Origin of the sequence: Dyadobacter sp. CY327, assembly GCF_021390415.1 — a bacterium.
GTDB classification, from domain to species: Bacteria; Bacteroidota; Bacteroidia; order Cytophagales; family Spirosomataceae; genus Dyadobacter; species Dyadobacter chenhuakuii.
In genome coordinates this window covers 1-115,343 of record NZ_JAJUXJ010000002.1, presented here as the reverse complement: position 1 = coordinate 115,343, position 115,343 = coordinate 1, and the positions used below count along the sequence as shown (strand labels likewise).

Here is a 115,343-nt window from a genome sequence, read left to right as displayed (position 1 = left end):
CGTTCCAAGAGCTTGGGTTACGACAAAACACACGTGCTCTCGTTCTACATGCGGGACCTGCCCAGGCATTATGACGTAGTCAAAAATGAATTACTCAGCCAGCCGGGCATAACGGACGTCAGCAGGTCTAATTTCAATGTGGTCCAGATCGGCGGGCAAACGGGAAGCAGCAACTGGGATGGAAAAGAACCGGGAGAAACCATGATGATCCGGTTTATGAGCGCGGATAAATCGTTCATTCCATTCTTTAAAATGCAGCTGAAAGAAGGCGCTAATTTTACAGACAAGCCATCCGACACCAAACATTATATCCTGAACGAAACGGCCGTAAAAACAGCACGGATCAACGACCCCATCGGGAAACGTTTCAAGCTCTGGGACAACGAAGGGACGATTATCGGTGTGGTAAAAGACTTTCACTTTGCTTCGATGAAGCAAAAGATTGAGCCGGCCGTTTTTCTCTATGACCCGGGTAATATGAGTCGTATTTATATAAAAACGACTGGTAATGATGCCCAGGAGGCGATTGCAGCCGCAGAGAAGGTTTGGGAAAAATTCAATGCAGATTCCCCGTTCCAATACGCCTTTCTGGACGAAGCATTCAACAGTCTCTACAAATCCGAAGAGCAGACTGGCCTTTTATTCAACATTTTTGCTTCTATTGCGATTCTTATTTCCTGCCTGGGATTGTTTGGACTGGCTACCTACACGGCACAAGTCCGCAGGAAGGAGATCGGAGTCCGCAAAGTCTTAGGATCAAGTCTGGCCGGGATCGTTCAGCTTTTGGCGAAGGATTTTGTCAAGCTGGTCTTCATAGGGATCATTATTGCCACGCCAATTGCCTGGTATGCTATGGATAAATGGTTAAAGGATTTTGCTTACCGGATGGAAATGCCCTGGTGGGTCTTTGGTTTCGCTGGTCTGCTGGCATTGGTTATTGCCTTGCTAACAATCTCTTTCCAAAGCATTAAAGCCGCACTAATGGATCCCGTAAAAAGCCTGCGCAGCGAATAGAGGTTTTTAAATTGCCAAATTAATAAAAATGCCTTTATCGGAGATCCGATCGCTTACCAGTTTAGGATAGAGCGCCTGGGGGCGGGCCTCCTGCGGGCCGGGAATTGTCTTTGGGAAGTGGCACGAATTCGTGATTGTCGGCCGGGGGTAAAATAATCCGGCCCTGTTTCCAATCCTCTTTTGCCTGTTCAATTCGTTCTTTCCGGCTGGAAACGAAATTCCACCAGATGTAGCGGTCACCCAAATGTTCGCCGCCCAGCATCATTAGCGTGCTGCTTTCCTTAGCAATGATCAACGGATCCACGCCTTTTGTAAACACAATCATTTTACCGGCAGCGTAAGCAACACCATTCACTTCCACACTGCCCCTTACAATGTATACGCCCCGCTCGCTATGGCCGACCGGCAAGCCAAATCTTGCGCCCTGGTCTAAAACCACATGGAGATAAAACAATGGGGAACTCGCACTGACATTGCTTTTTAAACCATAGGCATCGCCTGCTATCAAGCGCATCCAGATCCCTTTTTCCGTAAATACCGGCAGCTGATCGGCCGTGTAATTTTTAAATGCAGGTTCCGACTCTTCGTCTTTTTCGGGAAGCGCCACCCACGTCTGGATCATTTCAAGTTCGCCGCCAGCCAGCATAGCAGGATCCTCAAAGCGCTCACTATGCGCAATGCCTTTGCCCGCAGTCATCCAGTTGACTTCACCAGGTTTGATAACCTGTTCTACACCCAGGCTATCCCTGTGCGTAACATTGCCACTGAACAGATAGCTTACCGTGGAAAGGCCAATGTGTGGATGTGGCAGGACATCCAGGTTTGTTGCAGTGGGTGTGGGCAGGTTAACCGGCCCGCCGTGATCCATAAAGATGAATGGCCCTACCATTCGCCGCAGCTGATAGGGTAGGATGCGCTTTACTTCAAAACCCGGGACAATTTCAGCTCTTCGTGAGTCAATGACGATATCTAGCATAAACGAAATTATAAAATAATGTCAAAGCGAGGGTTTCCGGGCGTGCAAAGTTGTGGATTGCCGTGAAAATTTCACTGGCAGGCTATATATGGCACGGTATTCGTAGGGAACTACTCAAACAAACTAAACAAAAATATGGCACTTACAGAAAATGCATCTGGCGTAATTAGTGATCTGATTGAAATTAACAATGACCGCGTTGCTGGTTTTGAAAAAGCAATCGCAGATATTAATGATGAAAATATCGACCTGAAACACCTTTTTGAAGAGTATGCACAGCAGAGCCGCAAAAATGTTCAGGAATTGTCTGCTATTGCTGGTTCAGCTCCACACCTGGAAGATGATATGAGCGTAAGCGGAACATTGCACCGCGCATGGATCGATGTGAAAGCATTGTTCGGCGGAAGCGACCGCGCAAGCATTTTATCCGAAGCAGAACGTGGCGAGGATGCAATCAAAAAAGCTTATCAGGACGCATTGAACGGCAGCGTTCCATTGCAATCTGCCGAAATTATCAGGAGCCAGGCTCAGGGCATTAATGCTGCCCACGATAAAATTAAAGCTTTGCGCGATGCTGCAAAAGCTTAATTAGCTGATTATTAGAAAAGCTGCTTCGAAAGAAGCAGCTTTTTTTGTGTAATGACAGGTCCGTAAATCTCAAACCTTTATCACTGATATGGCAAAGAAAAACTTAAAAGCCAGTTACCAGAAAATGCTCGAATGGAACCAGTATCGGGCAGAAGAAAATTCAGGGTCACTTAAAAAACTTCTTCAATTGCTTTCCGAACTGGACCGTGAGTCAGAAGCTGACGAGACGTATGAAAAGGACATCGACGATTTGGAGTCACTGAAATTTATTTACGAAACCGGCATCCGAAAATTTGAGAGCCAGGTCGATAAATATAAGGCGCTTATTGCCCAACTTTCCTGAGAAACCGGGCATTTGCTCTCATCAGGATTTCGATTTCACCAGGGAAACAACTTTCTTAAATCCTGTAAAGATCAGGAAAGCAGCAAGCCCCATCACCAGCCCAATTCCAAGTTCTTTCACCGTAGCCGGAATTCCTGGGAAAAGATGATGGAAAAATTCAATGTTGTGCGCGAAAATTCCTCCTGAAACCAGAAGTAATGCAACTGTTCCAACGGCGCCCAGGATTTTGATAATCACCGGAAGTGCCCGCACCAGTAAATTGCCCAGTGCATTAAAGAAGCCCTTACCTCCTGATTTTTTAATGAGCTTATGACCGGCGTCGTCCATGCGGACAATCAGCGCTACAATTCCGTAAACGCCAACTGTTGCTACGAGTGCAACCGTGGCAACAGTCAGGATCTGGATCGTCAGGTTTTGGTCCAACACACTGCCAAGGGCAATAATGACGATCTCCACCGATAAAATAAAGTCAGTAGTGATTGCAGATTTGACTTTTGTCTTCTCTATATCGGTTTTCGCGATTGTTTCTCCCTGTTCCGTTTCTTTGATAACGGAATGTTCTTTTTTGGGATGATGAAAAAAGTATTCGATTATCTTTTCAACACCTTCATAAGCCAGGTATAGCCCTCCCAGGATAAGGACGTAACTGATCGCCGCTGGCAGAAACACATTGAGCAGCAATGCTATGGGGACAATGATGAGCTTGTTGATCAGCGAGCCTTTTGTGATCGCCCATAAGACCGGCAATTCCCTGTCGGACAAAAAACCGGTTGCTTTTTCTGCATTTACCGCCAGGTCGTCCCCCAGGATCCCCGCTGTTTTCCTTGTTGCCACTTTTGTTGCCAGCGCAACGTCATCCATCAGAAAAGCGATATCATCTAAAATTGCAAAGAAACCGGACGCCATATTGATATTTAAATTACAAGATTCATTCAAGACCGGACTTCACCGCCAGGATTTGTTAGAACACCTTTCCGGTGCGAATAACAGGCTAATGTAATTTAAAATATTATACCATCATGCCGGCAGGATGCATTCCAACGTCCTCTGGGCTACTATTTTTCGTCTGCCGGAATATGTTTCCAGCGGTCATGTGACCAGAGCCAATGTGCAGGTGCGCGGATGATGTTCTTTTCCAGTAAGTTATAATAGCTGGCCGTAATGTTCAGGGGAAGGCTCTGTGAAGAATGGTCGGAAACGAGGTGGAAGGTGTAATCATAATGAAAACGCGCCTTCTTAATGCATTCCAGATATACCACAACGGCATCCGATACGACGGCCAGCCGCTCACCGCCGATCTGGGCAGAAGTTTTCTGGCCCAGGAAACTAACGAAGTGCTTCCCGCTGGCAGGCGCCGGACGCTGGTCTGCGATTACAACGACCAGCGATGGCCGTTTGAATTGTTTCAACGCCGATAATGCACCGCGGTAAAAATATTGTTTGGCAATCAGGTTAACACCAAAAAAAGAGCGCATTTTAAGCAGCTTGGCATTGAGCCAGTGATTAGATACAGGCGTGAAAGCAGTAAAAACTTTAAATTTTACGACCTTAGGCAGATTGATCAGATATTCCCAGTTACCATAATGTGAAGCTAGTAAAACAACATTCCTGTTATCGCTGTAAAAATTTTCCAACAGCTCCGGATTTGTGTAGTTAGCGAGCTCTTTTCGCCTTTTTGCACCTATAATCATATGCAAAAACGGTTCGACGACAAGGTCGCTCAGATGCCGGTAATAATGCTTAATGAAGACTTTTATCTGCTGCTCCCCACGCACGGGGAAAGAGCTGGACAGGTTTTTCCGGATTACGTCATACCTGTATTTAAGTATATGGAAAACAATAAAGTAAACCATAGCTGATAATGCTCCCGCTATGGTGAGCAGCAAGTTGAAGAAGGCAGAAGTAAGCCATTTTTTTATAGGCTTAATGAATTCCATATGTTGTAAAGGGATTGACTTTTTGCATTGTATTGCTCTAAGAACATTATTCGGGACAGCTATGTTTCCTTTTTTTACTAAAGATAAAATGCGATGTCCCAAAAAACGCATTTCTTGCATCAGAATACGACTTGCTGAACATGGACTACCCTTCTGAAAAACCATTCGAAAATAACGATCATCTGATCCTGGAAAGAGAGCGGAAAGTGCTGCAAGAAATTCAGAAAAGCGAAAGAGAAAAGTCGTTTTTACTGGATTTTAGTAATGATATGACTGCCGTCCGCACGAAAGACGAGCTTGCAGCGGTGATCAAAACAGCATTGCGAAAGCTGGACCCGCATGGTGGTTATGTGATCAGGTGCATGAATCCGGACGGGAAAACGATGACTGCTTACCTGCACGATCCCGGATCATCAACATTTGATCCGGCCTTAATGGAAAGCGTGCTGGCGGAAAAGCATCCCATCGAGGATGGTCTGCAGAACCGCATATTGAACAGCAACATTCCTTTGTTGTTCAATGTCGAGCGGGAGCTGGCCCGGGGCAACAGATTATCATATCTCGAGCTTTGGAAAAATATGAATTTCAAAACGATGGTTGGCATTGCGCTGCGCAACCATAACAGCAACATTGGATTGCTTTGGCTAAGCATTGATGAGATCAATATTCCGATTCTGCAAGGGATATGCGCGCAGATTTCCACAGCCATTTCCAATATTGTAGCCAACGAACAAATACTGCATTATAAGCGGCAGTTAGAAGAAGAGAATGATTATCTCAAAGAGCAGCTTACCAGCAGTTTTGCTGAAATCGTAGGCAGCGGCAAGGCCATGCAGGAAGTGTACCGATTAATCTCTCTGGTATCGAACAGCAACTCCACTGTGCTGCTTTTAGGAGAAACTGGCACAGGCAAAGAGTTGATCGCCAGGGCCATACACAATGCGTCGCCGCGGAGTAAGAAGTTGATGATCAAGGTTAATTGCGCCGCAATGCCTGCCAGTCTGATTGAAAGTGAGCTGTTCGGGCATGAACGCGGCGCTTTTACAGGTGCTGTGGAACGGCGGATCGGGAAGTTCGAGCTGGCCGATCACAGCACGCTTTTTCTGGACGAAATTGGTGAAATGCCGCTCGAAGCACAAGTGAAATTACTGCGGGTTTTGCAGGAAAAGGAAATGGAGCGGGTAGGGGGCAAAAGCACCATCAAGCTCAATGTACGCGTCATCGCCGCAACCAATCGGGATCTGGAAGCAGAAGTGAAGGCAGGTCGTTTCCGTTCTGACTTATATTACCGCCTCAATGTTTTTCCCATCAATCTGCCGCCCTTGCGTGACCGGGCAGAAGACATTGAGAACCTGACCGGCTTTTTTCTATCCAAATACAGTAAAAACGCAGGCAAAAAGAGCATGCGTATTTCGGCGAATGCATTGCGGCAATTACAAAGCTACGTTTGGCCCGGAAATGTCCGTGAACTCGAACACCTTATCGAACGCAGTGTGCTGCTTGCTGCGGGTAATGTGATCAGCGAAGTGTTTTTGTCACCAAGATCTAATGACAATACCGAGTTGGCCGGAATGCTTCCCAGCCGTTCGTTGGAGGAGATGGAACGGGTTTATATTATCCAGGTCCTCAAACGTTGCAAAGGAAAAATCTCAGGACCGGGAGGTGCCGCAGAAATATTGAAGATCCCTGGAAACACACTGCATTCCAAGATGAAGAAACTGGATATTTCCAAAGCCGAATACTACGGAGAATGAGTGCTGCCCGATTTGTCGGTGTTGTTCGTAACACTTAATTTAGTGAATTACATCGTGTTTTCACTGTATTTAGTGAAAATGAAATGTCATTATTTTGTGTTAAACCATTGAAATCCAATAGATTGACTCTTTGGCATTATATATGATAATTACGTAGTGTTTGCAAGACTTTAAACACTAAAATTTCAAGTTATGAAAATTGTAATTATCGGCGGAACAGGGTTAATCGGTTCAAATGTTGCCAAAAAACTTCGCCAGCTGGGTCACACAGTTATAGCAGGATCTCCTTCAACGGGCATTAATGCATTAACGGGCGAGGGCCTTTCCGATGCGCTCGAAAATACAGATGTCGTGATAGACTTGTCCAATTCAACCTCTTTCGAAGAAGGCCCTGCGATACAGTTCTTTGAAACCGTGGGCCGCAATATCCTTACCGCAGAAACCAGTGCAGGTGTAAAACATCACTTGATACTTTCTATTGTAGGCACGCACGTAATGGGCAGCATGGGTTATATGCGGGCGAAGAAAATCCAGGAGGACCTGGTTCAAAAGTCGGGTGTTCCTTATACCATCATCCGAAGCACGCAGTTCCAGGAATTTGTTCCTACCATTACAGCCGGCTCTGCTTCCGGTGACGCTGTGCACATTTCAACTGTTGATTTTCAGCCCATTGCTGCTGAGGACGTTGCGGCATTTGTTACGCAATTCGCCGTGTCGGAGCCAGCCAATGCCATTGTTGAAATCGCTGGTCCCGACCGGGCTTCCATGAGCGATTTTGTTGCAAAATATTTGGATAAATCCGGAGATGAGAAAACCGTGGTGGCAAATGATCGAAATGAATATTTCGGAGTTGTGATTCCTAAGTCTGCATTGGTTCCGGAAGGAAAGGCAAATTTGGGCAAAATCCATTTCAGCGATTTTCTGGATTCGCTGGCGGTTAAAGCTTAGGTTTAAGCGTAACGGGAGTTATTTTGTTTAGCATTAAAAAAAGGGCCGCCGGTTTTGAAACCGGCGGCCCTTCTAATGTTCGACAATTAAGCCGGGATTTTTCTTGGCTTTTCACGTTCCCAGAACCTGTGCTGGGAGATTGCCAGAATAAATTTATCCGCAAGCTGACCAACGTCATCCAAAACAACCAACCCTTCTTTCAGGATGGTTGCATCATCATAATCAGCCGGAAGCTTTTTGCTGAAATAAGTCGCTTCCAAAACCTGGATCGCGGAAAGATCGGAAGCAATAGGCTTACAATGTTTAAACGCCTCATTCAGGAAATGGACTGCGTCTGCTTCTGCCTCGATGCTGGCAACGCTGTTCGTTCCGCCGGGCACATATACCGCATCGTAAAGGACAGATGCTGCTGTCAGAAATGTATGGTCGACTGGAAGCTTGGTATCACTTTCAGTCATAATATAATTGTGACGGGTCGAAATGATTTCCACAACTGCCCCAGCGGACACGAGTGCATCTCTTACGGTGGTTATTGACTTCTCGTCCACGCCATCAGCCGCGAGAAACGCTATTTTGCGCGTTTGAATGCTGTCTTTGGGCGTATTAACCATGCTCAGTGCATCCGAAATGGTTACCACTGATTCCTTCATTACTGAATCGTAATCAGCCGGATCGCCATCTGCTGGTATGCTGTGGTTAATCGGAAGTTCCGGATCCTGAGGCACATGTACACGAAGCGCGAATGCAACCTCTGCAGCAAGACCTTTGTCAATCAGCGAAAGAATGCCAACCATACGCTGACGGATCTCAACAGTCTTCACTTTCCCCAGTTCGAAGCTAAGCGCGTCCACAATGTGGTTTTTTTCCGGATCAGACTGGCTGTCAAAAAACAGCTTAGCCTGGCTGAAATGGTCGAAGAAGCTTTTGCTTCTTGCCCGTATTTTTTTTGCATCAATCCTTTCGGGATAAGAAGTAAAACCACCTTCCGACGCCTTAGCCTGAGCAGGGAAACCGCCGCCTAATGTGTTCGGATTGTAGCTGGATTTCCCTCTGTTAATCGTCTGGCGCATATGCCCGTCGCGCTGATTGTTGTCAACCCGAACGATCGGCCGGTTAATGGGGATCTCCTGGAAATTAGGTCCGCCCAGACGCAACAGCTGCGTATCTGTATATGAAAACAATCTGCCTTGCAGAAGTGGATCGTTGGTGAAATCGATTCCCGGCACAATGTGTCCCAAATGGTATGCAACCTGCTCTGTTTCTGCAAAGAAGTTGTCGGGATTGCGGTTAAGGGTCATTTTACCAATGCGCTGCACCGGAACGAGCTCTTCAGGAATTATCTTCGTTGGGTCCAGCAAGTCGAAATCAAATTTGAATTCATCTTCTTCCGGAACAATCTGCACGCCAAGTTCCCACTCGGGGAAATTGCCTGATTCGATGGCATCCCATAAATCTCTTCTGTGGAAATCAGGATCTTTCCCTGAGATCTTCTGCGCTTCGTCCCATGCAACGGAATGCACACCCAACAGCGGCTTCCAGTGGAATTTTACAAAATGTGAAACGCCTTCTTCATTGATAAAACGGAAAGTATGGACGCCAAAGCCTTCCATCATCCGATAACTGCGCGGTATAGCACGGTCGCTCATGAGCCACATAATCATGTGTGCAGACTCCGGCATCAGAGAAATGAAATCCCAGAATGTATCATGAGCTGAGGCTGCCTGTGGCATTTCATTGTCCGGCTCAGGCTTAACAGCATGAACCAAGTCCGGGAACTTGATGGCATCCTGGATAAAAAACACGGGCATATTATTGCCTACAAGGTCAAAATTGCCTTCCTGTGTATAAAACTTTACAGCAAATCCCCGGACATCACGGGCAAGATCCGTAGAACCCTTAGAACCGGCAACTGTCGAAAACCGGACAAATACAGGCGTCTCGATCGATGTATCATTCAGGAATCCAGCTTTGGTGACAGCTGACATCGGCTCATAAACTTTAAATACACCATGCGCACCAGATCCACGCGCGTGAACAACCCTTTCAGGTATACGTTCGTGGTCAAAATGCGTCATCTTTTCGCGAAAGATAAAGTCTTCCAGCAACGTTGCGCCCCGGTCTCCCGCTTTCAGGGAATTCTGGTCATCGTTGACCCGAAGCCCGGTGTTGGTGGTCATGAACTCTCCGGTACTATCGGTTGTATGGGGCGCCAGGTTTGCCGTTTTCTCATTTTCCTGGTTGGCATTTGAGCCCTCAGATTCTTTATTATCTATCATAAATATTCGTTGAAGGTTTTAATTAAGCTTCCTCGGAGGCTTTGTAATTGACATCATTCTCAGCAACCTCGGTCAAAAGTTGATCGGCCAGTTTCTCTTCTTCCAATGTTTTGGCAAGAATCTCGGCCACATCTGTCAGGTTCAAAGTGCTTGCCAGCTGCACCAGGCCGCCATAGGTAGCAATTTCATAATGTTCCACTTTCTGAGAAGCCAGGATAATCCCTACGTCGCGCGTAGCAGTTCCTTCATCCGTGCTTTCAATAATTCCTTCGCCTTCTTTCGAAAGGCCTTCCATAGCATCACATTTTTTGGCAATTGCATCCACACCCAGCAAGTCGAAAATCACGACCAACCGGCTTACATGCTCAACAGTTTGTTCAAGATGCTGCTCAATTGTAGAAGCCAGTTTTGGCGATGTGGCAGACTTGATCATTTTTGGGAGTGTCTTAACTAAATGATTTTCAGCCCAGTAAATATCGCGAAGACTGTCCAGAAACAGCTCCATCAACGCCGGCTCAGCGCCTGCGGAAGTTTTTGTTTTAAATTTTGGCTCAGAGCCCGTGCTAGCGTCCATATGTTATTGTCGTTAGTTGAGCCACTCTTATAGCAAAACCCGTACCCGATCGGGGATTGCTCTGAGAATAGTTGTTTTTTATTTAGTATGACATTCTAAGCAAAGTAATTTGAAGTTTTGAACAAAATGAGCGCGCACCGGACCGGGTAATTTTGTCCTATCACTTTTAAATAAAAATGACATGGGACAAAACAATAATCAGGGAGCTTTACAACAGCCAATCGGCTCGGGCTTTCATGCAACATCAACTGCGGACGACGTAATCAAAGGAATCGACCTGACGGGAAAAATCGCAATCGTAACTGGCGGCAACACGGGTATAGGCCTGGAAACCACCCGGGTTCTGGCCACAGCCGGCGCTACGGTGATCGTTCCGGCCAGGGACATAGAGAAAGCCCGGAAAAATCTCGCAGGCATTCCCAATGTGGAGTTGGGGAAAATCGATTTTATGGATCCGGCTTCAATTGATGCATTTGCCGCAAGTTTTATGGCAACAAACAGGCCGCTCCATATATTGATCAACAATGCGGGCATTATGTGGGTGCCTTTACGCCGGGATGTCCGGCGAATAGAATCACAGCTGGCAACCAACTATTTAGGTCAATATCAACTCACCGCGCGGTTATGGCCAGCCCTCAAAAAGGCCAACGGCGCACGGGTCGTTAACGTGTCATCGCTCGGGCATCAGATGGCACCGTTCGATTTTGAAGATCCTAATTTTGTTCATCGCGAATATCAAACCCTGCAGGCTTACGGGCAATCGAAAACGGCCAGCAACTTATTTACGCTGGCGCTCAATAGTCTGGGTGAGCAGTTTAATGTGCGTGCATACTCGTTACATCCCGGCTCCATACACGGCACGGAGCTGGGCAGGGAAGCCTCTCTGGAATTATTTCAGCAAATGGGTTTTATGGATTCAGCAGGTAATTTGTTACCCGAAGTTTTAGCAGCATTGAAAACGATCCCGCAAGGTGCAGCAACCACCGTTTGGTGCGCTACCAGTCCGATGCTCAAAAACATGGGCGGCGTGTATTGCGAAGATGCAGACATAGCCCGGCTCAGCCCGAAAGAAGATACAGGGCAAAGTGGTGTCCAGGCCTATTCGTTGGATATGGAAAGTGCCAGGAAATTGTTGGTATGGAGCCAACAGGTAACCGGCATTCCATTCGGCGCGGGCGCTTCACTTGTGCAATCGTAAAGCTTGTCAGGGCGGGGAGCGGAAGCAACCCGCAACTATTATTTTTAGTTGATTATTATTACATTCAAAATCTCACACATGCCGCCCAGGCATCAGAGGCACGCTTATATGGATCACATTTCAAAATACCTGACCAGGGAGATCAAGCTTTCCAGCTATGACGACAAGCTTTTTAAATCGGACCTTATGTTCGATGATCATATGCTGATTTGGTTTATTTCAGGTGAAACCAAAATCATACAGGCGGACATAACCTACTACTTTAAAACGGGGGACATTTTTCTGATTCCCAGAAATGAGCTGGCGACCATTGTAAATTATCCCAAAACCGGACAACCGCACAAAACAGTGGTTATGCATTTGTCCAAAGAGCGGCTCAAACGGTTTTACGAAAAAATTGAGATTAATAAAACGAGCGGACAGCAGCGGAAGATTTTCAGCTTTACCAATCACCCGTTTCTGGAAAGTTGCCTGGCTTCCTTGGTTCCTTACTTCGATGTTACCGGCCAGTTTCCGGAAAGTATTGCCACATTGAAAATTACCGAAGCCATTACCATTTTGAGGGAAATCGACAAAACGGTCGACACCGTGCTGGCAAACTTCGATGATCCAGGAAAAATCGACCTGATTGATTTTATGCAGCGCAATTTTATGTTCAATATGCCGATGGAAAAATGGGGTTATCTGACGGGCCGCAGTTTGTCGACATTCAACCGGGATTTCAGAAAGTTATTTCAGGTAACTCCGCAAAAGTGGCTGACGGATAAAAGGCTCGAACTGGCACATTATCAATTGGCAGAAAAAAAGAAAAAACCCACAGAAGTGTATCTCGAAGTTGGTTTTGAAGATCTCTCCCATTTTTCGTTTGCATTCAAAAAGAAATACGGGATTGCACCAACGCAGTTGCTACATGTGACACATACCCCGGCCTCTTCCTACCGTCCCGACATTGTTACTTCATGATGCCTCCGCTTTTTTGTCTTGTATTCCGTCGGCAGCATGTTGAACTTGGCTTTGAAGGATTTGGCAAAATAATTCGGCGCGGTAAAACCCGTCATGTAGGAGATCTGTGAAATGCTCAAATCACTGTTTTCCAATAGTAATGCTGCCTTTTCAAGTTTGATTGAGCGGATGAACTCAATGGGCGTTTGTCCGCTCATTTCCAGGACTTTGCTGTATAATGTTCCCCGGCTCATGCCGACGTGCTTGCTGAGATTTTCCACGCTAAGTTGGGCAGTATGCAGGTTGTCCTCAATGTAAGACAGCATATCTTTCAGCAGTTTTTCCTGGCTGGATTCCATCTGCGGTGCTTCACCCGACACCTGGATGTGCCGGGAGTAAACGCCTTTGAGAAGCCGGTTAAGCAGGATCAGATTGTTGATCTTAGCATTTAATATTTCAAAATTAAAGGGTTTGGTCAGATAATCATTCGCTCCGGAATTGAGGCCTTCTAGCTGCTGCTGCTCGCCTGTGGATGCCGTCAGAAGAATGATAGGGATGTGTTTGGTGCGCTTGTCGGACTTGATTTTCTGGCTCAAAGCAATGCCGTCCATTTCGGGCATGGCCACGTCGCTTACAATCAGTTCGGGATGGTGGCTGAGCGTTTTTTGCCAGCCTTCTTTGCCGTTGCTCGCTTCTATAACATGATAGAAGGGCATCAGGCTTTCTTTCAGATAATGTCTGAACTCGTCATTATCTTCAATGATCAGCACATTGGACGGATCTTCCAGATTGGCCTTTTCCGATTTAGCAAAGCCACTTTCCGTTTCATTCAGCGTTTTAGGCGTTGAGGCAGGCTGTTCGGTCACAGGAATAAGTTGCTCTGCAATCGGCAGTTCCACTGTAAACGTGCTGCCCGCGCCCGGCTGACTTACAAGATTTATTTTTCCCTGGTGCAACTGCACAAACTCGCGCACAATGGACAAGCCGATGCCGCTGCCCTGGTTCAGAACCGTCAGGTCCGTATCGCTCTGGAAAAAGCGGTCAAAGATCTTTTCGTGCTGATCCTCCGCAATGCCTATTCCGTTATCCGAAATGTTGATTTGAAGCCAGTGCTTTCCTTCAACATCCGTTTGCTGCTGAACATTTAAGGCCACTTCGCCGCCTTTTGGTGTGAATTTAAATGCATTGGAAAGCAGGTTAAACAAAACCCGTTCGAGCTTGTCCGCATCGAAATCCATCGCAAGCTGCTCCGGCGCACTATCAATTTTGAACTGAATCCCCTTACGGATGGAAAGATCACTGAACTGGTCGCAGGTGTCTTTGATAAATAGAATAATATCACGGCGTTTCAGGTCGAGCTTCACTTCCTGTTCCTGCATATTTTTGAAATCCAGCAACTGGTCCACAAGGTTCAGCAGCCTTTTCGCATTGCGCTTAATGGCATTGACCGGCGGATGCAGCTCGGTGGATCTGGTCTTGACGAGCAGGTTGTCAACAGGGGCAAGGATAAGTGAGATCGGCGTCCTGAACTCGTGGCTCAGATTGGTCAGAAACTTGATTTTCATCCGGTCCAGTTCCTGCGCACGTTCCACTTCCGCACGCTGTTGCTGCTCTTTAAATTGCCGTTGCAGCTTTTGAATGCCGCGCTGCCGCATATAGTATACAATCGCGAATGGCGCAAGAATGTAAAAAATGTAAGCGTAAATGGTCAGGTAAAAAGGTGGTTTCACAATCACGGCCACCGACTTGGTCTGCGGACCCCAGTTAATGCCGTCACCGCTGGCCTGCACTTCAAAAACGTATTTGCCCGGGCTCAGATTCGTATAACTGGCAAAGTTGGTAAGCCCTGTTTCGTTCCATTCCGACTGCATGCCCACCAGCCGGTGCCGGTAATGCATTTGTTTTGGATTGGTATAATCGAGCGCGGCAAAACCGATTGAAAAATTCTGCTTGTAATCCAGGCTAATGGTCTTGGCAACGGTAATGTCAGCATCAATAAAGTTCGAATCGGCGGGGGTAATGCTGCGATTACCAATTTTCAGGTCTTTTAAAATGATCGGCGGAATCCGTTTGCTGTCAGGCAAACTCCGTGTATCGATGTAGTTAAACCCAGCAATGCCGCCGAAAAAAAGCGTGTTATCAGCCGCGCGGATGCCCGAGCCAAGCACGAATGTCCGGTCCTGAATGCCGTTATAGGAGGTGTAGTTGATGAATTTTTTATTTTTTAAATCAAGATAGCTGATTCCCTGGTTGGTACTGACCCAAATCCGCCCCTGCGCATCTTCCAGCACTTTGTTAACAATGTTGCTGGCGAGCCCTTCCTTTGACCCATAAGTTGAAAACTTCCTGGTACGCGGGTTGTATAAAGCCAGCCCTTCACCCGATGTGCCCGCCCAGATGTTCCCTCTGCTGTCTTCCAGAAGAGAAAAAACAATGTTGCTGGGCAGTTCGCTGCTTTGCTTGTCCAGCAACAGCGTTTTCTTCGTTAACGGATCATACACAGCAATGCCGGTGCCGTGCGACGCCACCCAGAGTTTGCCTTTACTGTCCAGCATGAGATCACGGATATAGCCGTTCAGCGGAATGCTGCGCTGCAAAACGGGAACCCCCACATCGTGAAATCTGGTAAACCGTTTCGTTGCAGGATCAAACAAATGCACACCGCCACCATTCGTGCCCACCCACAATTGGCCGGACGTATCTTTTTCCAGGCAGAAAATCTCGTTGTTACTCAGGCTGGACGAATCTTTTCCCCTCATATATTGGGTATAAGCGCCTGTTTTAGGGTTAAACTGAAAAAGCCCGTCCTGAAAGGTCCCGATCCAAAGCTCGTTGTCCGCAACCAGTTCCAGCGTCAGGATAGCAAGCCCGGACGCTGCATTCTTGTTTTTTGGATTAATGGGAAATTTCCGGAACAGATTGGTTTGCCGGTTATAAAGATTTAACCCGCCGCCGTCGGTGCCTACAAAGAGCTCACCCGATCCGGTCTCGGCGAAGGATGTCACAAATGGCGCGCTCAATCCGTATGGGTCATTCACATCTGACCGCTTCAAGCCAAAGATTGCCAGGTTTTTATCGTATTTATTTACCCCGCCCTTATAAGTGCCAAGCCAGCAAATCCCCTCATTATCAATGAGTATACTCCGCACCGATTTATTGCTTAAACTAAACTGCGTCCTTGCATCCGGGCCATAGCGCGTAATGTTGCCGCTTCGGGTATCCAGCATATTCAGGCCGGCATCCGTGCATATCCATAGTTGATAGGCGTTTTCCCAGGTAACTGCAAACACCATATTGGTGCTCAGGGAATTCTTGTTGTTGGGGTCATATTTAAAATGCTTGACAATCTGCCCATTCGCATTGAGCTTGAAGACTCCGCTGAATGTGGCGGCCCAAATGTTCCCCTCGCGGTCTTCAACAATAGACTTCACCGTGCGCGCACCGGCTTCGTCGGGCAGTGATTGCAGATAGTTAATATATTCCTCGCTTTTATCAGCCGGATCCATTTTGAACAATCCATTCCTGGATCCGATCCACACCCTTTTTTTGCTGTCTATCGCAATGCCGAGGATCATTCCTTTGGAAATCTGGTCAGGCATGTTGGGCCTGGATGCGAATGTGCTGATCTGATGGCTTTCCGGGTCCACATTAATCAGCCCTGCCGTGGTGCCGACCCAAAGTTTTCCCGTGGCATCGCTGGTGATGCTCGTTACGCTATGGGGGGACGGAATGATCTCGAATGAATCTTTTCTTCTGTTATAAAGGTGCAATCCGCCTTCGATCGTGCCAACCCAGATCCGGCCTTTGCGGTCCTGATGCAGGCAGGAAATATCATTGGATCTTAGTGAGGTGGAATCCTTCTTATCATGCCGGTAAACGATGACATCCGTGCCGTCGAACCTGCTCAAACCATCGTCCGTTCCGAACCACATCAGTCCATACTGATCTTTCAGAATGGCCGTCACAGTATTTGATGATAACCCGTCTGTTGATGTCAGCGACGTAAACTTGGGCTCAGCAGGCTGCGCCCATGCTGCAAATGTCGCTGCACAGCATGCGATTATCAGGCAGATAAAACGGAATGTGAGAAGAATCTCTGAACGCATTGATATGATAGGGTTAAAAACGGAGCCCGAGTCGAAAGTTATCCCAAAAATGCAAGTTTGTCCCAGAATCGGGCATTTTTTTAGCCCTTTTGAACAATTGTATCCTAAATATGAACAAATGTGCTCACAGCAGGCTGCCTTGCTGCGCTACTTTTGTCGACAATAAATCAAATAATATCTGGAAAAAGTGATGCACTGAAAATGGCGGCAAAGCCAAAGTCACACCCAAATTAAGTATTGTCAAATTGACACTTCCATGACAACACCAAGACGACCACATGATTCAATCTAATTTAAACATCAAATCATACACAAAATGCATGAACGTTTATTAAGCAATAACATGCTCGCCAGGATACTGGGTTTTTCTGGCCTACCTATTCTGCTGCTCGGCAGCATTTCCATGGATGCAGTTGCCGGTAATGCAGCATGGGCAGATTACGGCAACCGGCATCGTTCGGCTCCGGCAGCGGACATTGAAGTTACCGGAAAAGTAACCGGCCCGGACGGTGAGGCGCTGCCTGGCGCCAATGTGCTCATCAAGTCCACAACAAGAGGCACCAGCGCCGATCAGGACGGAAATTTCCGGCTCAGCGTCCCGGATGCGAATGCCGTTCTGGTGTTTTCGCTCGTGGGTTATGCGCCCAAGGAAGTGGTTGTAGGAACGCAGCAGATCATTAACGTGACTTTGGCGGTCGACAATAAGACGCTCGAAGAAGTAGTTGTCGTGGGTTATGGCGTTCAGCGCAAGCGGGACGTGACGGGCTCGGTGGTTTCAGTGAGCGAAAGCACATTAAAAGAAGTGCCTGCGCCCAACCTCGTAAGCCAGTTGAAGGGCCGTGCGGCGGGTGTCTCCATTATCAGTAACGGAAGCACGCCAGGCTCTCAGGGCCAGATCCGGATCCGCGGAAACCGTACATTAACCACCAGCTCGGGTTCCAGCGATGGCCTGGATGGTCCGCTGGTGGTCGTGGACGGGATACCGTTCGGTGGCTTGAATGACATTAACCCGGATGACATTCTAAGTCTGGAAGTTTTGAAAGATGCGTCAGCAACAGCGATTTATGGCTCGCGCGGAGCGGGTGGCGTAATCCTGGTAACAACCAAAAGAGGAAAAGTCGGCAAGCCTGTTTTCAGCTACGACGGTTACCACGGACAAACGCAGGTGATGGGCAAATTCAATGTCATGAATGGACAGGAATATGCACAATTCAAAGCCGATGCAGCCAAATACAACCGCACAGCCCCGGGCACATCGGGTTATTTGCTGACCCAGAAAGAGCAGGAAGCACTTGATAATGGCGTTTCAACAGACTGGCAGGATTTGATTTACAAACCCGGCTTCATGACCAACCATCAGTTGGGCGTGCAGGGCGGCGTTGAAAACACGCAGTATTCACTCGGATTGGGTTACTTCAACGAAACCGGGATCATTCCAAACCAGAGTTTCCAGCGTTTCAACATTCGCGCAACCATTGACCAGAAGATTGGCAAAAACGTCAAAATAGGTCTGAATACATTAAATACGCTGACTTACACGAACACGCCGGGCGGCGGGGGCGTGCCGGGCGGCCTGGTGCGACTGACTCCATTGGCATCGCCCTACAATGCAGACGGAACCGTTAATAATTTTCCGGCCGAAGGTTCTATTGATGCTGCTATCGTGAGTCCGCTGACGATTATGTCCAAAAAGGAATCGGCCCTGGGCCGCACGCGTTCATTGCGGACATTCAACAGCCTTTACGCGGAAGTTAATATCTTACCAGGATTGAAATACCGTTTCAATGCAGGTCTGAATTTCAGTCAGTCCAACCTGAATAATTACAACGGCCCGCTGACCTATTTCAACACGGCCACGACGCAAGCCGGATCCACCGCCGAGATCAGCAACACCGAATATTGGGACGTGAACTTGCAGCATTTGCTTTATTTTGATAAAACATTTGCAGACAAGCATAAGCTGGGTTTCACTGCGCTTTACGAATACACCAAAAACCACTCGCTGGGAAGCCGCTTTACGGTAACTGGTGTGCCTGCCGATTATATCAAAACGTCCAACTTCTCGCTCGCTGCGGGCCAGCCGGTCGCGCCGTCGGATTTTGGAAACTCGTTTTCAGAGACTGGATTGCTGTCTTACATGGGAAGGCTTAATTACAGCTATGCAGACAAATATTTGCTGACATTGACGCTGCGCCGAGATGGTTCGTCCACATTATCCCCGGCTAATCAATATTTCAATTATCCTGCGATCGGTGTAGGCTGGAATGTGGTGGAAGAAGGTTTTATGAAATCGGCTCCGTTTATTTCCAATCTTAAATTACGCGGCGGCTGGGGGATTTCCGGCAACCGGAATGTGGGCGCATACTCGACATTAGGTGCATTATCCGCGGGTTATTACAACTTTGGATTGGGTACGGCTGGTCAGCAGCTAGCTTACACTGTGACAAGTTTGCCTTCGAGCGACCTGAGCTGGCAGTCGACCTCGCAGCTGGACATTGGTGTTGATTTTGGTTTGTTCAACAACCGCATTACGGGTTCTGTGGACTGGTATCACCAGAAAACCAAAGACATTCTGCTCTCCGTGCCGCTGCCGCCAAGCAATGGTGCAGGCTCAACATTGAAAAATTTGGGTAAAACAGAAGGCAAAGGATTGGAAGTGGCTGCCACTTTTGAAATTGTCAGAAAACCAAAAGGGTTCAATTGGAGCATTGACGCAACATATTTCTTTAACCGGGAAAAAATCACGCAGCTGACCACGCCCGACGAAAAGTCCAATCTGGGTGCGGGATGGTTTGTAGGACAGCCGCTTTCCGTGATTTTTGATTATAAAAAATTAGGAATATGGCAGACCGCAGACGCAGAAAACGGCACATTAGCGCAGCAAACATCACCTGTTCAGTTCGCCGGACAGATCAGGGTGGAAGATTTAAATGGTGATAACAAGATTGACGCCAATGACCGCCAGATCCTGGGTAATTTCCAGCCTAAATGGGAGGGTGGCTTAACCAGCCGTTTCAGCTTCAAAAACTTTGATGCATCGGTGGTAACCTATGCAAGAATGGGCATGAAAGTGCTTGTGCCTTACTTAACGGGTAACTCCACAGGTTCAGGAGGTTTCGCATTCTTTAACCAAAGCCGTGTAAATCAGGTAAAAACCGATTACTGGACCGAAACTAACCCCACGAACGCATTCCCGGCTCCCGACGCAAGCGGCGCTGTGGCCAACTTCGGCTCAACATTAGGTTACTACGACGGCTCATTCATCAAATGCCGCAGCATCAACCTCGGTTACACATTTGAGAGCAATGTTATCAAGAAGATCGGCGCGACTTCGGCGAGAATTTACGTCAACCTTACCAACCCGTTCATCATTTACGCACCGTTGGTGAAAGACGACCTGGCGATTGATCCCGAAGGAAACAGCTATGCAACAGGCCAGTCAACGCTGAACCCGCAAGGCGCCAGCGACCGTGGCGCACCGGAACGCCAGATCTCGGTCAACCTGAATTCTCCGCCGGTAAGACAATTCACTGTGGGCGTAAACCTTAAATTCTAATCCGACTATGAAATCCATAAAAAACATATTGACAGTAGCCTTAATCGCGTCATTGAGTACGGGTTGCGAAAAGGTGCTCGAAGAACATCCGCAATCCCAGATCGTTCCTACCTATTTCAACAGCCCGGCGGGTGTGCTGGGCGGCATCGCCGGGGTTTACAATGACATCCGCGGCCAGTGGGGAACCGAAGGTTTCACGGTCGAAATGCAGGCCGGGACCGACGAATTTATCCAGGGTGTGAATGGTGGCGGCGGTCCTGCTTACACTTACAATGGTCTCAACAGCAGTAACTTCGGCTCGGCTTGGGGCGTTGCTTTTCAGGACATTAATACATTGAACGGCGTGCTGCAATACGGCGCAACCATTGATCTGCCCGAAGCCACACGGAAGCAATATCTGGCGCAAGCGAAGTTTTTGCGGGCATTCTGGTATTTCTATCTCGTACAGACCTGGGGCGATGTTCCCTTGCATACCGAGTTTATCACCGTGCCTTCGCAAGCCGCATCACGCCAGCCGGCAGCGGACGTGTATGCGCTCATCATCCAGGATTTGACAGAAGCAGCCGCCGACCTGCCTAACCAGCCAACGGCACCTTTCCTGGGCAAAGCCGCCACCAAACCCGTAGCGCAACTCTTGCTCGCAAAAGCGTATCTGACACGCGGCTGGCTGAACAACACGGCTTCCGATTTTACACAAGCCGCAACGATCTGCGACGACATTATTGCCAAAAAAGCGGACTACGGGCTGGATCTCTGGCAGGATTACGGCGATGCATTCGTGCCTGCCAATGACTATGGCAAAGAAACGATGTTTGTCAGTGACCACGTGCTGGACCCGAAATACGGCTATTACCAGGTCGGCGGACAGGCTGGGGGTGGAGCAGCGCAAAATTTGAGCCCATGGTTTACTAACTGGAATTACCCGAATAACAGCGGCATCAATTCGATTAAAAATGCAGCTGGCGCTTTTGTAAATAATGGCACTTCTGGCATGATCCGGGATTCTTATTATGGCCGTCCGTATGTTCGGATGCGTCCGAATTCAGATAAAATCGCCAACGGGCCTCGTGCCGGCAAAAACTATTTTCTGGATCAGGCATTTACCAACCGCAAGGTGGATTCGCGTTATGCCAATTCTTTTTACACGGTTTATATTTCAAATACTGCGGTGAAAAATGAGGCAAATACTGCCAATAACCTCCGCGGCATTTCCTATACGACGGTTCCCGGCGTGGACACGGCCGTTTGGCTGCCTGATTATGAAGTGCCGGGTGCACCGCAGTTTGTGGGAACGAGGCCATTCAAGGGCATTGTGGTGCCGCCAAGTCTTTGGAACAACGGTATTTTCCCTGCTTTGAAAAAATTCATGGATCCAAGCCGTGGCGCCAATTTTAATGATCCTTCCACACGCCCGGCTGTTCTGTACCGCTTTTCAGATGTGTATATGACCGGCGCCGAGGCCTATTTCAAGGCAGGTAACAACGCCAAAGCAGCCGCATTGATCAATGTGGTAAGACAGCGCGCCGCATTCCGCAAAGCAAATACAACGGCCGAAAATGCCGCCGCCGCAACCGCTATGACGATCACCGCAGCACAGGTTACGCTCGACTTTATTCTTGACGAACGCAGCCGTGAATTTTTCGGCGAATGGCAGCGCTGGCATGATCTGGTGCGGACCCGCTCGCTCGTGCGCAGGGTGCAGGAGTGGAACCAGGAAGCAGCACAATATGTGAAAGATTTCAATATGCTGCGCCCCATTCCCCAGTCGCAGATTGACCGGGTCGTAGAAGGTCCGAAGTTTCCGCAAAATTCCGGATATTGATAAAAAAAATTCAAATGATGATAAATCGTAATGCATTAGCAGTAATATCTGCGTCGTTGCTGGCCTTCGGTGGCCTCGGAATTCAAACCACTTTCGGTCAGGGAACCAGCATTAAACCGCTGGTCACCGACCTCTACACCGCCGATCCGTCGGCCCACGTTTTCAACGGGAAGATCTACATTTATCCATCCCACGACATTGAGGCCGATGTGCCGCAGGACGATGAGGGCGGGCACTTTCAAATGCGCGATTACCACGTTTATTCCATGGATAAGATCGGTGGTAAAGTAACAGACCACGGTGTGGCGCTGGATGTAAAAGATGTCCCCTGGGCCGGTAAGCAGATGTGGGCGCCTGACGCTGCATTCAAAAATGGCACCTATTACCTTTATTTTCCTGTCAAAGACAAGGAAGGCGTCTTCCGCATGGGTGTGGCCACCAGTAAATCACCAACTGGTCCGTTCAAGGCTGAGCCTCAGCCGATAAAAGGAAGTTACAGCATCGATCCGGCCGTTTTTACAGACACGGACGGTAAAAGTTACATGTATCTGGGAGGGATCTGGGGCGGTCAGTTGCAGCGCTGGCATACTGGCACCTATAACAAAAGCTTGATGACGGACCTGGGCAAAGGCCATGAAAATGAGCCCGCACTAAGCGCCAAGGTAGCAGCCATGAGCAATGATATGCTATCCTTCGCCGAGCCTTTGAAAGACGTTCAGATCCTGGATGAAAACGGAAAGCCGATCTTAGCGTCTGACACCAAACGCCGCTTTTTTGAAGGCGCCTGGATGCATAAATTCAATGGCAAATATTATTTCTCCTATTCTACCGGCGATACACATCTGCTATGCTATGCCGAGGGCGACTCTCCTTATGGGCCATTCAAATACAAAGGTGTGATTATGAATCCTGTAGAAGGCTGGACGACACATCATTCCATTGTTGAAGTCGAAGGCAAATGGTATATTTTCTATCACGATGCGGCGCTTTCGGGCAAAACGCATTTGCGCAATGTGAAGGTCAGGGAATTGCTAAGGGATGCCAGCGGGAACATTACAACCATCAATCCTTAACAAAGTAGGTGAACATTCCCTTTGGCTTATTAAATAAAAAAAACATCCTATGCATATCGAGAGGCGTGATTTCATATCAACATTGACACTGGCCGGCGCGGCCACCTTATTCACAGGAAATTCCCTTCTGGCGTCCACAAATCCCAAAAAGGATAAACTGGGCATTGCGCTGGTCGGCCTTGGCTATTATAGCACGGACTTGCTTGCGCCCGCGCTGCAGATGACGGAGAAATGTTACCTGGCCGGCATCGTTACGGGCACCCCATCCAAAGCCGAAACCTGGAAAGCCAAGTACAACATTCCCGACAAAAACATTTACAACTACAAAAACTTCGACGATATCGCCAACAACCCGGATATCGACGTCGTGTATGTGGTTTTGCCGCCATCCATGCACAGGGAGTTTGTGGTGCGGGCTGCCAAGGCAGGTAAGCACGTATTTTGTGAAAAACCAATGGCTCCGTCCGTCGCAGATTGCGAAGCCATGATCCAGGCTTGCAAAGCCAATAAAGTAAAGCTCGCCATCGGTTATCGCTGCCAGCACGATCCGAACATTCAGGCCATCATGAAGATTGCCAAAGATCCTAAGTTCGGGAAAGTGAAAATGGTCAGCAGTGCGGCGGGTTATTTTGATGCGCGGACCGATCATTGGAAACAAAAGAAAGCATTAGGCGGCGGCGTAATGGGCGATATGGGTGTATATGCATTGCAAGGCGCCAGGCTCGCCACGGGAGAGGAGCCAATCAGTGTTTTCGCACAAGCTTCCACAACCCGTCCCGACATTTATAAAGAAGTGGAAGAAACAATGATGTTTATGCTCGATTTCCCAAGCGGCGCCAAAGCATCCTGCCAGACAAGTTTTGGCATAAATATGAATTATCTGCAAGTGAATTATGAAAAAGGCTGGGCCAAGCTGGAACCGCAGTCGGGTTATAATGGCAATAAAGGCAGCTTGTCGGATGGGACAATCATCAATTTTCCTATCAAGAGTCAGCAGGCCAAACAAATGGATGAAGACTGCACTGCCCTGATGACCAACGCGGACCTTATCGCACCCGGCGAAGAGGGGCTGCGGGACATTCGTGTGGTAGAAGCGATCTATAAATCTGCTGCGAGCGGCAAAATGGTGAAAATCTGATGCGTTATTTTTTGAAGGAAGTCCTTTGCCTTTCGTTAATGGCAGTAACGTTGACGGGTTATGCACAGACGCCCCGCGTGCAAAAGCTTTGGTATAAACAGCCTTCGGGCAAAACATGGGAAAATGCATTGCCTGTCGGAAACGGCAGGCAGGGCGCTATGGTGTATGGCAATGTGGTGAATGAAACGATTCAGCTCAATGAACATACATTATGGTCGGGCGGACCAAACTGGAATGATAATCCCGAGGCGCTGGCTGCATTACCGGAAATCCGCAAGCTGATTTTTGAAAATAAACAAAAAGAAGCCGAGAAGCTGGCCAACAAAGCCATCATTACCAAAAAATCGCACGGACAAATGTTTCAGCCGCTGGGTGACTTGCGGCTGACATTTCCGGGTCACGATAATTTTACCAATTATTACAGAGAGCTCGACATTGAACGCGCCGTGGCCAAAACCACTTACAAGGTCGATGGCGTCAACTATACCCGTGAAGTCCTGGCTTCATTCCCCGACCGCGTGATCGTCATCCGCCTCACCGCCGACAAGCCGGGTAAGCTGGCATTCAATGCTTCCTATGCCTCTTTACACAAAACGAAATCCATTAAAACAAACACCGCAAAAGACCTTACCATTGCCGGCACGACGCAGGATCACGAGGGCGTGAAAGGTCAGGTACGTTTCAAAGGGATTACCAGGATCAAAACCGAAGGCGGCAATGTGACCGCGAATGACACCGCACTCAATGTCGCCGGCGCCAATGCAGCGACCATTTACATTTCCATCGCGACCAATTTTAAGAACTATAATGACATCAGCGGCGACGAAAATGCGCTGGCTGCCGCTTACCTTAATAAAGCTGCTTCCAAATCGTTCGCGAGCATGCTAAACCCGCACATTACAGCTTATCAAAAATATTTCAAACGCGTTAAATTCGATCTTGGCACAACAGAACTGGGTAACTTACCGACGGATGAAAGACTGAAAAACTTCCGCAATGTGAATGATCCCGAACTGGTTACGCTTTACTATCAATATGGTCGTTACCTGTTGATTTCCAGCTCGCAACCGGGCGGTCAGCCTGCCAATTTGCAGGGGATTTGGAACAATAAAATGATGCCGCCGTGGGATAGCAAATACACCATTAACATCAATGCGCAGATGAATTACTGGCCGGCAGAGCGTACCAACCTGAGCGAGCTGCATGAGCCGTTTTTGAAAATGGTTGAAGAACTTTCGCAAACCGGAAAAGAAACGGCGAGCACCATGTACGGCGCAAGAGGCTGGATGGCGCATCACAATACGGATATCTGGCGCGCAACCGGCGCTATCGACGGTGCCTTCTGGGGCATGTGGATCGCAGGCGGCGGCTGGACGAGCCAGCATTTGTGGCAACATTATCTGTATCAGGGCGACAAGGCGTATCTCGCCAGAATTTACCCGATCCTGAAAGGCGCAGCTACATTCTATGCCGACTTTTTGATTGAACACCCCAAATACAAATGGCTCGTCGTAAACCCCGGGAGCTCTCCAGAAAATGCACCGGCCGCGCACGAAGGCTCCTCGCTGGATGCCGGAACGACAATGGACAACCAGATCGCATTCGACGTTTTCAGCAGCACGATTCGTGCGGCTGAAATCCTGAAAAAAGATGCTGCATTCACCGATTCGCTTAGGCAAATGCGCAAGCGCCTGCCGCCCATGCACGTGGGCCAACACGGACAGTTGCAGGAATGGCTCGACGATGTGGATGATCCCAACGATCATCATCGCCACGTTTCCCACCTGTACGGCCTGTTCCCATCCGACCAGATTTCCGCCTACCGCACACCCGAATTATTCGCCGCAGCACGCACCACTTTACTGCACCGCGGCGACGTTTCGACGGGTTGGAGCATGGGCTGGAAAGTGAACTGGTGGGCTCGCTTGCAGGATGGTAACCACGCATTTACATTAATTAAAAGCCAGCTTTCACCATTAGGCACGTCCAAAGAAGGGGGAGGCACGTATAACAACCTCTTCGACGCCCACCCGCCATTCCAGATCGACGGCAATTTTGGCTGCACCTCGGGAATCACCGAAATGCTCATGCAAAGCGCAGACGGCTCGGTGCATTTACTTCCTGCATTACCCGACGTTTGGCAAGCCGGAAACATTGGCGGATTACTCGCGCAGGGCGGTTTTGAAGTGGTAAATATGGAATGGAAAGCAGGTAAGCTGACGAAAGTGGAGGTGAAATCGAAGCTCGGGGGAAACCTCCGGTTGCGGACGCCAAACACATTGAAAACGGCCAGCGGCAAGTCGCTAGCCGAAGCTTCGGGACAGAATGCCAATGCTTTTTACCAGGTTGAGCCGGTTGCCAGCGCCGTGTTGTCTCCTAAGGCTAATCTGTCCGCGCCCACGATCAGGGAAACATTCCTTTACGACATTCCGACGCAGGCTGGCAAGTCTTATGTCTTTGTCGCTCAATAAGTTATTAGTATCAATGATTAAGATCAAATTATAATGATCAAACGATTTATTTCTGCCGCTTGTGTTGCGTGGCTTTGCATGGGACAGCTTGTGTCGGCCCAAACGACATTGGTTAACCCTATCCTGACCGGTTTCTATCCCGATCCGAGCGTCGTGCAAGTTGGGGCGGATTACTATTTGGTAAACTCTACATTCTCCTACTTCCCCGGCATCCCGGTTTTTCACAGCAAGGACTTGAAAAACTGGAAGCAGATCGGTAATGTCATCGACCGCCCTTCACAAATGGATTTCATGGGTGAGAAGCTGACCAGAGGACTTTTTGCACCCGCGATCAGCCATCACAACGGCACATTTTACGTGACATGCACGGACATTGACCATGACGGAAATTTTGTAGTTACGGCAAAAAATCCGGCTGGCCCGTGGAGCAACCCGATCCGCATTCCACAAGCCCGCGGCATCGATCCTTCCTTGTTTTTTGATGATGATAACAAAGCCTATATCATTTACAACAGCGACGCGCCGGACCGTAAACCCTTATATTCCGGCCACAGAACGATCCGGATCTATGAGCTGGATCCTGCCACAATGAAGGTTGTGGGCGAGGAAAAGCAGCTTGTGAATGGTGGTGTGGATCTAAGCAAAAAACCGGTCTGGATTGAAGCACCGCATATCATGAAGCGTAATGGCTGGTATTATCTGTACGCAGCCGAAGGCGGCACGTCGGTGAACCATACGGAAGTTGTTTTCCGCAGCAAATCGGTGTGGGGGCCATTTGTGCCTTATGAAAATAACCCGATATTAACCCAAAAGGGATTACCCGAAGACCGCAAAGATCCGATCACGTCAGCCGGTCACGCGCAGTTTGTAGACGGCCCGGATGGAAAAACCTACGCCATTTTCCTGGCCGTGCGCCCTTATGAAGGCAATTATTACAACACCGGTCGCGAAACATTCATCGCGCCAGTGGAATGGAAAAACGACTGGCCGGTGATTAACCCGCCGACAAAAAATGTGGATTACGAATACAAAGTCAATTATAAGGAAGTAAAACAAAAAGACGCGCTTCCGCAGGCTGGAAACTTCGCTTACACTTTAACATTTGAAAGCAAACTTGATCCTGCGCTGCTTTTCATGCGGACCATCGACAGCAGCTCCTTCGCTTTATCAAAGCAGAAAGGATTGACGATGAAGCTGAAACCCGAAACCATCATGGAACTGGGCAACCCTTCGTTCATCGGAAAACGCCAGCAGCATTTGTTCTGCACAACCGAAGTAGAACTCGATTTTTCTCCCAAATCAGAAAAAGAAAAAGCTGGCCTGAGCATTTTCCAGGATGAAGCACATTTCTATTTTTTAAGTAAATCAATAAAAGAAGGAAAGCCCATGGTGCAGCTTTTCAAAAGTGCTGCAACGGGAAAAGAAATGGAGTTAATGTCCGAAATACCCGTTTCGGACGCTTCCAAGCCCGTTAAGCTGCGCATTGTAGCAGAAGGCGACACTTACAGCTTCTATTTTTCCAAAGGCACTTCCTGGGAATTGCTCAAAGACAAAGTCGACGCCAAATTCCTGAGCACCGAAGTCGCAGGCGGCTTTATCGGCTGTTTGTTCGGCATGTACGCAACCTCTTCGGGCGAGCCCACAACCAATTCCGCTTCATTCAAATACTTGAAATACAGCGGCAATGATCCTATTTTCAAAACAATTAAATAACTAGTGAATATGTCCACGTTTAAGAAGCTATTGACCGTTACAGCGCTGCTGATAGGCGGTTTTGTTCATGCGCAATCCAATTTTACGAGCAAATCCATCGGCGTAGGCGTCGTGGTGGCGGATATGCAGCGCTCCCTTGATTTTTACGTTAAAGGGATTGGCATGGTCAAAACCGGCAATTTTACGATTAATGCCGAATTCGGGAAAAGGGGCGGTTTGACAGGCGGTGAAGCTGTTGAAGTCAACATTCTGAAACTCGAAAATGGCCCCGAAGGCACGGATTGGAAGCTGATGAGCTTTGGCAAAAAGGCCAGTCATCCCAAACCTAAATTCATCCAGGACGATACAGGTCCGCAGTACATTACCATTCAGGTCAAATCTTTAACGCCCATTATCGACAGGCTGAAAGCGCAAAATGTGACTTTCCTCGGCAGCACGCCCACACCTCTGACCAAAGATTCGCACTTCGTCCTGGTTCAGGATCCGGATGGAACATTTGTGGAGCTGATCGGCCCTATGTAATCGAAATCATCACTAAACCAATATCCTTCAACAACCCATGAAACGATTTTTACCCATTATAATGTGCCTCGCATTGCTGGCTCCCGTGAGTCAGGCGCAGGAGATTTTAAAAGAAATGCCCAAAGGGTACGACACGGCGCAGGCTGGTGTGGCGGCTGGAAAGATCGATACGGTTCAGTATGATTCCAAAACGGTGGGGAACAAGCGTAAAATGCTGGTTTACACCCCTCCGGGTTTTAGCAAAAAGAAAAAGTATCCGGTTTTGTATCTGCTGCATGGCATTGGCGGCGATGAAAAGGAATGGCTGAAAGGCGGCAATCCGCAGTTGATCCTGGACAATCTGTATGCCGAAAAGAAAATTGAGCCCATGATCGTCGTTATGCCGAATGGCCGTGCGATGAAGGACGACCGCGCAACGGGCAACATTATGGCGCCCGATAAGGTGGCTGCATTTGCTACATTCGAACAGGATCTGCTCAAAGATCTGATCCCTTTTGTTGAAAGTAAATATCCGGTTTTGAAGGACCGCGAGCACCGTGCCATTGCGGGGCTATCGATGGGCGGCGGGCAGTCTCTGAACTTTGGTTTGGGAAATCTGGATCAGTTTGCGTGGGTAGGAGGGTTTTCTTCCGCGCCGAATACGAAAGCGCCTGCTGAGCTGATGCCCAATCCCGAAGAGGCCAAGAAGAAGCTGAAATTGCTTTTCCTATCCTGTGGCGATGAGGACCGGCTGATCACATTCAGCAAGCGGACGCATGATTATCTGTTTGAAAACAATGTTCCCCACGTTTTTTATATTGAGCCGGGCGTGCATGATTTCAAGGTTTGGAAAAATGGTTTATACATGTTTTCGCAGTTTTTGTTCAAACCGGTCGATGTTCCTTCTTTGACCAAATACACCATTCTGGGATCGCCCGCGGCAACGAACATCCGGAATGCAAAATATCCGCAAATCCTGCCAGACAACCGGGTTGTGTTCCGCACCAAAGCGCCTGATGCGCAAAAAGTCCAGGTGGATCTGGGTAAAAAGTATGATATGGTCAAGGACACCGCTGGCGTCTGGTCGGTAACGACGGATTCTATTGGTGAAGGCTTTCATTATTACTCGCTAATGATCGACGGCGTCGCATTAGCCGACCCTGCCAGTGAGACGTTTTATGGAATGGGCCGCATGGCGAGCGGCATTGAAATTCCGTTCCGCAACGGAGGTTACTATGCCATGCGCGACGTGCCGCACGGCGATATCCGCGTCAAAAAATACTTATCCAAAGCCAGCAACTCCTGGCGCGAAATGTATGTTTACACGCCTCCCGGCTATGACCAGTCTACCGAAAAATATCCGGTGCTTTATTTGTTACACGGCGGCGGTGAGGACCAGCGCGGATGGGCCACGCAAGGGAAAACCAATCTGATTCTCGATAACCTCATTGCAGAAGGAAAAGCCAAACCTATGATCGTGGTCATGATGGATGGAAACCTTGGCAGTCCGATGGGGCCGGGCAGCATGGCCACAGCCGGTGACGGTTTTCTCAAACTATTTGAAAATGAGCTGAAACAAGGAGCCGTTCCGTTTGTCGAAAGCACATTCCGGGTGCAGGCTGACGCCGCACACCGCGCATTGGCAGGCTTGTCCATGGGTGGCATACAGACATTATATGCAGGCGTCAAAAACACAGATATGTTTTCATCCCTGGGCGTTTTCAGTTCCGGGTGGTTTGCCAACAACGACGCATTATCCGGCCCGCATTATGCATTTGCCAAAGACAATGCAAAGACGATCAACAGCAACCTGAAAAACTTCTGGATCTCCATGGGTGGCGAAGCGGATATTGCCTACAAAAACTGCAAGATCATGCTGGGCAAGTATGACGAGCTGGGCATTAAATATCAATACAGCGAATATCCCGGCGGGCATACGTGGCCGGTGTGGCGTCATGATCTGCATGGGTTTTCGCAGGTTTTGTTTAAATAATCATTCATCAACATTGTTATGGTAACTCAATCACTACTAAGCACTTGGGTCAAGACAGTTGCGGTTTCGGCTGCGTTGTTGTCGTCCACCAATCTTCTGGCGCAAAAATCGCTTAAAGAAGCATATAAGGATTACTTCCCCATCGGCGTCGCCGTTTCACCCAGAAGCGTGGCCGGGCCGGAAGCGGAATTGATCAAGCAGCAGTTCAGCAGCATAACGCCTGAAAATGCAATGAAAATGGGGCCGATCCATCCTGAAAAAAATGTGTACAACTGGAAGGATGCCGATGCCATTGTTGCATTCGGGGAAGCCAATGGCATTAAGGTGCGCGGTCACACGCTTTGCTGGCATAACCAGACGCCCAAGTGGTTCTTCACCGATTCACTCGGTGCGCAGGTTTCGCGGGAAGAATTGCTGGCACGTCTGAAACAGCACATTACCGATGTAATGACGCATTACAAAGGCAAGATTTACGCCTGGGACGTTGTAAATGAAGCTGTTCCCGACACGGGCAAAGGCATTTACAGAGAATCCAAATTTTACCAGATCATAGGCGAAGATTACATTGAAAAAGCATTCGAATATGCGCATGCTGTGGACCCTAATGCCAAGCTTTTTTACAATGACTATAACACGGAGAGCGCGGTTAAAAGAAATAAGATCTTTCAATTGGTCACAAAATTAAAAGAGAAAAATGTCCCGATTCATGGCGTAGGATTGCAGGCACATTGGTCAATTTATGAACCGACACAGGCCGAGCTGGAAGAGTCGATCATGCAGTTTGCCAGCTTAGGTCTGGCCGTTCAGATTACGGAGCTGGATGTTTCGGTTTACCCCAAAGAACATGAACGAAGACAAAAAAAGGAGGGCGAAGGAAGCACATTTACGCAGGAAATGGAGCAAAAGCAGGCAGCACATTACAAAATGATTTTTGACACATTCAGAAAGCACAAAGGAGCGATAACTGGCGTCACATTCTGGAATGTTTCGGATAAAACAACCTGGCTGGATAACTTTCCGGTTCCGGGCCGTAAGGACTATCCGTTGCTTTTTGATCAGAATTTTAAACCCAAGAAGGCATTTGACGGCGTTGTGAATTTTTAAAAAGCTATTTCTCAATATATCCAATGCGCTTTACCCGGTTTTTACTTTTCCTGATCTTTCTTTCAACAAACTCGGTTGCCCAAGTCCGCCTGCCTAAGCTGATCTCGGACAATATGGTGTTGCAGCGCGACCAGCCGATTACGGTTTGGGGCTGGGCAAGGCCTAAGGAAAAGGTGACGGTAACGTTCAAAAACAAGAATCAAAGCACATTGACCGGTGCGGATGGTAAATGGAAAATCCAGCTGCCTGCACAACCGGCGGGAACTGGTTTTGAAATGGTCATAAAAGGCAAAAGCCAGCTCACGATCAGGAATATAGCCTTCGGAGATGTGTGGCTTTGCAACGGACAGAGCAATATGGTGATCAACATGGAGCGTGTGAAAGAACGCTATCCTGACGATATTGCCACCGCCAGTTACCCCGACATCCGCAATTTTTTCATTCCCACATTAACCGATCTGAAAGGCCCGCAGCAGGATTTTCCAAACGCCGAATGGGAGGCAGCCAATCCCAGCGATGTGTTAGGCTTTGGTGCTGTATCTTACTTTTTTGCCAGAGACCTTTACGACCAGTACAAAGTGCCCATCGGCATCATTAACAGCTCGGTAGGCGGCACGCCCATTGAAGCCTGGATCAGTGAAGGTGGTTACAAGGATTTTGCTGACATTCAAAAGGTTATCAATAAAAATAAAGACACTGCCTACGTCCTGGAAAGGAAGCAGAGCACGCTAACTAACGCGCCAAAGCCACCAAAATCAACAGATCCGGGATTGAACGAACATTGGGAAAGCGATTCCTACCAGCCCAAAGGCTGGCGGAACTTCAACATTCCTGGTTACTGGGAAGATCAGGGGCTGAAAGACTTAAATGGAGTGGTATGGTTCCGCAGGGAATTCGATGTGCCCCAAAGCTGGATCGGCAAGCCCGTGAAGCTGTATATGGGCCGCATTGTGGACGCGGACGAGATGTTTGTGAATGGAAAAAGCATAGGTCGCGTAACCTACCAGTATCCGCCGAGGCGTTATGAAATTCCTGCCGGTTTGTTGAAAGCGGGCAAAAATACATTTGTGATTCGTGTTACCAATACTGCTGGAAAAGGCGGTTTTGTGCCGGACAAGCCTTACTTCATGACTGCCAATGATCAGGAAATTGACTTGAAAGGAACGTGGCAATATAAAGTAGGGCAGGTTTTTGAGCCGGCAAAAAGGTCAGATGACAGCCCAGCTCCCTTTATTGCGCAAAACCAACCTGCTGCACTATACAATGCGATGATTGCGCCTGTGCTGCCGATGAAATTGAAAGGTTTTCTATGGTATCAGGGCGAGACCAATGTGCATGATCCCGAGCCTTACAATGTGCTTTTGCTCGCATTGATTAATGATCGCCGCAAGCTTTGGAATGATGATAATTTGCCTTTTATGGTGGTGCAGTTGCCTAATTTTGAAAACATTGATTTCTTGCCTGCCGAAAGTAACATGGCGCTGCTAAGGGAAGCGCAAAATCGCGCATTAACATTAAAAAACACGGCTGTCGCGGTAACATTGGATCTGGGAGAGTGGAATGATATTCACCCGTTGAACAAAAAGGAAATTGGCCAGAGACTGGCGCTATCTGCCAAAAACCTCGCTTATGGCGACAAGAACGTAGTTCACAGTGGCCCTACATTGAAATCGCAAAGCATAGCAGCCGACAAGATTGTCCTCACTTTTGACAATGTTGCCGATGGTATTAAATCAGCTGATGAGGAAACGTTGCGCTGGTTTGCCATGGCTGGCGATGACAAGAAATTCGTTTGGGCCAATGCAAAGATTTTGGGAAAAGATCAGATTGAGCTGAGCAGCGAAATGGTTAAAACGCCCAAATACATCCGCTATGCCTGGCAGGATAATCCTGAGGGAATCAATTTTTATAACTCAGCCAACCTTCCTGCTTCGCCATTCCGCACGGACGGTGAACAGCCGGATGAAAGCAAGCCGTGGAAAGGGAAAAAATGTGCAGTCGTATTGACTTATGATGATGCCTTGAACGTCCATCTGGACAACGTAATTCCGGCCCTTGATTCGCTGAGCTTAAAGGGATCATTTTATTTAACTGCTTCCTCGGACGCCGCCCGAAACCGTATCAAAGACTGGCGCGCCGCGGCAACCTCCGGGCACGAACTTGGCAACCATACGCTTTATCACCCCTGCGATGCAACCGGACCGGGCATGAGCTGGGTGAAGCCGGAATATGATCTCAGCAAGTATAGCATGGGCCGCATCCAGGATGAGGTCCGGATGTGTAATGCATTTTTGAAATCAATTGACGGGCTTGACAAACGCACATTCGCCTTCACCTGCGGACATAAAAAGGTGGCAGAGGGCGAATTTATACAAACGCTTTCCAGCGAATTTATCGCCGCCAGAGCGGTCAGGCATGAAATGCACACATTTGAGGAACAAAAACTGATGGACATTGACTGCTATTCGATGGTGGAACAATCGGGCAAGGATATGATCGAGCTGGTAAAGCAGGCGCAGCAGAGCGGGAAGTTGCTTGTTTTCCTGTTTCACGGCGTGGGTGGGGAACATGCTTTGAATGTGTCAAACCAGGCGCACAGTGAGTTGCTGCATTATCTGAAAGAGAATGAAAAAGAAATTTACGTGGATACAATGCGCAATGTCGCAGAGCATATTCAAAGTTTGAAAAAATAATTCTGTAAAACACCAATCATGACCAAGAGCCCTTTCTTAATGCTTTTAAGCTGCCTGTTGATTGGCTTCAAATTGCTTGCAGCTGATCCGTCGGGCGCCGAAGCGTCGGTCGCCGAAGCGTCGGGCGCCGAACCGTTAGCTTCTGACGGGAATGATGGTTATCGGTTATGGCTTAACTACGAGCCGGTCAGGAATGCTTCGGTGAAATCGGAATATCTGAAATATGCAGCATTCATTGGTAGGCCCGCGAATGGTGAAATCATGCAGAGTGCATCTCAGGAGCTGCAATTGGGATTGGATAAACTTTTGGGTAAATCTGTAAACATCACAAACTCATTTGCCGGAAAGTCGGGTGGAATAGTTTTCAAAATAGAAACGAACGCTGATACTGCACAACCGGTCGAAGGTTATCAGATCCAATTGTCGGGGGGCAACATTATTGTCAGTTCAAAATCAGAGCAGGGAATTTTGTATGGAACATTTGCCCTGCTGCGGCATATGCAAATGCAGTTGCCGATCCAGGGTTTAAACCTTGCCAGCAGCCCCAAAGTGCGTTACCGGATGATGAACCATTGGGATAATCCGGATGGCACGATTGAGCGAGGCTATGCGGGACAATCGCTTTGGAAATGGTATGAACTGCCCGAGCGTGTGGACCCGCGTTATGCGGATTATGCACGTGCCAATGCTTCTTTGGGAATTAATGGAACTGTACTTAACAATGTGAATGCAAGCGCTCGGTTCATGTCACAGGAATACATTGTGAAGGTGGCGGCGGTGGCGAATGTGATGCGGAAATATGGGATCAAAACTTACTTGTCCGTATATTTTGCTGCGCCCAAAACATTAGGCGGACTTAAAACATCTGATCCGCTCGACCCGCAGGTGCGCGCGTGGTGGAATGAAAAGGTTGCCCAGATTTACAAGGAAATTCCTGATTTCGGCGGGTTTTTGGTTAAAGCCAATTCAGAAGGAGAACCAGGCCCGCAGGATTACGGCCGCACCCACGCCGACGGGGCCAACATGCTGGCCGAAGCATTCAAGCCTTATGACGGCATTGTGATCTGGCGTGCGTTTGTTTACAAAGCCGATCCCAACGCGGATCGCTTCAAAGCGGCGCACGAGGAATTTGTGCCTCTGGATGGAAAATTTGATCCCAAAGTAATTGTTCAGGTCAAGAACGGTCCTATTGATTTCCAGCCCCGCGAACCATTCTCGCCGCTGTTCGGCAATATGCCCAAAACGCCGCTGGGCATCGAATTTCAAATCACGCAGGAATATCTGGGCTTTGCAACGCACGCAGTTTATGAAGCGCCCATTTTTGAAGAATGCCTGGATTCGGACACTTATGTAAACGGACCCGGATCGACGGTTGCAAAGATTGTTGATGGCAGCCTGCACGGTTATGAGCGCACACTTATGGCTGGCGTAGCCAATACAGGCAACAGCCGCAACTGGACGGGTCATCCGCTGGCGCAGGCCAACTGGTATGCATTCGGAAGACTAAGCTGGGACCATCAATTAACCTCAGAACAGATCGCCAGGGAATGGATTGCCTTGACCTTGACCCAAAATGCAAAAGCAAGCGGGCACATTACCGCATTAATGCTTCGTTCCCGCGAAATTTACGTCGATTACAACACACCGCTCGGCCTTTCCCGTCCCTGGATGGGCGTCCATTTCGCCCCCGAACCCTGGCAAAACAAGGGCTCGCGCCCGGACTGGACCGCCGTTTACTATCATCGTGCTGATTCAATTGGGCTGGGTTTTGACCGGACAGCTTCTGGAAGCAACGCATTGGCCCAGTACCGGCCGGAAGTTCAGAAACAATGGAACAATCCTGACCAAACACCACTTCCTTACCTGCTGTGGTTCCATCACGTTCGCTGGGATAAAAAACTGAGCACTGGCAGGACATTGTGGGAGGAACTTTGCACCCGTTTTTACACTGGCGCGGACTCTGTTGTATGGATGCAGCAGCAATGGGACCTGGCCAAAACGAGCCTTGATCCACAAATTTATACGGATGTTGCAGAACGGTTGAAGGTGCAGCGCAGGGAAGCAATCTGGTGGCGTGATGCGTGGGTTCTGTATTTACAAACATTTACGAAGCAACCTGTTCCCGCAGGTTTTGAACCACCAAAACAGACGTTGGAGGATGTAAAGAAGTCGGTTAATGTGTACTTAATGAGATAAATCCCCGGCTGTTCAAAGAATCGCAAAAAATCATAAAAAATTCACATTTTTATTAAGTGTAGCCTTGACAAATATCTAAAAGATTATATATTTGTATATAGGATTGATCTGATTAAAAATTGGACTTAATCTGCGTTCCACGTTGCGTTTAGCTGTCTTTTTTTGATTCCCATCCGGGAATATTTTGTGCTGTTCAACAAGTGTCATCTTAACATTTATGTCGGATCTATGAAAAATCGATTACAAATTTTTACCCGCTTCTGGGGTACATGGTTAAGCGGGGCTGTGATATTACTGGCGCTGTCTATGCAGGTCAGCTATGCCGCCCGGTTCGCGGATAAGCAGGTTGCAGGCAAGGTCACGGCCGATAATGGAGAAGCGTTGCCGGGTGTGAATGTTACCTTGAAAGGCAGTAGCGTAGGAACCACTACGGATACGAAAGGAGAGTTCTCACTAAGTGTTCCTTCGGAAACCAGTGTGTTGGTATTCAGCTTTATAGGGTATGCCAAACAGGAGGTCGAAGTGGGCAACAAGACCAGGATCGAAATCCGGCTGGCCGCTGAGAACCAGGCTTTGGAAGAAATGGTGGTAATCGGCTATGGTTCGCAAAAGAAATCATCCCTTACCGGAGCCGTATCTTCGGTTTCTCCCAAAGAGCTGACGGCACTGCCGGTGGTTAGTGCGGAACAAGCTTTGCAGGGAAGAGTGCCAGGCGTCCGGGTAGTAAATAACGGTAGTCCGGGCCAAACTCCGGTTGTACGTATAAGGGGTATCGGTAGTATTAACTATGCGTCCGGGCCGCTTTATGTGATTGACGGAATTCCTGCCGGGGACCTGAACAACCTGGATCCAAAGGACATTGAATCGCTGGAGGTTTTGAAAGATGCAAGCTCAGCCGCCATTTACGGCTCACGCGCTTCAAATGGTGTGATCATTATCACAACCAAAAAAGGATCGAAAGACGGTAAGCTGCACGTGAACCTGGATACTTATTATGGCACGCAGTCGGCCTGGAAAAAGCTGGATGTGCTGAATACAGACCAATATAAGCAATATGCAACGGCCTTGCTTGGTAACGCCGGGATAGCCTTGCCGGGCAGGCTGAATGATCTGAACCAGCCCATTTATCCGGGAGCCACGCAGACTTTTGCTCAAACAAATACCAACTGGCAGGACGTGATGTTCCGCAGCGCACCCATCCAGCAGCACCAGATTTCAGTTTCAGGAGGCAATGCTGTTTCCCGTTTCTTTACATCGGCTGGCTATTTTGACCAGGAAGGGATTTTGATTGGCACAAATTATAAACGCGCCAATGTGCGTCTCAACTCGGATCACCAGGTCGCCAAATTTTTGAGCATTGGTCAGACTTTGACCGTATCATTTGACAAATCACGCGGCGAGCAGGGATTTGGGGGAGGGCGTACTGCTGTGATGCAGATGATCCGTAACCTGCCATACTGGCCTGTTACCGACCCAACAAAACCAGGTGGTTACAGTTCGCCAACCGCTGCCGATGGAAGTGACCCGGATAACCCGGTCCGCATTGCATTGATGGATGTGACGCGTAACCAGCGTTTGAAATTGCTGGGATCGTTGTTTGCTGAGGTTAAGCTGGCCAGTTTTCTAAAATACCGTTTCAGCTTTGGTGCAGATATCGTCTCCGCGAACACCGTCAATCAGTTCCCGATTTATAATGATGGTTTCAAATCGCGTACACAATATGAGATCCAGGATAACCGCACGAATTTCTTCTCACCCGTGCTGACAAACCAGCTGACATTTGAAAAGAATTTTGGCAAACATTTACTTAATGTAACAGCGATTGTTGACAAGCAAACCTTCCGGGCCAGCACCCTGAACGGATCCGGTTACCGGCCAAACAATGACATCGACGAGCTGCAAGGCGCCTCCAATCCAAATGCTACAAGCACGCTGGATGAAAGCTCGCTGATCTCTTATGTAGGACGTTTGAATTATGAATATGCCGGAAAATATCTGCTTAGCGGATCTATCCGCCGTGACGGTTCTTCGCGCTTTGCGCCAGGGAACAAATGGGGAACATTCCCGTCTCTTTCGCTGGGATGGCGGATCAGCGAGGAGGAGTTTTTGAAATCAGTTCCGGAAATCTCCGAGTTGAAAATCCGCGCCAGCTACGGACAAACGGGTTTTAACGGCATCGGAAGCTATGCATGGCAAGCACTTGTATCGGCCGATAATAGCAATTATGTTTTTGGCGGAAACAAAGTGCTGGGTTCGTATTTCAGCTCACTGGCCAATACGCAGCTGAAATGGGAAAGCACGACCATGACCAACCTCGGTATTGACCTGGCCTTGTTCAATAACAGCGTCACATTCACTGCGGAAACCTACAACCGCAAAACAGATGGATTGTTGCTGCAAGTCCCGATCCCCAACTCGGTGGGTTACTCAACCTCGCCGCTGTCGAACATTGGAAGCATGAAAAACTGGGGTTATGAATTCCAGTTGGGTTACAGCAAAAATGACGGCGATTTCAAATGGAATGCTTCGGCGAATTTGGATATCACCAGAAACAAGGTGTTGAGCCTTGCAACCCAAAGCGCAACACTTTTCTCAGGATCTAATGCTGATTTTGGAGGCGGTGACATTACTAAGACGGAAGCCGGCCACCCCATTCAATCGTTCTTCGGCTATGAAGTGGATGGTATTTTCCAAAATCAGGCTGAGATCAATGCGGCCAATGCATTGGATGGCGATGACAAAACCAAGTATCTGGACGCGGCAGCACCGGGCGATATCCGTTTCAAAGACCGTGACGGCGATGGCCGCATCACGCCTTCCGACCGGACCTACCTGGGCAGCTTCATTCCAAAGTTCAGCTACGGAGCCAATCTGGGAGGAAATTTCAAAAACTTCGATTTTACATTGTATCTGCAAGGTGTGCAGGGAAATAAAATTTACAATGGAACAAAGGTTATCGAGCAGGGCATGTTGCGTTTGTTCAATGCCGGAACCGATGTGCTGAATGCCTGGACACCAACCAACACGAACACCGATGTGCCACGCGCAGTAAGCGGCGATCCCAACAACAACAGCCGCACCAGCGACCGTTTTGTAGAAAGCGGATCTTATATGCGGATCAAAAACCTGAGCATAGGTTACACCATTCCGACGAAGATCCTGTCAGCATTGACAAAAGAAACGATTACGAAAGCGCGTTTCTATGTTTCGGCAACCAACTTGCTGACTTTCACCAAATATTCCGGGCTGGATCCTGAAATCGGTGTGAACGGTTCTTCCACGGATACAGCAACGCAGCTCATCAATGGCATCGATTACGGTATGTATCCACAGCCAAGAACCTTGCAGGTAGGATTGAGCGTAGGGTTTTGATATAATAATTTTTTAAAAGGAAACTGAAATGAAAAAGAAACTTATCATCATATATGTCTGCCTTTTCGGAATCGTGTTCGCCTGTAATGACGACACTTTGGAAAAGACAAACCCCAATGGGGTGACCGTGGAAGGTTACTATAAAAACGGGGCAGAACTCAATAGCGGCGTTACCAGCGTGTATTCCATGCTAAAATCCAATAACCTCGTCGCCAGGGAATGGTTCTTCCTGCATGACCTGCGCAGCGACGATGTGGCAGCAGGCGGCGGGCAGCTCGAAACGCCGCGTAACCAGCTCTTGCTCGGGACGCATGACACGGGAAATTCGGTTTTGGGAACAGTTTGGCTGGCTTATTACCGTTTGATCCACCGCGCCAATGCTGTTGTGGATAATTCGGAAAAGGTGACGGATTTGGCTGATGCGGACAAGAAAAGGCTGCTGGGAGAAGCGCGTTTTTTGAGAGCTTATGCTTATTATGAGCTCGTTAGCCTTTGGGGTGATGTGCCGCTTTATAAAAATTATGTGTTAACGGTTGACGGCAGCCTTCCCCGTTCTCCGCAAGAAGAAGTGTACGCATTTATCATCTCCGAGTTGGCGGCAATCCAGGCCGATCTGCCATTGACTTACGATGCAGCGAACCAGGGCCGGATCACCAAAGGTGCCGCTCAGATGCTTCTGGCCAGGGCGCATATGCAAAAAGGTGATTATGCCAATGCGAAAATAGAACTGCTGAAAGTTTACAGCTCAGGCGTTTATGCGCTCGTGGATAATTACAACGACAACTTTTTGGAAGAAACTGAATTCAACAAAGAGTCTATTTTCGAGGTTAACTTCTTTCCTTCGGGCGGTGTGTACAACTGGGATGGTGACGGAAACGGCGCCACGGCAGGAACAGAAACCGTGCGGACGCAGGAATATTCGGCTATCGGATGGCGTAACGTGATCCCGTCCAACAGCTTGCTTTCGGAATTTGAAAAAACCAAGAAAGGTGATGCCAAAACCGACCCGCGTTATGATGATTCCTTTTATTTCACAGGAGAGAAATATAACAAAGGCGCCAACACATTAACGGACGGTCAGCAGAATGGTAACGCGTCGGTGGTGGATGGTGTGACTCAAAAAGTGAGCTGGCAGAAATATTCGCTCATGTACAAGATGAACGAATCATTCCTGACAGGAGCGATCAACCAGCGGATCATGCGTTTTGCAGAAACCATTCTTTCACTGGCCGAAGTGGAAAATGAGTTGGGCAACACAGCCGAAGCTGTAAAATACCTGAACATGATCCGCGCCCGCAAAAGCGTAAGCATGCCAGCCTATCCAACGGCAAGATTTCCTGTTTCGACCAAAGACCAGGTCTTTGCAGCCATCGTTCACGAAAAACGTGTGGAGCAAAGCGGCGAACAAATTCGCAACCGGGACATTGTAAGGTGGAGGAAAAATAAAAAGCTAAAATCCGAACCGCTAACTTACTTCCAGGCCAACAAACACGAGTTGCTACCCATTCCTCAGCAAGAAGTGGATAACAACGCGAAGATTGAGCCGGGGGATCAGAATCCGGGGTACTAGTAAGTCCATCATCACGCCTGTCACCCTGAGCGGAGCCGAAGGGGCGTCATCACCTAGGAGTGACGCCCCCTTCGGCTCCGCTCAGGGTGACAGGAGGACTTCGCTCAGGGTGACAGGCGACAGGGTTAGTCAGGGTTATAATGCCACAAACAACAGCATTTAAAGTATGCGAAGATTTACCATTCTATCCTTCCTGCTCTTGATCTTTTCCTGCAAAAAACAGCAGGAAACCCTTTTTACGTCCCACAAATCCTCGGAAACGGGGATTTCTTTTTCTAATACATTAACCCCCAACGACTCGATCAACCCATTTACATTCACCAACTTCTACAATGGCGGCGGCGTCGGGATAGGGGATGTTAATAATGATGGGAAGCCGGATATTTTCTTTGGGGGCAACCAGGTAAGCTGCCGCTTGTATTTGAGCAAGATTGAAACGCTTTCTAAAAAATGGGCATTTGAAGATATTACTGAGGCTGCCGGTGTGAAGACTAACCGCTGGTGCACGGGAATCTCTATGGTGGACATTAACCAGGATGGCTTGCTGGACATTTATGTTTCCGTGGCAAAACACATGAAGATTCCTGCCAAAGACACGGAAAACCTGCTTTTCGTAAATCAGGGCTTGGGTAAAAATAGTACGCCTGTATTTAAGGAAATGGCCAAAGCTTATGGTTTAAATGATGCTTCGTTCACGGTTCAGACTGCGTTTTTCGATGCTGACCTGGATGGCGACCTGGATGCTTTTATGATGAATTCTGCGCCGGACCTGCAAAACCCTAATTATCTCCGCAAAACCTACCATGACGGCTCTTATCCCAGCACGGGCAAGCTGTTTCGCAACGATGTAGCAGGTGAAAATGGAATTCCTGTTTTTACCAATGTTTCAAAAGAAGCCGGTGTCAGATTTGAAGGCTTAGGCCTGGGACTGGCGGTAAGTGACTTAAATAAAGATGGTTATCCTGATATTTATTGCTCCAATGACTTTATCAGCAGCGACATATTTTACCTGAACAATGGTATCAAAAACGCAGGAATGCCCAGTTTCAACAATGTGATCCGGGAAGCGACTGCGCATACGAGCTTGTACGGAATGGGATTGGATGTGGCCGACATTAATAATGATGCCTACCCCGACATTTTCCAGCTGGATATGCTTCCGGAGGACAATTTTCGGCAGAAAAAAATGCTGGCGGGACAGGATTACGACCGGAAGGAAATGAGTATTTCGGATCAGTATGGCTATCAGTTGCAGTATATGCGCAACATGTTGCAGCTGCACCAGGGAGCCGGTGCGGAATCGGGTGGCGTGCCCGTGTTTAGTGAGATCGGTTTGTTGGCCGGCATTGCCAAAACCGATTGGAGCTGGGCGCCGCTGATCGCGGATTTTGATAATGATGGGAATAAAGACATTTTCATCACCAATGGTTACCGCCGCGACGTGACAGACCGGGATTTTATCCAGTTCAAAGAAGATTTCTCAAATTTTGGCACCAATAATTTCAAACAGCAGAACGCATTGGAACTGATCAAAAAAGTGCCTGAGGTGCAGATCGCCAATTATGCCTATAAGAATGCTGGTAACCTTACATTTCCCAACACCTCCAAAGCATGGGGGCTCGACGAACTTTCCTACTCCAACGGCGCCGCCTACGCCGATCTGGACGGCGATGGTGACCTCGATCTGGTTGTCAATAATATTGATTCAGAAGCATTTATATACCAAAACAATAGCCGGGAAAAAGGAACATCAAACTTCCTGACCATTGCATTTAATGGAGCAAAGGGCAACTTGTCCGGGATCGGAAGCAAGGTTACGATCTGGACAGGCAAAACAAAGCAATATGCTGAAATGAGCGTTGTAAGAGGATTTCAGTCTTCCGTGGACCCGGTGCTGCATTTTGGGATCGGAAACCATGCATTCATTGATAGTCTGGAAGTGGTGTGGCCCGGGGGCAGGTCACAGAAACTTTCTGGCATTGCTGCCAGTAAGCGGTTGATTTTAAACCAAAAAGATGCATTGCAATCCGAAAAGCCCGCATTAACCAAACCGCAGCCGCAGCCTTATTTTACCGACATTTCAAAACAAATGAACATTGACTTTCAGCACAAGGAAGGCAATTTTATTGATTTCAAACAGACTGCTACTATGCACAAAATGCTGTCTAAAAACGGCTTTGCGATCGCGTCGAGCGATGTGAATGGAGATGGTCTGGAAGATATTTTTGCAGGAGGAAGTTATCGGGGAGCGAAGCCCGCAATGTTCCTGCAAACGACCTTCGGTAGGTTTGAAAAGCGCATTGTTTCTCAGGATTCTTTGCATGAAAATGCTGCCGCTGTTTTTCTGGACGCGGACAAAGATGGTGACCTCGATCTGCTGGTCTCAAACGGGGGAAATGAACTGCCTGTGACTGAAAAGGCTTTTTACAATGTACAATTATACCTGAATGATGGTAAAGGAAACTTCACCCCAGCAGCGCAATCGGCCTTTCCGGCGATTTCGTTAAGCAGTTCCTGTCTGGTAACGAGTGATTTTGACAAAGACGGCGACCTGGACATTTTCATCGGCGGTCGCAGCATTCCTGGGAAATATCCGCTTCCTGCCAGCAGCTATCTGCTGAGGAATGACTCAAAAAACGGTCAGCCCCATTTCACCGATATCACCTCCCAATTTTGCCCCGAGCTCCGCAATGTGGGCATGATATGCAGTGCATTGTGGGCTGATACCAATCAGGATGGATTTGATGACCTCGTGCTGGCGGGTGAATGGATGCCGATCCGCATTTTTGAGAACAAACAAGGAAAATCACTGCAATCTCAAAAGACAACCGGCTTGGGTCAATTCACGGGTTGGTGGAACAGCATTGCAGCTGTCGATTTTGATCATGATGGAGACATTGATTTTGTTGCCGGTAATGAAGGTTTGAACACATTTTATCGTGCTTCTGAGAAGGAACCGATTAAGATTGTGGCAAAAGATTTCAACGGCGATGGCACTTTTGACCCCTTAATGGGCTATTTCATTCAGGGTAAGCGCTATCCAAGCGTCCCCCGCGACGCGTTGAATCAGCAGGTGATACAGTTTCGCCGCAAATTTCCGCATTATGCAGACTATGCGCAGGTTACTTTCGAGGATTTGCTTTCGGGCGATGAAATGAAAGATGCCTATTCCGCAGAAGCGACTTACCTACAAAGCGCTTACATTGAAAACATCGGACAAGGGAATTTTAAGATACAAGCATTGCCTGTCGAGGCGCAAAAATCACCCGTATTTGGCATTGCGACGGCCGATGTGAATGCAGACGGGCACGAAGATGTGATCCTGACCGGTAACTTTTATCCCAATGAAGTAAATATGGGCAGACAGGATGCATCCACGGGATTATTGTTGCTAGGGAATGGAAAAGGGAAGTTTACACCAACAAACTGCGCCGAAAGCGGGCTGATGATCCGGGGCGATGCCCGGAAAAGTATTTTTATAAAAACTGCTGACCAGCAACGGCTCCTATTGACGGCGATCAATTCGGGCACGATACAGGTCAGCAGATTAAATAGTGTAAAACCTAAAAAAGGAAGTTTAGTCCAGACAGCGCATGCAGCCACATCCCGATAAGATCGTCCGGCAGGCGCGTCATTCAATTCAGCTCAGTCAACATTCCTTTTTAGCAGCGGGATAACCTTTGTGCCGATCAGTTCAATGGAACGCATTAGCTGCTGGTGCGTAAGTCCTGCATTATCCATTTGAAATGTAAACCGGTCGACACCGCCGAGTGCCTTGCTGTGGTTAAGCAACTTTTCCGCCACTTTTTCCGGTCCGCCAACAACCAGAACGCCCCGGGGCGCGATCAGTGCGTCGAATTGCCGTCTAGTAACCGGTGGCCAGCCTCTTTCTCTGCCCAGCTTGGTCCAGAGTTCGGCATAACCCGGATAATATTCGTCGATGGCCAGCTCGTCCGTTGCCGCAACATAGCCTGGTGAATGCAACCCAACTTTCAATTGATCCGGCCTGAAACCTGCCCTGTGACCTTCTTCACGATACAGATCGATCAACGGACGGAAGCGCTCCGTTTCGCCGCCAATGATCGCCACCATTAGCGGCAAACCCAATCTCCCCGCTCTGGCGAATGATTCGGGCGTGCCGCCTACGCCCAGCCATACAGGCAGTTTCTCTTGAAGCGATCTTGGGTAAACAGGTTGATTATTTAAAGCCGGCCTGAATTTGCCTGACCATGTGACAAACTCGTTTTCCCGGATTTTCAGCAAGAGATCCAGCTTTTCTTTAAACAGTGCATCGTAATCATTGAGGTTAAATCCAAAAAGCGGATAGGCATCAATTGCTGAGCCACGACCTACCACGAGCTCTGCCCGTCCTTTGGAAATAAGGTCCAGCGTGGCGAAACTCTGATAAACCCGGACAGGGTCAGACGTGCTTAAAACGGTTACAGCGCTGGTAAGGCGAATATTTTTTGTTCTGGCGGCAGCTGCCGCGAGGATTACAGCAGGGGCCGAATCCAGAAATTCTTTTTTATGATGTTCACCAATGCCGAAGACGTCCAGTCCGGACTGATCTGCCATTGAGATCCTATCCAGTAACTGCTCCATTGCGTCTACACCTTCGAGGGCATCGCTGCCGTACATGGCGGATGCGAAACTATCAATTCCAATTTCCATTTTATTTACCTTTTGTTTAAAAGCGCAGCAAATGTACTTGTTCTTCACCCAAAGATAACGCGTTCGGCTTACTGCTGTCAGGAACTTTTAAGGCTGGATTATCTGTCTAATATGTAAATGACTGTGAAAGGAACTTATGAAAAAAATAGGATTTTTATCATTCGGGCATTGGTCAAACCATCCGGCATACAACGCCCGAACCGCGAGCGATACATTGCTTCAATCCATTGATCTGGCTGTTGCGGCCGAAGAGATCGGTTTAGACGGTGCTTATTTTCGGGTACATCATTTTGCATCTCAGTTAGCATCGCCTTTTCCTTTGCTTTCGGCCGTTGGTGCCAAAACAAGCAAGATTGAAATCGGAACGGGCGTCATTGATATGCGTTATGAAAACCCGCTCTATATGGTTGAAGATGCAGGCGCTGCGGATCTTATTTCCGAAGGGCGATTGCAACTCGGCATCAGCAGAGGATCGCCGGAGCAGGTAATCGACGGCTGGCGCTATTTCGGATATGAACCCGCTGACGGAGAAACCGACGCAGAAATGGGACGTCGCAAAGCACTTGAATTTCTGGAAAGGCTGAATGGTGTGGGATTCGCACAGCCTAATCCTTACCCGATGTTCCCGAACCCGCCGGGCTTACTGCGTCTGGAACCCTACTCCGAAGGTCTGCGCGAGCGTATCTGGTGGGGAGCGGCTTCCAATGCTACTGCCGTATGGGCTGCCGAAAACGGGATGTACCTGCAAAGTTCAACATTGAAATACGATGAAGGCGGCAAGCCTTTCCACGTGCAGCAAGCCGAGCAGATCAGGTTATACAAAGATGCCTGGAAAAAAGCGGGTCACAAACGGGAACCAAGGGTTTCTGTGAGCCGGTCGATTTTTGCATTGATGAACGATCAGGACCGCATGTACTTCGGGCATGAAAACCGCGACCGTGACAAGATTGGCATGATTGAGCAAGACAAACGCGCTATATTCGGCAGAAGTTACGCCGCAGAGCCGGATAAGCTCATCAAAGAATTGTCACAGGACGAAGCGCTTCAGGAAGCTGATACAATCCTTTTAACCATTCCGAATACACTGGGAGTGGATTATAATGTGCATGTGCTGTCGTCGATTCTGGAGCACGTTGCACCAGGGCTGGGATGGCGATGAAAGTAGGTAAAGTTCAAACAGAATTGTCTTAAAATCCTTTTACTATGAATCGCAGAATATTGATCGTTACCGGTGATGGTGGCGAAAGTTACGAAACCCTCTATGCCGTTCACCGCTTTCAGGAAGAAGGTGACATTGCCGTGATCGCCGCCCCAAGCAAGCGCAGGCTTAATCTGGTAATGCACGATTTTGAAATTGGTTGGGATACATATGTGGAGCGCCCTGGTTACTGCCTGGCTTCGGACCTGACGATTGAGGACGTTGTAGTAAGCGACTACGATGCCATTCTGCTGCTGGGAGGCCGCGCTCCGGAATATCTGCGCAACCATGCCGCGCTGCTGGAAGTGGTCCGTGAGTTTGACAGACAGGGTAAATGGGTCTTCGCCATCTGCCACGGCATACAGATCCTGGTTACGGCCGGATTAGCCAAGGACCGGACGCTCACCGCCTATGAGCACGTTAGGACTGAAATTGAAATGGGTGGCGGCACTTACTCGACGCTGGAAGCTGTGCGCGACGGGAACATTGTGACCGGCCAAACCTGGCAATCGCACCCGGATTTTTATCGCGAAGTTTTTACCTGTTTCAAAGAGGTGGAGGAAGTGCAAGCGTAGTATCATGGAAACGACAAATAGTAATCCGCTTTTATGCGATATAGAATCAGGCGTTTGTGAAATGCCTGATTCTTCTTTAGAAACAACCGTGCAAACGGAAGCTGCCACTCATAAGCCAGTTAAAGTCATTTATTTTACCGACCCGATTTGCTCTTCCTGCTGGGGCATTGAGCCTCAGCTGCGTAAACTGAAATTGGAGTATGGGGATTACTTCGAGATCGACTACCGCATGGGCGGCCTGCTGCCGGATTGGAGTTATAACAGCGGCGGGATCAGTAAACCTTCCGACGTGGCGCATCATTGGGATGAGGTAAGCCGGCATTATGACATGCCTATCGATGGGGACGTGTGGCTGGAAGATCCACTCAATTCGTCCTATCCTCCATCCATTGCATTTAAGGCAGCCCAATTGCAAGGTCACGACAAGGCCATCCACTTTCTCCGGATATCGAGAGAAATGCTTTTTTTGGAAAAGATCAACATTGCAAAATGGGAACATATGGCAGCGGCAGCAGAAAAGGCCGGCCTGAATGTGGAACAGTTTGAGATTGATTACAATGGTGAGGCCAAGGGCCTGTTTGAGCAGGATTTACAATTAGCAGCACAACTGGGCGTCAGAGGTTTCCCGACCATGTTTTTCGTTGACAGCGAGGGTAATCAGGAAAAAGTTTATGGTACCAAACCTTATGCTGTATACGAAGAAGCATTGCTAAAACAATTCCCCGCCGCATCCAAAAAGACCATTGACACGGACTGGCAAAAGCTATTCACCAAATACAACACGCTGACTGCAAGAGAGTTTTCTGAACTTTCCGAAATGCCGCGCGAGCAGACCGGGCAGTTCCTGCAAACATTGGTCAAGTCCGGAAACTTAGATGAAGTGGTCACGAAGAATGGTTCGCTATGGCGTATATTGGGCCAGCACGGCTCATAATCACCAAAAAAAGAATGTTTCCAAAGTCACCATCAGGTATTTCGGCCTTCAACTGGCTGATCATCATTTTCATTTTTGCATTTCCAACGGTAAGTCTGTCACAGGCCTTGTATAGCCGGTCATTTGGTGACAAAAAAGCGCATCCTGTCATATTTCTGCATGGCGGCCCGGGCAGCAGCAGCGTCTTTTTCGAGGCAACTACGGCTCAGTCACTCGCTGACAGAGGATTTCCAAAACTAACCCACTGATCACCGGATACGTAAAAAACGAGCGCGCCGTATCAACGTTCTGGGAGCACGAACCCAGCCACAACATCGATGTTACGCCACAATTGGAATATTTACATCAAAAAGGACACCCAATATTTGCATTATACGGAAAACAGGACGGTCTCTATTCAACCAACCAGATCTCCGAACTCAGCAATATAATCGGAGATAACCATATCAAATACCTCGATAATTGCTCCCACACATTGTTCATTGACCAGCAGGATGCATTTTTAAATGCGATAAGTTCCTGGGTAGGGTCGGTTAGGGAGGTGTGAATTTGTTATGAAGAGGAGTTTCCAACGGTCATACAGCGTCGAGGGTTAATCTTGGCACAAGCATTGGTGAGAGCAGCGCTTTGGATCATCATCTTTCAGCTGGGCTGGTTTAATTCCTGTGGCTCAATCCCGGGTTTGGCGTAGGCCAGCCTTCCGATGGATTGCGGAAGAAAATAAGCGTCCAGACCTGCTACGGTCACTGTTTTGGCCTCAACATGATCGATGGTGCCGTCCTTGCCCACCAGGACATCGTTTACTATAACTTCAACAATTTCCCCGATTACAATGCTGGTCTGGTTGATTTCCATCGGAATAATCTCGCGCAGTTGCAGGCCAATACGGACGGTTGATTGTGCCACAAAAGGGGCATTGAACCCGGCGACGTAGTGTTCGTCAAATCCACACGTCCCGAACTCCGAAACGCCGGAAGGATAGCTGGCACTGGTCTGATGCGCCTGCTTATACCAGTCGGGCAGGACATTGTTCAAGGTAAATTGCCCGGTTGCTTTGATGTTGCGAAGCGTGTCGTTGTGTTCGCGTGCAGGCCGCATGACCATTCCAATGAGCGGCGGGTTGGCACCAAGGTGAAAAGCAGAGCTGATCACACACAAATTTGTCGTGCCGGCCTCACTGATCGTGCCGAGTAAATTCAGTGATTTGTAGCCTAGTAAACTGTTAATCAGGCAAATACGATATTGTTTTTCCATTGCGGCAATGTCTGTTGCGCTTACTTTCCCGCTTTTGATATTAGTCATGTTAATCTCCTTTTTTATTTACCCAGACCGCCTTGTTATGATAACTATCACGCGTGTCTTTATTCCAAATGTAACACGATATCGCATTACAAATATGGGTGTTGGAATGTTTTGGTATAAATAAAAAGTATCCCCAAAAGATCAGTTTTTCAAGCTTTTAACAAAATGGCATAATCAGTAAAAGTGGTAGGGGATTCAGTAATATGTATAAGTCGATTAGACTTTTTCTGTATTATCTTGCACTCTTGCTATTCAGGCATTTCCAGCTTTTGAACCTAACCATCCTTTTTGATTACTATGAACATCATTGACAGAAGAGTTTTTCTATCCCAACTCTCGTTGGCAGGCGCCGCGGCCGCTACGGCAGGATTCGGTTTTACATCAGCGCGCAGGCCTGACGAGTTTATTGAAACAGAGATTAATACAGGAAAAATCAAGGGTGTTCGCAATGATGGTGTGAATGTGTTCAAAGGCGTGCCTTATGGCGGTAAGATTTCAGGGGACCGAAGGTTTCGGCGACCGGCACCTTTGCAGCCGTGGACGGGTGTGCGGGATGCCACGCAATTTGGGGCACCCGCCATGCAGCCACCCAGGCGGAATGAGCCCGCGCCTTCGGAGGATTGTTTGTTTCTGAATGTATGGACACCGGCGAATGACAATAGGAAGCGGCCTGTGATGTTTTACAGTCACGGAGGCGGTTTTGTAGGCGGATCGGGGGCTTCGCAGAGTCAGGATGGATCCAATCTTGCACGGAATTTCGATGTCGTTGTCGTGCAGACCAATCACCGCCTGGGTTTGCTTGGCTTCCTTTATCTGGACGAAATTGCCGGTCCTGAATATGCAGGTTCGGGCAACATGGGCATGCTCGATATTGCGGACGGGTTGAAATGGGTGAATCAGAACATTGCGCAATTTGGCGGTGATCCTGATAATGTCATGATTTTCGGGGAATCGGGTGGGGGAGCCAAAACATCCTGCTTGTACACCATGCCGGCCGCAGCGCCTTACTTCAACAAAGCCTCTATCGAAAGTGGCCCGGGCGTGCGCATGACGACCAAGGAAACTGCGGCAGAGACAACGGCAATGCTTTTGAAGGAGCTGAACATTGCTGCAAAAGATTGGAAAAAATTACTCAATATTCCGGCTCCGGACTTGCTGGCGATGCAGGCTAAGCTGCCGTTTGTTCCGCCATTTATTGAAAAAACGAATAACAGGGAGGCTATGCAGCGCAGCGCAGGCGGTTTCGGGCCGGTTGTGGATGGCGTTGTTTTGCCGCAGCATCCTTTTGATCCGGTGGCGCCTGACATCTCCAGAAACAAACCATTATTGGTTGGCTGGAATGAGGATGAGCACACTTTTTTTGCCTGGGAACGCAAGGATACGGAATCGTTTAAAATCGATTTTGAAGGACTGAAAAAGAAACTCGAACCCAGATATGGCGAGAATACCGACAAGCTGATTGAAACCTATCGGAAAGCCAATCCCAATGCCTCGGCACCGGATGTTTTTGTGGCGATCTCTTCCATTGCCATGATGGGACTAGGCTCCGTGACCATTGCAGAAAGAAAAGTCAAACAAGGCGGCGCGCCCGTTTACCTGTATAATTTCGGATATAAATCTGAGAAAAAGATCCCTGGCACGGACTACGCCATGGGCACACCGCATGCGATGGACATTTCATTCAAGTTCAACAATGAGATCCCGCCGCGCGACGGCTCTGCGCCAAAGGAAAGTTTCTTCGGCGGAAACAATCCCGACCGTTTTGTGGCTTCCAATCATTTCGCTGAGCTCTGGACTACATTCGCAAGAACCGGCAAACCAGCCGCAAAGGACGTCCCTGAATGGCCCGCTTACAATCTGAAAGACCGGCCCACGATGCGCATTGATACAAAATGCGAGATCATCAACGACCGCTTCGCACAGGAGCTCGCCACGTGGAGAGCACTTGGGAAGCTTTAACCTTATGGCTATGGGGAATAGATAATCCAGCGCCAATGTTTCCACCTAAAAATTAACAAATGAAAAAGACCAGAAATAAGATGCGTATAAAACTTATATTGGCCTTGGCTGCGGCTTTAATATTCACTTTTAAGGGATTTTCGCAATCCAATGCAGACGCTAAGCAGGCTATTTTTCCAAAAGGCGAACAAGGACCCGCTTCAAATTTTACGGGTAAGGCCTTTAACTACGGGCTGGTAGCAAATGACTCTACTTATCATACAGTTGTAGGAAACGTTTATTTCGAACCCGGTGCCCGCTCGAACTGGCACAGGCATCCGGCCGGTCAGATCCTTGTTATTACGGCGGGCGAGGGATATCACCAGATAAAGGGAAGGCCGATAGAAAAAATGAGGAAAGGCGATGTTGTGAAATGTCCACCTAATGTGGAGCACTGGCATGGTGCGAGTCCCAATAGCGCTCTGCACCAAATGTACATTATTCCCAATACGGAAAAAGGGATTGTTGAATGGCTGCAACCCGTTACCGACAAGGAATACAATGCATTTAAATAAACAATGACCTGGTTTGGCGGTTATGCAAACAATCGTGCTGCGTGAAGATTTCTACTTCCGCAGCACTTTTTTTCATAGAACTAATTTTATATCTTGAAAGAATTGTTGTAAGCCAGCTTCTTTTTTGAGTATGCAGCAATGAATGAATCCGGAGTATCTATACACTAGATTTTTGTTCATAACAAAATGATATGAGGCACGCACTAGCTATCGCATTGATTTGGTGGATACAACATAGTTTTTCACAAGCGCAAAATGTAAAGTTCAACCACCTTACCACTAATGAAGGACTGGCTCAAAGCCACGTTTCGGCGATATTAAAGGATAGGGAGGGTTTCATGTGGTTTGGGACAGAAGATGGATTGAATAAGTATGACAGTTATGTTTTTACGCATTACAAACATGACGTTTACGACAAAAGCAGCATTTCGGATAGCTATATTCAGGATTTGCTGGAAGATAAGCAGGGCAATTTGTGGGTTGCCACTTCCAACGGACTGGACCGATTTGACCGGACGAAAAATGGCTTTGTACATTATATTACCCAGGATATCAACGACCTTTTTGAGGATAGCAAGAGCAGGATATGGCTGGCCACTCAGGTAGGATTGTTTGTTTTTTACCCAAATAAAAAGCGTTTCAGACTGCTTCTGAACGCCGGGCAGACCAAAGGCAGCAAAACCAGAAACCCAGTCTACCGCATTGAAGAAAATAGCGATGGTTCGTTGTGGGCAGGAACCGAGAAAGGGCTTTTTCAAATCACAATCGGCGATGACTCGTACATTAGCAGAAGGGTTGACATTAACTGCGTACAATGTGCTCCGGCACCCGCGATCAGGGCGTTGCGGATGGATCGTGAGGGCCATTTGTGGATCGGTACGAAGGGAAGCGGTTTGTTTCGATATAATCTGAAAGACCGGTCTTTCCGCAATTTTCTGCACAAACCATCCGATAAGAACTCCGTCGCCCACAACGACATTCTTTCTATTCTTCAAACCAAAGACGGCAAGCTATGGATGGGGACGGAAAATGGAGGGATCAGCGTCTATGACGGTAAGGGACAATTCGGGACTTATGAGCACCGGGCCAACGAGCCAACGACGCTCAGCAATAATTCTGTATATGCGATTTACCAGGACAACGCGGAAAACACGTGGGTAGGAACCTATGCCGGCGGCGTAGACATGCTGCCGAAGTTTGGTGAAAAATTTCTCTCTTACAGGCACATACAAGGTGATCCGAACAGCCTCACCGACAATGTGGTGCTCGCCTTGTGCGGTGACAGCTCGGGCGAGAGAATTTGGATCGGGACCGATGGCGGCGGGCTGAATGTATTTGATCATCGAAACAACACTTTTGCCAGTTACCGGCACGATCCAAAGAATAAACTTTCAATCAGCAATGACTTTGTTATCTCCATTGTGCAGGTTTCCACCGATGTTCTTGCACTGGGATTTCACGATGGCGGCTTTGATCTTTTTAATGCTAAAACGGGCATAGCAGAACACCATTTGCCCAATCCCACGGACCCGAACAGTCTGTCCATTGCCGATGTAAACAATCTTTTCAAGGACAAGGACGGCAACCTGTGGATAGGAACCTGGGGAGGCGGATTGAATTACTATAATGTCAAAAGCAAGCAATTCAGGCAATATCGTACCGATCCGGATGACCGCACCAGCATTAGCTCCGACATTGTGACTTGTGTTTTTCAGGATGAGAATGGAGCAATATGGGTAGGGACTTATAATGGACTGAACAAGCTGGATAGCACGGGCCGGTATTTTACGCATTATCAGCAAAACCCCAAAGACATCTCTTTTTTGTCACAAAACAAGGTGCAATGCATCCGGGAAGCCGATGGCGGTAACTTGTGGATCGGCACTGTGGGCGGCGGACTCAATTATTTTGATACCCACACACAAACATTTAAAGCTTTTACCGAAAAGGACGGCCTGGCCAGCAATGTTGTTTTTGCCATGCTGAAAGACCGGCATAAAAACCTGTGGCTGAGTACAAACAAAGGCATTTCAAGGTTTAATATCGCCGGGAAAACCTTCCGTAATTTTGGTGTGCGGGATGGGCTGCAGAGCAATGAATTCAGGGACAATTCGTGCTTTGTTACGGCAGACGGACAAATGTTTTTTGGGGGAGTGAACGGGTTCAGTACTTTTCACCCCGATAGTATCCAGTATAACACCTTTGTTCCTCCTGTCTATCTGACCAGCTTCCAGATTTTTAACAAACCGGTTTCCGTAGGTGATAAATCGGGCATTCTGAAAAGTGATATCAGCGGCACGAAGTCCATTACGCTATCTTACAAGCAGTCTGTCATTACATTTGGATTCGCTTCGCTCAGTTATATCATTCCTGAGAAAAATCAATACGCGTATAAACTGGAAGGATTTGATCCGTATTGGAGCTACGTGGGAGAAAAGCGAACAGCAACTTACACCAATCTTGACCCCGGCACTTACACGTTCCGGTTCAGAGCATCCAACAACGACGGTGTATGGAACATGAAGGGAAACTCCGTGACCATTACGATTACCCCGCCATTCTGGCTTACCTGGTGGTTCAGGGTGATTTCGGTGATAGGCATTGCAGGTTTGCTGATCTTCATTTATAAACTCCGCACCCAATCCAACCGCAGGCAGAAAAGGTTGCTTATGACGAAGGTCAGGGAGCGCACTATCCAACTCGAAGTGGCGATCGAGGAAGAGCGGAAAGCCAAGCGTATGGCGGAAGTCGCTATCGAAGAGGAGAAAAAAGCCAAGCAGCAGGCTGAGCTGGCAAGCCAGGCGAAGAGCTCTTTTCTGGCAGTGATGAGTCACGAGATACGCACGCCTATGAATGGTGTGCTGGGTATGGCCTCCTTGTTAGCGGAGACTGATCTGGATGAGGAACAGCTCAGTTATACAAAAAGTATACAGTCAAGCGGCAGCGGCTTGCTGGCTGTGATCAATGACATTCTCGACTTTTCCAAAATAGAGTCCGGAAATATGGAGCTGGAAGAAAGGGCATTCAATCTTAGAAGCTGCATTGAAGATGTGATGGCCGTTTTTACTCCCAAAATAGTTAGATATCAGCTCAATCTGTCATATAACATCGGTCTGGATGTGCCCGAACAGCTCATTGGCGATGGACAAAGGCTTCGTCAGGTCCTGATCAACCTGATCGGCAATGCCATTAAATTTACCAAAGAGGGCGAGGTAGCTCTGACCGTAAGCCGTAACGGCAAAGATGACGGTGATCTGGTAGGGCTGCATTTTGCAATCCACGACACCGGGATCGGCATTTCCGCGAGTAAGATGGGCCGTCTGTTTAAATCGTTTTCGCAGGTAGATTCCTCCACAAGCCGTCAATACGGCGGTTCCGGCCTGGGGCTGGTGATCTGTCAAAAGCTTGTAAATATGATGGGTGGGACGATGGGTGTGACAAGCGAGGAAGGGAAAGGTAGCACGTTTTCATTTTCAATCCTTTTGCGGAAGCAAGTTCTGGTGGATGGGGAATTTTTACAGCCTGCTGTTGGGCCCGCCACAATACTGCCACACCCGGACGTTCCCGGGAAGCTGTTATATGCCAGTTTTTCGTCAAAATACCCATTGGAAATAATGGTTGCAGAAGACAATAAGGTGAATCAAATTGTGATCATGAATGTGCTGGCCAAGCTGGGCTATCATGCTGAACTGGTCATAGACGGCCTGGAAGCAGTGAATAGGAACGAGCAAAAAGCATTTGACCTCATACTCATGGATGTTCAAATGCCCGTCCTGGATGGCTTGGAAGCAACCCGGAAAATCAGAACAGAGAACCCAACCCGGCCTTACATCATCGCCATGACCGCCAACGCCTTACAGGAGGACCGGAAACGATGCGCGGCTGCGGGGATGGATAATTATATCAGTAAGCCGGTTGATCTGGAAGATTTGATGGAGATGCTGAAAGAGCTGTCGCAGAAGATGCAGGCAGCTATTAACGGCTAATGCACAGTTACTCACCGATCAACTTCTTATGGCATGTGCCCTAATAGGGTTTTCCCTAAGATTTATGAGAAAGGGACTTTTTGCTTTATGTTAACGGCTGATTCATCGTACTTTCGATGGAGTGATATAAATTTATACTGTATACATTCATGATACGAGTCCTCATAGCCGATGACCATAACGTTTTTGTTGAAGGCATTGAGTCGCTTATTTCAGGCTCACCCGACATTGAAGTGACTGAGCGCTGCTACACGGTAAAGTCAGTTATGGAGCGGTTAAGCCAGACTGCAATTGACGTCGTGTTACTTGATATTTCGTTTCCTAATATTGAAGACGGGCTTGGACTTTGTGAGTATATAGGCCGCACATTTCCGGAAACGAAAGTGGTAGCATTGACCATGCACGACGATGCGAGCCTCATTAAGCGGATCGTGAAAAAGGGTGCGAAAGGTTATTTGTTAAAGAATACTACAAAAATAGAGTTGCTTCAGGCCATAAAGGCGGTTCATGACGGTAAGCAATATTTCAACGAATCGATCACTCAAATTCTGCTGAACGATAGTCCCAAAACCAGAAGGTCAACAGCTGGAACTGGCGTAAAACCGCACCTTAGTCCGCGCGAATCGGAAGTGCTTACCCGCATTGCGCAGGGATTGACTACGCAGCAAATGGCCGCTCAGTTGTTTGTGAGCGCCAAAGCCATCGAATTTCACCGAAGCAGTCTGCTGATGAAGTTCGGCGTTCCCAACACAGCCCTGCTGATCAAGACGGCTATGGAGATGCAAATGATCGATTAGTTTTATTTTTGGCAAAACAAGCGATGCTTATGAAACTCTCTTCTCACCGGTCTGGTTGGCGGATCATTCTCCTTTTCTTAGTTATTCTGGGTGGCGGGTTTCAATCTGTGCAGGCAGTATCGGACACAACGTCCGTTGACAGCCTGAAAAAACAGATCAATCTGTTGGTTCAGGATAAGCATTATAGTCAGGCTGCCAAGGGTTATGATTCTTTGGGCAAGATTTACCACCGGCAGTACGGGTACAACAAGTACACGATGGATTCATATTTAAGCAGCTTGAAATATTACAGTCTGATGGGCGATTCGCTGGGATATTTCAATCAGTATCTGGTGATTGGAGACTACTATTCTCAGGACTATTTCATGCACGCTTACGCCGAAAAATATCTGAAAAAAGCCCAGCAATATTTCGAGCGAACCCATAACATGCCCAAAGTCATCGAGGCCCGATTGGGTTTGGACAATATCGCCCAACATATAGAACCCACGCCGCCCGGTTTGAAAACGCACCTCCGCGAAACCGAGCGACTTAGTGTAAAGTACAAACGACCTTATTCTCAGGCTTATGCACTTAGTTTGCTGGCCAATACATATTCCCGTGACAAGCAGCCCGATTCTGCATACTACTTTGCCAGCCGAAGTTTGATCATATCTAATCAATTGAAAGTTAACTGGTTAATAGCATTGAATCACTTTTACTTGGGCCTGGTTGAGCAGTTTAGAAACAATAGTAAGGCTGCTATTGAAGAATACCAGAAGAGCTACAACTTGTCGAAGGTGGAAAATAGTCTGGGCATGATGCGGGAATTGTCGCGGCATACGGCAGATAGTTATTCGCGCATGGGCGACTATAATAAGGCATACGACTGGTCACAAAAAACGCTCGATTATACGGTTCAATTTTACGCATCCGAGCAAACAAAAAGCATTCGTTTGCAGGAACTCGATAGTCAGATCAAGACGCTGGCGGTCGAAAAGCAACTGGTTGCAGAACAAAGTCGCAATCAGCATGTTTTGAACTCGGCGCTTTTCATCGGATTGATAATCAGTGTTATAGGTGTGTTCATGCTTGTGTATCTGAGACGTCAGCAAACATTGATAGATCATCAGCACACCGTCATCGCCCAGCAACAAATTCGACAATTGGAGCTAAAATCGCTTCGGGCCATGATCGAAGGTCAGGAGGGCGAACGGAGCCGGATTGCGCGTGATCTGCATGATGGTCTGGGAATTCAATTGTCACGAATTAAACTGTTCATTGAAGCACATCAGGAAGAATTGCCTTCAACCGTCAAAGAACCCTTGAACCAATTTCTGGATGAAGCATGCGCCGAAACCCGGCTGATCTCAAACGATCTGCGCCCGTATGCGCTGTCGACATTCGGCCTCGTTCCGGCGCTGGAAGATCTGGTCCAAAAACTGAATCTGGTTAATCAAACGAACCTGATTTTAGACCATTATGGCAAAATGCCACCTTTGGGCGATGAAGCTGCGGTGATGATTTATCGGGTCGTACAAGAGTTGCTCAATAACGCGCTGAAACATGCACAAGCCCAGGTGGTGACGGTCCAGCTGATGGTCAATGAAGAAACGACGCTGATTAGTGTCGATGACGATGGCCTGGGAGCTGATTTCGACAATCTGCTATCAACCGGAAGTGGCATGGCTAACATTAAATCCCGCATTGCCTATCTCGGCGGCCACGTCATGTGGCAAAGCGAAGTCGGCAAAGGAACGTCCGTGATGATTTCGTTGCCTATCGCAATCCGGCCGTTTGCTCACTATTGATTAAGATGTAGCTAGGGTCACAATCACAGACTATCAAGGTCGATTGTGCGGATTGAGGCGGTTTTAGGGATTGAGTTGCTCAGGCTTGCCCATTCCGCTGTAAGGATCTTCACCAAGCTCTTCGAAAATGCGCTCGATGCGTTTTACGAGTGACTTGCCGCCGGATTTATGTAAAAATGAAAGGTCTTTTTTTGCTCTGTCGGAGAAGGTTACAGAATATCTGCCCATATGTTTTTAAGGTCGCGAATGGAAGTCACTCTTCCAGCCTTCACGTCTTCAATACCTTCTTTAATGGCATTCAATACTTGCGGGTCCGAAAAAAAGACATCAGTTTCAGTACTTTCATCAATTGGCGTGAGTAAAACTGACTTCTTATTCTTTCCCCGGTGAATAATCACCCGTTCTTTCTCGGCAAGATCCATATAATTTTTTTCTTCCCCCGAAATTCCCTGGCTGTTATGATTCTCATGGGTGTACGAATTTTTGTACACGAATATTGGTAAATTTATTCTTTTCGAATGTTCCAGTATGGAATAATAGAAGATCTGCATAGTGATGCCATAGAGCACACTTATGTAAACTATCGCTTTCACGAACTACTATCTCGTTCAGAAGCATATTATAGGTTTTCAGTGGACGGCTTGTTGGAGATACTCCCTATTGTGGCTTGTAGTTCATGACATCTAACTCTTTTTTAATGGATTTTTTAAGTTGGTTTAGATCTTCGAAGTATGTGAGGTTTGTGGCTCTATCGTGCATTTCTAAGAACGTTTCTTTTCTAAAATTAGCAAACTCGACATTTTTCAGGATCTGTCCATGCTGATCCAAAATGTCGTAACTCCATTTCTCCGTTTTAAAATGTCTATCTGTCTCGACTGATACACTGACTCTTGGATTCCAATTGGAATCGAAAAATTTGAATTGGTAAGTTACCTTCAAGTTGGCAACCTCATAACTGTATCCTGTTGATCCTTGGATCAGATTGAATCCATTGATAAGTTTGAATTTGTGATATACTTTGTGTTCAGGAAATACGTTGTGAATGATTTTTGTATCCTTGTAAAGTAGCAGTCTGTAAGTATTTGTTATATTCTGAGGGTCTGTGTAGGACCCTATGTAGAGGTCAAAATGCTCGGGACGCTTATTTTTGTTCTTATCTAAATTTGCCGGACAGTAAATTGCCTCAGCAATTATAAGATAGTAGATTATTGGTGTATGCGCAAAGCTAAACTTAGTACTTTCGTTTAGGCTGCCGCTTTCAGACCAAGCGGCAGCCTTCATTATTGGATTGTGACGTTTGTAGATGTGTTGATAGCCAGTATGTTCGTTCCCATTAAAAAGAATTAATTGCTTTTCTGGAGAAATCCGAATTATGTCCGTTTTTCTGAAGCCTGGATGAAATAGATTCACTATTTGATATTGAGTGTCGGTTGCGTCATAAAGAATGAAGCTAATTTCTTCAAAGGTTAGTAGTGAATCTTCTTCCATTTACTTGATTTATTCATTTCCTTTCAATTCCGTTTCTATGGCCCGCTTCTCCCGCTCAATCTCCGCGATCAATTCTTCCTCTGTTGGCAAATAAAGCATGTACTTCGTAGCGAACAACTGCTTGCTATCATTCAAAATACTATACTTTACAACAGTCTCATCTTTTTCAGTACAAAGAATAATTCCGATCGTGGGATTGTCATCATCCTGCTTTTTCAAATCGTCGAACATTCGAATATACATATCCATTTGCCCCGTATCCTGGTGTGTTAGCTTGCCTGTTTTTAAATCAAAAAGTACAAAGCATTTAAGAAGATAGTTGTAGAAAACAAGGTCAATATAGAAATGACTTGTTTCTGTGCTTATTCTGAATTGTCGTCCGACAAAGGAAAAGCCTTTTCCTAATTCGAGTAAAAAATTCTGCAAGTTTTCGATTAAGGCTTTTTCAATGTCTTGCTCTAATGCATTTATCGGTTCAGGGATATTTAAGAATTCAAAAACGTATGGGTCTTTGATAAAATCGTTAGGGAGAATTTTGTCAGAATTTTGATTGTGAATTGATGTTTCTGGCCTAGTTTGAGAAGAGAGCAAACGCTGATAATAATGGGAATTGATATTACGCTCCAACGTCCGAGTACTCCACATTTGATCGGCGCATTCATTCTCATAATATGTTCGTGCCGCAGGATCTTCTACTCTCATTATGAGTCGGTAATGTGTCCAGCTCAATTCCCTACGCACTGCGTAAGATTTTTGTTTATCAGAGAAAGTCAGATAGAATTTTCGAAAATTTTCAAGGTTGGCTACTGAAAATCCTTTACCGATTTCACGGCTTAGGTCCTTCGAAAGTTGTTTGATAATGCCTTCTCCATAGGCCGCTCGGATTTCCCCAAACTGTTCTTCTTCCACGATTCTTTTACCTATCTGCCAATAAGCTTCAAGCATTGCTGTATTGACGGCCCTGTAAGCATTTTGTCTTGCAGATTGTAAAATGCGAACAACATCCTGTATTAAGGACATTTCTCGAGACTTGGATTCGATCATCGTGCTAATAGTTTCTCCAACCTTTCCATCATTTCATCCTTCTCCTTCAACATTTGCTCATACAAAGCAATCTTCTCCTCATGAAGCTGAATAATCTTTTCGATAGGATTTAAATAAATGGTGCCCTGATTAAATGAGTTGTCATTTGCATGATCGTGGTAAGTATTTGTAATGATATTAATTGCCTTCTCCTCATCAAAATTCCGTATCGCCTCAGCTGGAATTTTCAGAATTGCTGAAACCTGCTCCAAAATATCAGCATCAATCTTTTCCTTCTGTTCGAGCAATGAGATTTTTTGCTGGTTCCATTCTTCGCCGAGCTCAAATGCAAGGAAATCTTGTTTTATCCCGAGCATTTCTCGAAATCTTTTCAGGTTGCGGCCTTCGTGGATCTTTGGATTGGAGGTAGTATGTGTCATACAGAGACGGTTTTTGTTAAAAAGGCAATTTATATAAATCCTTCGGGAAGTTCAGGTATATTTTACAGGCCAGGGAATGTAAGTTACCGGTTGCAGATTGTTGGGTATGTTTTTCAGGATTGCATGCTGCTATGCATTGTGCTGCTCTCAGCACAGTTGGACAGACTCCAAGGGTTTTCCCTAAGTTTTAAAAAAGTAGGGTTTCCCTTATTCTATGTCCATGTTGATTCGTCCTATTTTTGCTGGATAAAATTCTATTTATCCTGCGGGATCTTCATGTACATTAATTTTTAAAATGATTCGAATATCAATCGCTTTAATCGTCCTCTTTTCTGCCTCAAATGCTGCAACCCGGACCCAAAAACTGATAGACCCGAAAGCAACCAGAGAGACGGCGGCACTATACCAGAATATGCACAAGCTAGCCAAAAAGCACATACTTTTTGGACATCAGGATGCAACCGATTATGGACACGGCTGGCGTGACGAAGCGGGAAGATCGGACGTGAAATCGGTGGTTGGCGCGCATCCGGCAGTCATTGGTGTGGACATTGCGCCGCTGACAGGCAGACCAGCGGAATCTATAAAAAAGAGTGAAGAGCGTTTAAGAAAACTCGTCACGGACACTTACGCCCGTGGTGGGATTACAACCATCTCCTGGCATTTTTCCAATCCGGTTTCGGGCGGTGGCTTTTACTGGAAAGATTCTGTTTCGTTGCCGGCGGTGAAATATATTGTTCCGGGAGGCAAAAACCATGAGGATTATAAACTCATTTTGCAGGGTTTGGCTGGCTGGTTCAAAAGTTTGAAAGGTGCGAACGGAGAAGATATTCCGCTTATTTTCAGGCCTTATCATGAGTTTGACGGCGATTGGTTCTGGTGGGGCAAGTCACATTGCACGCCGGACGAGTTCAAGTCGTTGTGGCAATTCACGGCGGGCTATCTGCGGGATAGTCTGGATGTTCATAACCTGATTTACGCCTTTTCTCCTGACAATAAATTCAACACTGTCGCAGAGTTCACCGAGCGTTATCCTGGCAATGAATGGGTGGATATGGTTGGCATGGACAACTACGGCGATATGGGCCGGGATGGCAAGTACAATCTGGATCAGGCGATTAAAAAAATCAAAATCGTCAACGACTTTGCACTGCAAAACAAAAAACTTGCAGCATTCACCGAGACCGGTCTTGAATCCATCGTGAATCCGGTTTGGTATACCGATGTGCTGCTTAAAGTGCTTCAAAAGAACAAGTTGAACCTTGCTTACGTGCTTGTTTGGCGCAATGATACCAAAAGCTCCACCCATTATTACGCGCCATTTCCCGGGCATCCGGCCGCACTGGATTTCAAGAAGTTTTACGACGATGAATACACGCTGTTTGAAGGCGATTTGAAGCAGATTTACAGCCGATAGCGCATTCAATTTGCCGCCGGATGCGGTGGCGTTAAACGAATTATACCTTTAAAACCAAACCATGTAAAAGTATGAAACATGCTTTACTAAGTCGACGCGCCTGTGCCGCGGCTGTTACCCGCCTGGTGCCAGTGCTTAATCAGGTGAAGATCAGAAGAATGAAGAAATTGGCAGCCTGTGTTGTTGTAATGTCCTTAATGAAAGCAAATTATGACGTATATGCAACCAGCGTTCGAAAGTTCCATATTGAAAATAGCACGGAAAATCAACTGCCGGTGATTGAAGTGAGTGGCAAGGTGGTAGATGACAGAGGCGAGCCGCTGCCGGGCGTCAGCATTGTGATCAAAGGGACGACGCAGGGAACAACCACAGGCGCAGACGGCAAGTACGCGCTGGCGGTTCCGGGAAACAACTCGGTGCTGATCTTCTCATTTGTAGGGTATTTGTCCAAAGAAATAGTTGTAGGCACGCAAAGCACCATTAATGTAACGCTTCCCGTGGATACAAAGGCATTGGAAGAAGTGGTTGTAGTCGGTTACGGTGAAATGAAACGTGCCGATCTGACCACAGCGCAGACCTCAATTTCTTCCAAGGATATTGAAAAAACGGTTAACACAACCATTGAACAGGCTATCCAGGGTCGGTCTGCGGGTGTGTATGTGACGCAAAACTCAGGGCAACCGGGCGGTGGTATTTCGGTGAATATCCGGGGCGTTAACTCGATCAGCGGAAGTAACGAGCCATTATATGTAGTCGATGGCGTGCAGATTCCGGGCCAGTCGGCTTCCTACGGATCGCAGAGTTCTTCCAATCCACTTGCTGGTTTGAACCCTGCTGACATTGAGTCCATTGAAGTTTTACAAGGTCCTTCGGCAACGGCTATTTATGGTTCAAGAGCTACTAATGGTGTTCTGATCGTCACCACAAAAAGGGGAAAATCAGGCGATACCAAAATCTCTTACGGATATCAATATAGTTTGCAGACGCCCCCATCGCCGCTGAAAGTAATGAATATGCAGCAATACGCGAAGATGGTGGGTGAATACCATGCCATTGCGGGCGGTGATACGCCGGGCGAATTTCTTGATCCATCGTTGCTCGGTCCTGGTACAGACTGGCAAAAAGAGCTTTTCAAAAGCGCACCCATGAACAAGCACCAGCTAAGCCTGAGCGGTGGAAATGACAAGACGACCTATTATTTGTCAGGCGAATATCTCAAACAGGATGGTGTGGCATTAGGCTCTGGTTTTAACAGATATGGATTCAGGCTCAACCTTGATAACAAACCCAGAAAATGGGCGACGATTGGAGCCAATCTTAGCTTTAACCAAACAAATGATAACCTGACCACCAGTCAGGAAAACGTCATTGCCAGCGCATTGCAGCTGACCCCGCAGGTTCCGGTAAGAAATCTGGACGGCTCATGGGGCGGGGGCGATGAGAACAATGGTGCCAACCAGTTTGCACCCGTTAATCCAATCGCGATCGCCAACCTGACCACCAATAAGCTCGTAAGAAGGCAATTTTTGGGTGGATTGAACCTGGGCATTGAAATCATGAAAGGCCTGAACTTCCGCTCATCCTTTAACACAAACCTGGGCTTTTCAAACTCGACGTATTACATTCCAACCTATGCCATCGGCTGGGCAAGAAATGTAACTGCCTCACTTACAAACGGAACGGGTGTCAACACGTATTACAACTGGAACCAGCTTTTGGAATATAACAAGCAGCTCGGCAAGCACAGTATCAATGTGATGGTAACCCACGAAGCGCAGGCTTCGACCTATAAAAATGTGGGCGGAACCCGGACGGGATTTTTAACTAATGACATTCTCGATCTGGCTGCGGGTGACGCATTGACATCAAGCAACTCAGGCGGCTCGGGCGAATGGGCCATGGAATCGTACCTGGGAAGATTGAACTACAATTACGCCGATCGCTACATTGTGATGGCGACAGTAAGACGCGATGGCTCGGCCAATTTTGGTAAAGAAAACAAGTGGGGCTTTTTCCCGTCGGTGTCCGCAGCATGGCGCGTTTCGCAGGAGTCTTTCTTTAATATACCCGCCATCAGCGACCTGAAACTGCGTTTTGAAACGGGCGTAACGGGAAATCAGGGCGGGGGAGGCATTTACTCGCCGATGGGAACGGGCGCAACGCCCACTTCCACGGGTTTCCTGCCAACCAAATACAGCAACCAGGGTTTGAAATGGGAAGAAACCAAAACCAACAACTTCGGTATCAACGTAGCATTGTTTGACAACCGGATCCAGTTTGAGGTGGATTATTATATCAAAGACACTGATAACCTGCTGATGGAGAAGCCGCTTCCCTGGTATATGGGAACCAATGGCACGGGTGCGGTAAGCTCTCCGACGGTGAACATTGGTGCGCTGCAAAATAAGGGTTATGGCTTTACTATCAACACGATCAACATCAATAAAGGCGGCTTCAAATGGGAAAGCAGCCTGAATATTTCCAGTTTCAAAACCAAAATCAAATCGTTTTACTCCGAAAGTGCATTCGTAGACCGCACGTCCTGGTGGATGCAGGATTGGACGCAACGTTCCGAAGTGGGCGAAGCGCCATGGTTGTTCCGGGGCTATATGGAAGAAGGTTTATTCCAGAATGTCGCCGAGATCGACGGCAGCGCAGTTCCGGTTGACAACAATGGAGACCGCTTGCCAACCAATATCGATAATATCTGGGTAGGCGATGTGAAATTCAAAGACATCAATGGCGACGGAAAAATCAATGAAATGGACCTGACCAACATTGGTAACCCCTGGCCGAAAATGTTTGCCGGTTTTACCAACACATTCTCCTACAAAGGTTTTGACCTGAGTTTGTTGTTCACCAGCACGTATGGAAACGACATTTATAATTACCTGGGCAAGCTTAATACCAACGCGAGCAACATTAACCTGAGCCGCAACCTGCTCGTACACGCCATGGATTATGCCAAGCCAATTACGAATGAAGCTGGCGAGGTGGTGCTGGCCAATCCCGGAACAGACGTGGCGCGCATATCTAATGGGCCTAACAATAACTTTAACCGGCATACAGACAAATGGGTAGAGGATGGTTCATTTATCCGGCTCAAAAACGTTTCGTTGAACTACAATGTGCCGGCAGCATTCTTGTCAAAACAAAAAGTAATTAGGGGTGCAAGGATCTCAGTTGGCGCACAAAATGTGCTCACATTCACCAAATACACTGGATTTGATCCTGAGGTAGGGGCCTACGTATCTCGGGATGCAAGTCCTGGAAATCAGGCGATCGGTCTGGATTATGGTCGCTATCCGCTGACTCCTGTTTACACTTTTAGCCTCGGCCTGGACTTCTAAAAAACGAATCAGATGAAAATTTTAAAAAATATTCTTTATCTCGGAAGCTTATTCGGCTCGCTGCTTGCGGCGACTTCCTGCTCAGAAGATTTTCTGGAAAGACCTCCGGTCGACGCCATTGTCGATGCAGGTTTTTACCAAACAGACGATCAGGTCTTAGCCTCGACCGCATTGCTTTACAGCAAGGTATGGTTTGATTACAATGATAAAGCATCCTACAATCTGGGCGATTTCAGGGCGGGAACAGCATTTTCTGCCTATAATGATCGCGGTAATGTGCTTTTTAATACCACTGGAAACACGCCTGAGAATGGTTCGGCATGGCGCTCGTTCTTTATCGTAGTGGGTCAGTCCAATCTGGCGATCAGTAACATTAATCAGTATGCGGGAGACGCGGTTTCTCCGGCGATCAAGAAAATGGCGATTGCCGAGGCGCGATTTATGCGCGCCGTGGCTTACCGGTCGCTTGTGATGAACTGGGGGGCTGTGCCGATCATTGAAAATAACCTGGAACTGCTCTCCGATACGACGGTTTCACGAAACACGCCTGAAAGTGTCTGGAAGTTTCTCACAAGCGAAATGCGTCAGGTGGCCGAAGATCTTCCTGCTACACCCATTCGTCCGGGCCGCATTACCCGATGGTCCGCAGAAGGAATGCTGGCGCGTTTTTACCTGACGCGTGCAGGTGTGGAGTCGGCAGGATCGGGAACCAGAAACCAGGCTTTTTTGGATAGCGCCAAATACTATTCCGAAAGGGTGATTACGCAAAGCGGCTTGTCGCTGCTAAAAAACTATGGCGACCTGTTCCTGTTTCCTTATGACAACAATTCCGAATCGCTTTTCTCGCTGCAATGGGTTTATTCACCCGGCGCTTATGGTACGCAAAATTCGACGCCGGCTTACCTGGCATTTAGTCCCGATATTGCAAACGGCGATGGCTGGGGCGGTGACAAAAGCGCCACCTGGTGGATGCTCGGCCAATATGAAGGTATAAAGCAGACCGCCACCGGTATGCAGGGACGCACCGTAGACCAGCGGCTAAAAGCGACATTCATGCTTCCGGGCGCATCTTATCCTGAGATTACGCAGACGATCCCGGGTGGTGAGCAGAAGTTGATCGTTCCTAATCCGGGCGGCGACAACAATTTTGTCTCCATCAAAAAATACGTGACCGGGAAGGCCAAGGACGTCGGCGGCTTGTCGGCTTCACAGAACTACGGACACGATACATATATGATGCGTCTGGCTGAAATGTATCTGGTGTATGCAGAAGCTGTTTTGGGAAACAATGCATCGACTAACGATCCCACCGCGCTGAAATATTACAATGCGATACATACGCGTGCTGGCTTGCCGGTTTTCGCGGGGCCTTTAACATTCGACATTATTTTCAAGGAACGACTGGTGGAATTTGCCATGGAAGGAATGGCGTGGTATGACCTGGTGAGCCTGCATTACTATAATCCCACGAAAGCCTATGCCATCCTGAACAGTCAGGACAGGGGATTGTTCGCCACGGCGCCGGATGTTTTTCCAAACCCGACATCGTGGACATTTACCAAAACGGCCTGGTCGACGACCGAGCGCACGATCAATGCGAACAGCGGAAATTTCCTGCTGCCAATCCCGTCCGCAGAGCTGAGCCAGGCGCCCAATCTGCAAAAACCCGCTGTGGATTATTACAGCAAATAATTTTCGGATTTATAAAAATCGACATTCAAATGAAAAACAGATATAGATCGGCCCTGATGTTTGCCCTGCTGGTGCTCATGGCTGCATTTCAGATTTCGTGTAAGGAAGATGACGTTGACACGCATGGCGAACCTTCCATTACTTACATCCGCGTGACCAACCCGGCTTCGTCGGATTCATTGCTGGTTGGCGCTTTCCAAAGCAACCTCATCGCGATTGTTGGGGAGAATTTGCAGGACGTTACCGAAATATGGTTCAATGATCAGAAAGCGGTTTTGACACCCACTTACATTACCAGTAAGAGCATTCTGGTGAGTGTTCCCGCAATGGTCCCGAAGGAGATCAGCAACAAGATGCGCATGATTTTCTCAAACGGCCGGACGCTCGAACACGATTTCGAAGTGCAGATCAGCGAACCCGAACTGACGGGCATGAACTGTGAATATGTGGCAACGGGCGGCATAGCGACCATTAACGGAAACTATTTTTACCCGCCGCTTACGGTCACATTTGCAGGAGGTGCAACGGGTGAGCTGGTTTCGGTAACCGACCAGATCATCCAGGTGCGCGTGCCCCAAGGCTCGCTGCCAGGGCAGGTGACGGTAAAAACTGCTTTTGGAGAAACGAAGTCGGACTTCTGGTTCCGGGATAATCGCAACATCTTTTTGAGTAATGATCCCTTTACAGGCTGGTGGAACCAGGCTTATGTGGTTACTAAGCCAGGCGCTGGAGATCCGTCGGCGATTAATGGAAATTACATTCGGGTGAAAGAAGTGGTCAGTGGCTGGCAATGGAAGGAAGTAGCAGGAGGACCACCTGATGCCATGGGGCCGATCAGTAAAAACATTCCAGACGAAGCGATTTTAAGACCGGCAGATTATAACCTGAAATTTGAGGTCAATACTTTAAAACCTTACAATAATAATTTGCTCAAAATCAATGTGGGGCTGGCAAAAGACTTTACCACCGACGCTTACCAGTGGGCGCCGCCTTACGATACGAAGGGCGAATGGAAAACGGTTGTTATTCCTTTTAACGAAATAGCAGCCAGCTATGAAAGTCTGGGCGTAAAAATGGCTGTGAATCCCAACGGTTATTACACCCGGCTGCTATTCCACGGCGGAGGAGACCTGGATGCTGATATATCCATGGACAATTTCAGGGTAGTGCCAAAAATTCTCAAAAAGTAACATTCAAAGACATTCAGGATGAAAAAAATATATGATTTGCGGTTTCTTACCGCAGCGGTTTTTCTAGTGCTTGCGGGGCTGCTGATAGCCTGCAACGACGACGAAGTTGCCACAAGCAGCGAAGTGCAATTGCTGAGTTTCGGGCCTTCGGGCGTGAGCTTGGGGGATACGATCAGTTTTATTGGTAAAAATCTGGATAAAGTAACTTCCGTTGAACTGACAGGCGCCAGCGTTCCGGCGTCTGCATTTGTAAAACAAACTCCCGATCGCATTGTGCTGACCGTTCCCAACGAAACCTCGGAAGGGCTTGTAACCCTGAAAACAACCGCAGGGGACATTGTTTCCAAAACCATACTGAGCCTGGAAGTGCCCGTAGAAATTACCAAAATCCCCGCTCAGGCCAAACCCGGCGATAAGATCACCATTTCAGGGAAATACCTGAATTGGGTGAAGGGGGTCACATTTGCGCAGGATACGACGGTAACCGAATTTGTAAGCCAAACCATGACGGAGCTGGTCGTAACTGTGCCTTTTGGCGCTCAAACCGGCCCGGTCATTTTTTCAGCCGGTGGCACCGAACCACTCTCCATTGAATCCGAAACGGAACTGGTCATCACATTGCCAGCAATAAAAAGCTTCGCGCCAGCGGTTGCCGAACGTGAGAAAAATCTGACCATTACGGGCACCAATCTGGATTTGACAATGGGCGTGCTATTTACCGGTTTAACAGAGCCTGTGACCGCGTTCGTCAGCAAAGCACCTGGTCAGTTGGTTGTAAAAATTCCCAAAACAGCCACGAAGGGAAAAATTAGTTTGATTGCCTATTCTGGCCCGCCTGTTGAATCGAAAGATTCACTAAAATTCGTTGGCGAGAAGTAAGCTTTGCTATTCCTAACCCTTTAAATTATTATGAAAAAAATCTATCTAAGCATTGCGCTTTTAGCTGCATTCAACAGCACGATTGCCCAGCAAAAATCGCCCGCTCCGCAAACATTAAACTACAAAGCTGACCTCAAAGCCACCGGCACGAGCGAAGACAAAACAAAACGCATTGACTCGCTGCTACAAAGTTTTATTGATCAGAAAAAGGCGAGTAGCATTGTAGGTTTTGTTGCCAAAGGCGGGAATGTCGTTTATAACAAAGCATTTGGGTATAAAGACGTTGAAAACAAGGTTCCGGCGGCCGTGGATGATTACTATATCCTGTTTTCTCAAACCAAAGCCGTGACGACCGTAGCATTTATGACACTGGTGGAAAGGGGATTGGTTTCGGTTGATGATCCGGTTTCCAAATATTTCCCCGAGATATCCGATAAAGTGGCGACGGCCATTAAAGAAGATGGGATATTTGAGACAAGGCCGGTGAAGACGCCAATGACATTTGCGCATCTCATGTCGCACTCGTCGGGCATCAGCGCCGGGCTGGTAGGAAAGGCGCGTCGTGCCGAAATGGAGAAAAAAAACGCCGCTGCAACCTCAGGAGCCACGTCACCGGCAGGACCGGGACAGCGGACCGGCGGCGCTGGCACTTCGAAGTATCTGAAAGATGAAATGATCGCGCTTGCTAAGTATCCCTTGGGTTTCGATCCGGGAAGCGAATGGAGTTACCATATCAGCACCAATATGCTGGCTTATATGGTGGAGCTCATTTCGGGCAAAAGTCTGCGTGAATATGTCAAATCAACGGTTCTGGATCCGTTGGGAATGACCGAAACAGACTGGTATTATGAGCCCTCGAAAATGAGCCGGTTCGTGAAGGCTTACAGCGACATCGATGGCAAACTCGTGGCCGAATCCAACAAGTATAGCGAGACCACGATCAGCCCGGTACAAACTTATGCCGAGGGCGCTATTGGATTAAACGGACCTATCGGCGACTATGCCAAATTCTGCCAAATGCTGCTCAACAAAGGCGAGTACAATGGCAAGCGCATTCTCAAACCGGAGACCATTGAGCTGATGACCAAAGTGAACCGCCTGCCTGAGGTGAATTCCGGCGGAAAAGGCTTTCAGTTCGGGCTTGGATTCGAGCTATACAATGCAGAGAAGAAACCGGTTCCGGAAGTTTCCAACACCGCATTTGCCTGGGGAGGACTTTACGGCACGGATTACATTATCGATCCCGAAAACAATATGATCGTGCTGTTTTACCTGAATATGCCCAAACACGAGCCGATGTATAAGCCATTTTTGAGCAAAGCTTATCAGCTCTTCAGGTAATATTGTCAGCTGTTCAGACTTCTAAAATTGAAATTTATTTAAGCATTTTCCTAATGTCAAAATCAGACAATTTCTGCAATCGATATGCAGTGCTGAAACCTTCAATGCTCTTTTCTGCATTGCTAAGCTTGCTTTTAACAACCGAAAGTTTATTTGCCCAAACACCTAAAAAACCGGAAGCTAACCGGTTCACCAAAGTTGTTCTTGCGCAAAGGCTTGAAGAACCCATGCAGTTTCAGATCCTGAAAGACGGGCGGGTACTTTATGCGGAGCGGAAAGGTAAGTTGAAGGTGTATGATCCGAAATCGCAGGCCATGGAAACGGTGGCTGAGTTTGCCGTCAGTACAAAATATGTAAATAAAGCGGGCGAGGTCACCGAAGGGGAAGATGGCATGCAGGGCGTGATCCTGGATCCGGATTATGACAAAAACCACTGGATTTACATTTACTACTCGTTGGCTGGCGACGAGGCAAAAAACGTGCTGGTGCGTTACGAGTGGCATGGCAAAGAGTTGCTGGAAAGCTCGCGGAAAGTGGTTTTGGAAGTGCCGGTGCAGCGCGAAGAATGCTGCCACGTAGGCGGAGGAATGCTTTTCGACAAAGACAAAAACCTGTATCTGACTACGGGTGATAATACATTTTCGCGCGCTTCCGACGGTTTTGCGCCGCTTGATGAAAGGCCGGGAGAATCACCCCGCGATTCCCAGAAATCATCTCCGAACACCAATGATTTGAGAGGAAAAATTTTGCGCATTCATCCTGAACCGGATGGTACATACACCATTCCCAAAGGCAATCTTTTTCCTCCGGGAACGCCGCAGACCAAACCTGAAATCTATACAATGGGCAACAGAAATCCCTGGCGGCCAACGATCGATTCGAAAACGGGATGGCTTTACTGGGGAGAAGTAGGCCCGGATGGTTCCCGTGATGATATCGAAAAACGCGGACCGCAATCCTATGATGAATTCAACCGCGCCAAAGGACCCGGATTTTACGGATGGCCGTATTTTGTTGCCAATAATAAGGCTTATGTAAAGTACGACTTCGCCACCAAAGTTTCCGGCGCGCCTTTTGACCCCGCCCATCCGGTCAACAATTCTCCGAACAGCACCGGTTTAAAGGAGCTTCCGGCTGCACAGCCTGCCTTTATCTGGTATTCAAAAGCGCAAAGCCAGGAGTTCCCGCTCATGGAAAGTGGCGGTAACAGCGCAGTTGGCGGCCCGGTGTTCAGAAAAGATGATTTAAAAAACGCATCACGATTATTTCCCGAATACTACGAAGGAAAGTGGTTCATCACCGACTGGGTAAGAGGCTGGATCAATGTGGTGGAAATGGATGAAAAAGGCGAATACAAATCCATGGAGCGCTTTCTTCCTGACCTAAAATTAAAAGGGCCGATCGACATGAAGTTCGGGCCTGACGGTGATTTGTATGTGCTGGAATATGGAAACGGTTATTTCAAAGATAACCCCGAGGCAGAACTGATCCGGATCGAATACAACAGCGGGAACAGAAAACCATTGGTAGAAGCATCAGCCAGCAAAACGGCGGGCGCGCTTCCCATGCAAGTCACGCTGTCATCGGAAGGCACCAAAGACTTTGACGAAGACGACGCGCTGCAATACGAATGGGTTGTCAGCAAGAACAAAGCCGTTTTCAAAACGCTGAAAGAGGCGAATCCTTCGATCACTTTTACCACGCCGGGCACTTATCAGGCAACTTTGACTGTCACGGATAAAGCCGGAGAAAAGAATACCAAATCGGTTGAAATTAAAGCTGGGAACGAACCTCCGGTGGTTGAATTTAAAATAACCAAAGGAAATTCCACCTTCTATTTTCCAGGAAAAAGCATTGATTATGAGGTGCGTGTGAGCGACAAGGAAGATGGCAGTCTTGCAAACAAGAATATTGCGCCTTCCCAGGTTTCGGTCAGTACGAACTATCTTTCCGAGGGTTTTAACTTAACCCGGATCGCGCAAAAGCAAATGAGCGTGGATGCTTCGGCGCAATATGCAACTGCGATTTCGCTGATCAATAATGGCGATTGCAAGGCTTGTCATGCTATTAAAGAAAAGGTTTTGGGGCCATCTTTTACGGCTATATCTGCCAAATACAAGGGTGATCCAACGGCAATTGCAGGTCTGTCCAAGAAGATATTAAATGGCGGTTCGGGCGTTTGGGGGGATGCATTCATGCCCGCCCACCCGACCATGGCGGAAAGCGATGTGAAAGGAATTGTCCGTTACATTATGAGCTTGTCGGACGCGCCCAAACCGGCCAAAACATTGCCTGTGAAAGGCACCTATACGACCGTCGTTCCCAAGGGCGATACGGAAGGCAGCTTCATATTCCGCGCCGCATATGCCGATAGGGGCACAAAAACAGCGTCCTCGCAATCCTCGGAAGCAACGCTTGTCCTTCGCAATCCGTTGGTGCCAGTCGCATTGGCCGACCAGGTTAAAGACATCAGTTTTAACAATGACAGTACGATGGCATTTGTCAGAAATTCCGGCGCGTCTTTCAGGTTTAAAGGCACTGATTTGACCGGTATCAAACAAATCGAAATTATTCGTGCATCCGGGCGGAATGCACCGACACCGCCTTCGGGAGCGATCGAGGCGCGTGCGGGAAGCGCGGATGGAGCTGTTCTCGGAAAATTTTCCGGTGAATACAGTGATAAAATGATCCTTGACATTGCTGCCGGTGCAGGTTCTGGTGTAAAAGATGTTTATTTTGTCTTCACCGGAGCGCCTATCCGAATTAAGGCTATTCGTTTCGGCGCCGGTGAATAAAATCAATCCATATCAAATAGTATAGTTGTGTATAAGCTTATTTTCAACAGCGTTTTTCTGGCGGTAACCGCAGCCAGCTCGTTTGCCCAGAATGCGCCAACGATCATCCCGATTGAAACCAGACAGAATGTGCTGGTCTTGCAAACAGACAAGGATAATCATCTTGAAATCACTTATTTCGGAAAGAAACTAAGTCAGTCCGCAGAATACAAACTCATTCCATCGCAGAGCCGCCAACAGGATGGAAATGCGGGAATTTATAACTCGGCTTATACTCCGGCGGGAACCTGGAATGTCTCCGAACCAGCATTGCAACTGACGCATGGGGACGGAAATAAATCACTGGATCTTGTTTATGTAAGCCACAACACCACAAAGGAAAACGACAATGTAAGTCTTACGAGCATTGTGTTGAAAGACCCGGTCTATGCAGTGGAAGTGACACTTTTTTACAAAACTTATTTTCAGGAAAATGTGGTGGAGCAATGGAGTGTGATCAAAAGCGAAGAGAAAAAACCCGTTACGCTTCAAAAATACGCTTCCGCCAATCTCTATTTCATCGCAAAAGACTATTATCTGACGCATTACAATGGCACCTGGGCCAAAGAAATGAATCCGGAAGAAGAACAATTGACGGCCGGGATCCGGGTGCTGGATTCGAAACTCGGAACACGCGCCAATCTTTATCAGCCACCGAGTTTTTCCTTGTCTTTTGATAAACCGGCAACAGAAACGGAAGGGAAAGTCTTACTGGGAACACTCGCTTGGTCAGGCAATTTCAAAATGGAATTTGAGGTTGATTCTTATCATAATCTGCGGTTGATCGCGGGTATCAATCCTTATTCCTCAGAATATCCGCTTGCCTCGAAACAGGAATTTAAAACACCTTCTTTTATCTACACATTCTCGGAGAACGGAAAAGGAGAAGCCAGCCGCAACCTGCATAACTGGGCCAGAAAATACCGGATCCTGGACGGTGAAGGCACCAGAATGACGCTTTTGAACAACTGGGAAGCCACTTATTTTGATTTTAACGAAAGCAAACTGTCTGAGCTTTTCAAAGATGGCAAGAAGCTGGGCGTTGATCTGTTTTTGTTGGACGACGGCTGGTTTGCCAATAAATATCCAAGAAACAGCGACGGGGCGGGCTTGGGAGATTGGCAGGAAAATGTAAAGAAATTGCCCAACGGAATTGGCTATCTGGTAAAAGAAGCGCAGAAAACAGGAATCAAATTCGGGATCTGGGTTGAGCCGGAAATGGTCAATCCGAAAAGCGAGTTGTATGAAAAACATCCGGACTGGGTCATCAGACAGCCGCAGCGCCCCGAACATTATATGCGAAATCAGCTTCCATTGGATTTGTCAAACCCGGAAGTTCAGGATTTTGTCTATGGCATTCTGGATAAGCTTTTTACCGAAAATCCGGACATCGCCTACATCAAATGGGACTGCAACGCAACCACATTCAACCCTTACTCGGCTTACCTTGAAAAAAGCAAGCAAAGTCAGGGCAAGCTTTATGTGGATTATGTGAAAGGACTGTATAAAGTGCTGCAAAAGCTGCGCGCAAAATATCCGAAAGTGCCCATGATGCTTTGCTCGGGCGGCGGCGGTCGTGTCGATTATGAAGCGCTGAAATATTTCACAGAATTCTGGCCCAGCGACAACACCGATCCATTGGAGCGCGTATTTATGCAATGGGAATATTCGTACTTCTTTCCCTCGATCGCGCAAAGCGCACACGTAACCGATTGGGGAAAACAGCCTTTGAAATTCCGCACTGATGTGGCGATGATGGGACGACTGGGTTATGACATTGTGGTCAGTCATTTAAATGAAAAAGACCTGCAATTCAGCCAGCAGGCAGTCGCAAATTACAATGCAGTGAAAGACATCATTTTCCAGGGCGATCTTTTCCGGTTGGTCGACCCAAAGAAAAGTGATTACGCCGCGCTGATGTACACGGCGAAAAACAAATCCAAAGCCATTCTATTCTCCTATTTAGTCGGCAACAGAAACGGTGACGGCTCCGACACGCCGATCCGCCTGGAAGGTTTGGATGCAGCAAAGAATTATAAAGTACGAGAATTGAATCTCTATCCTGGGACCAAATCTGCGATTAAGGAAGATCAGTTTTATTCCGGAGAATATCTGATGACGGTTGGTTTTAATCCGGTGGTGAATGTGAGGAGAACGAGCGTGGTGTTGGAGATTGAGGCGATGTAGGGTGTTATTTTTTGAAGAGATTATGATTATAAATCTTGTGCTATGAACCTGAAATACATATCGATAACGCTTTTAACGATCGGGCTTTCGCTTACCCTACGATTTTCCGCTGATGCCCAAACATCCGAAGAAAAACCGCTATGGCCATCGGGTATCACAGATAATCCTGTGCAATATACTACTGGCGAAGAGGTGGTAAACTTCGATGTAAATTCCCAGTCGCTTTCAAAAAAGAACCGGGTCTTTCGCAAAGTGTCCGTTCCTACTTACGTGCTGCATTTACCACCGCCGGGAAAGGAAACGGGCGTTGCGGTTGTGATATGTCCCGGAGGCGGTTTTGTAGATAATTGGTTTGATCGGGAAGGAACAGACCTTGCGCTTTGGCTGAAAGAACGGGGCGTGGCATCGATGGTGTTGAAGTATCGCCTGAATACCAGGGATAGCACCAAAAATTTTGTAATTCCCAGAGAAACCTATTTCGCAGCTGCATTCGATGACGCAAAGCAGGCCATTATCACTTTGCGAAAAGATGCAGCTAAACTTAAAATTGATCCCAATAAAATTGGCATAGCAGGTTTTTCGGCAGGCGGAACATTGGCGGTAGAACTTGCAGCAACCGACGAAATAAATAAAGAACCTGGCAAGGTTAGCTGGAAACCCAATTTCGCCGGTCTTTTTTATGCTGCATTTCTAAAAACCTACACGGTTCGAAAGGAAAGTTGTCCCCCGATTTTCCTCATCAATGCCCACGACGATAAGTTGACCACAGCCGCCAAATGTGTTGATTTTTATTCATCGTTACTGAAAGCAGAAATTCCAGCCGAAATGCATATTTACAACAAAGGCTCTCACGGATTTGCAATGGATTTTACAAAAGGCGAAACCCTAAAATACTGGCCTGAGAGCTTTTTAGGGTGGCTAACAGACATTGGAATGGTTCAGAAAAAGTAAGTGTATTTAACTGGATCTTCTGAAATTACTGATTAATAGCAAAACCTGATTGTCCCCACAGAAAGGCCACTGTTAATCCAGTTTCAACGGTGGCCCAACCACCTTCATTTCGTTTTGTTCAAATATTTTGGCGATTTCTTGTGGCGTAGGATCGTGCGTCAGCGCCGCCATTTGCAAGAAAAAATCTTCCAATTTTCCAGCCGGCTGCAAGGTTACCAGCATTTTGCCTTTGGCCGATGCCTGCGTCCAGGCGTGGGGGACGGCTCGCGGCAGAAAGATACTCTCACCGGCCGTCAGGCTAAATCTTTCCTTATCCACAAGGAATTCATAAGCGCCTTCAAGCACATAAAAAACTTCATCCTGGCCCGGATGCACATGGAGCGGAGTTCCGCGGCCCTGACTGAGGGAGGTTTGCTCAAAAATCGCAAAACCACCATTCGTATCGCTACCCGAAACCTTAACATCCAACACATTCGCATTGACCCCCTTTAACTGGATGTGACCATGTTTGCGGCCTTCCCCAGCCTTGGTTTTAAATACTTTTTCGATCATTCCTTTTAAAGCCGCTGCCTTCGCAAATACAATGGCAGGAAGTGAACAAATGGCAGCCATACTGCCAATGAATGCGTTTCTTTTCATAGGATGATGAGTGTTTAAGGTTGATTTGTTCAGGTTAAAGGCATTCGGGAAAAAGGGCAAATGTGCGCATTACGGCTAAATGGACGCGTGGCGTTTGCGTTAATTTAGTAAGCTGATATTTTAGAGGAGAGGTGCAACTAATGTAAGGATGTCGCACGTGCCGAGCGCTACCTTTAAATAAGTTGGAAATAGCGCGAATGGAAGTCACTCTTCCAGTATTCAGGTTTGTTCATTGAATTTTTCCTGTAAACATTGTATTTTCGAGGAAATGACCAGTACTATGCAGCAAACATTTCAGATAAATCCCGCCAACATCAACGCGCAAGTGATAGAGAACATTCTTGCTACTGCCAAAGCCAAATTTGGAAGTCGTACATTTCGACTCATCATTGATGACGAGCCTATTGCCGCACCGGTTGATCAAAAAGAGCTTTATAAAAAGACCCTGCAACTGCGCGAGCTCTTTAAAGATGTACGTGTCCCTGCTAATTTAAATTTGACAGACCTGGCAAATGAAATGCTGGGCGAATGAACAAAGTCTATTTTGATACCGATGTTTTAATCCATCTGCTTGTTTCTCAAGAACCCGATAAAGCAGAGCTAGCTTACCCACTCTATAAGGCGTCCACAGACAATAACCGTTTTTTTTCATTGCTTTGTATGCAAGAGGTGGCTTATGTACTGCATCTTTTGGGGCAACAACCAGACAACATTGAGCGGATGCTAAACACCTTTTTGCACTCAGAACCGGCACCATATGATTTAAACCAAATGATGCGCGGCATTCAACTAGCTAAGTTGGTTGGTTTTTCAAAATATTAGTGATTGCATTCATACAGCCATAGCCGAAGATCATTGCACAGAACTGGTCACCTTCAATAAATCCGATTTTTCAAGCGGATCCAAAGTTCTCTAAGTTTAAAATTACAATCTTGTAATTTTAAACTACACGACTACGCCTTTGTACATTGTGATAGAAATAGTTTCTTAATGCTTGCAGGTGAAATATTCGCAGTATGCCGGGAATACATTGATTTGAATGACTATGCAAACGAGAGAAATATATTACAGAACTAAGAATCCGTCACCGCTTCTCTAGCAGATGGAAGGAGCGCGCATCCTGAAAAGCCGAAAATCCGAAAGGACTTGAAAAATCAAGAATTATTGCGGTTAATATCCTAGCAACATTGCGAAAACTTGGAACGAGCCCGAAGGATTTGGTTGAGAATTTGCAGGTAAGACCTCAAACTGTGGCCCTGGGTGAAAGGGGATAGCAATTTTAAGATTGAAATGATCGTGCGGATTGAGGAGTTGCTGGCGGTTGAGTTGATTGGGGTTAGTGTGGGGTGATTCGATTGTGATATAGCCTATTTGTCATAACAATGACCTTTTTCGGCAAATACGAAAATGGTCACAGTTTATTCAATGATTGGATAGATGAGGCGAAGGTAGTCATCAATGCATCACGATTACAATCGGAAAGATTATTACACTGTGAACGGATTTTAAATAAAAATAAATAGCGCTTCTTAAATGCAACTAGTCATCGTTCCAAATGATTGAGTCTTTTTCTATTACATCTGAACTTTTTAGAATCCGCCCACTAATTATCGATTTATCAGGAGCGTGCATATCCAGATTATCATATCGTGTCTCCATCACGACACAGTCTTCCATAAATACCGGTTTGATTTTTTTGACTGATTCTTGACAAATCGCTACATTATCCGTTCGATGTTTGGCAGCAATGCTTGGATATATAATGCAGTCATAATGAGGGATAGAATCGCCGACAGCATATCTATTTCGAAGAACCATATCAGAAATATATGCACTAAAGAGATATTCAAATCTCTTTTTGCTTGATATGGCAATATCTTTTACAAACTCATGAGCGATAAATTCGAAATATAAACTCGTAATTCTTTTGAATAGAGAATTTTGATTCTTCATCATTTTTTCAAATGATTTGAATGTTTTAAGCACGCCTTCATTAGCTGTTATGCTACTATTCAATATTGGGGAGCTGATAAAAGGATCATTATTCTCTTTTTCCCACTGAGAAATTATTATTCTTTCACCAACTTTTGGTTTTATTTCTAATAGTGCAATATTTGGATGGAATGAGCAATAAAGTACTGTTGAATCTGGTGTATTTGCTCTTCCATAAAATCCATTGCTTTTTACCACGGATAATGGCGGGTAGCTGATAAAATCTGGATTTCTAACCTTGTCCCCGTCAAGAAAAATATCTCTAACAGTTGTTATCCTATATAGGTATTTAAAATATAAAGGTTCTTGCAAAATTCCTACAAAAAGCAATATTTCACCTAAGAAGTCCTTAATGCGTTTCTCTTCGTTGACGGTTATTGCTGAGAGTTCAATATTTTTTAGAAATTTGTATGCCTTCAAATAAAAATCCCGGCATGCGCGTAGTATTTTTTCGTTTTTTTAGAAACGTCTCGCTTAGACATAGCTTCACTTATTGCCTCCTGTTCAGGAGTCAAATTTCTGGCATTAACAACCGTTTTGTATAAAGGAATTTTTGGGAAGTGCATTAAGTTTAGTTTACGCAGTCTGTATAACTTTACAAGGTGTCTTGCATGAACCGTCCCATTGTGACAATTCTAGTTTTCTGATATTCCTCTAACACTAGTAAATCTTCATCACCGGTAATCAAAAAATCAGCCTCACAACTTTCACAAACGCCCAGCAAATAATTGTCATTCTTATCCCGGACAATTTCAGGTGCTATTCCATCCTTGGTTTTCTTCAAAAACTTCAATGCAATGATCTTAAAGCGGTTTACTTGCTTGTGCGTAATATATTTTGCAAATTTTGGGCGTCCTATCACATCACTAAATTCATCCATCAAGTCAGATGAATAGAATACTTGCATGTCTGGATTTTTAAGAATACTATAATAAAGTGTTCGGCGGGATTTTCGACTGATACAGGCAGATATATACCAATTAGCATCAAGGACGATGCTGAGCTTTTTGCTTTTTTTCATTCCGGCACGCATTGATTTCATCCTGGATCTCTTGGGTAGACATTTCGACATCAGGCAGTTCTGCGTCGAGTTCTTCGAAGAGTTGATCAATCATGCGATCCTGTATTTTTTTTGCAATAGATAGCCGTGCCTTTGCTGGGAAGGCCTCAAAGGTCTTTATGAATTCGGTCTGTGTCATTGCATTACCTGTTCTCATTTCCCTCAATTTTACCGTTCAGAAATACAAGTTACTAGAAAAATCATTGCCATCGAAACGCAACAAGGTTTCTATGCCGATAGTCAGTTATTTCCCAATCAACCGCTCCAACCTTTCCATCATCTCATCCTTCTCCTTCAACATCCGCTCATACAAAGCAATCTTCTCCTCGTGAAGCTGCATTAATTTGTCGATCGGGTTATTGTTGGTTTGGTAAATGGCTGAGCCGTTATCAAATGTGTTGGATATGATGTTAATCGCTTGATTTTCATCAAAATTCCGAATCGCTTCAGCTGGGATTTTCAAAATTGCCGCCACTTGCTCCAAGATATCGGAATCGATCTTTTCCCTCTGTTCGAGCAGGGAGACTTTTTGCTGGTTCCAATCTTCGCCTAGTTCGAATGCGAGGGCGTCTTGTTTGATCGCGAGCATTTCCCGAAATCTTTTAAGATTGCGGCCTTCGTGGATCTTGGGATTGGAGATAGTATGTGTCATCGGGAACGGGTGTTTGGTTAAAAAGGCAATTTAGGTAAATCTCCCGGTAAGTTCCCGGATAATTTACGGGCTATGGCTTGTAAGTTACCGGGCGGTTAGGTCATTCCAGCGTTACTTTTTGAATCGCCATGTCGGCAAATGCTTTTTTATCCTGATCCGTGGCTTGTGCTGGTATAATGGCGATTTGTAGTGTTTCGACATTCTGTAAATCAAATTTTCCAGCTTTGGGTGTGGTGTCTAGCGAATAAAGCATGTACTACCTTTCCAGGCTAGCTCCTTCAACCTTTTGGACATAAAAAAAGCCAGCTTTCTTTCGAAAACTGGCAGTTGCAGAGAGGAAGAGATTCGAACTTATTTGTAACCTGCTCTGAATGAATAATTTATAAAGCTATTTTTGCCTGCTCTCGAATTGCTCACCTTGATATTTTAGTTGGCAACGGACCTATCAAATTTAAGAAATTCTATCTTTTTAGAAAAACTTTGATTGCATTAATTCCGCTAGTTGAAGTCTGACAAACAAACTCGGCAAAAGGGCAGCTAAATAAGTGGCCCTATTTGCTAAGACTGTGAGAAGCTGCCAAAAGCTTACGGCATAATGGCGGCTTCTTCCATCGCAGAGGAGGTGAAAAGTTAAACCGCCAGCCCGATGGGCACTTATTCCATTTCCTTTTGGCTGATAGAGGGCCACTGCTAGAAAGGCTTTCTTTTTTCTCGTTTTTTAATCACACAATCCTCCCTGAGCATGATGAGACGAAATACCCGGTAAACTTCCTAATTATAGCCCGCCCGGAATTGCAGCGGTGTTTGCCGTGTCTTCGTTTTGAAAAGCTTGCTAAACGATTGCGGATAATCGAAACCTAATGCATAGGCAATTTCACTAACAGATAGATGCGTTGTCGATAATCGCTCTTTAGCACGTTCGATCAGCTTTTCGTGGATCAAATGTTGGGTAGTGCTCCCGGTGAGCTGTTTCAGGCAATCGCTCAGATACTTGGAAGACAAATGTAATTCCTCGGCCAGAAATTGTGCCGTGGGTAAACCATTGTTGAGCTGATCGGAATCAAAGTGATTGTTCAAGATTCTCTCGACTTTATTCAAAAGCTCGTTGCTGACCGTCTTACGAGTGATAATTGTCTGTTGTAATATCGGTCGCAGTAAGTCAGCATGAGCTCAATGTTAGCAATCCATACTTCCTGACTGAAATTGTCAATTGGCAGCGACAACTCTTTTTGCAGTTGGAGGAAGATGTTTTCCACCGTCTTTTGCTCGTCGTCTGAAAGAATGAGCGCTTCATTGACTGCATAATCGAAATATCCGTAAGACTTAATCTTGCCGCCCAGAGCAGCGTTACGAAGAAAATCCGGATGCATGGACAGCTGCCAGCCAGCTTTTGCAGGGACGAAATCCTTATCAATAAAACTCACCTGCCTGGGCGCAAAGCACGACATTACTCCTTCGTCAAAATCGAAAATACTTTGGCCGTATTGTATTTTGCAAGGACATTCCGTTTTCAGAGTAACCTGGTAAAAGTCCGTAATAAGCCTTGTCCGCTGTTCAATTTTTATCTCAGGGAAATCCTCAAACCTCGTCAGGCTCACCAGCGGATGCCTGGGCTTCGGCAGCTGCAAGAGTTGGTGCAGCTGGCTGATCGACTGAATGTGAACCGTTGTTGTCGTTTCCATCGTACAAGTTAGCTAAATCAAACCTGATTTTTTCCGATAGGAATTGGCCATAAACCGGGCGATCATCGCATTTGGCAATAAGGTAGTCAACCGTGCGCCGATCCGGTTTCTGCTTCCGGATACCTGGAAATGTTTTTTTGTCTCCAAAGCTTTCAATAATTCATCTGCCACTTCTTCCGGCGTTTGCGTGACTGCTGTTTGATAGTCTGAGCTTAATCCGACTCCTTTTTCATTATTAATGCCCGCAGCTTCGTTAAAATTGGTTTTTGTCAGTCCCGGCGCAAACAGCATAACCTGAATATTGGATGGTTTACATTCCTCGGTTATCGCCTCGGTAAAGGAGCGGACAAAAACTTTGCTTGCCGCATAGGTCGCCATGTAAGGTATCGGAATGAAGGCTGCCATCGAGGCAACATTGACGATTGTGCCACGTTTTCGCTCACGCATAGGCTGCATGAAAAGATGCGTCATCGCTACCAGGGACGTATCATTAAGTTGTATCAGATCTAGTTCTGACTGCAAATTCAATGTTGCAAACTCGCCACCCGATCCAATTCCTGCATTGTTGACAAGCATTTGGATCTCCCAATCTTGTTTTTGGGTTTCTTGAAAAATTTGAAATGGAGCATCCTGTTTAGTCAGGTCTGCTGCAATGTAAGTTGCCTGCACTCCATATATCTCCTGTAAATGTTGACTAAGCTTGGAGAGCTTCTCTGCGTTGCGCGCCACAAGAATAAGGTTATGCTTTTTCTTAGCCAGCTTTATTGCCAAACCTTCACCGATTCCGCCCGAAGCGCCTGTTATCAAGGTATATTTCATTTGTTCTCTGCATTAAATGACAATACAAAGGACGCTCGCCGCCGCTGAACAACTTGTAATCAAAAGTCGGTTTGTTGTGTTCAATAGTCGGGTAAATAGTCAGGCATTGTGGAGTGTATATGTTAAAGACAAAAAAAGTTGGTTTTGGAGGTAGCTGCCATTGGTGTACCGAAGCAATATTCCAATCCTTAAAGGGCGTGATTAATGTAAGTCAGGGCTGGATTGAGTCGGACGATAATTATGCCGAATTCTCGGAAGCAGTGGTTGTCGAATTTGACGCTGATGCGATTTCCCTTGAAAACCTAATTGAAATCCACCTTTATACGCACAGCAGCACTTCCCAACATGCGATGCGATCTAAATACAGATCCGCGGTTTATACTTTCCACGATGATCAGGAAATCCCAGCAAAACAGGCTATTGAAATGTTGCAAAAGGAGTTTGAAGATCCAATCATTACAAAAGTGATTCCGTTCAAGACCTTCAAGTTGAACGATCAGCAATATCTGGATTACTACTATAAAAACCCCGACAAGCCGTTTTGCAAAACTTTCATTGATCCGAAACTGAAGATTCTATTGAAGCAGTTTTCAAGTCATGTGGATGAGGAGAAGTTGCGATCTTCTGAGTGTGAAAGGATGTTGAATCCCATCACGATAACTTTCTGACAACGTCCATGATCTTTTGTTCAAGCCTGCTTTCATTCGGTTGCGACAGAATCGTAGTAATTATCTCTTCCCGCTCATCATTTGGAAGCGCTTTGAATTCTTTCAACATTCCAGCATCATTAAAACAATCAAGCAGCTGATCTTTTGAGCTGAGCTTATTGTCAGAGTTCATGTACATCGTTACAATCACTTCATCTCCGCCACTTTTGTTAATGGCTTTTCTGATGGTGCCATTAACAGAAACCATTTTATCAGCGTTTGTGACAGGTGCGAGGTTCAAATCTTTGAATTCATAGCCATCAATCGTACCGGATACTTTCATTTCGCCCCAGCTGCCCTGAATGTCTTTCGTTCCAGGTATTACCAGATGATACGTCCAGGCACCCTTTCCGGGCTGATGCCTGAGAATCAACTTTTCACTCTTTAGTAATGTTTTCATCTTTCAGGTTTGCCAGACATATTGAAATTTATGGATCGCCGAGTCTTTTCTGCCAATCGGACACCCAATCTCCCAAATGTGCCCAAACGGATCTTTGAGCTTCTCATTTTTCGAGATGTGATTGTCTGATTAAGTAGCCGTAAGACGCGAAGAATTTTTCACAACTTTGCGAGCCGGTCGTTCAAGTCCACCAGACCAGACTTTTGCAGACAATCAGCTGACAACGCCAGTAACTCATCCTTCGACTCACTTGAAGCTATGTCGATCAAATCGGGATTGCTTCCATCACCAGGAATTCTAAACGCCCTTCTTATTGGGTCAGCAGCAAAACATTCCGTCTGCTGATTTTCAAATCAATTTTGATTTGATCATTCATTCCGGGGATACTCATGATGGTATCATACACACTGGTCAAATCTTTCACGTTCATCATGTCTTTTTTAAGTTAGAATTGGAACTGTACAAAGCTACCAATTGCCCGCGAAACGATCCTAAGGAGAATTTACCTAGGATAGGTGTCTGACTTTCAAGCTCCTTACTTTCGCTGTCACGAAACAAAACATTAAGCCAAATGAGAGAAAGAACGAGGGGAAATGGTGGGCTTTTGACCTTGGTACAAATCAAGGAATTAGACATTGTGGATTATCTATTGGAGCTCGGATTCGAGCCGGACAAAATCAGAAATGTCGACCCTTGGTATTTATCACCATTTAGAAATGAGCGGACTGCCTCATTCAAGGTCAATAGAAACCTTAATCGATGGTACGATCATGGCCTGGGGAGCGGTGGGACCCTTATCGATTTTGCAATACTATTTTATCAGTGTACCGTCCGCGAGGTTGTCAACCTGTTTTCAGATTATCTATCCTTTCACAAGCCACGACCGCAGCCTATTCCCAGGACGATGCATGTTAATAGAAGTCAATTGGAAATTTTATCGACCGCTACTTTAAGTAGTGAATCGCTGATCAGGTCCATCTCCTCAAGACGTGTGTTTGACGAGATAGCCAAGCGATATTGCAGGCAGGTCAATTACCGAGTTGGAGACCGGAGGAATTTTGCGCTGGGCTTGCTGAAAGATTCAGGTGGTTATAGTTGCGCAATTCATTTACAAAGCTTGCGAGTAGTCCGAAAAACATAACAACCATTAATGTTGGTGCCACGACTGTCTCTGTGTTCGAAGGGATGTTTGATTTTTTATCGTACAAGACCATCATGAGCCAGACAGTCGAGGTGCCCAAGAACCATGTGATACTCAATTCCATCTCACTTTTCGAAAGGTCACGATCATTTCTCGAACGCCACAGTCAGATTAACCTGTATCTCGACCGGGATACGGCGGGGTTAAAGTGTAGTTTAGCGGCGAAGGCGATCAGTGAAAAGTACAATGATGTAAGCGGCCTTTATGATGGCTTTAAGGATCTCAATGATTGGCATGTAAGCGTCACTTAATCCGGTGAACGTTTGAAATCTCTCCTTGAATGAAAATTGCGATGCACACCTTTAAAAGGCTGAAAGGATTGCCTCTTATTCGCCATCGGCCAGATGTCAGGTTGTATCACAACCTAAGGATCTGGCCGCCTGAACACTCCGGAGTCGTGGGCGGGATTGAATGAAAAATGAATGTCAAAATGTGAAAATGATAATGTGATGAATGAAGACAAACACAACCGAACCGAGTGGCTGCACGTCCGCTTAACGCCAAAGGAATATCAACAGCTTCTTCGAAAAGTACAAAGAACTACATGCCGTAAAACAAGCGAATATGCCAGGAAAGTACTGCTTCTAGAACCAGTCCTGGTAAACCATCGCAACCAGTCATTCGACGAAGTAATGATTGAATTGACCCGCCTTCGACGTGAGCTTACCACTGCGGGCAACAACCTGAATCAAGCTGTTAAAAGATTACATGCACTCACGCAAATTGCTGATTTTCGAAGCTGGTTGGAAGCGTACGAGGGCGATAAGAATCGCCTGATCGAGATGGTGAACGAGATCAATATTTACATCAGCAAAGCCTCGAAAATATGGTTGCAATCATAAAGACAGGGATGTCAATCCGCAGCACTTTTTACCACAATGAAAACAAGTTGAAGGAAGGCGTAGCAGAGTGCATTTTGGCAGGAAACTACCCGGACGATGCCGCAAATCTTTCCGAGCAAGAGCGTTTGAATATGCTTTTGAAGTTGGCCGCTTTGAACAAAAATGTGGTTCGAAATAGCGTCCACATCTCCCTAAACTTTGACCCTTCTGAGCAACATTCTAAGGCGCTGTTATAAGAAATTTCACAGGCTTATATGGGGAAGATTGGCTTTGGTGATCAGCCATTCCTGGTGGATCAACATTACGATGCCGGGCATCCGCAGATCCATATTGTGAGCGTAAAAGTAGGGCATGATGGAAGCCGGATTGAAACGCAGAATATCGGTCGAAACCAATCGGAAAGAGCGAGGAAGGAAATCGAACAAGAGTTTCATCTTGTCAAGGCATCAGGCAAAAACAACAGCAATCAGAACACTTAAAACCTGCGATGGTCAGTGCGAATTACGGGAAAGTGGAGACCAAGAGAGCAATATTAAATATTCTTGCGAGGGTCATAGAGAAGTACAAATTCACTTCTCTTCCCGAGTTAACTGCGGCCTTGAACCGCTACAATGTGGCGGCGGATCGCGGAAATGAAGAGTCCAGAACTTTCAAGAAAGGTGGGCTTTACAACAGGATGCTGAATGCAAAGGGCGAACGGGTTGGTGTGCCCATAAAGGCTAGCGACTTTCATCAAAAACTGACATTGAATTACCTACAAAACCGGTTTAAAATTAACGATCAACTGCGGCAGACAGACAAGTTAAGAGTCAAAAAAGCGATTGATTTCACATTGTACGGAAAGACGAATGTAACACTTGATCGGCTCATTAATATTCTCAAACGAGAAGGAATCGACACCGTTCTAAGAAAGAATGAGAGTAGGCTGATCTATGAAATTACTTACGTCGATCACCGATCGAAAGCAGTTTTTAACGGAAGTTCTTTCGGTAAAATTATAGTGCAAAAGCCATTCAGGAACGCTGTGTGACTATCGATACCGCCATAGCTAACAGGCTATCGAATACGGAGAAACAAGAACATTCAATGGCAGCTCATGGACAGTCAGCCACATCAAAAAACTATTTGCTGGCAACTCATGAGCAGAGCAATGACGCTAGACTTTTCAATGGCGAGGATTCACTGTTTGATCCTGCCAAACAAGATGATTTCACACCAGCTCACCTTCGTGGAAGGAAACGTAGAAAGAAGAAAGGGTTCTCTCAATCACTTCAAACTTGTTTTATAATGGCATCGAACACCGGCAAAAATGAGATAAGCCTTCGCAAAATAACCGATAGGACCCGCTTGATCAGCATCCTGGTCCTCGCATTGCACTTTTATTATTTCGGTTACCAGGCATTCCAAAATTGGCACCTGACATCTTTAATTTCAGACCGGATTTTGGATAAAATTTTGCCGCAGGGTTGTTCTCTTTGTTCAGTAAAACGAAGATTCTGGCACTCGTTTTCTTAACCATTTCACTGGTCGTGGGGAAAGGTAAAAAGGGCGAAAATATACGGATAAAACCTGCCTTGATCAGTGTTTGACAGGGTTCATGAGCTATTTTTTAAGTGTTCTTATTCTGAAAACATCAGTCGAAGAGCAATTTAGATCAGCTCTGTATATGGTCTTTTCCTCAATTGGTTTCCTACTAATATTGTCCGGTAGGAGCCAGTTTTCCAGATTGACAACCGCTCGTTTAAGCAACGACATCTTTAACAAAGACAACGAAAGTTTCCCTCAATTTGAACAACTTCTGGAAAACGAATACTCGATCAATCTTCCAGCGGAATACCGTTACAAGGGCAAAACGCGGCAGAGCTGGATCAATATCATTAATCCTTTTCGTGGGGTGCTGGTGAGCGGATCTCCGGGATTCGGGAAAACATTTTTTATTTTTCGACATGTGATCACTCAGCACATTGAGAAAGGTTTTTCGATGTGCTGAGTGATTTTAAATACAGCGATTTGACCCTGCTAGTATACAACGCCTGGCTTAAAAACAGATCTAATTCTCCAGTTGAGCCGGCTTTCTATACGATCAATTTCGATGACCTATCGCGGAGCCATAGATGCAACCGGTTAAATCCTGAGAGTATGCTTGACATTACTGATGCAGTGGAATCAGCAGGTACTATTTTAACGGATTGAATCGAGAGTGGATCACACGCCAAGGCGATTTCTTTGTCGAATCATCCATCAACTTTATGACAGCTGTTATGTGATCTATTGCATACGGTGCTGTATGTATCGCGGCGATAATGTATCCTGCTTCATTTTTCGACGCGTGTCAAGTCTTGACTTGCTAGCAGCACCTTGTTTTGCCCCATAGCTTTGTCAAGCTTATCGACGAACGCCATTAAGTGCCCGTGACGAGGATGAGTGTCTTCAGACCTCTTAGTCGTTACTGAATTTTCGGGTGGTACACAAATACCGTGGTTTAAACGAAATTGTGCCAACTTGCCTTTTTAATGATTACAATTCCGGAAATGGCTATAATAGTACATTTTAGTAGTCTGATAGGCGTTACGATGTACTCAAGAACAAAAAGGATTTATATGGGGCACTTCTCAGAATTATTAGGAGCAGCAGTTAATCCAGTATTTGATTTTCACGTCAATTGTTTGGTTACCTGATTACAACAGGTTTACATATAAGTCTTCCGCAGATGTGCGATACGTATCGATGACAGCCCACTGATTTATCGCTGTTTAAAATAAAAAAAAGGGATAGACCTTAAATTAAGTTCACCTTCGGTTTGGACTTTTTTCAAACGTTCAGACCGTGCAATTTAGATAGGTATATATATGAAACAATGATGAAGGACTCTTTCTGAAGTATTATAAAGGTAGTCTAGGGCTGATAGTACTTTGTCTTTAACGGCTCAGGAGTTCGTCTATTTAACTGAGTCGAACAACCTTTCGGCCATTTTTTGATCGTGCCCATAGATGTCCTTTCGGAAATTAACTTTGCCGTTGTGGTCTACCCAGGCAGTAAAGTAACCGATGAACACAGGTATTTCGTTGCTGCCACGAAGACGAACATATTTCTCTTTGCCGCTATTCATGGCTATGGTTATTTTGTCGGTTGTCCAGGTTGAGTCACTGCGCAGCAAAAACTCCGCCAGTTTTTTGGGCTCCGACAGCCGGATGCATCCGTGGCTAAATGCGCGCTGTGATTCTGCAAACAAATTTTTCGAGGGAGTATCATGCAAGTAAATATTGTAACTATTGGGAAAGAGAAACTTGACAAGTCCTAATGAATTGGATTTGCCAGGCTTTTGCCGGACACTGCCTCTGTTCCACTCCATATTATGCCGCGCCAAATAGTTTTTATTGCGTTTGATGCCAGGCAAGATTTCATTTTTCAATATGCTGGGTGGAACATTCCAGTAAGGACTAAATACGATCTGGTTTAGCTTGCCCGAAAAGATGACCGTGCTATGGACCTGTGAGCCTACCACAGCATTCATGCTGAACGCGAGCTGCCCCTTTTCATACATATGCAGCCGGTATTCAGGAATATTAACCAGTATATAATCTGTCTCAGGAGCCGCTGGAACCCATCTGATCCGTTCCATATTAATAAGCATTTGGCGAATCCTTTCAGCCACGGGCACATTCAGTTCCTTGAAAAACGCCGCGCTGATCTGTCCGGATGCTTTAAGCCCCATTCGGGTTTGAAACGAACATACGCCATGAAAAAGGGTGGAATCAAAAAGATTGGTTGAATCTGCCTGTTTTAGGTCTTGGAGCAATGCCAGCCGTCTCTTGATTTCAGGTATTTCTGCGGATGAATCGCCTAATTTGAGCGTTTTAGTTGAATTTATTTCTTTCCAATCTTGATTGGCAAGCGGATGATAGATTTTAAGCTGCTCTGTAAGCAGGTTATACTGGCGGTTCACCGGTTCATACGAAGCCAGGTTTGCCCCTTTGTTCTTCAGCAGGGAATCTAAAAATTCAGCTGGATTTACCTTTTTACGGGGTATAAACCAGTCAAGGTCCTGAATGTTGATATTCCTGTCGCCTGAATACGCCTTTTGGGTATACCTGAAAAAATGTTCCGTTAATGCAAGTTCAGTGTTAATTACAAGCGTATCTGTTGGGATAATGTGATTTAGTAATCCTAATGAATCAATGCTTGCCAAAAGCGCCGGGTCATAGAGAGAGCTATCACCTGAAACATAGATATAGTCATTTTGCAGGGCCAGGAATGTAGGTACAAACTCGGCCATCCCATCAGGGAAAAACCAGGCAAATTGATAGTTTCGGCGGTTATAAAAGCTCTGTAATTTGTTGACCAGGCTATCATCCACGCTATGTAATTGCACAAAGCCAGCCAATGCAGTAGTGTCAATGAAAAGTTGAGTAAACGAATTCTCAATTTTGATTGACGTGTCCCTTTTGTCAACTTCGGGCTGCTTTTTCTTGTGCTTTGTCTGACAGGAAGCGAGCATCATCAGCATCATCACAAATACGAGCGATGCGTTTATGCGGCTAACTAAATGTACTGGAGTTTGGTCCGACATATTATTAAAATCTCCGTCGTTCAGGTGTATATTTTATCATTGATCCACCATTGAGCATTCTTAATGAGCATACCGAAATGGACGTAAAATGCCCCGACTGCCAATAAAGCAAATGCTGTCCAGATAACCAATCTATCCTCACTGAATAAAGGGTTGTAGATATTGACCGCAGAAAAGAAACTTCCTGTTACTGCCCAAAGCAATAACCAGGGCCAATCGCTCAAACTTTTCTTTTTGGCTTGAAGGGAACGGGCAATCAGCAATACGCTGCGCGTTAAAAGCCAGACCCCAGCAAATAAAGGAAGAGATATTGCGGCCAAAATCGGATTGGTCATGAAAATAATTCCAAAGATCAAGTCCAAAATTGCCCCGGCCAGAAACCATCCCCAACCTCTGAAAAACCTGCGGTTTTCTATGCAAAAAGCAAGCTCGCAAATGCCGCTGATCATCAGCATAGCTGAGAAAAATATGCTGAGCTCATCGTATGTAATGGACGGATTCCGTGCCACATATACGCCGGCACCGATTAAAGCGGCTCCCGAGAGCATAAATATCCACCAGTAGTGAATAGGGTGCTGTGCTTGCTTGCTGATGATTGTCATTTCGATAGGTTTATCTTGTTATGCCAGGATCGCCGGATCCCATTTCCAATTTGAAATCTCAGGCATATCTTCTCCGTGCATTTCAATGTAGGATTTGTGGTCAAGCAACTTATCACGGAGATATTGTTTGAGATAGGCCCCTTTTGCGCCTAATTCAGGTAGACGGTCAATAACGTCACTCACCAAATGAAAACGGTCCAGATCATTAAGCACCACCATATCAAAGGGTGTTGTCGTTGTGCCTTCACCCTTATAGCCACGCACGTGCAAGTTTTTGTGGTTGGTCCGCCGGTAGGTGAGGCGGTGGATCAGCAGCGGATATCCGTGGAAAGCAAAAATGATGGGTTTGTCTTTGGTAAACAGGATATCAAAATCCTTATCATTCAAACCATGCGGATGCTCGCTTTCAGGTTGGAGCGTCATTAAGTCAACCACATTGATGACCCTGACTTTCAGTTCCGGCAAATGTTCCCTGAGAATTTGAACAGCTGCTATGGTTTCAAGCGTGGGAACATCTCCTGCACAGGCCATGACCACATCGGGTTCGAAACCTTCGTCGTTACTGGCCCATTTCCAGATGCCCAAGCCGGCCGTGCAATGTTTGATAGCAGCTTCCATATCCAGCCACTGCATTTCGGGCTGTTTTCCGGCGACTATGACATTGATGTTGTCCCGACTTCTCAAACAATGATCTGTAACTGAAAGCAACGTGTTGGCATCCGGCGGCAGATAGATGCGAACAATTTCTGCCGTCTTATTGGCCACAACATCCAGAAAGCCCGGATCCTGGTGACTATTTCCATTATGGTCTTGTCGCCATACATGCGAGGTTAACAGGTAATTTAGCGAGGCAATCGGCTTGCGCCAGGGAAGGTTACGCGAAACTTTAAGCCATTTTGCATGTTGATTAAACATTGAATCCACAATTTGAATGAATGCTTCATAGCATGAAAACAAACCATGTCTTCCAGTTAACAAATAGCCTTCCAGCCAGCCCTGACAAAGATGTTCGCTCAAAACTTCCATAACCCTGCCATCAGGTGAAATGTGGTTATCACCCTCCATAATTTCAGCCGTGGAAGTTCTTCCGGTGATGTCAAACAAATGCGAAAGGCGGTTGGAAGAAGTTTCGTCGGGCCCAAAAATCCTGAAATTGCGTCCTTGCCAGTTTGTTTTCATTACATCCCGGAGAAATTCTCCCATAATAGAAGTTGCTTCCGCCTCAATGTTTCCAGGCGTCGGCACAGCTACGGCATGATCGCGGAAATCCGGCATTTTCAAATCAACTAGTAGCGAGCCGCCATTGGCGCTTGGATTTGCGCCCATTCGCCGGTGTCCTTCCGGTGCCAGTTCAGCCAGTTCGCGGATCAGCCTGCCGTTGTCGTCAAAAAGTAATTCAGGCTTATAACTCTTCATCCAGGCTTCCAGCATTTGTACATGCTCGGGTTTGCTGGCCAGTTCCGCCAACGGCACCTGATGCGCGCGCCATGTGCCTTCGATTTGTAAGCCGTCTACGGTCTTAGGTCCGGTCCATCCTTTTGGCGTGCGAAAAATAATCATGGGCCAGACCGGCCGCTCTTTAAAGCCCTCAATCCGCGCATCACTTTGAATCTGCCTGATTTCTTCCACGACAGTGTCCATGGTAGTAGCCAGCAGTTCATGCATTGCTTCTGGATCATCGCCTTCTACAAAATAAGGATTGTAGCCATAACCCCTGAAAAGCTGCTCCAATTCCTGTTTTGGAATTCTTGCCAAAACGGTTGGATTGGCAATCTTGTAACCATTCAAATGCAGGATAGGAAGCACCGCGCCATCGTGCACCGGATTAAGGAATTTGTTGGAATGCCAGCTTGCCGCCAATGCGCCGGTTTCAGCCTCGCCATCGCCTACCACACAGGCTGCGATCAGGTAAGGATTGTCAAAAACGGCACCAAACGCATGGACGAGTGAATAACCGAGCTCACCACCCTCGTTAATAGAACCAGGTGTTTCAGGGGCCACATGACTTGGGATGCCGCCGGGAAATGAAAATTGTTTAAATAGTTTCTGCATCCCGGTTTCATTTTCTGTGATATCAGGGTAAACTTCGCTGTAAGTGCCTTCCAGATAGGTGTTGGCCACAAGTCCGGGGCCTCCATGGCCGGGGCCAGCCACGTAAATAATATTAAGGTCGCTATGCTTAATGACCCGGTTCAGGTGGACGTAGATGAAATTTAGCCCAGGCGTTGTCCCCCAGTGTCCCAACAGGCGCGGCTTGATATGTTCGAGTGTCAAGGGCTTTCGAAGCAACGGGTTGCCATACAGGTAAATCTGCCCGACAGACAAATAATTGGCAGCTTGCCAGTAAGCGTTCATTTTCCTTAACAGATCGGCAGATAAAGTTTTCACTCCAACATCTTCCATTTCCATATAATCTTTATCGTTTAATGAATTGCTAGTACTATTTCCATCACAACCCTGCCTATTTAACCTTTCAATGAAAGTTGATTGCCTAGCATGCGTTATAAAGGTGACGCTATTTTAGTCAGCAATGGTTATTAATTAATTACAAAAACACATTGCTTACAGAGGCGGATATTGAACCACTTCCAGAACCGATAAAAAGGTATTTATATACCACAGGGTCGATGCTCAAACCCAAAAGTCAGTCACTTTAAGGCAGAATTTGTGGGTAAAATCCGCAAGGACGCACAATCGGAGTAGATGCCCTTCAACTCCTGTACCTGCCGGACATCTACAAAATACATCCTTTTATTCGGGTAGCCCAGCGATGTAAGGACATCTTCCAGCAGGTACCGGTCGTCTGCATCATCTTCGATAATGATAATCGGGCCTCATTTGTTCATAAAGTGAACATAGCTATATCTTCTTTCGAAGGCTTTAATCCCGCATGATTGCTCTAAACTAGAATGCAGGTTTTTGATACGTTCATTTAAGCGCTTATGCCATTTTTGGATAGCAACTAAGCTTTCCATGATATGGCGATGCCTGGCATCTAAGGCTATCAGTCGATTTTGAAGTAAACGAGAAGATTTGGACAATACGGCAGAAGGTACTTCACTAATGTGTAGTCTGTCTTGTAATTGTTTCAAAAAGAATATGGTCAACGAGTTGCTTGACCGAATTGCTCTGAACAGGGCGGAGAAGAGACTCAGATTAAACTGATTAGATGTAAGGTAACTATGTTTTGATGGTAAACAATGTTCTCCGGGCTTTATTATTTAGTTAAGGTGTTGATATATAGGAGTTACCGTTAGTTTCGTGCGTTGACCGTTTTCCATATTGTGTTAACAAGGTAGTCGTACTGGTCAGGCTTAAGAAAGTGCGCATCGAAACAAGATAATTGGATAGGATTACCAGTTAATTTTTCGATGTTACCTGATATAGCAATGATGGCTATATGTTTCCCCCAATCCTGTTCTCGAATTAAATTGCAGGCTGTAATCCCATCCATTATGGGCATGTCTATATCCGTAATAATGACATCTGGCTTTAACTCCTCTGTTGCTTCCATACATTCTCTGCCATTGCTGCGCGTAACTACTTTGAACCCATGCATCTTTAAGAACATTGCCGTGATAGTTGCCTGATCATGATTATCATCCACAACAAGTATGCTAAGATCTCTGGATTCATCTAGATGTTTCATTCTTTGTAAAGTTAATGATGGCTCCCGCCTGTAAAAATCTATACCATCAATATTTCGTCACATGCTTTTAGGGAATCTAATAGGTGCATGAAAACGGCACTTGTATAAGAAAGAGAATTACTTAGAAATAATGTCGGTTTTCCAGCAACCCTTGCATAATTAAGATCACATGATGAGCTTGGGTTGTCGGGAATACTACATGTAAGGTCGGTTCACTAATACAGCACTTTGCTAGATATGACCTACCAACAGAATCTTTTTGGTCTTATAGCTATGTGTTGCCTCAGATTTTAATGGCCGGCTGTGAGATAGAGTCGGTGGTTCTTTCTCCCATTTGTCGTGTACCAGTATACGAAGAAACGGTGATTTTCCGTACTCTTAGGCCCTCGGACCCGTCCTGAATATAGGTACTATATCAAGGCAATTTAATTCTGAAACTTTCGTGCAGAGAATCCTGAAGTTTACGTTGGAGATCTGATTCCAGGCCCATCAGGTATGTAATAAAGCGAACGAATCTTTACATAATCTACAATCATTCTATCTCTTAATGCACAGCCGGGTTCATTCGAAACGTAGTTAAATTGTAATCTCACTAACATTCCGCTTTATGAGTAGTTATTTTAAAAATGGATAATAGCATACAATCGCATTTATAACAGATGTTAAATTGTACTGAATTACATGTGAATAGAGTTACCTTGGCATATGAAAATCAAGATATTAGAGAAAAAGGACCTTCCGCCATCCAATTCGACTTTGAAGTTTAGGATCAAAAATACTACCAACTGGCGCGTTGGCTTCACTGACGGGGAAACTGGTGACTTTGTCCAGGAGGTGGGAGGGATCACTTACAGCTATTCCTGGAACCAGATTGATGAATATTATCTAACTGCGCCTGTATTACCGTAGTAGAATGCTGGAGTACTAATTTCTTGTGAGCTCAGAGATCAAATCATATAATTCTTTGGGCTCAAATGGTTTGCCCAACACGCCATTCATCCCGGCATCAAGGATTTGACCTTTTATGCTTGGAACTGCCGAAGCTGTCAATGCGATGATCGGCAAGCGGCAATACTTGTCCCCACTAAATTGCCTGATAGTTCTCGCGGCTTGATAACCATCCATTTCAGGCATCTGTAAATCCATGAGGACGAGGTCATAATCATTTGATCCAACCATCTCAGTGGCAATTTTTCCGTTTTCGGCAATGCTGCAAACGCAATTCCATTGCCCCAGAAAGTTTTTGAGCACCATGGTGTTGATTTGCTGATCTTCTACAATCAGTACACGAAGGCTGTTCAAGTTTGGCTGAAAGGTTTCAGGTTTGGATTGCCCGGGATTTGCAGCCAAACATTTGTCTAAATCTAAAACAAAGGAGAATACTGACCCCTGACCGGGCGTGCTTGTAAGCGCTATCTTACCACCCATTATGCCAGCCAGTTCCTGGCTGATACTAAGGCCAAGCCCACTGCCCCCGTATTTCCTGGTCGTGCTGGCGTCGGCCTGGGTAAACATTTCAAAGACCGCTTTTTGTTGGTCAGGGGCTATCCCTATGCCGGTGTCCTGGATTTCAAATGCGACCTTGATCTGTTTGTCATCAGTATCGTTAAGGGCTAGCCTAATGGATACGCTGCCAGCATGAGTAAATCTTAAGGCATTTGAAATTAAGTTATTGAGTATTTGCCCGAGCCGGACAGGGTCAGCGTGAATGTAATCAGGGATTAAGGGATCAATGAAGAGCGAAAGCTCAATATTTCCACTTTCTGCTTCCGGCTGCATGGAACTTTGAATGCTAACCAGCAATTCCTTCAAGCTAAAATCAATGTTATCCAGGACGATCTTACCGACTTCCAGCTTATTATAGTCGAGTATATTGTTGATGATTGCCAGGAGATTTTTCGCTGAGAATTTCAAAATACTCATTTTCTCTATCTGATCAGGCCTTGGGTCCTGTAAGAGCAGATTGATAAAGCCCAAAATTGCGTTCAGGGGTGTCCGGATCTCATGGCTCATTACGGAAAGGAAGTCTGATTTAACCCTGGTCGACTCATCGGCTGTCATCATTGCCTTCATGATGGTGTCAATGAAAGCGTGCCGCTCGGAGATTTTTGAACCGGAAAGAATGATCCCGCCGATTGTGCCCGAGATTTGATACCAGGGCTTGATCTCCCACTGCATCCACTCCATATTTCCATAAAGGTCCAAAAAACTGTCTTCCTCCATGCTAAGATTTTCACCTTCCATTGCCCGCCTATGGTATTGCTTCCAAATTTTTGGGGTAAGCGGAAACAAAGTGTAGTGGCTTATTCCAGCAATGTCGGTGCGTTCGAGGTTAAAGTGGTCTTTCCATACGTTACTTGCGGCAATGTAGTTTTGCTGCTCATCTATGATAGCAATAGCAGCGGGCAATTGATGTATGAAAGAAGCAAGCTGTTGGTTGGCAAGCCTTGAAGATTCTTTTTCAGATTTATATGCAGTGATGTCCTCAAAAGTACCATCTATCCCTATACGTCCTGTTTGGGAAGTCCTAACCCTGCCGATGACTGCTAGATAAATATGGGACCCATCTTTGTGCTTTAATGTTAAATTATGCTTGAAGGGCTTGGCCAAAAGTGTTTTGGAAGCCTGGATAATTGATTTCTTTAATGTGAACAATTCTGTTGGATCAACCACAAGCTTCAAAAAAGTCCATCCATCCGCATACTCGCTGGCATTGTATCCTAACAAAGCCACCACTTCCGGGCAGCTAAAAACAGGTTGTTTTACTAAATCCACTTCCCAAAATCCCAAAAAAGGCCCTCTCTCCAAAGCAGACATATCAAGCAAGTAATGTGTAAGGGCAGATTATCTGGCTACGCTTGTAAGCGCTTCACCCAAGGGCAAAGCAGCCAACAAAATAGCAGGCCATAATCATCGTTGATATGACCCGCTTTAAGCTAACTATTGAGTAAATTAAAGAGTGGCTGGTGCAACTAACTCTCTTTCAAAATAGGCAAGTAACTTCTGATCTTCATCATTGACATCTACACAGTAGTAAATCCGGCTTAGGTATTTCTTGATTACTAACTGCTTGCTGGGATCAATGAGCAAGGAGACTTTGTCTCCGGCCGCATATAAGTTTTCCATGTTTTTTTGTTTTTCACTTTAAAAGCTGTTCGGTGAGGCACATCGTTTCCAGTACTCAACGATGGATTTTAAAGTTTCCTTGATTTCATTGAAATCTGAGGGCTTTACAAAAAATCCCTGCGCTGATGTGCTATATGCTTCAATGACTACATCTTGATTAAATGCGGTCGTAAAATATAGATAAGGAATGCACTTTAAGTTCAGTGATGCATTCTCTTTTAACCTTCTTCGTAGTTCCAGCCCGTCAAGCTTGGGAAGGTTGATGTCAGATAAGATAACGAATGGAAGTGGTGTTTGGCCGTCTAAGTACGTTAACGCCTCAAGCCCATCAGGAAAGTAAATCCTTTTATTTGTATAGCCGAGCTCCTGAAAAGCTTGTTCAATTAAGAGTTGGTCGTCTTGGTCATCCTCAATGATAATAATATCGCCATCCTTGTTCATTTTTGGCAGGGCATTAACCTTGAAGCAATCACATAGTATCAAATGATACGTTTTGGTTTTGCCTCAATTTTATAGCTGTTTAGTTGATAATGTTCTGCTAGCAGTTCATGTAGCATTAAAAAAAATGAAAATATGTATCTGGAATCCTGCCCGGTTACATCAGTTTGTATGAGCTGAATTTGCGCTATGAGCCCTGGGACTTTGTGTCCCTTTTTTCCTTTTTATCAGCCCTTTTTTCTTTCAAATTTTTATCTGCCTTTTTTTTGTCACCTTTCTGCGCACCCTTTTCTTTTGACATGATATATTTCGGTTTCATGTAAGGTAACCCTTAATAGTGGACATTCAACATCACCTTTATAGGGATAGCATTCTATGTCTTATAAAGTTTAATCCGCTGAAATACAAATATGTAATATGGCAAAATTGGGTATACTGCACTGGAAACGGAACCGGTCGATATGATGAACTTCTTGATAACATTTGAATGGAGCCGCACCTAAGAAGCAAATGAGCCGATTGGCACTTTCCCATTTTGCTCAAAGGACGTAATGATGACACCAGTAGTCGAGACTAGATGTTTGACAAGTTTGAAGTTAGCTGGGACGGTCCCATCCCCAAAAAGCCTTTTTCCTTTTCCAATAACAAGGGGATAGATCCAGATATTCATTTGATCAATAAGTCCATGGCGAAGCAAAGATTGAATTAGGTTGGCGCTGCCATGAACTTGCAAGTCAATGCCATTGGTTAATTTAAGGCTTTTTATCTGCTCAATTGTATCTTGATTGAGAAGCACCGTATTTTCCCAGGTTGCGTTAGCCAAAGATTTTGTCGCAACATATTTGTTGATCCGGTTAAATAAGTCAGCTGTGGGATCATCTTTCAGCGATGGCCAGTGAGCCGCAAAAATTTCGTAGGTAACACGGCCTAATAAAAGATCATATGGGTCCTTCATGGCTTCGATCATTGCCTCGTTCATGAGCTGATCCCATTGTGTTACCGACCAGCCACCATATTCAAATCCACTATCGGTATCTTCATCCGGGCCGCCCGGAGCTTGCATGACACCATCTAAGCTCATAAAGGTGTTTGTAATGATTTTTCTCATTTGATTCTTTAAGAATTTGACGGAACAATATTACGGAAAGCACTCACAGCAAGCTGGGTATAAAAGCGACTATTAAGAGGGGGCAATACGACAATGTGATCATCACTTGATCTTCTCATTAATCTCGTTGCTAGGAGCTGGTTATAGGTGCGTAAAAACTGCGACTTCTATGTATTAATGAGTCTAGGTTGTCGGCAATACTACATGAAGGGATCGGTGCAGTGACAGGCTCTTAACCAGATCCGTCGCTACGCACCAGAAAAGCTTTCTGCTGTTGGGACAAATTCTTTCAACTTTGCATTGCCAGCAGTGAGTTTTGGTCCTTGAATCTTTTTAGAATTAGTCGTTATTCAGCGTACATGGGAATGGTGGTTTTTCCATACATTGTGCATTTAGGTAGTAATCACATAATCATGAGAGGCTTCTTAGTTTTTATGTTGGTCATTGGGGCCCGCCAATTTGTTAGCACCGAGCGCTTCCAATTTTTTCAATTAACTCGCTTGGCGTTAGGCCAAATGTTTTCTTGAAGGTGAATGAGAAATGCGAAAGGTTTTCAAAACCGACTTCAAGATAAACTTCCGAAGGCCGCATGTCTCTTTTTGAAATCAGATAATGTGCCTGCTCCAAACGCTTTTGTTGTAACCATTTTTCGGGCGTTGTTTCAAATATCTTTGTAAAATCCCGCTTGAATGTCGAGAGACTGCGACCCGTAAGTTTGGCAAATGTGGGTAGGGGGATGTTGTAGATGAAATTGTGGTTCATGTACATTTCCAAATCGATCTTATGCGGCTGTTGAAAATCAAAGAGAAGCTGTCGGTAAACCTCGCCGCTTTGAAGCAGCAGTTCAATGGCTTCAAGGGTTTTGAGCTCCGCTATTTTTGCAGTCAGTTTTTCCGGACGCTGCGCGTAGGGCACTAATGAATCAAAGAATCCTTTCAAAAGCGTATCGCCTGTCAGCTCCATCATTGCTTTTCCTTTGTATGCAGCTTGTTTGGCAACATCGTTTTCAGTTGCGTATTGATGCAGCGTTTTTTGATCCAGGAATATGCTGATCAGTGCAGGCGGATCACCATTTGGACCCGCCTTTTTTAGTTTTTTAAACAATTCATTCCGGCGCATCAAACAGATTGTACCTTCCTTCATCACAAATGTCCCTTCGCTGGAATAATAGTAGGATTCGCCTGAAAGCATGATGCCCAAAGCATGTTCAGGAAAGTAATGCTCGCTGCTTTGCGTTTTCTGATGACCTTGTGCATAAAGGATATTATGTTGAACAACGACGTTTTCCATTTTGTTTACTTCCATTGCGACAATTCTATTCGGGCTATTTAATTTGGCTCATGATCAACCGATCCATTTGCTTATCGGATAGAATCCTTCTCAAAAATAGCAAAAGAGAGGAAGCCATTTGCGAAGTTGTGTAGCGGGTTTTTGGACTTTTAGCTTCGATTCCGCTTCTGACCAGTTTGGCGATCACTTCTGGCTCTGCTATGTCTTTATTTAACCGGGTAAATACATTGTGTGTTTTTGCCGCAAGATCTTTGTAAGCTGTATGGCCGGATACTTTCATGAGAATGTCAGTAGCAACACTTCCCCATTCAGATCTGGTGGCACCCGGTTCAACGACGATCACGTCAATGCCAAACTGCTTGACTTCACTGCGCATACTATCGCTTAATGCTTCCAATGCAAATTTGCTTGCATGGTACCAACCTCCTAACGGAAAAGCGATCTTGCCGCCAACAGAAGAAATATTAACGATCTTGCCATACTTGTTTTCACGCATTTTGGGCAAAACCAGTTGTGCCAACCGCATAGCGCCAAATACGTTCACTTCCATTTGATAACGTGCATCTTCCATCGAAATGTCTTCAATTGCCCCTTCTTGACCAAAGCCCGCATTATTGACTACAATGTCAATGCTTCCTGCTTCCTGCAAAATCTGATCGACGCACGCTCGCACGCTATCATCTTTTGTTACATCCAGTGCGATCGGTTTGATGCCATGCGATTTCAAGTCTTCCATTTTGTCGGTCCGGCGCGCAGCACCATACACATGAAATCCATTTTGAGCGAGATAAATGGCAGTCGCTTTGCCAATTCCGGCCGAAGCCCCTGTTACCAATACTGTCTTTTTCATTTTGTACAAGTTTTCTTTTGTTAAAATTGATATGACAAAGGTAACTTAGGCGTGTAGGTGCGGGTTTGTTGAAAAGTCCAAGTTTGTGTGCTGACAAGTTCAAATGTAGGATGCTTTTGCTAGGCTTTCTTTCTTAACCTGCTCAAATGTTCCGGGGTCAGGCCCAGGTAGGATGCGATGTAGTACTGCGGGACTTGCTGGACTATTTGCGGGTAGGTAGCGGCAAAATTTCGGTATTGCTCCTCATGTGAAGTTGAAATGATCTTTTTCCGTTTCGCTTCTGCGCTGCAAAAGACATGCTCAATAATCAACCTGCCGAACCGTTCCCAAATCTTGTACTGATCATACAAAGCATTGATATCGCTCTTTTTTAAGATCAGCAGCTCCACATCTGTCAACGCTTCCAGGTATTGCATGGAGGGCGCCCCCATAATAAAGCTTTGGTAATCACTGGTAAATTGATTTTCACCGACAAAATCCACGGTGGTTTCTTTGTCATTTTGAAAACTATACTCCCGTAGTACGCCCGAATTGATGAATGCTATAAAATTGCAAACCTGCCCTTCCTGCAAAAGAAGGTCCTTCTTTTTTAGCGTTTTGATTTTAATGATCCGGGCAAAGGCATCCCATTCTTCTGCATTTGGGTCAATGATCATTCTGATGAATGATTCTATTTTAATCATGGATTCTGGACTTACCATATATCGCTCTGTAATAGCTTGACAAGTTTAATTGCTTGGGGCCTTTGACCGCTTCTTGCAAAAGTCTCCAGGCAGGCTAAGATACGCAATCACGATTTATTCGTTGATCTCGGTTTTAATGGTTCCCAAATAGCTAATCGTGGTTTCTACCTGATCCCCGGGTTTAAGATAGCGGGTATTTTTCATTTCCTTTTTCAAGTATTGCTGCATAATGTAGGGGTGCATTTTTGAACCAAAAAACCCGCCGGTAAAAATGTATTTGAAGACTGCGCCCATGATAAAGCCTTTGCTTGGTGCATTGAAGACAACGCCCGCAGGTGTTCCGGTAATAATAATGCTATTTGCCGGAATGCAGCTCCCTTCGAACAGGTTGACCATTTTATCCTGATAATAGCTTTTCTTTTTGCCCTTCACAGACAGTGACTCTTCAATGATCTTGTTAATATCCCAAACCATATCTTTTGCGCTGCCATGTTGGCGCTGCTGCCCGTTGACGGAAAGTGAAAGGTTTAATTCATTCGCAAATGCACGCCAGTCTCTTGGCACAACCATGTAAGGACCTGTTGGCAGGAACCCTTCTTTACTCTTACCATCAGGGAAACCTTTGCCACTGGCTACATTCTGGCTATCCATTTTACGCATCAGTGTTGCCCTGTCGGTAAAGTCATTGACAACCAGAAACCCGATCATCATGCCTTTCATCTCGGCAGCTGAACAAACCGCTTTCGGAAAAACAATGCCAAGTTCAACTTCATGGTCTAAGAGCCAGCCTTTTGTATACTTCAACTCGTGGACTGCCGGGTCAGTGCGCACATATTTTGGAAACATGAACGGCCTTACCTGTCCGGTTTCCACGCCGTGTTCTGCATAATTGATGCCAATAGCTAGATGCGTATTGCCACCCACACTGGCAAGCAGATCTTTATACTTTAAGGATAATTGCTTGGTACTGGTGTGGGTAAGCTCTACGATATGATCGAATTCCAGGCCTTTTATCACATCAAACGAGTTTTGATCATATCTGCTTAACTCAGCACTTAAATCAATCCCCCTGATTGTTTCTCCATCATCTTCCAGAACTACAAGGGTATGGACTTGCCCACCTTTATCAAACCGGGCGAGCGTAAGTGCATCTTCTGGTGCCTTCAAAATTTTACCGGCTTTTTCAAATACGCTTATTTGGGCCGCTGTATCAATAGCAATCTCAGCTAAATGCCTGTAATCCTTTGTATCTAGTGCAGACAGAAATACAGAATGGGCACTGAAAGTGTCAAATATACCAAGCAGGCCGCCCATAGCCAGGCCGATCAATGTTTTGTTCATGATATTGATTTTTTGAAAGAAGAATTAGTGTTTTCCAGGAATGATTCTGTAGCTCAGGCCAACTTTGAAACTGAGCCCGCCAGCTACTTCCGGGTTGAGCGGGTCTTTGCGGCTGCCCATCTCATAGAAATCGATAAAGCCCGTTGCTTTATCATTCTTATTATACACTTCCATGTTACGGATAAGCGTATACGCAGCAGTCGCACGGATAGCCCAGTTGGGCGAAACGTAATTCTCGGCAAACAGGCCAGGATTAACTGTATTGTATTCAAAATACCGTTGTTGGAAGTTTAAGCGGTAAGTCGAATTTTGTACAAACAGGTTGAAACCGGTATTTACCTTCGGGTTAACAGCATAACTGACCGTGGCACTGTGTGGCAAATCACCAAATATCCATAGCTTATTATTGACCTTCCAGTCCATACCTACCAGTACAATATACTGCGGGCCATAAAACTGCCTGCGGTAACCAATAATACCCTTCCAGGTTAGTTTATCATTAACCTTCCAGGTTCCTCTGAGGACCGCACCAAACTTGATGTCAGAACTCTTAACGTTCTTGTAATCGCTGTTCAAAAACGGCATAAACAATGCTGTAAGGTTAAATTTTTTATTGACCGTTGTACTGTAACCCACTGTGGGCGAAATACTGTAAACGCTTTTCACTTCAAAGGCTGGGTGTAAGCCGGAAAAGTTAAATGCTTCCAGGTTGCCACCCACCAGCAAGTATTTGGATTTGTTTGGTGTAAGAAAAATAGGGATTGTGGTACCGATTTTAAGGTTGCTCCCTGTGAATTTCTGATCCCCTCCCTCGGTTTTGATCTTCATTGGAAGATTTTCATAGCTCACATTTACACCTTCAATGTATCCTTGTCCAAAGCTTGAAGACGGTAATAGCAGCGACAGCACATAGATAACGGCAATCGGGAAAGCCAGTAGGCGGGGCCTCGCGGGTAACATTCTGGTAAGTCGCAGAATCAGACCTTCGAGCGGGAAACTGATTAGGTATTGATAGTTGGATTTCATTTGTTTCAGGTTTGATTTGCTTGTCCTGCTATGGAATAGGACAAAACTATCTACCATGATCTGGCAACTCATTGATGTTTATCAAGATCGTAAACTGTGCATCAGCGTATTTTATCAACTAATCTTATTTCGTCGATATTAATTTTTTATAGATAATACTGAGCAATTACCCCAGAGAAATCAATTGGTTCTCAAAGCGTATTAATTTCGACAAAAAGATGCCCGGCTTTTCCCGAAATCAAGTGACAACACAGATTTAGAAGGCAATCCATGCTAAATGGTTTTATATATGGCTACTTTTCGCATTTGTTGTTAATCAGTGTACGCGGAAACGGTCGTTAAACTGAAAAATGAGATATGCAGCAATTGTGCTATTAAAGCATTAAAAGTGCTAATGTATTGCTTATTAGTACTTTGGGTATGCCAAAAAGTGTACTGTCAGAGCAAAAGCCGGGCATCAGAGTCATCCTTGATGATGACGATTTCGCCATTCTTGTTCATAGCGCAACGTTTAAGATAAAGTCCATCTATGGAAATTTGTTTAAGTATTCAAAAATACCAGAAATCCTGTAAATCTTACACCTTGGACTTAACTTAGGATTTGTTGTGTTCTTTAAAAGTATTGTGTATTGCAAGTACCATTCACTTTGTGAACGCATAACCGCTCACCTTACGAATCCAGGTTACCATAATCCTAAACCATGGCAAAAACACCCCCGAAAATTAATAAACAGATGGCTGGCCTTCTGGACCATTTGACCACACAACGTGAAACGATCCTGAACAAATGGCGGACTATATGTGCCCAGGACCTGATCATGGCCAGTAAGACAAGCCTTTCAAGGGAGGAATTTAATGACCAGGCACCTGTCATCTTGAACATACTCAATCAACGTCTGGCCAAAGTGCCGCAAGAGTCCGATGTTGTCTCGATAGCGCAGGCACATGGGCTCCATCGCTGGCAACGTGGCTACTCGCTGCCAGAGTTGCTGATAGAATTAGAGCATCTTTTTCGTATTGTAGTAGGGGTCATCAGAGACTATCATCAAGAAACAAAAAGCCTTTCTGCCGAAGTTCTGCTTGAAGTACACGAGCACGTCTTGAATGTTTCACATGAGGCAAGCCGCGGCAGTGTGCTTTACTATGATGAGCTAAGGCAAACCAATGCCGCCGAGCAGGCCAGCACGACCCTGCGGGCACTGCGCCAGCTTGAAGAATTGGGCAAAAACCGCAGCAGCCAATTGCGTGAAAGCACGCATGATCTCAGGTCGAGCTTTGGTGTATTGATGAGCGCTTCACATATGCTCAGGATGCCCGAGACGGAAGAAGAACGTGTTAAACTCTTTGAAATGCTTAACAGGAACCTGGGCTCGGTAAGGGATATGCTATTACAGCTGAGTGACTTTGCCCGCATTGAGGCAGGACAGGAGACGTTGGAGATCAAAAAGTTTGACGCAGCAGACTTGCTTAACAAAGTAATTGCAAGTGCACAGCCGCTCGCTGAGAACCGGAGCCTTGTTCTTCGGGGGGAAGGGCCAAAAGAGCTTAAAGTGACAAGTGACCCCGTAAAAATTCAGCGGATTGTGCAAAACCTGCTGCTCAATGCGCTTAAATACACTAAAAAGGGAGGCGTTTATATATCATGGGCACAGGAAAATGAGACACGTTGGATACTGAGTGTACAGGATACGGGACCTGGTTTTTCGGCTAGCAGCCCCGCAGGCCTATTGGCCGAGCAGTTGAAGCCTTTAAGCGAGGTGGGTAGCAGTCACCAAACTGGTGGGAAATCTGAATACCCGCTTGATCATGCACCATCAACCGAAGTGATTAAACAGAACCCAGTGCAGATGAAAGAAAGTGAAGGGCTGGGTTTACTCATTGTAAAGAAACTTTGTGAGCTCATGAAAGGCAATATGGACATCGAAAGTGAGCCTGGTAAAGGTACGCTTGTCCGGATCAGGTTTCTTTCCCATCAGCAGTAAAGATGCGCCGTTCTGATTGATTATTAGAATCCATAAGTAGTTAGCCATAGCTTTGAGTAATCGCCTACGACTAATCAAACATCAGCGTCATAATATCAAACCTGTCTGTGCTAGGTCCGCTGTTATTTGACCAACTTTCACAATAAATTGATATTATCCAAAGTGAACCCCTGAAAAGTGAACCCTTGAAAATCATTTGGTGGTTTTTATGTACTCATAGACCCTTGACCCATCTGGTTATTAATACTTATATCAATGTATTTAATTCTGAATTTTCGTGCAAAGAGTTCTACGGTTTATATCGGAGATCTGATTCTAGGCACTTCAAGTATGTAATGAAACGAACAAATCTTTACACAATTTTCAAGCACCCCAATCTCTTTATGCACAGCCTGGCTAATTTAAACCGTGGTATTTGTGTACTCTCATGTCTATAACTTTATTCTCCCATTTATATGAATGGTGCAAGTGGGTCTAAGACAACTTGTTATACCTGTTTTTTGTATCTTGGGAATACAACGATGATTGTTGATAGACACTGGACGCCAAATGGAAGTAAAAACACACCTACTGCACCCGGCCCTCCATGAATATGTACTTAACATATTAACGGTAGATTTGACGCTGATGAATGGAATGAGTGAGGTGGTGACACCCTTTCCGCCTTCGCCTTTTCAATCATTGATGTTTTATTGCAATGATCCTGTGTCGATGGGCCGTTCCGGGTCAGCGAGTTTTGAAGTGCAGCCACTTGTCCTGCTTACCGGGCCGCAGCTTTCCCGTGTAAATGTCAAAGTGCACAAACGTCTCAGGTCGATACGCGTTGACTTTCTGCCGGGTGCCATGTACCGCATCTTGAACGTTCCAATGCACGAGTTGGCTGATGGCGGCTATGACGCACTAGACTTTTTTGATGCCGAAATGCAAAGCGTCAATGAACGCTTACAAAATCCAGGCACCATGGAGGAAGGTAAAGATATAGTGGAAGAATTCCTTATAAAAAGGGTAATCGGTCTCAGGAAGGCGTTGCCCTTTGATGCTGCCATTCGCACGCTCCTGGCAACTAATGGTGCAATGTCTATTGAGAAGACGGCATCACTTTCCTGTCTGAGCTTAAAACAATTTGAGAGGACCTGTAAAGAAAGAATAGGCATGAACCCGAAATTCTATGCCCGCATTTTAAAGTTTTCCAAAGCATACAGGCTTCGGGAAGATTTCCCACAAATCAGCTGGTTACAAATAGCGCACGAGGCAGGATACTTCGATCAAATGCACATGATCAGGGACTTCAAGATCTTTGCCGGGGTAAATCCTTCTATGATAGAGCAAGAACTGCGTTCTACCCCGCTGCGTATGCAAAAGGATATGCGTTACTGAGAAAATGTCGATTTTGTACTAGGCGCAGGGTCAACTTGCCAGATAGCTTTGTGATAAAAAAATCATGAAAACATCTCGTCTGGCATTATTTATCGCGTGCTTTCTTCTCATTTCCAATCATCTAAATGCGCAGTCTTATGAAGGGTTGACGCATTTGAAGGGATTTAAAACAGATACTTATTACAGCAATGGTTCGGAAGCAAAGGCCAGGCGCATGGCGCAACAACTCGACAACGTGCAAGCATTCTACGCCGGGCTATTACAATTTACACCCACAGTAACCCTTCTGATACTCTCTCCAGGTGATTGGAAAAACTTCACCAAATTCCCTTTTTACGGTATGCCCCATTATACCAGCAATAAAACGCTGATAGTGGCTGCTGAAAATAATGATCATTGGAAAAGCATGGTTCCAGCTACTGACAAAATTCCAGCCGCATACGCCGGGCCCTTAAAAGAAGCCTATACAGATAAGAATGGCGGACTGAATATGGAGCCATTCTTTGACTTACTGGCAATCCATGAACTGGGTCATGCCTACCATAACCAGGGCGGTTTGGTCATGCAGCGCAGGTGGATGGGCGAGTTGTTTCCAAATATTTTGCTTCATACTTACATTGCTGAAAAGGAGCCTGAGCTTTTGAATGCGCTGACTATATTTCCTAAAATGGCCGTTGCAACCACTGACAGGTCCACATTGAAATATACCACATTGCAAGAGCTGGAAAAAAATTATAATCAGATAGGGCCGAATTACCCGCAAAACTATGGTTGGTACCAGTGCCGTTGGCATATTGCCGCCGGCGAAATCTATGACGCTAGCAACACTGACGGCCTTAGAAACTTATGGAACACACTAAAGACACAAAGAGAGATTTTGGGTGATCTCGAATTGGCTGAATTACTTGGTAAAAAAGCGCATAAAAGCATTGCAGATGTCCAGCTGAATTGGGATAAAACAGATTTCAGGCCATAAATAATAAGAAGACGAGTGTGCCGCACTTAGGAAGCGAATGAACCGAGGAAGAAATACAAGTAAGCGGTGATATGTATGTGGGCAGGGCCTACTACTTACTCATAAATGTCTGCACCGCACATCCTATTTTTTTAACAACTTGTACCTGATATGGGTAGTCAGCTCCGAAGGAATCATTTCCATTATTTGAATATCAAAAATATCTGTATTAATACCGTCGAAAAGCCTGATGCCGCTTCCTAAAAAAACAGGGGCAATGTGAATAAAGAACTCATCAATAAGTCCTGCTTTTAAAAATTGCTGGATCGTATTTGCCCCGCCCTGTATCCTGATATCTTTCCCATTTGCTGACTGTTTTGCTTTTTCCAACGCACTTTGTATACCATCATTGATAAAATAAAAGGTCGTTGTCCCTTTCTGTACCCAGGGCTGCCGTATTTGGGTGGTAAGCACATAAACGTCCGCTTTGTATAAATCCTCCTTCCAAACAACCTCTCCTTCGTCAAACATCCGTTTCCCCATGATGTAAGCGCCTGTCCGTGTAAACACATCATCAATTAATTGACTGTCTGCCCCGTATTCAGAACCACCTTCCATATTTATATTTTTCCAAAATGCTTTCTGCTTAAACATCCATCCATGCAACTTTCCGGACGCACCGCCCATGGGATTCTCCGGGCCTCTATTCTCTCCAGCAAAAAAGCCGTCAAGGGATATCCCGCTGTCAAAAATGATTTTGCTGGTTATAATTTCGTTTTCCATTATTTGATTAATTTATAGTCTGGCTAATTGTTGGTTTAGTTTATCGAACATTTGGATCCAGCCGCGGTAAGCTCCGGTTGTCTTGGCTTTATCCTCAGAAACAGTTTCATGAATAAGCGCTTTGGTTTGATTGCCAAGTGATTCAAATGTCACAGTTGTAATAATTTCCTGGGGCCAAGTAGCTAATTGTTTGTCCGCCATGTTGTTTATCTCCTCGCCATTCTCATTTGAAAATTGCATCGTAAAAACGATCTTGCTTGGTGGAACTATCTCAATGTACGTTCCAATAACCCAGTTTTTACCATGTAACGGGTGCTGGATACAATAGTGAAACCGGCCACCCTCTTTGACCTCGATAGACTTATATTCAATGAGGCATCGATCCGGAGCATACCAGTGTTTTAATTTTTCGGGGTCAGTCCATGCTTGGAAAACCCGATCAATACCTGCGTCAAACAGGTGAGATATTGTAAGTTCTTTTTCTTGTGCTTCCACTTCTACTGATTTTTAGTTTCTGCTAAAAAATTATCAAGCTTATGGAAGCGCTGGCTCCATAGCTTACGTGATTCCTGCACCCAGGTCATCACTTCCTCCAATTGATCCAAGTTGGCTTCACACATTTGCTCCCTTCCCTTCTGAGAAAGCGTTATCATACCACATTCACTCAATACCTTCAGATGCTTGGCAATACCTTGTCTGGTGATACCTGAATTATCTACAATCTGCCCAATGTTCAAAGCCCCACCTGACAACCTCTGAATTATCATTCTTCTTGTCGGATCAGCAATTGCCTGGAAAACGTCCCGTCTCTCTATCATAGTACAACCATTTGGTTGCAAATATATATACAACTATTTGGTTGTGCAAATTTCTCTAAGTGTCGCGAGAAAGCACAAGTTCTTGCTGCGATGGATTCTCTGCTGATAGGCCAACGATAACATATAGTTATAAGAAGCAAGAGAAAATTTAATCGGTGGTTTAAACGAACTATTCTCCTTGACTGTTGATATAGTATTTGCAAGCTGTGAGAGCCCTTATTAGTTTAATCAATGAAATATGTGACACGTTTAACTGTAATCTTTCCCATTTAGCTTTACTGATAATTGATCTAAAATCCGTGCAACTTCCTTAATCCGCTCCACAATCCGGATATTCTTTTCTTGCAAAACAACCAATCGTTCGAAATTGTCGCTATTCCTAATATGCAGGGCCAAAATTCGGTCTTGTACTAAGGATAATCTCTCATTGTTGAAAGAATGGTATTCTGGTTGAAGGGGTTGATTGTTTCATCTGAGATCTGGTGATAGTTCCCTGGAAGCTTCCAGGTTACCCTGATTACAGTGGTTTCCACTATCAGGAATAATTTTTTTACTTGGCTCCGGCTTTGAATTATTCTTAATAGAATGGGACCAAACATACCCGGATTTGATAAACCTAATTTGGATAAACTTGAATTTAGAAGTATTGAAGAGTTAGAAGCCTATGAACAAATCCTTAATGGAAATAGGTTGAAATGGCAGCTTCAAATTGATCAGCTGACAAAAATGCTGTATCGGCTTTACAAGATCAAAGTCATGGATTAGCTGACCATTAACAGTTATGGATTTAAAAGGGCCGTTTTTTTACCAATCTGAATATATGGGCAATAAGCAACTTTTAGTGATGATCGACGATGATACCGACGATCATGAAATATTTAAAATGGCCATCAACGAGCTTAATGAACCATTGCAATGCCTGTTTTTTTTAGACTGTGAATCTGCAATAGCACATTTTTCAATAAACACGTCAACACCTCCCGGATATGTCTTCATCGATCTGAGGCTGCCCAGGATAGATGGTGACGAGTGTTTGGAAGAGTTGCAAAAGTTAAAACAGTTCGATGGGCCGTGGCTTGTGGCATATTCTTCTTCTATCCCGACGGAATACCGCAGCAAGCTATCCCGAATTGGGGTGGACCAGTTTATCGAAAAGACAGGGTCGATACAACAGCTTACCAGTCAAATACAGAATTTGCTCTTAACGAGCTAATTACAATTGATGTTGGATCATTCTTACACCAGCTGTTTACTCTTACAAATGGACAAAACAACTAATTCAACATGGCCGCAGGCCGATATCAAGTTGACAATGCGAGAATTTTTGAAAGTTTATCAAAAAAACCCGTTGGCAATGGCTAAACTGCAGTCGCTTATTGAATCGCAACCAGCTCTTAAAGAAGGGTCACATCACTGGCGGCCCACCTCTGAGGACGGAAGGGAATTTACTTTACAAAGACCCCACACAGACAATCTTCCATACATTCTGGCCTGGTCGCAAATATTAGATGATCGCGAAGTCTTATGTGCGATAAATTTGGACAGCGTAAGCAAGCCGCATTGTATGTGACAATAGATCAAGCCATGTATGCCCAAGATGAAAAACTGTACCGCTTTTTAGGACCTGGACAAATCCCAGCGGAATTAAATATAGAGAATAGGAATGGAAAATCGGTCCGGCTTACCATACCGCCTAATACACTTGTCATTTATGGGAAGCGATCAATGCTTTTGTAGTTTTCAGAGAAAGTAAATGCTCACGGATGGATCGATAATTGCTAGGGCACCGCTTCGCAGAAATATTGGACATCAAAAAACTTTATGGCATTTATTGATAGAGTATTACAAACCCCATCATATGGGTGGTCTGATCAGGCAGGTGAGCTGATCAAACCAAAGGCAGGACAGATTTTAACGGAATTTTTTACCAGGTTGAATGTCTTTGCAGACCGCAGGAACTGGCTTCCCTTAATGAGCTGGGTCAAGGTGCTGTGCACAATACCATTACTAGTGCTATTTCTTTTTAAGTTTATCAGCTTACCCTTATTTGCCGCAGCCTTTGTATATAGCATGATTATTATGGGCACGCACGGCACGATTTGGCATCACCGGTATTGTACCCATGGCGCATATAAATTCCGCAACAAATTCTGGCGGATTGTCACGCAAAATCTGACTGTCAGCATGATTCCAGAAGAGATCTATGCAATTTCCCATCATGTCCATCATGCCAAATCTGACCAGCCAGGCGATCCCTATAATGCACGGGCTGGTTTCCTTTACTGCTTTCTGGCCGATGTCAACCATCAGCCCATTGCAAAAGAGCTGAGTGAAG

94 protein-coding genes and 3 pseudogenes (1 of these 97 running past the window's edge) are annotated in these 115,343 nt (G+C 46.1%); 57 read left to right on the top strand and 40 right to left on the bottom strand.

The window, feature by feature from the left end:
* On the top strand, positions 1-1,014 hold the 3' portion of the coding sequence (locus LZG74_RS10055) for an ABC transporter permease (protein WP_233796448.1). The gene continues 1,350 nt to the left of window position 1, outside the view; 1,014 of the gene's 2,364 nt are visible here — the last part of the coding sequence; its start codon lies beyond the left edge, outside the window; it ends in the stop codon at positions 1,012-1,014.
* 61 nt (positions 1,015-1,075) lie between these two features.
* Here the strand turns inward: LZG74_RS10055 and LZG74_RS10050 are convergent, their stop codons facing one another.
* The gene (locus tag LZG74_RS10050; RefSeq protein ID WP_233796447.1) at positions 1,076-1,990 is read right to left on the bottom strand and encodes a pirin family protein; all 915 of its coding nucleotides are present in this window, start codon (positions 1,988-1,990) and stop codon (positions 1,076-1,078) included.
* 135 nt (positions 1,991-2,125) lie between these two features.
* Between LZG74_RS10050 and LZG74_RS10045 the strand changes: the two genes are divergently transcribed.
* Complete coding sequence (locus LZG74_RS10045) at positions 2,126-2,578, top strand: PA2169 family four-helix-bundle protein (RefSeq protein ID WP_233796446.1); 453 nt, start codon at positions 2,126-2,128, stop codon at positions 2,576-2,578.
* Between the two features lie 88 nt (positions 2,579-2,666).
* The gene (locus tag LZG74_RS10040) at positions 2,667-2,921 is read left to right on the top strand and encodes a hypothetical protein (RefSeq protein WP_233796445.1); all 255 of its coding nucleotides are present in this window, start codon (positions 2,667-2,669) and stop codon (positions 2,919-2,921) included.
* A gap of 21 nt (positions 2,922-2,942) precedes the next feature.
* Here LZG74_RS10040 and LZG74_RS10035 read toward each other — a convergent pair whose 3' ends face one another.
* Together LZG74_RS10035 and LZG74_RS10030 are read right to left on the bottom strand one after the other, a co-directional pair.
* Positions 2,943-3,827, bottom strand: coding sequence for a DUF808 domain-containing protein (locus tag LZG74_RS10035; protein ID WP_233796444.1), 885 nt, complete (start codon positions 3,825-3,827; stop codon positions 2,943-2,945).
* Positions 3,828-3,976: 149 nt separating this feature from the next.
* Positions 3,977-4,858, bottom strand: a complete 882-nt coding sequence (locus LZG74_RS10030) for a lysophospholipid acyltransferase family protein (protein WP_233796443.1) — start codon at positions 4,856-4,858, stop codon at positions 3,977-3,979.
* Positions 4,859-4,998: 140 nt separating this feature from the next.
* On the opposite strand from LZG74_RS10030, the gene LZG74_RS10025 reads away from it, so the two are divergent.
* Positions 4,999-6,612: a sigma 54-interacting transcriptional regulator gene (locus LZG74_RS10025; protein ID WP_233796442.1), complete on the top strand. Its 1,614-nt coding sequence runs from the start codon at positions 4,999-5,001 to the stop codon at positions 6,610-6,612.
* 192 nt (positions 6,613-6,804) lie between these two features.
* Positions 6,805-7,560 (top strand): SDR family oxidoreductase, encoded by a 756-nt coding sequence (locus LZG74_RS10020; RefSeq protein ID WP_233796441.1) that lies wholly within the window; start codon positions 6,805-6,807, stop codon positions 7,558-7,560.
* An 86-nt stretch (positions 7,561-7,646) separates the two neighbouring features.
* On the opposite strand, the gene LZG74_RS10015 is transcribed toward LZG74_RS10020, so the two are convergent.
* Both LZG74_RS10015 and LZG74_RS10010 read right to left on the bottom strand, forming a co-directional pair.
* Positions 7,647-9,836, bottom strand: a complete 2,190-nt coding sequence (locus LZG74_RS10015) for a catalase (protein WP_233796440.1) — start codon at positions 9,834-9,836, stop codon at positions 7,647-7,649.
* A 22-nt stretch (positions 9,837-9,858) separates the two neighbouring features.
* Positions 9,859-10,410: a ferritin-like domain-containing protein gene (locus tag LZG74_RS10010; protein ID WP_026629808.1), complete on the bottom strand. Its 552-nt coding sequence runs from the start codon at positions 10,408-10,410 to the stop codon at positions 9,859-9,861.
* A gap of 181 nt (positions 10,411-10,591) precedes the next feature.
* Between LZG74_RS10010 and LZG74_RS10005 the strand changes: the two genes are divergently transcribed.
* Both LZG74_RS10005 and LZG74_RS10000 read left to right on the top strand, forming a co-directional pair.
* Entirely contained in the window at positions 10,592-11,608 is a 1,017-nt protein-coding gene (locus LZG74_RS10005) for an SDR family NAD(P)-dependent oxidoreductase (RefSeq protein WP_233796439.1), read from the top strand.
* Between the two features lie 108 nt (positions 11,609-11,716).
* A complete protein-coding gene (locus tag LZG74_RS10000; protein ID WP_233796438.1) occupies positions 11,717-12,571 on the top strand; it encodes an AraC family transcriptional regulator in 855 nt (284 codons plus the stop codon).
* Here the strand turns inward: LZG74_RS10000 and LZG74_RS09995 are convergent.
* The gene (locus tag LZG74_RS09995; protein ID WP_233796437.1) at positions 12,544-16,656 is read right to left on the bottom strand and encodes a hybrid sensor histidine kinase/response regulator transcription factor; all 4,113 of its coding nucleotides are present in this window, start codon (positions 16,654-16,656) and stop codon (positions 12,544-12,546) included. The two genes, LZG74_RS10000 and LZG74_RS09995, sit on opposite strands and share 28 nt — an antisense overlap.
* A gap of 316 nt (positions 16,657-16,972) precedes the next feature.
* Between LZG74_RS09995 and LZG74_RS09990 the strand changes: the two genes are divergently transcribed.
* The 14 genes from LZG74_RS09990 to LZG74_RS09925 all read left to right on the top strand — a co-directional run bounded on the left by LZG74_RS09990 (position 16,973) and on the right by LZG74_RS09925 (position 45,471).
* Complete coding sequence (locus LZG74_RS09990) at positions 16,973-20,212, top strand: TonB-dependent receptor (RefSeq protein WP_233796436.1); 3,240 nt, start codon at positions 16,973-16,975, stop codon at positions 20,210-20,212.
* Between the two features lie 7 nt (positions 20,213-20,219).
* Entirely contained in the window at positions 20,220-22,034 is a 1,815-nt protein-coding gene (locus LZG74_RS09985) for a RagB/SusD family nutrient uptake outer membrane protein (protein WP_233796435.1), read from the top strand.
* Between the two features lie 14 nt (positions 22,035-22,048).
* Positions 22,049-23,107 (top strand): glycoside hydrolase family 43 protein, encoded by a 1,059-nt coding sequence (locus tag LZG74_RS09980; protein WP_409014456.1) that lies wholly within the window; start codon positions 22,049-22,051, stop codon positions 23,105-23,107.
* A gap of 49 nt (positions 23,108-23,156) precedes the next feature.
* Positions 23,157-24,245: a Gfo/Idh/MocA family protein gene (locus LZG74_RS09975; protein ID WP_233796434.1), complete on the top strand. Its 1,089-nt coding sequence runs from the start codon at positions 23,157-23,159 to the stop codon at positions 24,243-24,245.
* Positions 24,245-26,716, top strand: a complete 2,472-nt coding sequence (locus LZG74_RS09970; protein WP_233796433.1) for a glycosyl hydrolase family 95 catalytic domain-containing protein — start codon at positions 24,245-24,247, stop codon at positions 26,714-26,716. The genes LZG74_RS09975 and LZG74_RS09970 overlap by 1 nt, the downstream gene beginning before the upstream one ends.
* Positions 26,717-26,749: 33 nt before the next feature.
* On the top strand, positions 26,750-28,429 hold the full coding sequence (locus LZG74_RS09965) for a glycoside hydrolase family 43 protein (RefSeq protein WP_233796432.1): 1,680 nt from the start codon (positions 26,750-26,752) through the stop codon (positions 28,427-28,429).
* Between the two features lie 9 nt (positions 28,430-28,438).
* The gene (locus LZG74_RS09960; protein WP_233796431.1) at positions 28,439-28,951 is read left to right on the top strand and encodes a VOC family protein; all 513 of its coding nucleotides are present in this window, start codon (positions 28,439-28,441) and stop codon (positions 28,949-28,951) included.
* Between the two features lie 37 nt (positions 28,952-28,988).
* Positions 28,989-30,923 (top strand): alpha/beta hydrolase-fold protein, encoded by a 1,935-nt coding sequence (locus LZG74_RS09955; RefSeq protein ID WP_233796430.1) that lies wholly within the window; start codon positions 28,989-28,991, stop codon positions 30,921-30,923.
* Between the two features lie 18 nt (positions 30,924-30,941).
* On the top strand, positions 30,942-32,027 hold the full coding sequence (locus tag LZG74_RS09950; RefSeq protein ID WP_233796429.1) for an endo-1,4-beta-xylanase: 1,086 nt from the start codon (positions 30,942-30,944) through the stop codon (positions 32,025-32,027).
* A gap of 23 nt (positions 32,028-32,050) precedes the next feature.
* Positions 32,051-34,720 (top strand): sialate O-acetylesterase, encoded by a 2,670-nt coding sequence (locus tag LZG74_RS09945; RefSeq protein ID WP_233796428.1) that lies wholly within the window; start codon positions 32,051-32,053, stop codon positions 34,718-34,720.
* A gap of 18 nt (positions 34,721-34,738) precedes the next feature.
* On the top strand, positions 34,739-36,916 hold the full coding sequence (locus LZG74_RS09940) for an alpha-glucuronidase family glycosyl hydrolase (RefSeq protein WP_233796427.1): 2,178 nt from the start codon (positions 34,739-34,741) through the stop codon (positions 36,914-36,916).
* A gap of 228 nt (positions 36,917-37,144) precedes the next feature.
* The gene (locus LZG74_RS09935; protein ID WP_233796426.1) at positions 37,145-40,288 is read left to right on the top strand and encodes a TonB-dependent receptor; all 3,144 of its coding nucleotides are present in this window, start codon (positions 37,145-37,147) and stop codon (positions 40,286-40,288) included.
* A gap of 28 nt (positions 40,289-40,316) precedes the next feature.
* Positions 40,317-41,858 carry a RagB/SusD family nutrient uptake outer membrane protein gene (locus LZG74_RS09930; protein ID WP_233796425.1) on the top strand — a complete coding sequence of 514 codons (1,542 nt, stop codon included), beginning with the start codon at positions 40,317-40,319 and terminating at the stop codon, positions 41,856-41,858.
* Between the two features lie 166 nt (positions 41,859-42,024).
* Positions 42,025-45,471 (top strand): VCBS repeat-containing protein, encoded by a 3,447-nt coding sequence (locus LZG74_RS09925; RefSeq protein ID WP_233796424.1) that lies wholly within the window; start codon positions 42,025-42,027, stop codon positions 45,469-45,471.
* A 32-nt stretch (positions 45,472-45,503) separates the two neighbouring features.
* Here the strand turns inward: LZG74_RS09925 and LZG74_RS09920 are convergent, their stop codons facing one another.
* Positions 45,504-46,529 (bottom strand): LLM class flavin-dependent oxidoreductase, encoded by a 1,026-nt coding sequence (locus tag LZG74_RS09920; protein WP_233796423.1) that lies wholly within the window; start codon positions 46,527-46,529, stop codon positions 45,504-45,506.
* A 136-nt stretch (positions 46,530-46,665) separates the two neighbouring features.
* On the opposite strand from LZG74_RS09920, the gene LZG74_RS09915 reads away from it, so the two are divergent.
* The 4 genes from LZG74_RS09915 to LZG74_RS09900 are packed head-to-tail and all read left to right on the top strand — an operon-like array spanning position 46,666 to position 49,484.
* Entirely contained in the window at positions 46,666-47,688 is a 1,023-nt protein-coding gene (locus LZG74_RS09915; RefSeq protein ID WP_233796422.1) for an LLM class flavin-dependent oxidoreductase, read from the top strand.
* Positions 47,689-47,732: 44 nt separating this feature from the next.
* On the top strand, positions 47,733-48,302 hold the full coding sequence (locus tag LZG74_RS09910; RefSeq protein ID WP_233796421.1) for a DJ-1/PfpI family protein: 570 nt from the start codon (positions 47,733-47,735) through the stop codon (positions 48,300-48,302).
* Between the two features lie 4 nt (positions 48,303-48,306).
* Positions 48,307-49,236 carry a ClpXP adapter SpxH family protein gene (locus LZG74_RS09905; protein ID WP_233796420.1) on the top strand — a complete coding sequence of 310 codons (930 nt, stop codon included), beginning with the start codon at positions 48,307-48,309 and terminating at the stop codon, positions 49,234-49,236.
* Between the two features lie 14 nt (positions 49,237-49,250).
* Positions 49,251-49,484, top strand: coding sequence for a hypothetical protein (locus tag LZG74_RS09900; RefSeq protein ID WP_233796419.1), 234 nt, complete (start codon positions 49,251-49,253; stop codon positions 49,482-49,484).
* Between the two features lie 394 nt (positions 49,485-49,878).
* On the opposite strand, the gene LZG74_RS09895 is transcribed toward LZG74_RS09900, so the two are convergent.
* Positions 49,879-50,538, bottom strand: coding sequence for a flavin reductase family protein (locus LZG74_RS09895; RefSeq protein WP_233796418.1), 660 nt, complete (start codon positions 50,536-50,538; stop codon positions 49,879-49,881).
* A gap of 297 nt (positions 50,539-50,835) precedes the next feature.
* Here LZG74_RS09895 and LZG74_RS09890 point away from each other — a divergent pair, with 297 nt between their 5' ends.
* The 5 genes from LZG74_RS09890 (at position 50,836) to LZG74_RS09870 (ending at position 59,624) form a co-directional block, all read left to right on the top strand.
* Entirely contained in the window at positions 50,836-52,497 is a 1,662-nt protein-coding gene (locus LZG74_RS09890; RefSeq protein WP_233796417.1) for a carboxylesterase/lipase family protein, read from the top strand.
* Between the two features lie 59 nt (positions 52,498-52,556).
* Positions 52,557-53,051, top strand: a complete 495-nt coding sequence (locus tag LZG74_RS09885) for a cupin domain-containing protein (protein ID WP_233796416.1) — start codon at positions 52,557-52,559, stop codon at positions 53,049-53,051.
* A gap of 191 nt (positions 53,052-53,242) precedes the next feature.
* A complete protein-coding gene (locus tag LZG74_RS09880; RefSeq protein WP_233796415.1) occupies positions 53,243-57,037 on the top strand; it encodes a hybrid sensor histidine kinase/response regulator in 3,795 nt (1,264 codons plus the stop codon).
* Positions 57,038-57,186: 149 nt separating this feature from the next.
* Complete coding sequence (locus LZG74_RS09875) at positions 57,187-57,834, top strand: response regulator transcription factor (RefSeq protein WP_233796414.1); 648 nt, start codon at positions 57,187-57,189, stop codon at positions 57,832-57,834.
* 29 nt (positions 57,835-57,863) lie between these two features.
* Complete coding sequence (locus LZG74_RS09870) at positions 57,864-59,624, top strand: sensor histidine kinase (RefSeq protein WP_233796413.1); 1,761 nt, start codon at positions 57,864-57,866, stop codon at positions 59,622-59,624.
* Between the two features lie 63 nt (positions 59,625-59,687).
* Here LZG74_RS09870 and LZG74_RS09865 read toward each other — a convergent pair whose 3' ends face one another.
* From LZG74_RS09865 to LZG74_RS09845, 5 genes are all read right to left on the bottom strand, one after another.
* Positions 59,688-59,852 (bottom strand): type II toxin-antitoxin system YoeB family toxin, encoded by a 165-nt coding sequence (locus LZG74_RS09865; RefSeq protein WP_233796412.1) that lies wholly within the window; start codon positions 59,850-59,852, stop codon positions 59,688-59,690.
* Positions 59,834-60,115 carry a hypothetical protein gene (locus LZG74_RS09860; RefSeq protein WP_233796411.1) on the bottom strand — a complete coding sequence of 94 codons (282 nt, stop codon included), beginning with the start codon at positions 60,113-60,115 and terminating at the stop codon, positions 59,834-59,836. The genes LZG74_RS09865 and LZG74_RS09860 overlap by 19 nt, the downstream gene beginning before the upstream one ends.
* Before the next feature lie 166 nt (positions 60,116-60,281).
* A complete protein-coding gene (locus LZG74_RS09855; RefSeq protein WP_233796410.1) occupies positions 60,282-61,112 on the bottom strand; it encodes a hypothetical protein in 831 nt (276 codons plus the stop codon).
* Positions 61,113-61,121: 9 nt separating this feature from the next.
* Positions 61,122-62,156 (bottom strand): YhcG family protein, encoded by a 1,035-nt coding sequence (locus LZG74_RS09850; protein ID WP_233796409.1) that lies wholly within the window; start codon positions 62,154-62,156, stop codon positions 61,122-61,124.
* A complete protein-coding gene (locus tag LZG74_RS09845) occupies positions 62,153-62,575 on the bottom strand; it encodes a helix-turn-helix transcriptional regulator (protein WP_233796408.1) in 423 nt (140 codons plus the stop codon). Before LZG74_RS09845 ends, LZG74_RS09850 begins: the two co-directional genes overlap by 4 nt.
* 295 nt (positions 62,576-62,870) lie before the next feature.
* Between LZG74_RS09845 and LZG74_RS09840 the strand changes: the two genes are divergently transcribed.
* The 9 genes from LZG74_RS09840 (at position 62,871) to LZG74_RS09800 (ending at position 78,416) form a co-directional block, all read left to right on the top strand.
* The gene (locus LZG74_RS09840) at positions 62,871-63,992 is read left to right on the top strand and encodes a glycoside hydrolase family 26 protein (RefSeq protein WP_233796407.1); all 1,122 of its coding nucleotides are present in this window, start codon (positions 62,871-62,873) and stop codon (positions 63,990-63,992) included.
* Positions 63,993-64,063: 71 nt separating this feature from the next.
* Positions 64,064-67,342, top strand: coding sequence for a TonB-dependent receptor (locus LZG74_RS09835; RefSeq protein WP_233796406.1), 3,279 nt, complete (start codon positions 64,064-64,066; stop codon positions 67,340-67,342).
* Positions 67,343-67,354: 12 nt separating this feature from the next.
* A complete protein-coding gene (locus LZG74_RS09830) occupies positions 67,355-69,034 on the top strand; it encodes a RagB/SusD family nutrient uptake outer membrane protein (protein WP_233796405.1) in 1,680 nt (559 codons plus the stop codon).
* Between the two features lie 29 nt (positions 69,035-69,063).
* Complete coding sequence (locus tag LZG74_RS09825) at positions 69,064-70,224, top strand: glycan-binding surface protein (protein WP_233796404.1); 1,161 nt, start codon at positions 69,064-69,066, stop codon at positions 70,222-70,224.
* A gap of 18 nt (positions 70,225-70,242) precedes the next feature.
* Positions 70,243-71,103: a hypothetical protein gene (locus LZG74_RS09820; RefSeq protein WP_233796403.1), complete on the top strand. Its 861-nt coding sequence runs from the start codon at positions 70,243-70,245 to the stop codon at positions 71,101-71,103.
* Positions 71,104-71,133: 30 nt separating this feature from the next.
* Positions 71,134-72,444, top strand: a complete 1,311-nt coding sequence (locus LZG74_RS09815; RefSeq protein WP_233796402.1) for a serine hydrolase — start codon at positions 71,134-71,136, stop codon at positions 72,442-72,444.
* A gap of 53 nt (positions 72,445-72,497) precedes the next feature.
* Complete coding sequence (locus LZG74_RS09810; RefSeq protein ID WP_233796401.1) at positions 72,498-75,239, top strand: PQQ-dependent sugar dehydrogenase; 2,742 nt, start codon at positions 72,498-72,500, stop codon at positions 75,237-75,239.
* A gap of 27 nt (positions 75,240-75,266) precedes the next feature.
* Positions 75,267-77,465, top strand: a complete 2,199-nt coding sequence (locus LZG74_RS09805; protein WP_233796400.1) for an alpha-galactosidase — start codon at positions 75,267-75,269, stop codon at positions 77,463-77,465.
* A gap of 42 nt (positions 77,466-77,507) precedes the next feature.
* On the top strand, positions 77,508-78,416 hold the full coding sequence (locus LZG74_RS09800; RefSeq protein ID WP_233796399.1) for an alpha/beta hydrolase: 909 nt from the start codon (positions 77,508-77,510) through the stop codon (positions 78,414-78,416).
* 72 nt (positions 78,417-78,488) lie between these two features.
* Here the strand turns inward: LZG74_RS09800 and LZG74_RS09795 are convergent, their stop codons facing one another.
* Positions 78,489-79,055 (bottom strand): cupin domain-containing protein, encoded by a 567-nt coding sequence (locus tag LZG74_RS09795; protein WP_233796398.1) that lies wholly within the window; start codon positions 79,053-79,055, stop codon positions 78,489-78,491.
* Between the two features lie 280 nt (positions 79,056-79,335).
* Here LZG74_RS09795 and LZG74_RS09790 point away from each other — a divergent pair, with 280 nt between their 5' ends.
* On the top strand, positions 79,336-79,587 hold the full coding sequence (locus tag LZG74_RS09790) for a hypothetical protein (RefSeq protein WP_233796397.1): 252 nt from the start codon (positions 79,336-79,338) through the stop codon (positions 79,585-79,587).
* Complete coding sequence (locus LZG74_RS09785) at positions 79,584-79,877, top strand: hypothetical protein (RefSeq protein WP_233796396.1); 294 nt, start codon at positions 79,584-79,586, stop codon at positions 79,875-79,877. The genes LZG74_RS09790 and LZG74_RS09785 overlap by 4 nt, the downstream gene beginning before the upstream one ends.
* A gap of 717 nt (positions 79,878-80,594) precedes the next feature.
* On the opposite strand, the gene LZG74_RS09780 is transcribed toward LZG74_RS09785, so the two are convergent.
* The 8 genes from LZG74_RS09780 to LZG74_RS09745 form a co-directional block, all read right to left on the bottom strand.
* Complete coding sequence (locus tag LZG74_RS09780; RefSeq protein WP_233796395.1) at positions 80,595-81,467, bottom strand: RES domain-containing protein; 873 nt, start codon at positions 81,465-81,467, stop codon at positions 80,595-80,597.
* Positions 81,468-81,642: 175 nt separating this feature from the next.
* Complete coding sequence (locus tag LZG74_RS09775; RefSeq protein ID WP_233796394.1) at positions 81,643-82,068, bottom strand: putative toxin-antitoxin system toxin component, PIN family; 426 nt, start codon at positions 82,066-82,068, stop codon at positions 81,643-81,645.
* Entirely contained in the window at positions 82,034-82,264 is a 231-nt protein-coding gene (locus LZG74_RS09770; RefSeq protein ID WP_233796393.1) for a hypothetical protein, read from the bottom strand. Before LZG74_RS09770 ends, LZG74_RS09775 begins: the two co-directional genes overlap by 35 nt.
* An 87-nt stretch (positions 82,265-82,351) precedes the next feature.
* Positions 82,352-82,759 carry an XRE family transcriptional regulator gene (locus LZG74_RS09765; protein WP_233796392.1) on the bottom strand — a complete coding sequence of 136 codons (408 nt, stop codon included), beginning with the start codon at positions 82,757-82,759 and terminating at the stop codon, positions 82,352-82,354.
* A gap of 100 nt (positions 82,760-82,859) precedes the next feature.
* Positions 82,860-83,012: a hypothetical protein gene (locus LZG74_RS09760; protein ID WP_233796391.1), complete on the bottom strand. Its 153-nt coding sequence runs from the start codon at positions 83,010-83,012 to the stop codon at positions 82,860-82,862.
* 518 nt (positions 83,013-83,530) lie between these two features.
* A complete protein-coding gene (locus LZG74_RS09755; protein ID WP_233796390.1) occupies positions 83,531-83,836 on the bottom strand; it encodes an AraC family transcriptional regulator in 306 nt (101 codons plus the stop codon).
* 17 nt (positions 83,837-83,853) lie between these two features.
* The gene (locus LZG74_RS09750; protein WP_233796389.1) at positions 83,854-84,441 is read right to left on the bottom strand and encodes a hypothetical protein; all 588 of its coding nucleotides are present in this window, start codon (positions 84,439-84,441) and stop codon (positions 83,854-83,856) included.
* A 12-nt stretch (positions 84,442-84,453) separates the two neighbouring features.
* Positions 84,454-85,260 carry an SDR family oxidoreductase gene (locus tag LZG74_RS09745; RefSeq protein ID WP_233796388.1) on the bottom strand — a complete coding sequence of 269 codons (807 nt, stop codon included), beginning with the start codon at positions 85,258-85,260 and terminating at the stop codon, positions 84,454-84,456.
* Between the two features lie 119 nt (positions 85,261-85,379).
* On the opposite strand from LZG74_RS09745, the gene LZG74_RS09740 reads away from it, so the two are divergent.
* Positions 85,380-85,928 carry a peptide-methionine (S)-S-oxide reductase gene (locus LZG74_RS09740; protein ID WP_255699136.1) on the top strand — a complete coding sequence of 183 codons (549 nt, stop codon included), beginning with the start codon at positions 85,380-85,382 and terminating at the stop codon, positions 85,926-85,928.
* On the opposite strand, the gene LZG74_RS09735 is transcribed toward LZG74_RS09740, so the two are convergent.
* Positions 85,912-86,367: a DUF1905 domain-containing protein gene (locus LZG74_RS09735; RefSeq protein ID WP_233796386.1), complete on the bottom strand. Its 456-nt coding sequence runs from the start codon at positions 86,365-86,367 to the stop codon at positions 85,912-85,914. The genes LZG74_RS09740 and LZG74_RS09735 overlap by 17 nt on opposite strands.
* A 571-nt stretch (positions 86,368-86,938) precedes the next feature.
* Between LZG74_RS09735 and LZG74_RS09730 the strand changes: the two genes are divergently transcribed.
* From LZG74_RS09730 to LZG74_RS26205, 8 genes and pseudogenes are all read left to right on the top strand, one after another.
* Positions 86,939-87,508 (top strand): hypothetical protein, encoded by a 570-nt coding sequence (locus LZG74_RS09730; RefSeq protein ID WP_233796385.1) that lies wholly within the window; start codon positions 86,939-86,941, stop codon positions 87,506-87,508.
* Between the two features lie 74 nt (positions 87,509-87,582).
* Complete coding sequence (locus LZG74_RS09725) at positions 87,583-87,819, top strand: toprim domain-containing protein (RefSeq protein WP_233796384.1); 237 nt, start codon at positions 87,583-87,585, stop codon at positions 87,817-87,819.
* 171 nt (positions 87,820-87,990) lie between these two features.
* A complete protein-coding gene (locus tag LZG74_RS09720; protein WP_233796383.1) occupies positions 87,991-88,410 on the top strand; it encodes a plasmid mobilization protein in 420 nt (139 codons plus the stop codon).
* Positions 88,395-88,646 (top strand): hypothetical protein, encoded by a 252-nt coding sequence (locus LZG74_RS09715; RefSeq protein WP_233796382.1) that lies wholly within the window; start codon positions 88,395-88,397, stop codon positions 88,644-88,646. The genes LZG74_RS09720 and LZG74_RS09715 overlap by 16 nt, the downstream gene beginning before the upstream one ends.
* Positions 88,647-88,649: 3 nt before the next feature.
* Positions 88,650-88,889 carry a relaxase/mobilization nuclease domain-containing protein gene (locus tag LZG74_RS09710; protein WP_409014462.1) on the top strand — a complete coding sequence of 80 codons (240 nt, stop codon included), beginning with the start codon at positions 88,650-88,652 and terminating at the stop codon, positions 88,887-88,889.
* 8 nt (positions 88,890-88,897) lie between these two features.
* Positions 88,898-89,440, top strand: a complete 543-nt coding sequence (locus tag LZG74_RS09705) for a hypothetical protein (RefSeq protein WP_233796380.1) — start codon at positions 88,898-88,900, stop codon at positions 89,438-89,440.
* A 56-nt stretch (positions 89,441-89,496) separates the two neighbouring features.
* A complete protein-coding gene (locus LZG74_RS26210) occupies positions 89,497-89,925 on the top strand; it encodes a YWFCY domain-containing protein (protein WP_255699133.1) in 429 nt (142 codons plus the stop codon).
* Positions 89,877-90,400: pseudogene (locus tag LZG74_RS26205) on the top strand (YWFCY domain-containing protein). Before LZG74_RS26210 ends, LZG74_RS26205 begins: the two are co-directional and overlap by 49 nt.
* 948 nt (positions 90,401-91,348) lie before the next feature.
* On the opposite strand, the gene LZG74_RS09695 reads toward LZG74_RS26205, so the two are convergent.
* The 5 genes and pseudogenes from LZG74_RS09695 to LZG74_RS09675 form a co-directional block, all read right to left on the bottom strand.
* Positions 91,349-92,980, bottom strand: a complete 1,632-nt coding sequence (locus LZG74_RS09695; protein WP_233796379.1) for a murein L,D-transpeptidase — start codon at positions 92,978-92,980, stop codon at positions 91,349-91,351.
* Between the two features lie 20 nt (positions 92,981-93,000).
* Complete coding sequence (locus LZG74_RS09690) at positions 93,001-93,315, bottom strand: hypothetical protein (protein ID WP_233796378.1); 315 nt, start codon at positions 93,313-93,315, stop codon at positions 93,001-93,003.
* Positions 93,316-93,372: 57 nt separating this feature from the next.
* Positions 93,373-93,528, bottom strand: a pseudogene (locus LZG74_RS26510) (DUF308 domain-containing protein); the annotation flags it as partial.
* Positions 93,529-93,600: 72 nt separating this feature from the next.
* A complete protein-coding gene (locus LZG74_RS09680) occupies positions 93,601-95,991 on the bottom strand; it encodes a phosphoketolase (protein ID WP_233796376.1) in 2,391 nt (796 codons plus the stop codon).
* A gap of 844 nt (positions 95,992-96,835) precedes the next feature.
* Complete coding sequence (locus LZG74_RS09675) at positions 96,836-97,231, bottom strand: response regulator (RefSeq protein WP_233796375.1); 396 nt, start codon at positions 97,229-97,231, stop codon at positions 96,836-96,838.
* A 705-nt stretch (positions 97,232-97,936) separates the two neighbouring features.
* Here LZG74_RS09675 and LZG74_RS09670 point away from each other — a divergent pair.
* The gene (locus tag LZG74_RS09670; RefSeq protein WP_233796374.1) at positions 97,937-98,140 is read left to right on the top strand and encodes a hypothetical protein; all 204 of its coding nucleotides are present in this window, start codon (positions 97,937-97,939) and stop codon (positions 98,138-98,140) included.
* A gap of 15 nt (positions 98,141-98,155) precedes the next feature.
* Here the strand turns inward: LZG74_RS09670 and LZG74_RS09665 are convergent, their stop codons facing one another.
* The 9 genes from LZG74_RS09665 to LZG74_RS09625 all read right to left on the bottom strand — a co-directional run bounded on the left by LZG74_RS09665 (position 98,156) and on the right by LZG74_RS09625 (position 107,093).
* Positions 98,156-100,048: a PAS domain-containing sensor histidine kinase gene (locus tag LZG74_RS09665; RefSeq protein ID WP_233796373.1), complete on the bottom strand. Its 1,893-nt coding sequence runs from the start codon at positions 100,046-100,048 to the stop codon at positions 98,156-98,158.
* Between the two features lie 135 nt (positions 100,049-100,183).
* Entirely contained in the window at positions 100,184-100,357 is a 174-nt protein-coding gene (locus LZG74_RS09660) for a hypothetical protein (protein WP_233796372.1), read from the bottom strand.
* An 18-nt stretch (positions 100,358-100,375) separates the two neighbouring features.
* Positions 100,376-100,798, bottom strand: a complete 423-nt coding sequence (locus tag LZG74_RS09655) for a response regulator (RefSeq protein WP_233796371.1) — start codon at positions 100,796-100,798, stop codon at positions 100,376-100,378.
* Between the two features lie 496 nt (positions 100,799-101,294).
* Entirely contained in the window at positions 101,295-101,903 is a 609-nt protein-coding gene (locus LZG74_RS09650) for a dihydrofolate reductase family protein (RefSeq protein ID WP_233796370.1), read from the bottom strand.
* 462 nt (positions 101,904-102,365) lie between these two features.
* Positions 102,366-103,193 carry an AraC family transcriptional regulator gene (locus LZG74_RS09645; protein ID WP_233796369.1) on the bottom strand — a complete coding sequence of 276 codons (828 nt, stop codon included), beginning with the start codon at positions 103,191-103,193 and terminating at the stop codon, positions 102,366-102,368.
* A 34-nt stretch (positions 103,194-103,227) separates the two neighbouring features.
* Positions 103,228-104,043, bottom strand: a complete 816-nt coding sequence (locus tag LZG74_RS09640) for an oxidoreductase (protein ID WP_233796368.1) — start codon at positions 104,041-104,043, stop codon at positions 103,228-103,230.
* A gap of 119 nt (positions 104,044-104,162) precedes the next feature.
* Positions 104,163-104,726, bottom strand: coding sequence for a Crp/Fnr family transcriptional regulator (locus LZG74_RS09635; RefSeq protein ID WP_233796367.1), 564 nt, complete (start codon positions 104,724-104,726; stop codon positions 104,163-104,165).
* Positions 104,727-104,840: 114 nt separating this feature from the next.
* On the bottom strand, positions 104,841-106,067 hold the full coding sequence (locus LZG74_RS09630; protein ID WP_233796366.1) for a fumarylacetoacetate hydrolase family protein: 1,227 nt from the start codon (positions 106,065-106,067) through the stop codon (positions 104,841-104,843).
* A 24-nt stretch (positions 106,068-106,091) separates the two neighbouring features.
* Entirely contained in the window at positions 106,092-107,093 is a 1,002-nt protein-coding gene (locus LZG74_RS09625) for a DUF6268 family outer membrane beta-barrel protein (protein WP_233796365.1), read from the bottom strand.
* Positions 107,094-107,794: 701 nt separating this feature from the next.
* Between LZG74_RS09625 and LZG74_RS09620 the strand changes: the two genes are divergently transcribed.
* The 3 genes from LZG74_RS09620 to LZG74_RS09610 all read left to right on the top strand — a co-directional run bounded on the left by LZG74_RS09620 (position 107,795) and on the right by LZG74_RS09610 (position 111,428).
* The gene (locus tag LZG74_RS09620; RefSeq protein WP_233796364.1) at positions 107,795-109,075 is read left to right on the top strand and encodes a sensor histidine kinase; all 1,281 of its coding nucleotides are present in this window, start codon (positions 107,795-107,797) and stop codon (positions 109,073-109,075) included.
* Positions 109,076-109,624: 549 nt separating this feature from the next.
* Positions 109,625-110,452, top strand: a complete 828-nt coding sequence (locus tag LZG74_RS09615) for an AraC family transcriptional regulator (protein WP_233796363.1) — start codon at positions 109,625-109,627, stop codon at positions 110,450-110,452.
* 64 nt (positions 110,453-110,516) lie between these two features.
* Entirely contained in the window at positions 110,517-111,428 is a 912-nt protein-coding gene (locus LZG74_RS09610) for a hypothetical protein (protein WP_233796362.1), read from the top strand.
* A 123-nt stretch (positions 111,429-111,551) separates the two neighbouring features.
* Here the strand turns inward: LZG74_RS09610 and LZG74_RS09605 are convergent, their stop codons facing one another.
* The 3 genes from LZG74_RS09605 to LZG74_RS09595 are packed head-to-tail and all read right to left on the bottom strand — an operon-like array spanning position 111,552 to position 113,008.
* Positions 111,552-112,190, bottom strand: a complete 639-nt coding sequence (locus LZG74_RS09605) for a dihydrofolate reductase family protein (protein ID WP_233796361.1) — start codon at positions 112,188-112,190, stop codon at positions 111,552-111,554.
* Between the two features lie 12 nt (positions 112,191-112,202).
* Positions 112,203-112,685, bottom strand: coding sequence for an SRPBCC domain-containing protein (locus LZG74_RS09600; protein WP_233796360.1), 483 nt, complete (start codon positions 112,683-112,685; stop codon positions 112,203-112,205).
* A gap of 2 nt (positions 112,686-112,687) precedes the next feature.
* Positions 112,688-113,008, bottom strand: a complete 321-nt coding sequence (locus tag LZG74_RS09595) for a helix-turn-helix transcriptional regulator (protein WP_233796359.1) — start codon at positions 113,006-113,008, stop codon at positions 112,688-112,690.
* A gap of 585 nt (positions 113,009-113,593) precedes the next feature.
* Here LZG74_RS09595 and LZG74_RS09590 point away from each other — a divergent pair.
* From LZG74_RS09590 to LZG74_RS09580, 3 genes and pseudogenes are all read left to right on the top strand, one after another.
* Positions 113,594-113,773 carry a hypothetical protein gene (locus tag LZG74_RS09590; RefSeq protein ID WP_233796358.1) on the top strand — a complete coding sequence of 60 codons (180 nt, stop codon included), beginning with the start codon at positions 113,594-113,596 and terminating at the stop codon, positions 113,771-113,773.
* 16 nt (positions 113,774-113,789) lie between these two features.
* On the top strand, positions 113,790-114,221 hold the full coding sequence (locus LZG74_RS09585) for a response regulator (protein WP_233796357.1): 432 nt from the start codon (positions 113,790-113,792) through the stop codon (positions 114,219-114,221).
* A 608-nt stretch (positions 114,222-114,829) separates the two neighbouring features.
* Positions 114,830-115,343 (top strand): annotated as a pseudogene (locus LZG74_RS09580) (fatty acid desaturase); the annotation flags it as partial.

Bases quoted from the DNA above. Each gene is read 5' to 3' on its own strand.
- LZG74_RS10050 (WP_233796447.1), bottom strand. From the start codon at position 1,990: ATGCTAGATATCGTCATTGACTCACGAAGAGCTGAAATTGTCCCGGGT.
- LZG74_RS10045 (WP_233796446.1), top strand. From the start codon at position 2,126: ATGGCACTTACAGAAAATGCATCTGGCGTAATTAGTGATCTGATTGAA.
- LZG74_RS10040 (WP_233796445.1), top strand. From the start codon at position 2,667: ATGGCAAAGAAAAACTTAAAAGCCAGTTACCAGAAAATGCTCGAATGG.
- LZG74_RS10035 (WP_233796444.1), bottom strand. From the start codon at position 3,827: ATGGCGTCCGGTTTCTTTGCAATTTTAGATGATATCGCTTTTCTGATG.
- LZG74_RS10030 (WP_233796443.1), bottom strand. From the start codon at position 4,858: ATGGAATTCATTAAGCCTATAAAAAAATGGCTTACTTCTGCCTTCTTC.
- LZG74_RS10025 (WP_233796442.1), top strand. From the start codon at position 4,999: ATGGACTACCCTTCTGAAAAACCATTCGAAAATAACGATCATCTGATC.
- LZG74_RS10020 (WP_233796441.1), top strand. From the start codon at position 6,805: ATGAAAATTGTAATTATCGGCGGAACAGGGTTAATCGGTTCAAATGTT.
- LZG74_RS10015 (WP_233796440.1), bottom strand. From the start codon at position 9,836: ATGATAGATAATAAAGAATCTGAGGGCTCAAATGCCAACCAGGAAAAT.
- LZG74_RS10010 (WP_026629808.1), bottom strand. From the start codon at position 10,410: ATGGACGCTAGCACGGGCTCTGAGCCAAAATTTAAAACAAAAACTTCC.
- LZG74_RS10005 (WP_233796439.1), top strand. From the start codon at position 10,592: ATGGGACAAAACAATAATCAGGGAGCTTTACAACAGCCAATCGGCTCG.
- LZG74_RS10000 (WP_233796438.1), top strand. From the start codon at position 11,717: ATGGATCACATTTCAAAATACCTGACCAGGGAGATCAAGCTTTCCAGC.
- LZG74_RS09995 (WP_233796437.1), bottom strand. From the start codon at position 16,656: ATGCGTTCAGAGATTCTTCTCACATTCCGTTTTATCTGCCTGATAATC.
- LZG74_RS09990 (WP_233796436.1), top strand. From the start codon at position 16,973: ATGCATGAACGTTTATTAAGCAATAACATGCTCGCCAGGATACTGGGT.
- LZG74_RS09985 (WP_233796435.1), top strand. From the start codon at position 20,220: ATGAAATCCATAAAAAACATATTGACAGTAGCCTTAATCGCGTCATTG.
- LZG74_RS09980 (WP_409014456.1), top strand. From the start codon at position 22,049: ATGATGATAAATCGTAATGCATTAGCAGTAATATCTGCGTCGTTGCTG.
- LZG74_RS09975 (WP_233796434.1), top strand. From the start codon at position 23,157: ATGCATATCGAGAGGCGTGATTTCATATCAACATTGACACTGGCCGGC.
- LZG74_RS09970 (WP_233796433.1), top strand. From the start codon at position 24,245: ATGCGTTATTTTTTGAAGGAAGTCCTTTGCCTTTCGTTAATGGCAGTA.
- LZG74_RS09965 (WP_233796432.1), top strand. From the start codon at position 26,750: ATGATCAAACGATTTATTTCTGCCGCTTGTGTTGCGTGGCTTTGCATG.
- LZG74_RS09960 (WP_233796431.1), top strand. From the start codon at position 28,439: ATGTCCACGTTTAAGAAGCTATTGACCGTTACAGCGCTGCTGATAGGC.
- LZG74_RS09955 (WP_233796430.1), top strand. From the start codon at position 28,989: ATGAAACGATTTTTACCCATTATAATGTGCCTCGCATTGCTGGCTCCC.
- LZG74_RS09950 (WP_233796429.1), top strand. From the start codon at position 30,942: ATGGTAACTCAATCACTACTAAGCACTTGGGTCAAGACAGTTGCGGTT.
- LZG74_RS09945 (WP_233796428.1), top strand. From the start codon at position 32,051: ATGCGCTTTACCCGGTTTTTACTTTTCCTGATCTTTCTTTCAACAAAC.
- LZG74_RS09940 (WP_233796427.1), top strand. From the start codon at position 34,739: ATGACCAAGAGCCCTTTCTTAATGCTTTTAAGCTGCCTGTTGATTGGC.
- LZG74_RS09935 (WP_233796426.1), top strand. From the start codon at position 37,145: ATGAAAAATCGATTACAAATTTTTACCCGCTTCTGGGGTACATGGTTA.
- LZG74_RS09930 (WP_233796425.1), top strand. From the start codon at position 40,317: ATGAAAAAGAAACTTATCATCATATATGTCTGCCTTTTCGGAATCGTG.
- LZG74_RS09925 (WP_233796424.1), top strand. From the start codon at position 42,025: ATGCGAAGATTTACCATTCTATCCTTCCTGCTCTTGATCTTTTCCTGC.
- LZG74_RS09920 (WP_233796423.1), bottom strand. From the start codon at position 46,529: ATGGAAATTGGAATTGATAGTTTCGCATCCGCCATGTACGGCAGCGAT.
- LZG74_RS09915 (WP_233796422.1), top strand. From the start codon at position 46,666: ATGAAAAAAATAGGATTTTTATCATTCGGGCATTGGTCAAACCATCCG.
- LZG74_RS09910 (WP_233796421.1), top strand. From the start codon at position 47,733: ATGAATCGCAGAATATTGATCGTTACCGGTGATGGTGGCGAAAGTTAC.
- LZG74_RS09905 (WP_233796420.1), top strand. From the start codon at position 48,307: ATGGAAACGACAAATAGTAATCCGCTTTTATGCGATATAGAATCAGGC.
- LZG74_RS09900 (WP_233796419.1), top strand. From the start codon at position 49,251: ATGTTTCCAAAGTCACCATCAGGTATTTCGGCCTTCAACTGGCTGATC.
- LZG74_RS09895 (WP_233796418.1), bottom strand. From the start codon at position 50,538: ATGACTAATATCAAAAGCGGGAAAGTAAGCGCAACAGACATTGCCGCA.
- LZG74_RS09890 (WP_233796417.1), top strand. From the start codon at position 50,836: ATGAACATCATTGACAGAAGAGTTTTTCTATCCCAACTCTCGTTGGCA.
- LZG74_RS09885 (WP_233796416.1), top strand. From the start codon at position 52,557: ATGAAAAAGACCAGAAATAAGATGCGTATAAAACTTATATTGGCCTTG.
- LZG74_RS09880 (WP_233796415.1), top strand. From the start codon at position 53,243: ATGAGGCACGCACTAGCTATCGCATTGATTTGGTGGATACAACATAGT.
- LZG74_RS09875 (WP_233796414.1), top strand. From the start codon at position 57,187: ATGATACGAGTCCTCATAGCCGATGACCATAACGTTTTTGTTGAAGGC.
- LZG74_RS09870 (WP_233796413.1), top strand. From the start codon at position 57,864: ATGAAACTCTCTTCTCACCGGTCTGGTTGGCGGATCATTCTCCTTTTC.
- LZG74_RS09865 (WP_233796412.1), bottom strand. From the start codon at position 59,852: ATGGGCAGATATTCTGTAACCTTCTCCGACAGAGCAAAAAAAGACCTT.
- LZG74_RS09855 (WP_233796410.1), bottom strand. From the start codon at position 61,112: ATGGAAGAAGATTCACTACTAACCTTTGAAGAAATTAGCTTCATTCTT.
- LZG74_RS09850 (WP_233796409.1), bottom strand. From the start codon at position 62,156: ATGATCGAATCCAAGTCTCGAGAAATGTCCTTAATACAGGATGTTGTT.
- LZG74_RS09845 (WP_233796408.1), bottom strand. From the start codon at position 62,575: ATGACACATACTACCTCCAATCCAAAGATCCACGAAGGCCGCAACCTG.
- LZG74_RS09840 (WP_233796407.1), top strand. From the start codon at position 62,871: ATGATTCGAATATCAATCGCTTTAATCGTCCTCTTTTCTGCCTCAAAT.
- LZG74_RS09835 (WP_233796406.1), top strand. From the start codon at position 64,064: ATGAAACATGCTTTACTAAGTCGACGCGCCTGTGCCGCGGCTGTTACC.
- LZG74_RS09830 (WP_233796405.1), top strand. From the start codon at position 67,355: ATGAAAATTTTAAAAAATATTCTTTATCTCGGAAGCTTATTCGGCTCG.
- LZG74_RS09825 (WP_233796404.1), top strand. From the start codon at position 69,064: ATGAAAAACAGATATAGATCGGCCCTGATGTTTGCCCTGCTGGTGCTC.
- LZG74_RS09820 (WP_233796403.1), top strand. From the start codon at position 70,243: ATGAAAAAAATATATGATTTGCGGTTTCTTACCGCAGCGGTTTTTCTA.
- LZG74_RS09815 (WP_233796402.1), top strand. From the start codon at position 71,134: ATGAAAAAAATCTATCTAAGCATTGCGCTTTTAGCTGCATTCAACAGC.
- LZG74_RS09810 (WP_233796401.1), top strand. From the start codon at position 72,498: ATGTCAAAATCAGACAATTTCTGCAATCGATATGCAGTGCTGAAACCT.
- LZG74_RS09800 (WP_233796399.1), top strand. From the start codon at position 77,508: ATGAACCTGAAATACATATCGATAACGCTTTTAACGATCGGGCTTTCG.
- LZG74_RS09795 (WP_233796398.1), bottom strand. From the start codon at position 79,055: ATGAAAAGAAACGCATTCATTGGCAGTATGGCTGCCATTTGTTCACTT.
- LZG74_RS09790 (WP_233796397.1), top strand. From the start codon at position 79,336: ATGCAGCAAACATTTCAGATAAATCCCGCCAACATCAACGCGCAAGTG.
- LZG74_RS09785 (WP_233796396.1), top strand. From the start codon at position 79,584: ATGAACAAAGTCTATTTTGATACCGATGTTTTAATCCATCTGCTTGTT.
- LZG74_RS09775 (WP_233796394.1), bottom strand. From the start codon at position 82,068: ATGAAAAAAAGCAAAAAGCTCAGCATCGTCCTTGATGCTAATTGGTAT.
- LZG74_RS09770 (WP_233796393.1), bottom strand. From the start codon at position 82,264: ATGAGAACAGGTAATGCAATGACACAGACCGAATTCATAAAGACCTTT.
- LZG74_RS09765 (WP_233796392.1), bottom strand. From the start codon at position 82,759: ATGACACATACTATCTCCAATCCCAAGATCCACGAAGGCCGCAATCTT.
- LZG74_RS09760 (WP_233796391.1), bottom strand. From the start codon at position 83,012: ATGCTTTATTCGCTAGACACCACACCCAAAGCTGGAAAATTTGATTTA.
- LZG74_RS09750 (WP_233796389.1), bottom strand. From the start codon at position 84,441: ATGGAAACGACAACAACGGTTCACATTCAGTCGATCAGCCAGCTGCAC.
- LZG74_RS09745 (WP_233796388.1), bottom strand. From the start codon at position 85,260: ATGAAATATACCTTGATAACAGGCGCTTCGGGCGGAATCGGTGAAGGT.
- LZG74_RS09740 (WP_255699136.1), top strand. From the start codon at position 85,380: ATGTTAAAGACAAAAAAAGTTGGTTTTGGAGGTAGCTGCCATTGGTGT.
- LZG74_RS09735 (WP_233796386.1), bottom strand. From the start codon at position 86,367: ATGAAAACATTACTAAAGAGTGAAAAGTTGATTCTCAGGCATCAGCCC.
- LZG74_RS09730 (WP_233796385.1), top strand. From the start codon at position 86,939: ATGAGAGAAAGAACGAGGGGAAATGGTGGGCTTTTGACCTTGGTACAA.
- LZG74_RS09725 (WP_233796384.1), top strand. From the start codon at position 87,583: ATGAGCCAGACAGTCGAGGTGCCCAAGAACCATGTGATACTCAATTCC.
- LZG74_RS09720 (WP_233796383.1), top strand. From the start codon at position 87,991: ATGTCAAAATGTGAAAATGATAATGTGATGAATGAAGACAAACACAAC.
- LZG74_RS09715 (WP_233796382.1), top strand. From the start codon at position 88,395: ATGGTTGCAATCATAAAGACAGGGATGTCAATCCGCAGCACTTTTTAC.
- LZG74_RS09705 (WP_233796380.1), top strand. From the start codon at position 88,898: ATGGTCAGTGCGAATTACGGGAAAGTGGAGACCAAGAGAGCAATATTA.
- LZG74_RS26210 (WP_255699133.1), top strand. From the start codon at position 89,497: ATGGCAGCTCATGGACAGTCAGCCACATCAAAAAACTATTTGCTGGCA.
- LZG74_RS09695 (WP_233796379.1), bottom strand. From the start codon at position 92,980: ATGTCGGACCAAACTCCAGTACATTTAGTTAGCCGCATAAACGCATCG.
- LZG74_RS09690 (WP_233796378.1), bottom strand. From the start codon at position 93,315: ATGACCAATCCGATTTTGGCCGCAATATCTCTTCCTTTATTTGCTGGG.
- LZG74_RS09680 (WP_233796376.1), bottom strand. From the start codon at position 95,991: ATGGAAATGGAAGATGTTGGAGTGAAAACTTTATCTGCCGATCTGTTA.
- LZG74_RS09675 (WP_233796375.1), bottom strand. From the start codon at position 97,231: ATGAAACATCTAGATGAATCCAGAGATCTTAGCATACTTGTTGTGGAT.
- LZG74_RS09670 (WP_233796374.1), top strand. From the start codon at position 97,937: ATGAAAATCAAGATATTAGAGAAAAAGGACCTTCCGCCATCCAATTCG.
- LZG74_RS09665 (WP_233796373.1), bottom strand. From the start codon at position 100,048: ATGTCTGCTTTGGAGAGAGGGCCTTTTTTGGGATTTTGGGAAGTGGAT.
- LZG74_RS09660 (WP_233796372.1), bottom strand. From the start codon at position 100,357: ATGGAAAACTTATATGCGGCCGGAGACAAAGTCTCCTTGCTCATTGAT.
- LZG74_RS09655 (WP_233796371.1), bottom strand. From the start codon at position 100,798: ATGAACAAGGATGGCGATATTATTATCATTGAGGATGACCAAGACGAC.
- LZG74_RS09650 (WP_233796370.1), bottom strand. From the start codon at position 101,903: ATGAGAAAAATCATTACAAACACCTTTATGAGCTTAGATGGTGTCATG.
- LZG74_RS09645 (WP_233796369.1), bottom strand. From the start codon at position 103,193: ATGGAAAACGTCGTTGTTCAACATAATATCCTTTATGCACAAGGTCAT.
- LZG74_RS09640 (WP_233796368.1), bottom strand. From the start codon at position 104,043: ATGAAAAAGACAGTATTGGTAACAGGGGCTTCGGCCGGAATTGGCAAA.
- LZG74_RS09635 (WP_233796367.1), bottom strand. From the start codon at position 104,726: ATGATTAAAATAGAATCATTCATCAGAATGATCATTGACCCAAATGCA.
- LZG74_RS09630 (WP_233796366.1), bottom strand. From the start codon at position 106,067: ATGAACAAAACATTGATCGGCCTGGCTATGGGCGGCCTGCTTGGTATA.
- LZG74_RS09625 (WP_233796365.1), bottom strand. From the start codon at position 107,093: ATGAAATCCAACTATCAATACCTAATCAGTTTCCCGCTCGAAGGTCTG.
- LZG74_RS09620 (WP_233796364.1), top strand. From the start codon at position 107,795: ATGGCAAAAACACCCCCGAAAATTAATAAACAGATGGCTGGCCTTCTG.
- LZG74_RS09615 (WP_233796363.1), top strand. From the start codon at position 109,625: ATGGAAGTAAAAACACACCTACTGCACCCGGCCCTCCATGAATATGTA.
- LZG74_RS09610 (WP_233796362.1), top strand. From the start codon at position 110,517: ATGAAAACATCTCGTCTGGCATTATTTATCGCGTGCTTTCTTCTCATT.
- LZG74_RS09605 (WP_233796361.1), bottom strand. From the start codon at position 112,190: ATGGAAAACGAAATTATAACCAGCAAAATCATTTTTGACAGCGGGATA.
- LZG74_RS09595 (WP_233796359.1), bottom strand. From the start codon at position 113,008: ATGATAGAGAGACGGGACGTTTTCCAGGCAATTGCTGATCCGACAAGA.
- LZG74_RS09590 (WP_233796358.1), top strand. From the start codon at position 113,594: ATGGGACCAAACATACCCGGATTTGATAAACCTAATTTGGATAAACTT.
- LZG74_RS09585 (WP_233796357.1), top strand. From the start codon at position 113,790: ATGGATTTAAAAGGGCCGTTTTTTTACCAATCTGAATATATGGGCAAT.